The sequence below is a fragment of the Cellulosimicrobium sp. JZ28 genome (assembly GCF_015327065.1).
In the GTDB taxonomy this organism is placed as follows: Bacteria; Actinomycetota; Actinomycetes; order Actinomycetales; family Cellulomonadaceae; genus Cellulosimicrobium; species Cellulosimicrobium funkei.
Genome location: NZ_CP017660.1, coordinates 2,912,539 through 3,027,881 on the forward strand (window position 1 = coordinate 2,912,539; position 115,343 = coordinate 3,027,881).

At 73.1% G+C, this 115,343-nt stretch carries 86 protein-coding genes, 3 tRNA genes and 1 pseudogene (2 of these 90 only partly in view); 29 read left to right on the forward strand and 61 right to left on the reverse strand.

Annotation, left to right across the window (positions count from 1 at the left end):
- Window positions 1-810 carry the 3' portion of a glycosyltransferase family 2 protein gene (locus tag BJP59_RS13090; RefSeq protein WP_144723083.1) on the forward strand. It extends 204 nt beyond the left edge of the window, so 810 of the gene's 1,014 nt are visible here — the last part of the coding sequence; its start codon lies beyond the left edge, outside the window; the stop codon is at window positions 808-810.
- On the opposite strand, the gene BJP59_RS13095 is transcribed toward BJP59_RS13090, so the two are convergent.
- The 8 genes and pseudogenes from BJP59_RS13095 to BJP59_RS13125 all read right to left on the reverse strand — a co-directional run bounded on the left by BJP59_RS13095 (window position 741) and on the right by BJP59_RS13125 (window position 8,747).
- Entirely contained in the window at window positions 741-1,874 is a 1,134-nt protein-coding gene (locus BJP59_RS13095) for a glycosyltransferase (RefSeq protein WP_186325310.1), read from the reverse strand. The genes BJP59_RS13090 and BJP59_RS13095 overlap by 70 nt on opposite strands.
- Window positions 1,871-2,821: a glycosyltransferase gene (locus BJP59_RS20420; protein ID WP_442861548.1), complete on the reverse strand. Its 951-nt coding sequence runs from the start codon at window positions 2,819-2,821 to the stop codon at window positions 1,871-1,873. The genes BJP59_RS13095 and BJP59_RS20420 overlap by 4 nt, the downstream gene beginning before the upstream one ends.
- Window positions 2,822-3,022: 201 nt before the next feature.
- Window positions 3,023-4,141: pseudogene (locus BJP59_RS20425) on the reverse strand (DUF1972 domain-containing protein); the annotation flags it as partial.
- Between the two features lie 162 nt (window positions 4,142-4,303).
- On the reverse strand, window positions 4,304-4,906 hold the full coding sequence (pth, locus tag BJP59_RS13105) for an aminoacyl-tRNA hydrolase (protein ID WP_086150902.1): 603 nt from the start codon (window positions 4,904-4,906) through the stop codon (window positions 4,304-4,306).
- Between the two features lie 121 nt (window positions 4,907-5,027).
- Window positions 5,028-5,654 carry a 50S ribosomal protein L25/general stress protein Ctc gene (locus tag BJP59_RS13110; RefSeq protein ID WP_021482199.1) on the reverse strand — a complete coding sequence of 209 codons (627 nt, stop codon included), beginning with the start codon at window positions 5,652-5,654 and terminating at the stop codon, window positions 5,028-5,030.
- 349 nt (window positions 5,655-6,003) lie between these two features.
- Window positions 6,004-7,146, reverse strand: coding sequence for an acyltransferase family protein (locus BJP59_RS13115; RefSeq protein ID WP_194521134.1), 1,143 nt, complete (start codon window positions 7,144-7,146; stop codon window positions 6,004-6,006).
- Between the two features lie 165 nt (window positions 7,147-7,311).
- A complete protein-coding gene (locus tag BJP59_RS13120; RefSeq protein WP_194521135.1) occupies window positions 7,312-8,034 on the reverse strand; it encodes a GOLPH3/VPS74 family protein in 723 nt (240 codons plus the stop codon).
- Window positions 8,035-8,102: 68 nt separating this feature from the next.
- On the reverse strand, window positions 8,103-8,747 hold the full coding sequence (locus BJP59_RS13125; protein ID WP_228485056.1) for an SIMPL domain-containing protein: 645 nt from the start codon (window positions 8,745-8,747) through the stop codon (window positions 8,103-8,105).
- A gap of 137 nt (window positions 8,748-8,884) precedes the next feature.
- Here BJP59_RS13125 and BJP59_RS13130 point away from each other — a divergent pair, with 137 nt between their 5' ends.
- Window positions 8,885-9,907, forward strand: coding sequence for a hypothetical protein (locus tag BJP59_RS13130; RefSeq protein WP_194521137.1), 1,023 nt, complete (start codon window positions 8,885-8,887; stop codon window positions 9,905-9,907).
- Entirely contained in the window at window positions 9,835-11,613 is a 1,779-nt protein-coding gene (locus tag BJP59_RS13135) for a hypothetical protein (RefSeq protein WP_194521138.1), read from the forward strand. Before BJP59_RS13130 ends, BJP59_RS13135 begins: the two co-directional genes overlap by 73 nt.
- A gap of 3 nt (window positions 11,614-11,616) precedes the next feature.
- Here BJP59_RS13135 and BJP59_RS13140 read toward each other — a convergent pair whose 3' ends face one another.
- The 3 genes from BJP59_RS13140 to BJP59_RS13150 all read right to left on the reverse strand — a co-directional run bounded on the left by BJP59_RS13140 (window position 11,617) and on the right by BJP59_RS13150 (window position 14,449).
- Entirely contained in the window at window positions 11,617-12,600 is a 984-nt protein-coding gene (locus BJP59_RS13140; protein ID WP_024841193.1) for a ribose-phosphate diphosphokinase, read from the reverse strand.
- A 67-nt stretch (window positions 12,601-12,667) separates the two neighbouring features.
- Window positions 12,668-14,347 carry a bifunctional UDP-N-acetylglucosamine diphosphorylase/glucosamine-1-phosphate N-acetyltransferase GlmU gene (glmU, locus tag BJP59_RS13145; RefSeq protein ID WP_061268698.1) on the reverse strand — a complete coding sequence of 560 codons (1,680 nt, stop codon included), beginning with the start codon at window positions 14,345-14,347 and terminating at the stop codon, window positions 12,668-12,670.
- A 30-nt stretch (window positions 14,348-14,377) separates the two neighbouring features.
- Window positions 14,378-14,449: transfer RNA gene (locus BJP59_RS13150), tRNA-Gln, on the reverse strand.
- Window positions 14,450-14,762: 313 nt separating this feature from the next.
- On the opposite strand from BJP59_RS13150, the gene BJP59_RS13155 reads away from it, so the two are divergent.
- The 9 genes from BJP59_RS13155 to BJP59_RS13195 all read left to right on the forward strand — a co-directional run bounded on the left by BJP59_RS13155 (window position 14,763) and on the right by BJP59_RS13195 (window position 23,811).
- The gene (locus BJP59_RS13155; RefSeq protein ID WP_031317332.1) at window positions 14,763-15,365 is read left to right on the forward strand and encodes a TetR/AcrR family transcriptional regulator; all 603 of its coding nucleotides are present in this window, start codon (window positions 14,763-14,765) and stop codon (window positions 15,363-15,365) included.
- A gap of 279 nt (window positions 15,366-15,644) precedes the next feature.
- Entirely contained in the window at window positions 15,645-16,136 is a 492-nt protein-coding gene (locus tag BJP59_RS13160; protein WP_194521139.1) for a hypothetical protein, read from the forward strand.
- Between the two features lie 104 nt (window positions 16,137-16,240).
- Entirely contained in the window at window positions 16,241-17,215 is a 975-nt protein-coding gene (locus BJP59_RS13165; protein WP_194521140.1) for an ABC transporter ATP-binding protein, read from the forward strand.
- Window positions 17,212-18,420 (forward strand): ABC transporter permease, encoded by a 1,209-nt coding sequence (locus BJP59_RS13170; protein ID WP_194521141.1) that lies wholly within the window; start codon window positions 17,212-17,214, stop codon window positions 18,418-18,420. The genes BJP59_RS13165 and BJP59_RS13170 overlap by 4 nt, the downstream gene beginning before the upstream one ends.
- Before the next feature lie 416 nt (window positions 18,421-18,836).
- Complete coding sequence (locus tag BJP59_RS13175; RefSeq protein ID WP_021482856.1) at window positions 18,837-19,337, forward strand: MarR family winged helix-turn-helix transcriptional regulator; 501 nt, start codon at window positions 18,837-18,839, stop codon at window positions 19,335-19,337.
- A gap of 63 nt (window positions 19,338-19,400) precedes the next feature.
- Complete coding sequence (locus tag BJP59_RS13180) at window positions 19,401-20,729, forward strand: MFS transporter (protein ID WP_194521142.1); 1,329 nt, start codon at window positions 19,401-19,403, stop codon at window positions 20,727-20,729.
- 139 nt (window positions 20,730-20,868) lie between these two features.
- Window positions 20,869-21,816: an ATP-binding cassette domain-containing protein gene (locus BJP59_RS13185; RefSeq protein ID WP_194521143.1), complete on the forward strand. Its 948-nt coding sequence runs from the start codon at window positions 20,869-20,871 to the stop codon at window positions 21,814-21,816.
- Complete coding sequence (locus tag BJP59_RS13190) at window positions 21,813-22,634, forward strand: ABC transporter permease (RefSeq protein ID WP_228485057.1); 822 nt, start codon at window positions 21,813-21,815, stop codon at window positions 22,632-22,634. Before BJP59_RS13185 ends, BJP59_RS13190 begins: the two co-directional genes overlap by 4 nt.
- 160 nt (window positions 22,635-22,794) lie before the next feature.
- The gene (locus BJP59_RS13195; protein WP_194521144.1) at window positions 22,795-23,811 is read left to right on the forward strand and encodes a TetR/AcrR family transcriptional regulator; all 1,017 of its coding nucleotides are present in this window, start codon (window positions 22,795-22,797) and stop codon (window positions 23,809-23,811) included.
- A 70-nt stretch (window positions 23,812-23,881) separates the two neighbouring features.
- Here the strand turns inward: BJP59_RS13195 and BJP59_RS13200 are convergent, their stop codons facing one another.
- Entirely contained in the window at window positions 23,882-24,484 is a 603-nt protein-coding gene (locus BJP59_RS13200) for an NADPH-dependent F420 reductase (RefSeq protein ID WP_076406275.1), read from the reverse strand.
- Window positions 24,485-24,603: 119 nt separating this feature from the next.
- Between BJP59_RS13200 and BJP59_RS13205 the strand changes: the two genes are divergently transcribed.
- Window positions 24,604-25,089, forward strand: coding sequence for a MarR family winged helix-turn-helix transcriptional regulator (locus tag BJP59_RS13205; protein WP_021483746.1), 486 nt, complete (start codon window positions 24,604-24,606; stop codon window positions 25,087-25,089).
- A 69-nt stretch (window positions 25,090-25,158) separates the two neighbouring features.
- On the opposite strand, the gene BJP59_RS13210 is transcribed toward BJP59_RS13205, so the two are convergent.
- The 8 genes from BJP59_RS13210 to BJP59_RS13245 form a co-directional block, all read right to left on the reverse strand.
- On the reverse strand, window positions 25,159-25,485 hold the full coding sequence (locus BJP59_RS13210) for a hypothetical protein (protein WP_034654213.1): 327 nt from the start codon (window positions 25,483-25,485) through the stop codon (window positions 25,159-25,161).
- Complete coding sequence (locus BJP59_RS13215; RefSeq protein WP_061268710.1) at window positions 25,482-27,335, reverse strand: ABC-F family ATP-binding cassette domain-containing protein; 1,854 nt, start codon at window positions 27,333-27,335, stop codon at window positions 25,482-25,484. Before BJP59_RS13215 ends, BJP59_RS13210 begins: the two co-directional genes overlap by 4 nt.
- Before the next feature lie 94 nt (window positions 27,336-27,429).
- The gene (locus BJP59_RS13220) at window positions 27,430-28,407 is read right to left on the reverse strand and encodes a carbohydrate ABC transporter permease (RefSeq protein ID WP_228485058.1); all 978 of its coding nucleotides are present in this window, start codon (window positions 28,405-28,407) and stop codon (window positions 27,430-27,432) included.
- Entirely contained in the window at window positions 28,397-29,284 is an 888-nt protein-coding gene (locus BJP59_RS13225) for a carbohydrate ABC transporter permease (protein WP_228485059.1), read from the reverse strand. The genes BJP59_RS13220 and BJP59_RS13225 overlap by 11 nt, the downstream gene beginning before the upstream one ends.
- Window positions 29,285-29,286: 2 nt before the next feature.
- Window positions 29,287-30,630, reverse strand: coding sequence for an ABC transporter substrate-binding protein (locus BJP59_RS13230; protein ID WP_061268083.1), 1,344 nt, complete (start codon window positions 30,628-30,630; stop codon window positions 29,287-29,289).
- Window positions 30,631-30,684: 54 nt separating this feature from the next.
- Window positions 30,685-32,316: an FAD-dependent oxidoreductase gene (locus BJP59_RS13235; RefSeq protein WP_061268082.1), complete on the reverse strand. Its 1,632-nt coding sequence runs from the start codon at window positions 32,314-32,316 to the stop codon at window positions 30,685-30,687.
- A 48-nt stretch (window positions 32,317-32,364) separates the two neighbouring features.
- A complete protein-coding gene (locus BJP59_RS13240) occupies window positions 32,365-33,453 on the reverse strand; it encodes a LacI family DNA-binding transcriptional regulator (RefSeq protein ID WP_061268081.1) in 1,089 nt (362 codons plus the stop codon).
- Between the two features lie 250 nt (window positions 33,454-33,703).
- On the reverse strand, window positions 33,704-35,695 hold the full coding sequence (locus BJP59_RS13245) for a DUF1349 domain-containing protein (RefSeq protein WP_194521145.1): 1,992 nt from the start codon (window positions 35,693-35,695) through the stop codon (window positions 33,704-33,706).
- A gap of 259 nt (window positions 35,696-35,954) precedes the next feature.
- Here BJP59_RS13245 and BJP59_RS13250 point away from each other — a divergent pair, with 259 nt between their 5' ends.
- Window positions 35,955-36,977 carry an acetylxylan esterase gene (locus BJP59_RS13250; RefSeq protein WP_194521146.1) on the forward strand — a complete coding sequence of 341 codons (1,023 nt, stop codon included), beginning with the start codon at window positions 35,955-35,957 and terminating at the stop codon, window positions 36,975-36,977.
- Between the two features lie 68 nt (window positions 36,978-37,045).
- Here the strand turns inward: BJP59_RS13250 and BJP59_RS13255 are convergent, their stop codons facing one another.
- From BJP59_RS13255 to BJP59_RS13275, 5 genes are all read right to left on the reverse strand, one after another.
- On the reverse strand, window positions 37,046-37,459 hold the full coding sequence (locus tag BJP59_RS13255; RefSeq protein ID WP_194521147.1) for a hypothetical protein: 414 nt from the start codon (window positions 37,457-37,459) through the stop codon (window positions 37,046-37,048).
- Between the two features lie 55 nt (window positions 37,460-37,514).
- Window positions 37,515-38,465, reverse strand: a complete 951-nt coding sequence (locus tag BJP59_RS13260; RefSeq protein ID WP_194521148.1) for a 4-(cytidine 5'-diphospho)-2-C-methyl-D-erythritol kinase — start codon at window positions 38,463-38,465, stop codon at window positions 37,515-37,517.
- A complete protein-coding gene (gene rsmA, locus BJP59_RS13265) occupies window positions 38,462-39,403 on the reverse strand; it encodes a 16S rRNA (adenine(1518)-N(6)/adenine(1519)-N(6))-dimethyltransferase RsmA (protein ID WP_194521149.1) in 942 nt (313 codons plus the stop codon). Before rsmA ends, BJP59_RS13260 begins: the two co-directional genes overlap by 4 nt.
- Window positions 39,404-39,535: 132 nt before the next feature.
- The gene (locus BJP59_RS20245) at window positions 39,536-40,990 is read right to left on the reverse strand and encodes a resuscitation-promoting factor (RefSeq protein ID WP_269467721.1); all 1,455 of its coding nucleotides are present in this window, start codon (window positions 40,988-40,990) and stop codon (window positions 39,536-39,538) included.
- A gap of 341 nt (window positions 40,991-41,331) precedes the next feature.
- A complete protein-coding gene (locus BJP59_RS13275; protein ID WP_194521150.1) occupies window positions 41,332-42,315 on the reverse strand; it encodes a helix-turn-helix transcriptional regulator in 984 nt (327 codons plus the stop codon).
- A gap of 138 nt (window positions 42,316-42,453) precedes the next feature.
- Between BJP59_RS13275 and BJP59_RS13280 the strand changes: the two genes are divergently transcribed.
- Window positions 42,454-42,840 carry a VOC family protein gene (locus BJP59_RS13280; protein ID WP_228485060.1) on the forward strand — a complete coding sequence of 129 codons (387 nt, stop codon included), beginning with the start codon at window positions 42,454-42,456 and terminating at the stop codon, window positions 42,838-42,840.
- A gap of 19 nt (window positions 42,841-42,859) precedes the next feature.
- On the opposite strand, the gene BJP59_RS13285 is transcribed toward BJP59_RS13280, so the two are convergent.
- The 6 genes from BJP59_RS13285 to BJP59_RS13310 all read right to left on the reverse strand — a co-directional run bounded on the left by BJP59_RS13285 (window position 42,860) and on the right by BJP59_RS13310 (window position 52,744).
- Window positions 42,860-44,026, reverse strand: a complete 1,167-nt coding sequence (locus BJP59_RS13285; RefSeq protein WP_031316670.1) for a ubiquitin-like domain-containing protein — start codon at window positions 44,024-44,026, stop codon at window positions 42,860-42,862.
- 177 nt (window positions 44,027-44,203) lie between these two features.
- Window positions 44,204-45,211, reverse strand: coding sequence for a TatD family hydrolase (locus BJP59_RS13290; protein WP_194521152.1), 1,008 nt, complete (start codon window positions 45,209-45,211; stop codon window positions 44,204-44,206).
- Between the two features lie 2 nt (window positions 45,212-45,213).
- On the reverse strand, window positions 45,214-47,007 hold the full coding sequence (gene metG, locus BJP59_RS13295) for a methionine--tRNA ligase (protein ID WP_076406259.1): 1,794 nt from the start codon (window positions 47,005-47,007) through the stop codon (window positions 45,214-45,216).
- A 25-nt stretch (window positions 47,008-47,032) separates the two neighbouring features.
- Window positions 47,033-49,768, reverse strand: coding sequence for a P-loop NTPase (locus BJP59_RS13300; RefSeq protein WP_194521153.1), 2,736 nt, complete (start codon window positions 49,766-49,768; stop codon window positions 47,033-47,035).
- Between the two features lie 88 nt (window positions 49,769-49,856).
- Window positions 49,857-51,215 carry a ubiquitin-like domain-containing protein gene (locus BJP59_RS13305; protein ID WP_228485061.1) on the reverse strand — a complete coding sequence of 453 codons (1,359 nt, stop codon included), beginning with the start codon at window positions 51,213-51,215 and terminating at the stop codon, window positions 49,857-49,859.
- Window positions 51,216-51,496: 281 nt separating this feature from the next.
- Window positions 51,497-52,744: a PQQ-dependent sugar dehydrogenase gene (locus BJP59_RS13310; RefSeq protein ID WP_228485062.1), complete on the reverse strand. Its 1,248-nt coding sequence runs from the start codon at window positions 52,742-52,744 to the stop codon at window positions 51,497-51,499.
- A 212-nt stretch (window positions 52,745-52,956) separates the two neighbouring features.
- Here BJP59_RS13310 and BJP59_RS13315 point away from each other — a divergent pair, with 212 nt between their 5' ends.
- Entirely contained in the window at window positions 52,957-53,766 is an 810-nt protein-coding gene (locus BJP59_RS13315) for an SDR family oxidoreductase (protein ID WP_194521155.1), read from the forward strand.
- Here BJP59_RS13315 and BJP59_RS13320 read toward each other — a convergent pair.
- Both BJP59_RS13320 and BJP59_RS13325 read right to left on the reverse strand, forming a co-directional pair.
- Complete coding sequence (locus BJP59_RS13320; protein WP_076406254.1) at window positions 53,750-54,934, reverse strand: aminotransferase class I/II-fold pyridoxal phosphate-dependent enzyme; 1,185 nt, start codon at window positions 54,932-54,934, stop codon at window positions 53,750-53,752. The genes BJP59_RS13315 and BJP59_RS13320 overlap by 17 nt on opposite strands.
- A gap of 126 nt (window positions 54,935-55,060) precedes the next feature.
- Complete coding sequence (locus BJP59_RS13325; RefSeq protein ID WP_194521156.1) at window positions 55,061-55,525, reverse strand: MarR family winged helix-turn-helix transcriptional regulator; 465 nt, start codon at window positions 55,523-55,525, stop codon at window positions 55,061-55,063.
- 84 nt (window positions 55,526-55,609) lie between these two features.
- Here BJP59_RS13325 and BJP59_RS13330 point away from each other — a divergent pair, with 84 nt between their 5' ends.
- Window positions 55,610-56,209, forward strand: a complete 600-nt coding sequence (locus BJP59_RS13330; RefSeq protein WP_043656105.1) for an isochorismatase family protein — start codon at window positions 55,610-55,612, stop codon at window positions 56,207-56,209.
- 48 nt (window positions 56,210-56,257) lie between these two features.
- Here BJP59_RS13330 and rsmI read toward each other — a convergent pair whose 3' ends face one another.
- Window positions 56,258-57,148, reverse strand: coding sequence for a 16S rRNA (cytidine(1402)-2'-O)-methyltransferase (gene rsmI, locus BJP59_RS13335; RefSeq protein WP_076406250.1), 891 nt, complete (start codon window positions 57,146-57,148; stop codon window positions 56,258-56,260).
- A 44-nt stretch (window positions 57,149-57,192) separates the two neighbouring features.
- Between rsmI and BJP59_RS13340 the strand changes: the two genes are divergently transcribed.
- Entirely contained in the window at window positions 57,193-58,932 is a 1,740-nt protein-coding gene (locus BJP59_RS13340; protein ID WP_336244571.1) for a phospholipid carrier-dependent glycosyltransferase, read from the forward strand.
- A gap of 51 nt (window positions 58,933-58,983) precedes the next feature.
- Here BJP59_RS13340 and BJP59_RS13345 read toward each other — a convergent pair whose 3' ends face one another.
- From BJP59_RS13345 to BJP59_RS13355, 3 genes are all read right to left on the reverse strand, one after another.
- Entirely contained in the window at window positions 58,984-60,663 is a 1,680-nt protein-coding gene (locus BJP59_RS13345) for a hypothetical protein (protein ID WP_228485063.1), read from the reverse strand.
- A 94-nt stretch (window positions 60,664-60,757) separates the two neighbouring features.
- Window positions 60,758-62,245, reverse strand: coding sequence for a family 20 glycosylhydrolase (locus BJP59_RS13350; protein WP_194521157.1), 1,488 nt, complete (start codon window positions 62,243-62,245; stop codon window positions 60,758-60,760).
- A gap of 105 nt (window positions 62,246-62,350) precedes the next feature.
- Window positions 62,351-63,979: a hypothetical protein gene (locus BJP59_RS13355; RefSeq protein ID WP_194521158.1), complete on the reverse strand. Its 1,629-nt coding sequence runs from the start codon at window positions 63,977-63,979 to the stop codon at window positions 62,351-62,353.
- A gap of 198 nt (window positions 63,980-64,177) precedes the next feature.
- Between BJP59_RS13355 and BJP59_RS13360 the strand changes: the two genes are divergently transcribed.
- A complete protein-coding gene (locus tag BJP59_RS13360) occupies window positions 64,178-64,693 on the forward strand; it encodes a DUF4190 domain-containing protein (protein WP_051028544.1) in 516 nt (171 codons plus the stop codon).
- A 92-nt stretch (window positions 64,694-64,785) separates the two neighbouring features.
- Here BJP59_RS13360 and BJP59_RS13365 read toward each other — a convergent pair whose 3' ends face one another.
- From BJP59_RS13365 to BJP59_RS13430, 14 genes are all read right to left on the reverse strand, one after another.
- Window positions 64,786-65,637 (reverse strand): formylglycine-generating enzyme family protein, encoded by an 852-nt coding sequence (locus tag BJP59_RS13365; RefSeq protein WP_255541892.1) that lies wholly within the window; start codon window positions 65,635-65,637, stop codon window positions 64,786-64,788.
- Window positions 65,638-66,160: 523 nt separating this feature from the next.
- Window positions 66,161-70,507 (reverse strand): DEAD/DEAH box helicase, encoded by a 4,347-nt coding sequence (locus BJP59_RS13370; protein WP_194521160.1) that lies wholly within the window; start codon window positions 70,505-70,507, stop codon window positions 66,161-66,163.
- A gap of 1 nt (window position 70,508) precedes the next feature.
- A complete protein-coding gene (locus BJP59_RS13375) occupies window positions 70,509-72,743 on the reverse strand; it encodes a DNA methyltransferase (protein WP_194521161.1) in 2,235 nt (744 codons plus the stop codon).
- 281 nt (window positions 72,744-73,024) lie between these two features.
- Window positions 73,025-74,014 (reverse strand): HNH endonuclease, encoded by a 990-nt coding sequence (locus tag BJP59_RS13380; protein ID WP_194521162.1) that lies wholly within the window; start codon window positions 74,012-74,014, stop codon window positions 73,025-73,027.
- An 88-nt stretch (window positions 74,015-74,102) separates the two neighbouring features.
- A complete protein-coding gene (locus BJP59_RS13385) occupies window positions 74,103-79,472 on the reverse strand; it encodes a DEAD/DEAH box helicase (RefSeq protein WP_194521163.1) in 5,370 nt (1,789 codons plus the stop codon).
- Window positions 79,469-82,660, reverse strand: a complete 3,192-nt coding sequence (locus tag BJP59_RS13390) for a hypothetical protein (RefSeq protein ID WP_194521164.1) — start codon at window positions 82,658-82,660, stop codon at window positions 79,469-79,471. The genes BJP59_RS13385 and BJP59_RS13390 overlap by 4 nt, the downstream gene beginning before the upstream one ends.
- Window positions 82,661-82,899: 239 nt before the next feature.
- Window positions 82,900-83,403, reverse strand: coding sequence for a very short patch repair endonuclease (locus BJP59_RS13395; protein WP_228485436.1), 504 nt, complete (start codon window positions 83,401-83,403; stop codon window positions 82,900-82,902).
- A 203-nt stretch (window positions 83,404-83,606) separates the two neighbouring features.
- A complete protein-coding gene (locus tag BJP59_RS13400) occupies window positions 83,607-85,184 on the reverse strand; it encodes a DNA cytosine methyltransferase (RefSeq protein ID WP_137281469.1) in 1,578 nt (525 codons plus the stop codon).
- Between the two features lie 457 nt (window positions 85,185-85,641).
- Window positions 85,642-86,868: a hypothetical protein gene (locus tag BJP59_RS13405; RefSeq protein ID WP_137281470.1), complete on the reverse strand. Its 1,227-nt coding sequence runs from the start codon at window positions 86,866-86,868 to the stop codon at window positions 85,642-85,644.
- 571 nt (window positions 86,869-87,439) lie between these two features.
- Window positions 87,440-87,512: transfer RNA gene (locus BJP59_RS13410), tRNA-Ala, on the reverse strand.
- Between the two features lie 64 nt (window positions 87,513-87,576).
- Window positions 87,577-88,803 (reverse strand): hypothetical protein, encoded by a 1,227-nt coding sequence (locus BJP59_RS13415; protein WP_194521165.1) that lies wholly within the window; start codon window positions 88,801-88,803, stop codon window positions 87,577-87,579.
- A gap of 61 nt (window positions 88,804-88,864) precedes the next feature.
- Entirely contained in the window at window positions 88,865-89,515 is a 651-nt protein-coding gene (locus BJP59_RS13420) for a GNAT family N-acetyltransferase (RefSeq protein ID WP_021479886.1), read from the reverse strand.
- 167 nt (window positions 89,516-89,682) lie between these two features.
- The gene (locus tag BJP59_RS13425; protein ID WP_194521166.1) at window positions 89,683-92,139 is read right to left on the reverse strand and encodes a GH36-type glycosyl hydrolase domain-containing protein; all 2,457 of its coding nucleotides are present in this window, start codon (window positions 92,137-92,139) and stop codon (window positions 89,683-89,685) included.
- Between the two features lie 74 nt (window positions 92,140-92,213).
- Entirely contained in the window at window positions 92,214-94,454 is a 2,241-nt protein-coding gene (locus BJP59_RS13430) for an NTP transferase domain-containing protein (protein WP_085387420.1), read from the reverse strand.
- A gap of 180 nt (window positions 94,455-94,634) precedes the next feature.
- Between BJP59_RS13430 and BJP59_RS13435 the strand changes: the two genes are divergently transcribed.
- Complete coding sequence (locus tag BJP59_RS13435) at window positions 94,635-95,267, forward strand: 5-formyltetrahydrofolate cyclo-ligase (RefSeq protein WP_034654285.1); 633 nt, start codon at window positions 94,635-94,637, stop codon at window positions 95,265-95,267.
- Between the two features lie 72 nt (window positions 95,268-95,339).
- Here the strand turns inward: BJP59_RS13435 and BJP59_RS13440 are convergent, their stop codons facing one another.
- Window positions 95,340-97,883, reverse strand: a complete 2,544-nt coding sequence (locus BJP59_RS13440) for a penicillin acylase family protein (RefSeq protein ID WP_442861549.1) — start codon at window positions 97,881-97,883, stop codon at window positions 95,340-95,342.
- Between the two features lie 289 nt (window positions 97,884-98,172).
- Between BJP59_RS13440 and BJP59_RS13445 the strand changes: the two genes are divergently transcribed.
- The 3 genes from BJP59_RS13445 (at window position 98,173) to mscL (ending at window position 99,998) form a co-directional block, all read left to right on the forward strand.
- Window positions 98,173-98,481 (forward strand): FmdB family zinc ribbon protein, encoded by a 309-nt coding sequence (locus BJP59_RS13445; protein WP_194521168.1) that lies wholly within the window; start codon window positions 98,173-98,175, stop codon window positions 98,479-98,481.
- A 184-nt stretch (window positions 98,482-98,665) separates the two neighbouring features.
- Entirely contained in the window at window positions 98,666-99,394 is a 729-nt protein-coding gene (locus BJP59_RS13450) for an SAF domain-containing protein (protein ID WP_194521169.1), read from the forward strand.
- Between the two features lie 130 nt (window positions 99,395-99,524).
- Window positions 99,525-99,998, forward strand: a complete 474-nt coding sequence (mscL, locus tag BJP59_RS13455; RefSeq protein WP_194521170.1) for a large conductance mechanosensitive channel protein MscL — start codon at window positions 99,525-99,527, stop codon at window positions 99,996-99,998.
- A 29-nt stretch (window positions 99,999-100,027) separates the two neighbouring features.
- Here mscL and BJP59_RS13460 read toward each other — a convergent pair whose 3' ends face one another.
- Both BJP59_RS13460 and BJP59_RS13465 read right to left on the reverse strand, forming a co-directional pair.
- Window positions 100,028-100,312, reverse strand: a complete 285-nt coding sequence (locus BJP59_RS13460) for a hypothetical protein (RefSeq protein ID WP_194523153.1) — start codon at window positions 100,310-100,312, stop codon at window positions 100,028-100,030.
- A gap of 24 nt (window positions 100,313-100,336) precedes the next feature.
- Window positions 100,337-104,374 (reverse strand): hypothetical protein, encoded by a 4,038-nt coding sequence (locus BJP59_RS13465; RefSeq protein ID WP_228485064.1) that lies wholly within the window; start codon window positions 104,372-104,374, stop codon window positions 100,337-100,339.
- A gap of 771 nt (window positions 104,375-105,145) precedes the next feature.
- Between BJP59_RS13465 and BJP59_RS13470 the strand changes: the two genes are divergently transcribed.
- On the forward strand, window positions 105,146-106,213 hold the full coding sequence (locus BJP59_RS13470) for a hypothetical protein (RefSeq protein ID WP_194521172.1): 1,068 nt from the start codon (window positions 105,146-105,148) through the stop codon (window positions 106,211-106,213).
- Window positions 106,214-106,299: 86 nt separating this feature from the next.
- On the opposite strand, the gene BJP59_RS13475 is transcribed toward BJP59_RS13470, so the two are convergent.
- From BJP59_RS13475 to BJP59_RS13485, 3 genes are all read right to left on the reverse strand, one after another.
- Window positions 106,300-106,929 carry a PAS and ANTAR domain-containing protein gene (locus BJP59_RS13475; RefSeq protein WP_194521173.1) on the reverse strand — a complete coding sequence of 210 codons (630 nt, stop codon included), beginning with the start codon at window positions 106,927-106,929 and terminating at the stop codon, window positions 106,300-106,302.
- Between the two features lie 314 nt (window positions 106,930-107,243).
- Entirely contained in the window at window positions 107,244-107,426 is a 183-nt protein-coding gene (locus tag BJP59_RS13480) for an antitoxin (protein WP_076406227.1), read from the reverse strand.
- A gap of 104 nt (window positions 107,427-107,530) precedes the next feature.
- Window positions 107,531-109,441 (reverse strand): alkyl/aryl-sulfatase, encoded by a 1,911-nt coding sequence (locus BJP59_RS13485; protein ID WP_194521174.1) that lies wholly within the window; start codon window positions 109,439-109,441, stop codon window positions 107,531-107,533.
- Window positions 109,442-109,589: 148 nt separating this feature from the next.
- Between BJP59_RS13485 and arr the strand changes: the two genes are divergently transcribed.
- Window positions 109,590-110,000, forward strand: a complete 411-nt coding sequence (gene arr, locus BJP59_RS13490) for an NAD(+)--rifampin ADP-ribosyltransferase (RefSeq protein WP_194521175.1) — start codon at window positions 109,590-109,592, stop codon at window positions 109,998-110,000.
- A gap of 10 nt (window positions 110,001-110,010) precedes the next feature.
- Here arr and BJP59_RS13495 read toward each other — a convergent pair whose 3' ends face one another.
- A complete protein-coding gene (locus BJP59_RS13495; RefSeq protein ID WP_194521176.1) occupies window positions 110,011-110,520 on the reverse strand; it encodes a hypothetical protein in 510 nt (169 codons plus the stop codon).
- Window positions 110,521-110,620: 100 nt separating this feature from the next.
- A tRNA-Arg gene (locus BJP59_RS13500) sits at window positions 110,621-110,693 on the reverse strand.
- Between the two features lie 101 nt (window positions 110,694-110,794).
- On the opposite strand from BJP59_RS13500, the gene uriH reads away from it, so the two are divergent.
- Complete coding sequence (uriH, locus tag BJP59_RS13505; RefSeq protein ID WP_194521177.1) at window positions 110,795-111,799, forward strand: uridine-preferring nucleoside hydrolase UriH; 1,005 nt, start codon at window positions 110,795-110,797, stop codon at window positions 111,797-111,799.
- 50 nt (window positions 111,800-111,849) lie between these two features.
- Here the strand turns inward: uriH and BJP59_RS13510 are convergent, their stop codons facing one another.
- Both BJP59_RS13510 and BJP59_RS13515 read right to left on the reverse strand, forming a co-directional pair.
- Window positions 111,850-112,404: a dihydrofolate reductase gene (locus tag BJP59_RS13510; RefSeq protein WP_269467722.1), complete on the reverse strand. Its 555-nt coding sequence runs from the start codon at window positions 112,402-112,404 to the stop codon at window positions 111,850-111,852.
- On the reverse strand, window positions 112,404-113,198 hold the full coding sequence (locus BJP59_RS13515; protein ID WP_194523064.1) for a thymidylate synthase: 795 nt from the start codon (window positions 113,196-113,198) through the stop codon (window positions 112,404-112,406). The genes BJP59_RS13510 and BJP59_RS13515 overlap by 1 nt, the downstream gene beginning before the upstream one ends.
- Window positions 113,199-113,417: 219 nt before the next feature.
- On the opposite strand from BJP59_RS13515, the gene BJP59_RS13520 reads away from it, so the two are divergent.
- The 3 genes in view from BJP59_RS13520 to BJP59_RS13530 are tightly spaced (at most 22 nt apart) and all read left to right on the forward strand, a layout consistent with a single transcriptional unit that may run on beyond the window.
- Window positions 113,418-113,936, forward strand: coding sequence for an OsmC family protein (locus BJP59_RS13520; protein WP_081895945.1), 519 nt, complete (start codon window positions 113,418-113,420; stop codon window positions 113,934-113,936).
- A 22-nt stretch (window positions 113,937-113,958) separates the two neighbouring features.
- Window positions 113,959-114,876, forward strand: a complete 918-nt coding sequence (locus tag BJP59_RS13525) for a hypothetical protein (RefSeq protein ID WP_228485065.1) — start codon at window positions 113,959-113,961, stop codon at window positions 114,874-114,876.
- An 11-nt stretch (window positions 114,877-114,887) separates the two neighbouring features.
- A protein-coding gene (locus tag BJP59_RS13530; protein WP_051028110.1) for an SRPBCC family protein crosses the window boundary here: on the forward strand, window positions 114,888-115,343 show its 5' portion. 21 nt of this gene lie beyond the right edge of the window; 456 of the gene's 477 nt are visible here — the first part of the coding sequence; it begins with the start codon at window positions 114,888-114,890; its stop codon lies beyond the right edge, outside the window.

Consider the following 115,343-nt stretch of genomic DNA (forward strand, 5'->3'; position numbering starts at 1 on the left):
GTCGAGCCGCGCCCCGGCATCGCCGCCGTACGCGACCGCGCGCTCGACGAGACGGCCGACGCCGACCTGCTCGCGTTCCTCGACGACGACGAGCGCCCGCGCGAGCGGTGGCTCGCGGCCCTCGTGGACACGTGGCGCGAGACGGGTCGCCCGGCGGCCGTCATGGGCCGCGTGATCTCCGTGTTCGCGCACGAGCCCGACCCGTGGCTGCTCGCGACGGGCGTGTTCCGCCGTCGACCGCGCCCGACCGGGATCGAGATCCCCGTCGCGGCGAGCGGGAACCTCCTGCTGGACCTGCGGCAGGTGCGGTCGCTCGGGACCCGGTTCGACGTCACGCTGGGCCTCGCCGGGGGCGAGGACACGCTCTTCTCGCGCGCGCTCGTCGCCGCGGGCGGCCGGATCGTGTGGTGCAACGAGTCCGAGGCGGAGGACCTCGTCCCGGCCGAGCGCATGACCCGGGCGTGGGCCATGCGGCGCGCGTTCAACGGCGGCAACGGCGCCGTGCAGGTCGACCTCCGCCTCGCCCGGGGCCCCGCGCGCCGGGCGCTCGTGCGGGCTCGCGCGCTCGTCGGGGGCACGGGCCGCACCGTCGCGGGCGCGGCCCGGCACGTCTGGGGCCGCTGGACGGGAGACCTGGAGAGCGACGCGCGCGGCCTGCGCACGAGCCACCGGGGCCGGGGCATGGTCGCCGGTGCGTTCGGGCACCTGCACCGGCAGTACGCCCGCGACGGCGCGACGCCTCAGGGGGCGAGGCCCGCCTCCTCGGCGACCGGCTCGAACGACGAGACCGCGGCGGGGATCTCCGCCTGAGCGACGAGCGCCCGCGTGAGCAGCACGTACCGCGCGACGTAGTCCTCCTGCCGCAGGCCCCGCGCCCGGACGTCCGCGGCGCTCGTCGCCTCCCCCGGGCCGAGCGCGTGCCGCACCGCCTCGGCGAGCGCGGCGGCGTCGTGCGGGGCGACGAGCCGGGCCCGCGTCCCCGCGACGTAGTCGCGCACCCCGCCCGCGTCGGTCACGACGAGCGCGCGGCCCGCCGCCATCGCCTCGACGCACGCCGTCGCACCGGACGCGTGCCGGTTCTCGCGCAGCGGCACGACGACGACCCGGCAGCCCGCGTAGAGCCGCGCGAGCTCGGCGCGGCCCGTCGCGGGCGCGACGTCTACCCGGCCCGGGACCGCGACCCGGGCCGCGGCCGCCGACCGCGACGCGACGCGCGCGGTCACGCCGGGCAGCAGGTCGAGCGCGGCGCGCAGCACGGCCCAGTCCCGGTCCCGGTCGTTGCCCACGGCCAGCACCTCGGGCGTGGTCCCGGGGCCGTCGGTCCCGGCGGCAACCCCCTCCCCCGTGGCGGGCGCCGTCCCGAACGGGACGAGGACGACCCGCCGACCGGGCACCCGGTCCAGCGCCACGCGCCGGTTGACGTCGCTGTGCACCGCCTCGACCGCGTGCCCGCGCAGCACGGCCGCGAAGAGACGGCGGCGGGCGCGACCGAGGTCGTCCCACCGGTCCCAGAGCCACACGGACTGCGCGAGGACGGCAGGCCTGCGGCGCCGGGGCAGCGTCGCGCGCACGAGGCCGACCGCGAGGTGCTCGCGCTCGGTGTGCGTCCACACGACGTCGGCGCTCCCCAGGAGCGCGCGGTTGCGCCACGCGTGCACGACGTCGGTCCCGAGCCGCGCCGCGAGCGCGCGCCGCACGCGCGCCACGGACGGCCGCTCGCGGTGGGACACGCTCCACGCGAGGTCGACCGCGCCCGCGGCGAGGTCGTAGCCGTAGGGCGTGCGGTCCAGGGTCTCCCCCGCCGCGTACCGCGCCCGCCACGCCACCGGGTCCTGCTCGTGCGCGAGGTGCACGACGACGCGCGGCCGCGTCACGGAACGAGCCCGCGCAGCCGCTCCACCACGCGGTCCCACTCGTACCGGGCGAGCAGCCGCTCGCGCAGCGCGGCGTCCGGGATCGTCCCCCAGGCGGCGTCCAGCGCGGCCGCGACGTCGCGCGACGGCGCGTCGAGCGGGACGAAGCGCGCGAGGCCGTCGGCGAGCTCGCGGAAGACGGGGGTGTCGGCCAGCACGAGCGGCGAGCCGAAGTGCGTCGCCTCCAGCACCGGCAGCCCGAAGCCCTCGTCGCGCGACAGGAACGCCGTGACGGCGGCGCGGGAGTAGAGCCACGCGAGCTCGGCGTCGTCGATCGCGCCGAGCAGCCGCACCGCACCGCTCGCGAGGAGCGCGTCCGTGCCCGGCGGGAGGTCCGGGGCGACGCCGGAGTGCTCGGCTCCCCCGACGACCAGGAGGGGCGCCTCGGGCCCCAGCCGCGCGGACAGCGGGACGGCGCGCAGCACGGCCTCGAGGTTCTTGCGGACGTTGAGGCGTCCCACGCACAGCGCGAACGGGAGCCCCGGGTCGATCCCCGCGGGCGGGCGCGGGACGGCGTCGGTCAGGGTGCGCGGCACGCCCAGCCCCACGGGCGTGACCGGGCGGCCGGAGCGGCCCTCGATGCGGTCCGCCTCCGTGCGCGACGACGTCGCGACCGCGTCCGCCGCACGCAGGAGCGGGATCATCGGCGCGAAGTACGCGCGCTCGGTCCGCGAGAACCACTCGGGGTGGTCGCGGAACATCACGTCGTGGACGAACGTCACCGCCGGGACCCGCCCGACCGGCGTGTAGTTGTGGGCGACGACGACGTCGGCGTGGACCGTCCGCGCGAGCCGGCCGAGCTCGACCGCGTTCGACAGCGCGTGCGGGTACAGGCGCGTCCCGATCGTCCGCGCGCCGGGCGGCAGGTCCGACGGCGCAGCACTCTCCCCGCCGCGGACGGCGAGCACGAGCTCGTCCTGCGGGAACCGCTCGTGCCAGTGGTGGATGAGCGCGCGCTGGACCGCCCGGTTCGAGAACGGCCCCCGGTCCCACCAGTAGGCGTCGAACAGGACCCGGCGGGGAGAGTCGTCGCGGGCCGGGTCACCGAGGGCCGGGTCGTCGGCGGCTGCGGCGGGGCGAGGCGCGTCCTGCCGGTCCGCGGCCGCGGCACGACGGCGCGCGGTCCGCCACGGCCCGGGCGTGCGCCGGGCCGCGAGGTCGCGCGCGAGCTGCTCGTACCCGTCGGCGACGTCGTCCCACGAGTAGTCCTCGGCGCGCTTGCGGTTCGCGCGGCCGCGCTCGATCGTCCCGAGCTCGTCGCGCTCGGCGTCCTCGAGGATCCCGGCGAGGTCGTGCGGGCCGCGGAAGTAGAGGCCGGGGTCGCGCACGACCTCGCGGTTGAAGTCCACGTCGAACGCGACGACGGGCGCGCCGGCGCCGATCGCGCGCAGGAGCGACGGGTTGGTCCCCCCGACGGAGTGGCCGTGGACGTAGGTGAACGCGGACGCGTAGAGGTCGTCGAGCAGCTCCTGGTCCCACACCGCGCCGAGCAGCCGGACCCGCGCGTCCCCCTGGGCGAGCCGGTCGATCCGGTCGGTGTACTCCGCGGAGTACGGCGCGGAGCCGACGACCACGAGGGGCTTCGTCGCGGTGGACCGCACGTAGCCCTCGACGATCTCCTGCACGTGGTTCTCGGGCTCGAACCGCGCGACGACGAGGTGGTAGCCCTCGGGCTCGAGCCCGAGCTCGGCGACGCGCGCGCCGCGGTCGTCGTCGAGCAGCGGGGCGCCGTACGCGATGAGCGACGACGGCACGCCGTACTCGCGCGCGTAGTAGTCCTGGATCCCCCGGGCGTCGGCGATGATCGCGTCGGAGCACCGGACGGCCGTCGTCTCGGCCGCGCGGTAGTAGCGGCGGCCCGTGGGCCCCCACTTCGCGCGCCGCCACTCGAGCCCGTCCACGTGGGTCGCGACCGGGATGCGCGCCGCGCGCAGCAGCGGCAGGAACGGGGCGTTCGCCGCGTTGAAGACGAAGGCCGCGTCGGTGCGGTGCGCGACGAGGTGGGCGACCGACACGGCCGTGTGGCTCAGCGTCTCGAGCGAGCGGCTGCGCAGCGCGCCCGCGGTGACGACCTCCATGCCGAGGTGCTCGCGGACGACGTCCTCGGTGTTCCCCGTGCGCGTGTAGACGCGGACGCGGTGCCCGCGCGCCGCGAGGCGCGAGCCGACCTCCTCGACCGCCGTCTCGAAGCCGCCGTACCGTGCCGGGACGCCGCGCGTGCCCACCATCGCGATGCTCAGCGTCGCCGCCACCGTCACTCCCGCCCTGCCGCCCTGTGCCTTCCTGCGAGGCTAGTGGTGTGCGGGACCCGTGGGGCCGGGTTCCCGGCGCCTCACCCGGGTGATTTCCCCGGCGGGACGGGGTGGAGAGGCCTCGGCGGGCCGGACGGGTCAGGCGCGGGCGTGGTACTTGCCCTGCGCAGCGAGCAGCCCCTCGGTGAGCACCATCTCGACCGCGTCGGCCGCGTCGTCGAGGAGGAAGGGCAGCTCCTTCGCCTCCGTGCCCTTGAAGTCCTTGAGCACGTAGTCGGCGGTGTCCATGCGGCCGGGCGGACGCCCGACGCCGCCCCGGACGCGCACGTAGTCCTTCGTGCCGAGCGCCTTGGTGATGTCGCGCAGCCCGTTGTGGCCGCCCTCGCCACCGCCGATCTTCAGCTTGACCGCGCCGAAGGGGATGTCCACCTCGTCGTGGACCACGACCACGTGCTCGGGGTCGATCCCGTAGTACTTCGCGAGGCCCGCCACGGGCCCGCCCGAGACGTTCATGTACGTCGTGGGCTTCGCGAGCACGACGCGCGGCCCGGGACGCCCGCCGGGCAGCATGCCGAGGCGCGCCTCCGCGACGGCGGCCTGCGCGCGCGGGTGCCGCGCGAACCGGGCGCCCGCCCGGCCCGCGAGGACGTCCAGGACCATGTGGCCGAGGTTGTGGCGGTTGCCGGCGTAGCCGGAGCCCGGGTTCCCGAGCCCGACGACGAGCCACGGCTGGTCGCTCATGTGCACCGTTCCTTCGCTGACGTCCTGCACGGTCCCGGCTCCCGACGCGCACGAGGCGTCCGGCACCAGGGTGCCGGACGCCTCGACGAGAGCATGGCGCGGACGACGTCCGCGCGGGGGGTCACTCGCCCGCGGTCGCCTCGGCGGCGGCCTCGGAGCCGGCGGCCTGCTCGGCGGCCTCGGCCTCGGCGGCCTCGATGTCCGCCGAGTTGTCCTGCGGCACGGAGATCGTCACGACGACGAGCTCGGGGTCCGTCGTGAGCGTCGCGCCGGAGGGGAGCTTCACCTCGCCCGCCGTGACGGTGGTGCCGGCCTCGAGGCCCTCGATGGAGACCTCGACGGACTCGGGCAGGTGCGTCGCCTCGGCCTCGATGGCGAGGGTCTGCAGGTCGACGAGGTGGATGGTGCCGGGGGCGGACTCGCCGGTGACGGCGACCGGGACCTCGACGGCGACCTTCTCGCCCTTCTTCACGATGAGCAGGTCGACGTGCTCGATGACGTTGCGGACCGGGTCGCGCTGGACGTCCTTGGCGATGGCGAGCTGGCCCTTGCCCTCGAGCTCGATGGAGAAGAGCGCGTTCGAGTGCTTGAGCGCCATCATCGTCTGGTGGCCCGGCAGGGTGACGTGCACCGGAGCGCTGCCGTGGCCGTAGAGGACGGCGGGGATCTTGTCGGCGCGGCGGATGCGGCGCGCGGCGCCCTTGCCGAACTCGGTGCGGGCCTCGGCGGCGAGCTTGATCTCGGACACGTGGATCACTCCTGGAAGATGCGTTGCGGGCCGGCCGCCAGTGGGGGACGGTCGGCTGTCCGGACGGTGAGAGGGCCTCCCGGACGGGCGGTTGCGTCGGCGCGGGACGTGTGACGGGCGCGCAGGAGGACGACCGCCCAGTCGATAACGGAGATCCAACAGGTCTGGCTGACACGTGCGGTCCCGCGCCGCCGGTGTGCTCACCGGTCCAGCGCTGCCGGCCGTCAGACGTCCCTCGCCGAGGCAACCTGATAACTGTACCCGGGCGCGGCGCGAGTCGGAAACCCGCTCCCCGCCGCCCAGCCCGGAGCCGCCGCCGCGAGGCGCGCGGCCGTCGACGGGAAGGGCGTCAGGGCGTCGCGTCGGCCCGGGCGGTCTCGGGACGGGGCGCGGGCCGGCCGGCGAGCCGGCGCGCGAGGCTCCGGGGCAGCTCGTACAGCCAGTAGACCGGGGTCCGGGAGACGACGGCGTACACGCCGACCGAGGCCAGGGTCGCGACGAGCGCCAGCACGGGCGGCGCGAGCGCGGCCACCGGGGCGGGCACGGCGTCGAGCGCGTCGCCGCCGACGAGCAGGATCGCGTGGATGACGAGCATGTGCGTGAGGTAGACGGGCAGCGTCCGCGTCCCGAGCGCGCGCAGCGGCCGCAGGCCGCTCGTCGCGACGCCGAGCACGATGCCCGCGGCCACCCCGAGCACGCACACGACCCACAGCAGGACGCCCGACGCCACGTGCGCCGCGAGCACGCAGCCCGCGACCCAGAGCGCGACGACGCCCGCGCCGGTCCACAGCGTCAGGCGCTCGGTCAGCCCCAGGACGCGGTCGCGCAGGAGGAGGCCGCCCAGGAAGAAGACGAAGTACTTCGGCGCGCTGTCCCAGGCGTTGTTCGGCAGCTCGAGCGCGAACGCGAACGCCGCGAGCGACACGGCCGCCGCCCCGACGAGCTGCACGCGCGGGGACAGCCCCGAGAGCAGCTTCGCGACGACGAAGAACACCGCGAGCGCCCAGAGGAACCAGCGGATCCCTGACGGCCACACCCACGCCGAGAGCGCGGCCGTGCCGACCTGCAGGGCGGGTCCGCCGTCGTCGGCCAGGCCGGGCGGGAGCTCGAGCCCGACGAGCGCCTCGTGCACCGGGTCGGGGTCGCCCGCGACGACGGCCCCGAGGAGGTAGCCGAGCGCCCGGACGAACGGCCACAGGAGCAGGAGCCAGGCGAAGAGCGCGACCTTCGAGGCGAGCAGCGCACGCCAGGGCCCGCGGACCCACTTCCCGGCGAACAGGCCCGCGACGGCGAAGAAGAGCGGCATGCGCATCGTGCCGAGCGCCGCGTTCACGCGGTCCCACCCGGCCAGGACCGTGCCCCAGGCGCCGGAGAGGTCGAGGTCGCCGAGCGCGCGCGTCGCGTGCAGCACGACGACGAGCAGGATGGCGAGGCCGCGCGCGGCGTCGGGCCAGCGCAGGCGTACTCGCTCGGCGGTCTGCTGCCGGGGCACGTCGTCACCTCCGGACGCTGCGGGCGGGTCCGCGCGGGCGCTGCCACGACCGGACCGGGAGACCCCCGGCCGTCGGGACCGACGCGGACCGTGCGAACCTACCCTCGCCACGGCGACGGCCACGAGGGCCTCGCCGTCATTTCACCCGGGCGAGATCGCGCGCGCTCAGCCCGTCGCGGTGGTCGTCGCGACGGTCGTGGCCACGGTCGCGCCGACGAGGATCACCGCGGTGACCTCCTCGACGTACGCGCGCACGGCCTCGCTCGCCCAGCTCTCGCGCGCGATCTCGCGCGCCCGGGCATCGACGTCGCGACGCCCCGCGGGGGTGCGTCCGGGCCCGCCGTCGGTGTCGCTGCCGCCGCTCGCGAGCACCCGGCCCGCCTGGCCCGTCGCGGCGAGCAGCGCGACGATCGCCGCCGCGCGCGCGTCCGGCGCCCGCCCCTCGACGAGGACGCGTCGGAGGTCGGCCCGCACCGCGTCCTCGTGGCGGGAGTCCGCCGCGGGGAAGCGCGTCGTCGGGAAGATGCCGAGCACGCGGCCCTCCTCGCGCCGCAGGACGCCGCGCTCCGCGAGCGCCGCGACCGCGCGGGCGGCGGGCCGGAGCCTGGCGATCGGCGCGACGAGCGCCTTCGGCGTGGAGCCCTCGCGCGCCCGCACGACGTCGAGCGCCTCGTCGAGCAGCGCGTTGCCGGTCGGGGACGCGTCCCGCACGACGATGCGGCCCACCCGGCCGCCGTCGCCGTCGCCCGCGAGGTCGGCCCGCCCGAGCAGGGCGAGCTCGACGAGCAGCGCGCCCGCGGCGACCTGCTCGCGGTACGAGGCGTCGACGACGGCCTTCCCGGTCACGTCGTCGAGCGTGAGCAGCAGGTAGTCCTCGAGGATGAGCATGGGTCCACGCTAGGACCGGGCGACGGGGCCGGGCACCTGCCGTTTGTCACCGGTGCCCGGTGCAGGTCTCACGCCGTCGGCGACGCCGGGCCCCGGTGCGCCGGGTCGGCGAGCTCCCACCGGACGGTGACGGTCGCGCGGACCTCCTGGCTGCCCGGCTCGACGACGAGCGCGTCGCTCGTCGCCTTCGCCGCGAGGACGCGCGCCACCGGGGCGGGCGCGCCGTCGTCCTCCCGGATCTCGACGACCGGACCGAGCGACCGTCCGGCGAGGCGGGCGTACTGCTCGGCGCGGGCGCGGGCGTCGGCGAACGCGGCCTCGCGCGCCGCGGCCGCGAGCGGGCCGGGGTCCCCCACGGCGAGGCTGGTCGAGTCGAGCCGGCCCACCGGGCCGGCGGCGTCGAGCGCCGCGCGCACGACCTCGCCGCTCGCCCCCACGTCGCGCAGCGTCGCGCGCAGCGTGAGGCGCGCGGTCGTGCGGGGGCCGTCCTCGCGCTGCTCGGTCCACGTGGACGTCTGCGACGTGCGCAGGTCGGACGGCGCCACGCCGTGCGCGACGAGCGCGTCCCGCGCCGCGGCGAGCCCGGCGTTGGCGCGGTCGAGCGCGTCCTGGACGCCGGGCGCGCTCGCCTCGGCGCCGAGCTCGACGACGGCGACGTCCGGCGTGGCCGTCACCGCTCCCTGACCGGTGGTCGTCACCCCAGAGCCGTTCATGGCCGTCATGCTCGCACGGACCGCCCGGGGTCGCCCCCGTTTCACCCGGGTGAGCGCGGCACGGACGGCCCGCGGCCTGCCACTCTCGTGTCAGAGGGGCACGACGTCGTGCCCGTCCCCGCACCCGGGAGGTCCGCGTGAGACGTCTCCTCGCTCTCGCCGCGCTGCTCGTCGCGCTCGCCCCGGCCCCGGGCGCGGCCGCCGCGGACGCCGCGGGCACCGACCCGGCCGCCACGACCCCGCGCGCGTGCGCCGACGCGCTCGCGCTGCTCGACGACTCCCGCCCCCGGGACGCGGTCGCGCTGGTCGACGCCTACCGCGCGACGGCCTCGTCCCCCGCGGACCCGGCGGCGCGGGCCACGGCGTGCGCCGACGTGCGGGACGCGGCGGTCGCCGCGCGGGACACCGCCGCGACGCTCGCCGCCGAGGCGGAGGCCCTCGAGCCCGGCGGGGCGCGGCCGACGTCCGGGGAGGCCGAGTCCTGGGCCGCCGCGCAGGCCCGCGCGGAGCAGGCGCTCGCGCTCGACGCGCAGGACGCGCGGGCCGCCGCCGTGGTCCGCGCGGCGCAGGAGGAGGAGACCACGGTCCCGGACCGCGCGGCGTCCGCCTGGGACGGGTTCGTCGAGGCGGTCTCGCCCCTGGGCCCGCCCCTGCTCGCGCTCCTCGTCGGCGTCCTCGTGCTCGCCGTCGTCGCGCGGCTCGTCGTCCCCGTGACGCTGCGCTGGCCCGTCCTGTCCGCGGGCGAGCGCGTACGCGCGGGCGCCGCCGGGTGGGGCGCCCTCGTCGCCGGCGCGGCGCTCCTCGTGTGGGGCCCCGCCGCGGGCGCGAGCACGTGGACGGGCTCCGGCGTCGCGGGCGCGACCCTCGCGGTGGTGGTCCTCGTGCTCGGGTTCGTCGCCGGTGTCGTGGCGGTGGCGCTCGCCCTCGGGCGGCTCGTCGCGCCGGGTGCCCGCCACGACCACACGCGCTGGTGGGCGTGGGCGACCGCCGTGGCCGGCGTCGCCGCGGTCGCGGCCGTCGTGCTGTCGGCCCGCGCCCTCGGGGCCCGGGCACCGTCGCGGCAGGGCCCGTCGCGGCGGGGTCCCTCGTGGCGGGGGCCGTCCTGGCGGCGCTCGGCGTGCTCCTCGTCGCCACGGTCCTCGCGACCCGGCTGCGGCTGACGATCGAGGTGACGTCGGGCCGCTCGGGCGACCGGACGACGTCGCACGAGGGGACGGGCGGGGCGCGCCTCGTCGCGCTCCTGGGCGAGCTGGGCGCCGAGCCGCCGCGCGGCCTGGAGGTACCCCGCGGCACGGACATCAGCGCCCTCAGCGGGTCCGCGCTGTCCGAGCTGCCCCAGGGCGCGTTCGTCAAGGCGGTCGTCAGCCTGGCCCAGGGCGTCGTCGGGTCGGTCCCCTGGCGGGTCACGGTCGAGGAGCGGGACGCCGACCACCTGGCCGTCGTCGTCACCAGGAACGGACGGGCCGCGGGCTCCGCCGCGCTCGACCGGGCGGGGCTCCTGCGGTTCGACCCCGAGGACCCGACGTCGGCCGCCGCCGCGGCGCAGGTCGACCTCTACCGTGCCGCCGCGGCCGTCGTGCTGCTGACGCTGGCACGCCACCACGCGGGCTTCGAGGGTCTGTGCGGGGCGACGTCGTGGCGCAGCCTCGCCCTCCAGTACGTCGCCCAGAGCGACCTCACCGACGCGCCGGACCGGGAGCGGGAGCTCCTCGCGCGCGCCGTCGACGTCGACCCGCGCAACGACCTGGCCCAGGTCGCCCTCGCCCATGCCGAGGGCCGGCACCACACCCTGCGCGAGGACCTCGACGCGTACGGCGACTGGCTCGACCGGTTCGTCACGCGGAGCGAGGGCCGCAGCGGGTACCGCTCGCTGCGGCTGCGGGCCCAGTACTCGCGCGCCGCGACGACGGTGAACGCGTGCTTCGCCCCGGGCCGCGACGGGGACGACCCGGCGGGCGGGCTCGACGCGACCGCCGTCGACGCGGTCCGCGCGCTGCTGGAGGCGCTCGCGGTGGAGCGTGCCGCGGGGCGGGAGGACGCGCTCGTCGTCCGGCTCCAGGACGCCGTCGAGAGCCTCTACCGCCAGGCGGAGGCCGCGGCCCCGGCGCTGGAGCCCGTGGCAGCGCAGCGGGTGCCGGCGGCACCGGGGACGAAGCCGGGCGATCGGACCGGGTCGAGCGAGACGGCCGAGTCGGTCGAGACGGCCAGGTCGGCCGAGACATCCCGGGAGCGCCTGCGGCGCGCCTACCGGGCCGCCCTGGCCCGCGACCCCGAGGGCGCGGACCCGCCGTCCCCCACGACCCCGACCGGCGAGTACAACCTGGCGTGCACGTACGCCGTCCGCACGACGCCGCTCGATGCCGCGGACGCGCTCCGCACGACCGACCACCTGCGGCGCGCGGTCGTGCTCGCCGACCTGCGCGCGTGGCTCCACGACGACCCGATGCTGGCCGCGTACCGCGAGCGGCCGGAGTACGCCGCGGAGTTCGGCCAGGACCCGCTCGACCTGCTCTCCGTCGCGCCGTTCGCCCGGTACGCGCCGGCCCTGCGCGCGTGGGGCCTGACGACGGAGCAGCGGATCGTGGCGGTCCCCCCGCCCGACCTCGCGGCGCTCCTCGGGACGACGCCCGAGGAGGCCGCGAGGGTGCGCGCCGCCGCGCACCTCGCGGCGGACCTCCCGGCGCTCCCGGGCCGCTGCGACGTGCTCGACGTGCTGCTCGCGCACGACGTGGGCGCCCTGCCCCCGGCCGGGCAGGGCCTCCCCGACGACGTCGCCCGCGCCGTGCGGTCCCGCGTCGGGCGCCTGCGGCTCACGCCGTCGGAGCGCGACCGGTTGCGCTCCGCGCTGGCCGGGTGGCTGGGCTGAGCCTCAGCTGTTGCCGTCGAACAGCGAGGTGACCGAGCCGTCGTCGAACACCTCGCGGATCGCGCGCGCGATGAGCGGCGCGATGGAGAGCACCGTGAGCTGCGGGAACTGCTTCTCGGCCGCGATGGGCAGCGTGTCCGTGATGACGACCTCGCTCGCCCCGCACTCGGACAGGCGCTGGGCCGCCGGGTCGGACAGCACGCCGTGCGTCGCGGCCACGATGACCGACCGCGCGCCCGCGGCGAGGATGACGCGCACGGCCTCGGCGATCGTGCCGCCGGTGTCGATGAGGTCGTCGACGAGCACGCAGTCGCGGCCCTCGACGTCACCGACGACGCGGTTCGCGACGGCCTGGTTCGGGCGCGTGACGTCGCGCGTCTTGTGGACGAACGCGAGCGGCCCGCCCCCGAGCTTCGCGGCCCACTGCTCGGCGACGCGGATGCGGCCCGCGTCGGGCGAGACGACCGTGACGTTCGACGTGTCGACGCGCGAGCGCACGTAGTCGGTGAGGATCGGCATCGCCCACAGGTGGTCGACCGGCCCGTCGAAGAAGCCCTGCGTCTGCGCGGCGTGCAGGTCGACGCTCATGAGGCGGTCGGCGCCCGCGGCGGTGAACAGGTCGGACATGAGGCGCGCCGAGATCGGCTCGCGACCGCGGTGCTTCTTGTCCTGGCGGGCGTACCCGTAGAACGGCTGCACGACCGTGATCGTGCGGGCCGAGGCGCGCTTCGCGGCGTCGACCATGAGGAGCTGCTCCATGATCCACTGGTTGATCGGCGCGGTGTGGCTCTGGAGGATGAAGACGTCCGAGCCGCGCACCGACTCGCCGAACCGGACGTAGATCTCGCCGTTCGCGAAGTCGTACGCGGTCGTGGGCAGCAGGTCGATGCCCAGCTCCCGCGCGACGTCGTTGGCCAGCTCGGGGTGCGCGCGCCCCGAGGCGAGGACGAGGGACTTCTCCCCGTTGCCGGCGATCGTGCTGCTCATACCAGTGGGTTCCTTCGGTGGGGTTTCCGGGTGCGGGGTAGGTCTGAGGTCGGCTGGCCGGTCGCGGTCAGTCTGTCGTGGTGGCGGGACGACCGCCACGCAGCGCCTCGAGCGTGTGCTCGAGCTCGGGCGCGGGCGGCGGCGGGGTGGGGCGGTCGGCCGTCGCGGCGGCGCTCTGGTCCGCGAGCTGGGCCTGCGCCTGCGCGCCGAGCGGGGGCGCCTCCGGGTCCGCGGCGCGCGCGGCGGCCGCGGCCTCGGCGGCGGGCGTGCCGGCGCGACGCCGCTCGACCCAGCCCTCGATGTTGCGCTGCTGGCCCCCGCTCACGCCGAGCGCGCCCGCGGGCACGTCGCGGCGGATGACGGACCCGGCGGCGGTGTACGCGCCGTCGCCGACGCTCACGGGCGCGACGAACATGTTGTCCGCGCCGGTGCGGGCGTGCGAGCCGATGACGGTGCGGTGCTTGTGCACGCCGTCGTAGTTGACCGTGACCGACGCGGCGCCGATGTTCGTGTGGTCGCCGATGGTCGCGTCGCCGACGTAGGACAGGTGCGGGATCTTCGACCCCTCGCCGATCTCCGCGTTCTTCGTCTCGACGAACGTGCCGATCTTGCCCTGCGCACCGAGCACGGTGCCGGGCCGCAGGTACGCGAACGGTCCGACGGACGTCCCCGCGCCCAGGACCGCGAGCGAGCCGTGCGTGCGGGTCACGGTCGCGCCGGCGCCGACCTCGGTGTCGGTGAGCGTGGTGTCCGGGCCGACCGTCGCGCCCTCGGCGACGACCGTCGCGCCGTGGAGCTGCGTCCCCGGGAGCAGCGTCACGTCGCGCGCGAGCTCGACGTCGACGTCGACCCACGTCGTGGCCGGGTCGACGACCGTCACGCCCGCGCGCATCCAGTCCTCGAGGATCCGGCGGTTGAGCTCGGCGCGCAGCGTCGCGAGCTGCACGCGGTCGTTGACGCCCTCGACGACCGTCGGGTCGTCCGAGACGAGCGCCCGCACGACGCCGCCCTCGGCGCGCGCCGCGGCGACGACGTCCGTCAGGTAGACCTCGCCCTGCGCGTTGTCGCGGCCGAGCGTACCGAGCCCGCGCCGCAGGACGGCGGCGTCGAAGACGTAGATCGACGCGTTGATCTCGCGGATCGCGAGCTCGTCGGCCGACGCGTCCTTGTGCTCGACGATGCGCAGGACGTCGCCGGTCGCGTCGTCGCGCACGACGCGGCCGTAGCCCGTCGCGTCGTCGAGCTGCGTCGTCAGCATCGTCACGGCGTTGCCGTCGGCGACGTGCGCCGCGAGGAGCTGGGCGAGGGTGCCGCCGTCGAGCAGCGGGGTGTCGCCCGCCGTGACGACCACGGGGCCCTCGAGGCCGTCGCCGACGCCGCGCCCCTCCTCGCCGTCGGGCACGCCGTGGACGAGCGCCTGCGCGTGCGCCTTCGCGTCGAGCGCGACGAGCGCGCACTGCACGGCGCGGCCCGTCCCCGGGATCTCGTCCTGGTCCACGACGACCGCGTCCGGGTCGACCGACACCGCGTGCTCGGCGACGCGGTCGCGCTCGTGCCGCACGACGACGGCGAGCAGGGCCGGGTCGAGCGAGCGCGCCGCGACGAGCACGTGCCCGAGCAGGCTGCGGCCCGCGAGCGTGTGCAGCATCTTGGGGGTGGACGACTTCATCCGCGTGCCCTCGCCTGCGGCGAGGACGATCACGGCAGCGGGGGCGACGGTGGTGTCGGTGCCCTGCTGAGCTTCCATGGGTGTTCCCCTCGGGATCGGTGGCACGAGCTCCGCCCCCAGGACTCGAACCTGGACCAAGGGCACCAAAAACCCTTGTGCTGCCGATTACACCAAGGCGGACCGGACCCGGCGACGCCGTGCTCTCACGTGCTCGGCACGTGCACGTCACCTGCCCGTCGCCGCGCCCCCGGTTCGACCCGGGCCGCGGCGGGCGGGCCGGGTCCGGGAACAGTCTGCCAGGTCGGTCCCCGTGCCCGACGCCGCGCGTGCCCGTCTCGCCCCATCCGCACCGGACGCGGGGCGTGGCCCGCACCACACCCGCGCGCGCGCCCGACGACGCCCGCGCCGGCGGGCGCGGACCCTCCGGCTGCCGCGACCGCCCGCACGGCATGATGGACCCGTGGCAGACTCCAGGCGCACCCCCCGATCCCGCATGACCGCGAGCCAGCGGCGCGAGCAGCTGCTCGCCGTCAGCCGCAAGCTGTTCGCCGAGAAGGGGTTCGAGGGGACGAGCGTCGAGGAGATCGCCGCGCGCGCCGAGGTGTCCAAGCCCGTCGTGTACGAGCACTTCGGCGGCAAGGAGGGCATCTACGCGGTCGTCGTGGACCGCGAGGTGCAGGCGCTCACCGCGGCGCTGTCGGGCGCGCTCGACGAGGGCGGTCACCCGAAGGTGCTGCTGGAGCGCACCGCGCTCGCCCTCCTGTCCTACATCGAGGCGTCGGAGGACGGCTTCCGGATCCTCGTGCGCGACTCCCCCGTCGCGCAGGCCACGGGCACCTTCTCGAGCCTCATCGGCGACGTCGCGACGCAGGTCGAGCACCTCCTGGCGCACCAGTTCCGCACGCGCGGCCTCGACCCGAAGGTCGCGCCCATCTACGCGCAGATGCTCGTCGGCATGGTCGCCCTCACCGGTCAGTACTGGCTCGACGCGCGCTCCCCCAAGAAGACGGAGGTCGCGGCGCACCTCGTCAACCTCGCCTGGAACGGCCTCGCGGACATGGAGAAGCGGCCGCACCTCATCACCACGAGGTCCTGACGCAGATCCGCTCCCCGAACCCGCGTCATGACAGCGGGGTCAGCCCGTCTCTCTGGCGGCAGAGCAGAACGACGAAGCGGGGCAGCGGATGCACGGGCACGACCGGTCGGCCGACCAGGGGTACGGCGACCCACGGGACGAGATCCGTCCCACGGTCTGGGGGTACGTGACCTGGACGACCGCACGGTGTCTGCAGGGCGACGTCCCGGGCGCGCCCGCGCGCGTCGTCCAGCGCACCGACGTGCTCGTCCCGGGCCTCACCCCCACGAGCTGGACCGGGTGCGTCGGCACGCCGAGTGGCGCGCGTCGGTCGACGTGGTGCGGGTCGGTCTCGTCGCAGGCGTGACGACCGCGCTCGCCGCCCTGGTCGCCGGGCGGCACCTGGCGGCGCCCGAGACGCTGCTCCTCGCCGCCGTCCTCGGGCTCGTGGCGGCGCTCCTCACCGTCGTGCTCCTGCACCTGACGGGCCCGCGCCTCACGCGGGTCGAGCGTCGCGCGCTGCGCCGGGCCGTGGAGATCCGGCGCGTGCGGGTCGCGCCCCCGACGTCGGCCGTGATGCGCGTGCTCGTCGCGATGAGCGCCGTCGAGTCGGTGTCCGGGCGGCTCGACGAGCAGGACGCCGCGCTCGCGCGCGAGCTGCTCTGGGTCTCGCTCGACGCCGTCCGGCGCGACGACGCCGCAGCCGTCGACGAGGCGACCGGGACGATGCTGCGCCTCGCCGTGCGGGCCGCGCGGACGCTGCCGACGGTGCGCGACGAGCACCTCGGCTGACCGGCGGGCCCGACGTCGGCAGGGGCGCACCCCCTGCTTCCGCACGGCCAGGACGTGACATCTGTCCCGTGCCGCGCGCGTTCGCGCGTGGTTGTGTGGAGCGCATGGCGACACTCGAGATCGACTCGCTGACCAAGTCCTACGGCGACGTGCGCGCCCTGGGCGGCACGTCGTTCGACGTCCGCGCCGGGGAGATCTTCGGCTTCGTCGGCTCCAACGGCGCCGGCAAGACGACGACGATGCGCATCGTCCTCGGCGTCCTCGCCCCCGACGGCGGCGAGGTCCGGTGGGAAGGCCGGCCCCTCGACCTGGTCGCCCGCCGCCGCATCGGCTACATGCCGGAGGAGCGCGGCCTCTACCCGCGCATGAAGGTCGGCGAGCAGCTCGTCTACCTCGCCCGGCTGCACGGGCTGTCCGCCGCGGCGGCGAAGGACGCGATGGAGCGCTGGACCACGACGCTCGGCGTCGAGGCGCGCCGGGGCGACGAGGTGCAGAAGCTCTCGCTCGGCAACCAGCAGCGCGTCCAGCTCGCCGCCGCGCTCACCCACGACCCCGAGCTGCTCGTGCTCGACGAGCCGTTCAGCGGGCTCGACCCCGTCGCCGTCGACGTCATGAGCGGGGTCCTGCGCGACCGCGCCCAGGCGGGCGTGCCCGTCGTGTTCTCGTCGCACCAGCTCGACCTCGTGGAACGGCTGTGCGACCGCGTCGGCATCATCAAGGACGGCGCGATGGTGGAGGTCGGCACGATCGACGAGCTCCGTCGCACCGAGCAGGAGCGCTGGGTCGTGGACGGCCCGCCCGGCGCCACGTGGATCGGTGCCGTGCCCGACGCGCGGGCCGTCAGCCTGGAGGGGTCGCGCACCGTCGTCGAGCTCGTGCCCGGTGGGTCGACCGGCGACGGGACCGGGGGCGTCCCCGGCGGGCGCGAGCAGGCCGTGCTGCGCGCGGCGCTCGCCGCCGGGCCCGTGCACGAGTTCGCGCTCGTCCGGCCGTCGCTCACCGAGCTGTACCGCGACGTCGTGAGCGCCGAGGAGAAGCCGGCCGCGACGGCCGCCGAGACCGTGGAGGTGGGGGCATGAGCACGAGGACCTCGTTGACGTCCTGGGGCACGATCCGCCTCGTCGCGGGCCGCGAGATCATGACGCGGCTGCGCTCCAAGTCCTTCGTGTGGCTGACCGTGATCCTCGTCGGCGCCGTCGTGCTCGGCGGGGTCGTGCTCAACCTCGCGAGCGGGTCGGGCCCGAGCGCCGAGCGCGTGGGGGTCACGCCGCAGACCGCGGCGCTCGCCGAGGCGATCGAGACCACGGGGAGCACGCTCGGGACCGACGTCGAGACCGTCGACGTCGCGGACGACGCCGCGGGCGAGGCCCAGGTGCGCGACGGCGACCTCGACGCCCTCGTCACCGGGAGCGTCGGCTCCCCCACGGTCGTCGTCGACACCGAGCTGTCGTCGGGCCTCACGGCCGTCTTCACCACGCTCGCCCAGCAGACCGCGCTGTCGGACGCCGTCGCGAGCCTCGGGGGCGACCCCGCCCAGGTCGCGGGCGACGTCGCGACCGCCGCGCCGGACGTGCGCACCATCGGCGAGCCGAGCGAGTTCGACCCGGCGCGCTACGTCACCGGCCTGGTCACCGGCATCCTGCTCTTCATGGCCATCATGATCAGCGGCCAGCTCATCGCGCAGGGCGTCGTCGAGGAGAAGACGAGCCGCGTCGTCGAGCTCCTGCTCTCGACCGTGCGCCCGTGGCAGCTCATGGCCGGCAAGGTCCTCGGCATCGGCCTCGTCGGGCTCGGGCAGGTCGCGCTCGTCGTGCTCGCGGGCGTGGGGACCGCGCTCGGCCTCGGCCTCGTCGACACCTCGACGATCGACCTCGGGACCGCCGCTGCCTGGGCGCTCGTGTGGTTCGTCGTCGGCTTCGTCAGCTACGCGCTGCTCATGGCCGGCCTCGGCGCGCTGGTGTCGCGCCAGGAGGACGTCGGCGCGGTCACCACGCCCGTCACGTTCCTCATGATCGTGCCGTACATCGTGGGCGTCTCCGTCGCGCCGTGGGCGCCGGACAACCCGCTCGTCGTCTGGCTGTCGTACGTGCCGCTGTGCTCTCCGCTGCTCATGCCGGTCCGCATCGCGCTCGGCAGCGCCGAGACGTGGGAGGCCCTCGTCGCGCTCGGCCTCTCCGTCGCCGTCATCCCCCTCCTCGTGTGGCTCGCGGCGAAGATCTACTCCAACGCCGTCCTGCGCACCGGCGCCCGCGTCAGGCTCACGGACGCCCTGCGCACGTCCTGACGGCGGGGCCCTGCCCCGCCGAGAGAGAGGCGTGGTTCGCCGAGAGAGAGCCCGGGTCGGGCGAGGTAGAGCCCGGGTCGGGCGAGGTAGAGCCCGGGTTCGGCGAGGTAGAGGCCAGGTTCGGCGAGGTAGAGGCCAGGCCCGGTGGTCGACGACGGTGGGTCGCCACCCTGTGCTCGTGTCGCCCTGATAGGTGCGCGCCCAGGCACGACCACGCCTCTACCTCGGCGGACAGCGGCTCTACCTCGGCGGACAGCGGCTCTACCTCGGCGGACAGCGGCTCTACCTCGGCGGACAGCGGCTCTACCTCGGCGGACAGCGGCTCTACCTCGCGGCGGCGGGTCTTGCGACGCGCCGCGACGGCCGGCGAGCCGTCAAGAGTCTTGACGTCGAGACACGTCGAGTACCCTCGCGTCATGGACCAGCAGCACGAGGACGAGGTCGACCGCATCGTCGCGGCGTGGCAGCGCGAGCGGCCGGACCTCGACGTCGAGCCGCTCACCGTGTTCTCCCGGGTCGACCGGCTCGCCCGGCACCTGGACCGGGCGCGGCGCACGGCGTTCGCGCGCGGGCACCTGGAGACGTGGGAGTTCGACGTCCTGTCCGCGCTGCGCCGCGCCGGCGAGCCGTACCGCCTCTCCCCCGGGGCGCTCGTCACCCAGACGCTCGTGACGAGCGGGACCATGACGAACCGCATCGACCGGCTCGAGGAGCGCGGGCTGGTCGTGCGCCGCCGCTCGCCCGACGACCGGCGCGGCGTGCTCGTCGAGCTCACGCCCGAGGGCCTGGAGCGCGTGGACACGGCGATGACCGACCTCCTCGCCGTCGAGGCCCGCATCCTCGACGCGCTCGAGCCGGGCGAGCGACCTGCGCTCGCGGCGCTCCTGCGTACAGTCGGAGGACAGTTCGACGACTGACCGTCGGCCCGGACGACCGGGCGGGCGTCGCCGCACGCGCCTGCACCCGGAGGTCCCCGCCCGATGCCGTCGTCACGGCCGCCCCGCCCGAGCACGTTCCGCGGCGGGATCGACGGGGTCCTGCTCGTCGCCGTGCTGCTCGTGGCCGTCAACCTGCGGGCGCCGCTCACGGCGCTCCCGCCCGTCGTCGCGGACGTCGCGGCCGACCTCGACCTCACCGCCGCCGCGGCGGGCCTGCTCACCGGCATCCCGGTGCTGTGCTTCGCGCTCGCGACGCCCGCCGTCGCGGGCCTGCTCGGGCGGTCGTCGCTGCGGACGGCGATCGCCGTCGCGCTCGCGCTGATCGTCGCGGGGACGGTCCTGCGCTCGGCGGACCTCGCGGCGCTCGGCGCGGCCGGGACCTTCGCGGGCACGGTGCTCCTCGGGCTCGGCATCACGACGGCGAACCTCGCGGTGCCGATGATCGCCCAGCGCGACTTCCCCGGGCACGTCGCGACGGTGACGGGGCTGTACACGGCGGCGATCAACGTCGGGACCGTCGCGACGACGGCGCTCACCGCACCGCTCGCGGACGCCGTCGGGTGGCGCTGGGCGCTCGCGTCGTGGTCGGTGCTCGCGGTCGTCGCGCTCGTGTGGTGGCTGCGCGCGGTGCCGCGCGAGGCGCGCGAGCCCCGGGGCGTGTCGGCGGAGACCGCGCCCGACCCGGCGGCATCGCAGACGGAGGCCAGGGCGACCGGGGATGCGGCCGCGGCGGACGCGCTGGCGGCGGCCGCGGCGGAGGGCGTCACGGGCACCGACCCGACGACGGCCCGCGAGCGCCACGTGCTCGCGACGCCGTTCACGTGGTGGCTGTGCGCGATGTTCGCGCTCCAGTCGTCGAGCTTCTACGCGCTCACGGCGTGGCTGCCGCTCGTCCTGGAGGACCTCGCGGGCATCCCGCGCTCCGCGTCGGGCGGCGCGGCGTCGCTGTTCCAGGGCTTCGCGATCGTCGGCGGTCTCGCGGTGCCGCTCGCCGCGCGCCGCCTCAGCCTGCGGCAGACGTTCGTCGGGATCGCGGTGCTGTGGCTGACGCTGCCCGTGGGGCTGCTCGTCGCGCCGGGGCTCTGGGCGGTGTGGGCGTCCGCCGCGGGCGTCGCCCAGGCGGCGAACTTCGTCGTGATCTTCACGCTCGTCGCCCAGCGGTACCCGACGGTCCGGCGCGGCCGGCAGGCGTCGGCGACGGTGCAGTCCGTCGGGTACTGCCTGGCCGCCGTCGCGCCCACCGCGGCCGGGGCGCTGCAGACGGCGACGGGGACGTGGACGGTGCCGGTCGCCGTCGTGCTGGGTGCGCTCGTGGTGATGACCGGGATCGGGCTGGTCCTCACCGGCGCTCCCCGTCGTCGCGCGGGCTGAGCGCGAGGCCCCTCTCCCCCGAAGCGCCTCCTCGACCCTTGACCCCCACTCGCGCCGGTGTTTATGGTGTACACACAGTTTATGGCGCACACGAACAGTGTGCGCCGCACACGAACGGCCGACGGAGAAGGAGAAGGCGATGACCGGACCGATGATCGCCGCGCAGGGGCTGGAGAAGTCCTACGGCGACCACGCCGTGCTGCGCGGCGTCGACCTGACCGTGCGCCGCGGCGAGATCTTCGCGCTGCTGGGGCCCAACGGCGCGGGCAAGACGACGACCGTCAACATCCTCACGACCCTCGTCCGGCCCGACGGCGGCACGGCCCGCGTCGCGGGCGCCGACGTCGTGCACGACGCCGCGCGGGTGCGCGAGACCATCGCGCTCACGGGCCAGTACGCGTCGGTGGACGAGTTCCAGACGGGCCGCGAGAACCTCGTGATGATGGGCGAGCTCGCGCACCTCCCCCGCCGGGCGGTGCGCCCGCGCGCCGCCGCGCTGCTCGAGCGCTTCGACCTCACCGACGCCGCGGACCGGCGGGTCGGGACCTACTCGGGCGGCATGCGCCGCCGCCTCGACCTCGCGATCAGCCTCGTGGCCGACCCGGCGGTGCTCGTGCTCGACGAGCCGACGACGGGCCTCGACCCGGCGTCGCGCGCGCAGCTCTGGGAGGTCGTGCGGGGCCTCGCCGCCGACGGGACGACCGTCCTGCTGACGACCCAGTACCTGGAGGAGGCCGACCGCCTGGCCGACACGATCGCCGTCCTGCACGACGGCCGCGTCGCGGCGCGGGGCACGGCCGCCGAGCTCAAGACGCTCGTCGCGGGCGACCACGTGCGCGTGGCGTTCGACGACCGGGAGAGCCTGGCCGCCGCCGTCGGGCTCGCGCCCTCGATCGGGCTGGCCCGCCCGACCGCCGACGCGAAGGACCTCTCCCTCACCGCACCGAGCGACGACCCCGTCCGCACCATCCGCGACGTGCTCGCTGCCGCCGACGCCCACGCGCTCGCGGTCGTGGGGGTCAGCGTCGTACGGCCCACGCTCGACGACGTGTTCCTCGCCCTGACCCGGAAGAAGGGCGCCCGATGAGCGCCGCACCCACGACCACGCTGCCCCGGCCGTCCCGCACCAAGCAGCCGCGCGCGCGGCAGACCCCGGCCACCGCGGCGCGCGACGTCCGCACGATGGTCGGCCGCGAGACCCGCCGCCAGCTGCGCAGCGTCGACGGGCTCGTCACGGCCTTCGCGCTGCCGGTGATGATCATGCTCGTCTTCGTCGTCATCTTCGGCGGGGCGATCGGCGGGGACGACTACATCGACTACGTCGTGCCCGGCGTGCTCGTGATGTGCCTGGGGTTCGGCTCCGCGACGGCCGCGGTCGGCGTCGCGCAGGACATGACGTCCGGCACGATCGACCGGTTCAAGACCCTGCCGATCTTCGGGCCGTCCGCGCTGTGGGGGCACGTCGTGGCGAGCGTCGTGCGCAACCTCGCGTCCGCCGTCGTGGTCGTCGGTGTCGCGCTCGCGCTCGGCTTCCGGCCCGACGCCGGGCCGGCCGACTGGGCGGGGCTCGTCGCGTTCGCGGTCCTCGCCGTGCTGACGTTCACGTGGCTGAGCGTGGCGCTCGGCCTCGTGCTGAGCGTCGAGGCGTCGCAGTCCGTGAACTTCCTCTTCCTGTTCGTGCCCTACCTCAGCTCGGGGTTCGTCCCGATCGACACCATGCCGTCGTGGCTGCACGGGTTCGCCGAGAACCAGCCGTTCACGCCGGTCATCGAGACGTTCCGCGGGCTTCTCGCGGGCGCACCCGACGCGTCGACGGCCCTCACGGCCGTCGCGTGGCTCGCCGGCTTCCTCGTCGCGAGCTGCACCGCCGGCTCCCTGCTCTACCGCCGACGGACCGCCCGCTGACCCCCCACGCTCTTCCCCCTGGCCCTCCCGCGCGGCCGAGCAGGTGGTCCTGGTGCGTCCGGTCGACAGGACGCACCACGACCACCTGCTCGCGCCACCGGGAGGGCCTGCTCGGCAGGGCTGCGACCCACGTCCGGGCACCGTCGGGGAGGATGAAGCCATGACGGACGCACCCGACCTCCCGCCCCGGCTCGCGCTCGCGTGGGGCGTGGCCGAACGCCCCGAGCGCGCGCCCAAGCGCGAGCTGAGCATCGAGCGGATCGTCGACGCGGCCATCGAGCTCGCCGACGCCGACGGGCTCGGGGCCGTGTCCATGGCGAAGGTCGCGCAGAGCCTCGGCTTCACGACGATGTCGCTCTACCGGTACGTCACGAGCAAGGACGACCTGCTGCTCCTCATGCAGGAGGCCGCGCTCGACGTCGAGTACCCGCCCGCGCACGAGCCCGCCGACTGGCGCGCCGAGCTGCGCGAGTGGGCGCAGTTCACGATGGCGGTGTTCGCGTCGCACCCGTGGTTCCTCGACATCCCCGTGACCGGCGCGCCGCTCACGCCGAACAACCTGCGCGGCGCGGACGCCGGGCTGCGCGCGCTGCGGTCCACGCCGCTCGACGACGAGGAGAAGATGTCCGTCATCCTCCTCGTCAGCGGGTACGCCCGGAACGCGGCGCGGCTGCAGACCGACCTCGCGCGCGCCGTCGCGGCGGCCGGGGGCGACGAGGCGGTCCAGGGCGGCGCGTGGGCCGACGCGCTGCGCGGGCTCGTGGACGAGGTGCGGTTCCCCTACCTGCGCCCGCTCGTCGAGGCCGGCACGTACGCGGGCGAGGGCGACATCGACGACACCGCGTGGGGCCTGGAGCGGGTGCTCGACGGGATCGCCGTCTACGTCGACGCGCGGGCCGCCGGGGCGCCCGGCGCGGGCCGCGCGCCCGGGCGGCAGCCCACCACGGTCACGGAACCCGCACCGGCGACGGACCCGCGGGACGCCGTCGCGCCCGTCGAGGTCGCGGTGCACGTCAAGGACGCGCGGGTCAAGAAGGCGACGCTCCGGCGGCGCGACGCGGAGCGGCGCGTGCGCGAGGCCCAGAAGAAGGTGCGCGAGCTCGAGAAGGCCCTGCGGGACGCCCAGAAGGCGGAGCACGAGGCGGCCCGCGCGGCCGTCGAGAAGGCGCGCGGCTGACGCACCACGCACGACGGCGGCCGGCCACCCCCAGGGGTGGCCGGCCGCCGTCGTGCGTGAGCGGGCGGGGTCACTCGGCGAGCGCGAAGCCCGTCGTCCAGGAGGTCTTCTCCCCCGCCGCGAGCGTGAGCTGCAGGAAACCGAGAGCCTCGAGCTCGTGCGCGCGCTTCAGCGAGCCGGCGTCGACGACGCGGACCCCGGACACGGCGCCCGCGAGGGCGGCCTTCGCGTCGGCGTCGTCGCCCGCGACGAGGACCGTCGTCGCGAGCGGCCCGACCTGGCCGGTGGCGAGCGTCGCCGCGAAGTTCGTGTTGAACGCCTTGAGGACGCGCGCGCCCGGGACGCGCTCCTGGATCTGCGCCGCGGCCGACGAGCCGTCGGGCACGACGAGGGAGTCGAACGTCGCGAAGTCGAGCGGGTTGGTGATGTCGACGAGGACCTTGCCGTCGAGGCGGCCCTCGTAGGCGCCGAGGACGTCGTCGAGCGCCCCGTACGGGAGCGCGAGCACGACGACGTCGCCGGTGATCTCGTCGCCGACGGTGCCCGCCGTGACGCGCGGGTCGACCTCGGTGGCCTCACGGGTCAGGACCTGCACCTGGCTGCCCGCGGCGAGCGCGAGACCGGCGATGGCCGAGCCCATGTTCCCGGCGCCGATGATGGTGATGCTGCTCATGGTGGCTTCCCTTCCTCCGCCGGCCCGACGGTCGGCTATTAGTTGTTGCTACAACTAACACCGTACGCCGCTAAAGTTGTACCGTCAACTATGCGGATCGCCGCACCGGAGGAGGCACGATGACGACGGAACCCCGCTGGCTCGACGACCAGCAGCTCGACGCGTGGAAGCGGCTCGTGGCGGTCGTGGAGCTGCTGCCGGGCGTCCTCGACTCCCAGCTCCGGCGCGACGCCGACCTCAGCCACTTCGAGTACTACGTGCTCGCGATGCTCTCCGAGGCGCCGCGGCGCACGCTGCGCATGACCGACCTCGCGGGCGCCACCAACGCCACGCTCCCCCGGCTCTCCCACGTCGTCGCACGCCTCGAGAAGCGTGGCCTCGTCGAGCGCGTGCCGTGCCCCGAGGACCGCCGCGCGACGAACGCGCACCTCACCGACGCCGGCTGGGAGAAGGTCGTCGCGACCGCGCCCGGGCACGTCGGGACGGTGCGCGACCACGTGATCGACGCGCTCACCGACGAGCAGGTCGAGCAGCTGGACGCCATCGCGGGCGCCATCCTCGAGCGCGTCGACCCCGACGACCGCATGGGCTTCCTGCGGCGCTGAGCCGCACACCCGCGCCCGGCTGGGCCCCGGCGACACGCCCCGGGCGTCCGGACCCGGGTCCCCGCGCGGTCAGCGGGTCCGCACGGGCCCCGCGAGGACGAGCCGCTCGCCCGGCGCGAGCGCGCCGAGCGCGACGAGCGGGTCGTCGACCGCGAGCTCGACCCGCCCGGGCAGGGCGGCGAGCACGTCGTCCCACTCCGGGGCGGCGTCGTCCACCTCGACGCTGTGCCCGTTCACGAGGTCGAACGACACGTACCGGGCGGTGCCGCCCGGGGCACCGAGCGCGAACGCGGTGACGCGGCGCACGTCCGCCCACGGCGCGAGGACGCCGCCCTGCCCGTCGTCGACCTCGACGCCGCGCGCGGACACCGCGACGCGCATCCGGTCGGCCGTCACCCGGCGACCTCGGCCGCCTCGAGCCACGCCGCCTCGAGCTCGTCCTTCTCCGCCGCGAGGGTGCGCAGCTCGGCGTCGAGCTCCGCGACCGCCGCGAAGTCGGTCGCGTTCGCCGCGATCTTCTCGTGCAGCCGGCCCTCGGCCTCCGCGATCTTGCTCAGGCGCCGCTCGATGCGGTTGATCTCCTTCTTCGCCGCCCGCACCTCGGCCGCGCTCGGGCCCGGGGCCGCCACGGCCGGCCCCGCGTCCGGTGTCGCGTCGGCGCCGCCCGTGGGCGCGAACCCGGTCGACGCCGCGCCCGCGCCCGCGAGCGCCGCGCGCCGCAGCTCGAGGTACTGCTCGACGCCGCCCGGCAGGTCGCGCACCTGGCCGTCGCCGAGCAGCGCGACCTGGCGGTCCGCGACGCGCTCCAGCAGGTAGCGGTCGTGCGAGACGACGATCAGGGTCCCGGGCCAGCCGTCGAGCAGGTCCTCGAGCGCGGCGAGCGTGTCGGTGTCGAGGTCGTTCGTCGGCTCGTCGAGCAGGAGCACGTTGGGCTCGGCGACGAGCAGGCGCAGGAGCTGCAGGCGCCGCCGCTCGCCGCCCGAGAGGTCGCGCACGAGCGTCTGCGACCGCTCGCGCGTGAAGCCGAGCCGCTCGACGAGCTGGGACGCGGAGAGCTCCTTGCCGTCGACGACGACCGAGCGCTTCTCGTCCTCGATCACCTGGATCACGCGCGCGCCGGCGATGTCGTCGAGCTCGCCGACGTCCTGCGACAGCTCCGCGACGTGGACGGTCTTGCCGCGCTTGACCCGCCCGGAGTCGGGCTCGCGCCGCCCGGCGAGGAGCGCGAGGAGCGTCGTCTTCCCGGCGCCGTTGACCCCGACGACCCCGTACCGGTCGCCGGGCCCCAGGCGCCACGTGACGTCGTCGAGCAGCACGCGCTCGCCCTGACCGTCCTGGCGCGGCACCGCGACCGTCACGTCCTCGAGGTCGAGCACGTCCTTGCCGAGGCGCTTCGTCGCGGTGCGCGTGAGCTCGAGCGTGTCGCGCGGCGGCGGGACGTCGGCGATGAGCGCGGCGGCGGCGTCGAGCCGGAACTTGGGCTTGGACGTGCGCGCGGGCGCGCCCCGCCGGAGCCACGCGAGCTCCTTGCGCAGCAGGTTGTCGCGCTTCTCCGCCGCGACGGCCGCGGTGCGCTGGCGCTCGGCGCGCGCGAGCACGTACGCCGCGTACCCGCCCTCGTAGCCCTCGACCTGGCCCGAGCCGTCGCCGCGCACCTCCCACATGCGCGAGCACACGGCGTCGAGGAACCAGCGGTCGTGCGTGACGACCACGAGGGCGCCCTTCGCGCCCGGGCGTGCGAAGCGGTCGCCGAGGTGGGCGGCGAGCCACGCGACGCCCTCGACGTCGAGGTGGTTCGTGGGCTCGTCGAGGAACAGCACGTCGTGGTCGGCGACGAGGAGGGCCGCGAGCGCGACGCGGCGCCGCTGCCCGCCGGACAGCGTGTCCGCCGGGGCGTCGAGGTCGAGGTCGCCCAGCAGCCCCGCGTGGACGGTGCGGATGCTCGCGTCCGACGCCCAGGCGTGGGTCGCGGCGTCGCCGTGCACGAGGTCGCGGATCGTCGCGCCGGTGCCCACGTCGTCGCGCTGGTCGAGCAGGCCCACCCGCAGGCCGCCCACGCGGGTGACACGGCCGCCGTCGGGCTGCTGCGTGCCCGCGAGGAGGCGCAGGAGCGTCGTCTTGCCGGCCCCGTTGGGGCCGACGATGCCGACGCGGTCGCCGTCGTCGAGGCCGAGCGAGACGTCGTCGAGCAGGGTGCGGGTGCCGACGGTCAGCGAGATGCCGTCGGCGCCGAGAAGGTGAGCCACGCCGTCGAGCCTAGGCCGCACCCCGTGGGTGCGGGAAATAGCCGCCGATCCGCGACCGGACCACGACTGTCCCCCGCACCCACGGGAGGGGCGGTCAGCCCTTGAGGCCGGTGTGCGCGAGGCCCTGGACGAACTGCTTCTGGGCGACGAGGAACACCGCGAGGACCGGCAGCACCGTGAGCGTCGTCGCGGCGAGCTGGACGTTCCACATCGGGCCGCCGTAGGCGTCGACGTACTGCGTGAGCGCCTGCGGGAGCGTGAACCGGTCCTTGCTGGACAGGTACACGATCGGCTCGAGGTAGAGGTTCCACGACTTGAGGAACGTGAAGATCGCGACGGCCGAGATCGCCGAGCGCGACAGCGGGAACGCGATCCGCCAGAAGATCCCCCACCGCCCGAGGCCGTCCATGCGCCCCGCCTCCTCGAGCTCGCCGGGGAGCCCGAGGAAGAACTGGCGCATGATGAACGTCGCGAGGACGCTCGGCGCCCCGAGGATCGGGATCACCACGAGCGGCCAGTGCGTGTCGATGAGCCCGAGCGAGTTGACCATCCGGAACAGCGGGACGATCGTCACCTCCGACGGCACGAGCAGCCCGACGAGCACGAGCAGGAACAGCGCGTTCGCCCCGGGGAACCGGATGCGCGCGAACGCGTACCCGGCCATCGAGGCCACGAGGATCGTCCCGACCGTCACGACCACGGCGATGTAGAGGCTGTTCCAGTACTGCTGCGCGAACGGCTGCAGCCGGAACACCTCGCCGTAGGCCGCGAACGACGGGTCCTGGGGCCAGAGCGTCGGCACGGCCCGCAGGATCTCGCTCATCGGCTTCAGGCTCGACGTCGCCATCCACCACGTCGGGAAGACGAACGGCACGCTGAGCACCACGAGGAGCGCCACGAGCGCCGCGCGCCCCCAGCGGCGGCGCGTGCGCGCGCTCCCCGTGCGGCGCGCGGGCCGTCCGCCGCGGGTCGCCGCGCCGTCGGCGCCGCCCGTGCCCGACGCCGCAGGCCGGGCCGGGCCGTCGTCCGCGCCCGGGAGTGTGGCCGGGCCGGGCATCACGTCAGACTTCATGGAAGACCCACCTCTTGCGCGTCTGCCACTGCACGAGTGTCAGGACGAGGACGATGACGAACAGCAGAACGGAGATCGCGCTCGCGTAGCCGAAGTCGTTGAACCGGAACGCCTGCTGGTACAGGTAGTAGACGAGCACGGTGGTCGAGTTCCCCGGCCCCCCGCCCGTGAGCACGGCGATCTGCGCGAACACCTCGAGCGAGCCCACGATCGTGAGGATCGAGACCAGCAGGACGGTCGGGCTGATGAGCGGGAGCGTGATCGACCGGAACCGGCGCCACGCGCCCGCGCCGTCGATGCGCGCGGCCTCCTGGATCTCCTCGGGCACCCCCTGCAGGGCCGCGAGGAACAGGATCATGTTGAGGCCCACGTTCTTGAAGACCTGCACGACGATCACCGAGAGCATCGCCGTCGTCTCCCCGCGCAGCCAGTTCGGGCCGTCGACGCCGAGCAGCGACAGGAACCCGTTGATGCCGCCGTCCGCCTGGAGCAGGAAGCTCCACACGATCGTCCACGCCACGAGGGACACGACGACGGGCGAGAAGAAGAACGTGCGGAACGTCGTCGTGCCGGGGAGCCGCTGGTTGAGCAGCACCGCGAGGACGAGCGCGAGCGAGATGTTGAGCACGACGAGCCCGACGGAGAACCACAGGCTCGCGAGGAGCGAGTCCCGCAGCCCGGGGTCGGCGAGCATCCGCTCGTAGTTGTCCCCGCCCGCGAACGTGAACGTGTTCGCGAGGACGTTCCACTCGTGCAGCGAGTACCAGACGACGGCGACCAGCGGCGCGACGACGAACGCGAGCGCGCCGAGCACGGCGGGCGCGACCATGGTGTAGCCCACGGCCGCGTCCCGTCGTGCGAGTGCGGAGGACGCCACGCTCAGTCCCCGAGCAGGGGCTGGATCGCCGCGCACGTGTCGGCGAGGACGCCCTCGACGTCCGCGTCGGCGGTCCACAGCGCGTCGAGCTGGGCGCGCACCGTGTCCTGCAGCTTGGCGAAGTTCTGGTGCGACGGCTTCGTCACGGCGCCCTGGATGCCGTCGACGACGACCGCCTGGAGCTGCTCCTCGCTGAGCTTCGGGTTGGCGGCCCCGAGCGTCTCGGCGGTGAGCAGCGACTCGCGCGGCGGCGGGAAGTACGCGGCGAGCGTCTCGGCGTTCTCCGGGTTGGTGAACCACGCGAGGAAGTCGGCCGCGACGTCGGGGTGCTCCCCGGCCGCGAAGACGCCGATGCCGGCCTGGCCGATGACGTTCTGCTGGCCCGCCGGGCCCGCCGGGAGCGGCACGACGTCCCACCCGAACGAGTCGTCGAGCGACGACGCGCGGCTGATCTGCGTGATCGTCATGGCGGAGTCGCCCGCGAAGAAGTCGGCCGTCGTGCCGGGACCGGGCAGCGCCTTGTCGACGAACGTCGCGTCGTGGATCCACGTGAGGGCGTCGACCATCTCGGGGTCGGTGAACGTGCACTGCGTGCCGTCCTCGCTCCACGGCGTCGCGTCCCAGCCGTCCCAGATCGTCGACAGGTTCTCCCAGACCTTGTAGTCGAAGTCGCGCACCACGAGGCCCTGCTTGCCCGACGTCGCGGCGGCCGCCGCCGCGATCTCGCGGACCTGGTCGTAGGTCCAGTCGCCCGACGCGACGAGGTCGGCCGGGTTCGGCTGGCCCGCCGCGGCGACCTGGTCGGTGTTGACGAACAGCGCGAACGGCGAGTTGGAGAACGGGTAGGCGTAGAGGCCGCCGTCCTTCTCCCACAGCGCGAGCGACGAGTCGAGCAGGTCGTCGTACGCGTACCCCTCGGTCTCCTGCAGCTTCGGGCCGACGTCGACGAGCGCGCCGCTCGCCACGAACTCGGGCGCGTAGCTCTCGAGGATCCACGCGAGGTCCGGCGCGTTGCCGCCCGCGAGCTGCGTCGTGAGGGACGTCGTGTAGTCCTCGAACGGGATGGTCTCGAACGTCACGCCGGACACGAGGTCGGGGTTCTCCGCGACGTACGCGTCGGCGATCTCCTGGAACTGCGCGAGCTGCGTCTCGTCGGCCGTCCAGACGGTCATGCGCAGCTCGACCGGCTCGCTCGGGGTGCTCGGCTCGCCCGCGACGTCGTCGCCGCCGCCGGAGCACGCGGTGAGGACGAGGGCGAGCGCGACGCCGCCGGCGGCCAGGGGTGCGCCGACGAGGCGGCGGCGCGGGGCGGACCGAGGGGCCGACCGTGGGGTGAGGGGGTTCATCAGTTCTCCTTCGGACTGAGGGTGGGCGGGGGTCCCGGGCGCGGGGAGCCCGGGTCAGTAGGGGTGGGCCTCGGCGGGCCAGCGCAGCTCGACGCCCGCCCGGACGAGCTCGTCCTGGTAGTCGGCGAGGAGGTCGGCCTTCGACTGGACGGCGTGCGGCGTGCGGCCGGTCGCGAGGCAGTGGGCCGCGAGGTGGCCGGCGGCCTCGCCGACGTTCCACTCGACCGGGTGCAGGCGGTAGCAGCCGTTGGTGATGTGCGTCGTGCCGATGTTCTTGTTGGCGGCGAGCAGGTTGGTCACGCGCTGCGGCAGCAGGGCCCCGAGCGGGATCTCGAACGGCGTCGACGCCACGTCGATGTACGTGTCGCCGCCCGTCGAGGGGTGCAGGTCGATCCGGTACATGCCGACGCCGACCGAGTCGTCGTAGCGCGTCGCGCCGCGGTCGCCGCGCACGGCGTACGAGACGTCGTTCTCCGTCACCGTCGTCACGGCGCGCAGGCGGCGGGACTCGCGGTGGTAGGCCGCCTGGGCGAGGCCGTCGGCCGAGCCCATGACGTCGGGCCGCAGGCGCAGGCCCGGGAAGCCGGTCCCGCCGTCGGCGCGGGGCGCCTCGGTCTGCATCCAGTAGAGCATCGAGAGGCTGAGCTGCCGGGCGTCGGCGATCCGGGCCTCCTCCACGTCGCGCGGCACGTCGAGCACGGGCGCCAGGAAGTAGTCGATGCTCGGCCAGTTCACGAGGCACAGGTCGCTCGCGTAGTGGCCCGGCGCGAAGAGGTCGCGGGCCGCGATGCGCCGGAACGTCCAGAGGTTGCCGTCGCCGGGGTTCTTCGACTGGTCGGCGTCGACGGCGCGCGGGTCGTCGCCCGGGTTCGGGGTGAACGACCGCACGTCCATCGCGAGCGTGCGCGGGTTGGGCGCCTCCCACGACAGCATCCGCCGCCCGTTCCACGGTCCGGGCGTGTACGTGCTCCAGAAGTCGTAGCGCTCGGGACGGTCGATCGTGTGGTCGCCGTCCACGTGCTCGACGGCGAAGCACACGCTGAGGGCCTGCACGTTGTCGGGCTGCGCCTCGTCCGGCGCGCTCGGCTCCCCGGTCTCGCGGTTCGACTCGAACCCGGTGACGTACTCGGTGCCCGTCAGCGGCAGGAGCTCGCCCGTCTCGGTCGCGTCGACGACGAACGCCGCGTGCACCGTCACGGCCGCGCCCGCGGCGTCGGCGGTGACCGGGGTGAGCGTCACGGAGGTGACGCGGTCGCCGTCGGTGGTGGCCGCCGTCGGGCGCACGCGCTCGAGCAGGCGGATGCGGCCCGCGGACCGCCACGGGGCGAGCATCTCCTCGAGCACGCCCACCGCGACGCGCGGCTCGTGGCACAGCTTGGAGACCCAGCCCGCGCCGGGGTTGAGGGCGTCCCACGTGCGCGCGGCGTCCGTGAGCGGGTAGGAGCGGCGGTAGACGTCGCGGATGCCGTCGCGCAGCGCGCGGTAGCGCGCGGTCACGCCGAACCGCTCGACCCACGGGCTCTCGTCCGGCGGTACCGCCTGGGACGTGAGCTGGCCGCCGATCCACGGGTGCTCCTCGGTGAGGACGACGCGGGCGCCGCGCTCCGCCGCCGCGAGCGCGGCGGCCACGCCGCCGAGCCCGCCGCCGACGACGAGGACGTCTGCCTGGAGGTCTGCATGGGTCACGCTGGGGTTTCCGTTTCTCTGGTGCTCGGTGGTGCGGTCTGAGGTCGGTCAGGCGGGCGCGACGACGCCCGACGGCGCGGCGACGGTCTCGCCGTCGACGTCCACGCACTCGAGGAGCTGATGGAGCTCGTCCTCCGGGACGGCGACGGCGCGCGACGCCCGGCGGTCCGAGCGGCCCGAGCCGGACTCGGCCGCGACGAGGCGGGACAGCAGCACGAGGGCGCGCGCGCCCATCTCCTCGCGCGGGATGGAGAAGCCCGACCAGCGGCGCCCGCCCGGGCGCCCGTGGTGCGGCTGGCCGAGCAGGAGCACGGAGACGTCCGCCGGCACGCGCACGCCCCGGTCCTCGAGCTCGTCGACGAGCTCCTCCGGGGAGTTCTCGGGTGCCACGACGACGGCGGTGAGCCGCTGGTCGACGATCTCGGCCGCCGTCGCGGGCACGTCGTCCAGCTCGACGAACCGGACGGTCAGGCCGTGCGCCTTCATCGTCGCGCGGTAGGCGTCGACGCGGTCGAGCGTGGGCTGGTCGGTGCCGCGCGGACCGACGTACCCGATGCGCTCGTGGCCGAGCTCGACGAGCCGCTCGACCTGGCGCGCCGTCGCCGCGACGTAGTCGGCGCCGACGTAGGGCAGGCGTCCGCCGTCGCTGCCGCGCTTGCCGATGAAGACGAAGGGGTAGTTCGTGTCCAGCAGGTGCTGGAGCTCGCCGCGGTCCTCGTGCTGGCCGAGCAGCAGGCAGCCGTCGGCGATCCCGAGGCGCTGCCAGCCGTCGCGCGTGAGGCGGCGGCGCCCGTCGACGACGCGCGCGCTCGTGAACAGCAGGATGTCGATGCCGAGCTTCTCGGCCGCGTGCTCGATCCCGACGAGGAACGGCCCGTAGAAGTCGCGACCGGAGCGCGGGAACGTCGCCTCGTAGGTGAAGACGCCGAGGATCTGGTTGCGCCCGCCCGCGAGACGCTGCGCGACGGGGTTCGCCGAGTAGCCCGTGATCCGGATCGCGTCGAGCACGCGCTGGCGCGTCTCCTCGCTGATCCGCACCCCCGCGGGCGTGGAGTCGTTCAGCACGAACGAGACCGTCGCCTGGCTGACGCCCGCCATGGCGGCGACGTCGGCCTGGGTGATGCGGTGCCTCGGCATGGATCCTCCTCGATCACGTCGTCGATGACGTGGAAGGAGTCTCGCCAGGCCAGGCCCGGCCGGTCAACGGGGTAATACGCATTATTACGCCGGGACCCGCGCGGCTCCGCGGGTGGAAGCCCGCCGGGTGATCCGCATAATGCTGCGCGGCCGGCGCTGCGGCCGGGCGCGCGCGGCGAGGGACGCACGACGGGCCCGGGGCCGCACCGTGGTGCGTCCCCGGGCCCGTCGCCCCTGCTCGCGCCGCGCGCTACCCGCAGGTCAGCGCGCCGTACGGCGCGGTCGTCGTGCCCCGCCCGACGCCGTCCGCCCCCACGACCTCGACCGTCGCCTCCCCCGCCGCGACCGTCGTGGCCCGCGTCGCGAACGACTGGTACGCGCTGCGCCCGGGCGCGACGTCGGCCACGGTGCGCTCGCCGAACGGCGTCGCGAGCCGGACCGCCACCGCGTCGTCACCCGCCGGGCGCGCCGTCACGGCCACGTACGCGCGGCCCGCGAGGCACCGCGTGACGGCCTCGACCTCGACCGCGGGCTCGTCGTCGTCGCACGCCGCCGCCTCCTGGGCGGTCGGCGTCCAGCGGAACCAGTCGAACGACGCGACGATCTCCGGCGGCGTCGCCGAGCCGCGCATCGCGAACGGGCCGACGCCGGTCGCCCGGAGCGCCGCCACGTCCACCGTGCGGCCCCACGGCGCGAACTCGACGCCGTCGACCGACACCGACGCCTGCACGGCAGTCCCGTCGCTCGTCAGGCGCAGCCAGAAGGTGTCGCCGAGGCCCGCCGGCGGGACGACCGAGTCGAAGCCGGTGTTGCGGTCCGTGCCGTTCTGGCGCCAGATGAACTCGACCCGCGGGCCGAGCGACCCGTGCACCAGGTCGAGCTTCGCGTAGTTCGCGTCGTCGCGGTACAGCAGGAGACCGCCCTGCTGGAACCGCTCGGTCGGGGACACGGAGACGGCCGTCGTGACCTCCCAGGGCCCGGCGGGCACGGCCTGGAGCGGCAGCGCCGCGCCGGCGACGCCGGTCGGGTACGCCGGGACGCGCAGCGCGCCGTCGACGAGCTCGTGCCGGGCGGTCCCCGGCCGGACCACGGTCCAGCGCGCCGGGTCGAGCGTCGTGCCGTCGAACTCGTCGGACGCCGCGCCGCTGCACCGCTCGCGCAGGGGGTCGGGGTCCTGGCCCGGCTCGGGGGGCCGCACGGCGTCGGGGTCGCGCTGCGCCCACGCGATCGTCGCGCCCAGGCGGTCGCCGGACTCGTAGAAGAGGTACGTCTCGTCCCCGTCGGTGACGATCTCCGGGGCTGCGACCCGACCCGTGTCGTCGCCCACGCCGCTCGCGCGGTGCAGCTCCCAGCGCGGGCCGACCTGCGTCATCGTCGGGTCGAGCGTGCGGGCGAACGTGATGCCCGTGGAGCCGTGGTAGATCACGTAGAGCTGACCGTCCCACTCCCACAGGTTGCCGCCGGACACGTTGGTGCCGGTCGCGGCGTCGGGCACGACGAGCGGGTCCGGCCGCACGACCCAGGTCTTGCCGTCGACCGACTCGGCCAGCTTGATCCGCCGGATGTTGTCGGTCCGGTTCTGCATGTACGTCATGGCGAACCGGTAGCCGGACGACGGGTCCGGGTGCTCGACGACGCGCGCGTACGACGTCTCCGTGGTGCCCGCGCCGCTGTCGGCGTTCGTCACGGCGACCCCGGAGTCGTCGAACGCGAGCCCGTCGGGCGACGTCGCCCAGCGCGTCGTGGAGTTCTCGCCGTGGAAGTACAGGAGCACCTGGTCCGTCGCGTCGTCCCACAGGACGTCGGGCGACGAGACGTGCGAGACGCGCTCGTAGAACGGCAGCCACTCGTCCGCGACGATCGGGTTGTGCGCGTACTCCGTCCACGGGCCCTCGAGCGAGTCGGCGTACATGACCGAGATGCCGCCCGGGGAGTCGTGCGGGGCGTAGTAGAGGTACCACTCCCCCAGCGGGTCGTCGAGGTACGCGCCCGCGTGGAAGACGCTCGGGAAGATGAACTCGTCCGTCGGGTTGTAGAGCATCGACTCCTTGTCGGTGACCACGCCGCGGTACTCGAACACGGGCAGGTCGGACGCGGACGGGCCGTCGGTCGTCGCTCCGGTCGTCACCCCGGTCGTGGTGGCGGCCGTGGCCGCGGGCGGCGGTCCCGCGGCGAGGGCCGTCGCGGGGACGACCGCCCCGGCGGCGAGGACCGCCGTCAGGGTGGCGACCGCCGTCGCCACGGCGCGCGGTCTGCGGCGTGGTGCTGCTGCTCGGGTTCTCACAGGGGGACCTCCGTCGGTTCCTCGCCGGCGGCGTCGTCGCCGCCGGGCGCCACGTGGAGACGTGGGCTGGTGGCAGTGTCGCCGGACGGGCACGCCGCAGGTCAAAGGGATGATGCGCATTATTAGCGTGCTCACGGTGCGCCGGGCCGCGACGCTAGAGTCGTCCCGACCGCACCTGAACGTCGGACATCAGACGTACTGACCGGAGGATCGCCCCGTGCCGCTCTTCGACCTGCCCCTCGCCGAGCTCGAGACCTACGTCCCCGCGCTCGACGAGCCCGCCGACCTCGACGCCTTCTGGGCGCGCACCCTCGCGGAGTCCCGCGAGGCGGGCGGGGACCTGGCTCGGTCGGTGCGGCTCGAGCGCGTGGAGACCGGCCTCGACCTCGTCGTCGTCGACGACGTGACGTTCCCCGGGTTCGCCGGCCAGCCCGTCAAGGCGTGGCTCGTGCGGCCCGCCGAGGCCGCCCGCGCCGCCGCGGCCGGCGACGGCGCCCCGCTGCCCGCGGTCGTCGAGTTCCTCGGCTACGGCGGCGGTCGCGGGCTGCCCCACGAGCACCTCGCATGGGCGAACGCCGGGTACGCGCACCTCGTCGTCGACACGCGCGGGCAGGGCAGCCAGTGGGGCAGCGGCGGCGGCACGCCCGACCCGGCCGGGTCGGGACCCGCCGTCCCGGGCGTCCTCACGCGCGGCATCGAGGACCCGCACGACCACTACTACCGCCGCGTCTTCACCGACGGCGTGCGCGCGGTCGACGCCGTGCGCTCGGTGCCCGGCGTCGACCCCGAGCGCGTCGCCGTGCACGGCGTGAGCCAGGGCGGCGGCATCGCCATCGCCGTCGCGGGCCTCGCCGACGGGCTCGTCGCGGCCCTCCCCGACGTCCCGTTCCTGTGCCACTACCGCCGCGCCGTCGAGATCACGGACCGCGACCCGTACCGCGAGCTGACGCGCTACCTCGCCGTCCACCGCGACGCGGAGGAGACCGTGTTCCGCACGCTGTCCTACCTCGACGGGGCGGTGCTCGGCCGCCGCGCCACCGCGCCGGCCCTGTTCTCCGTCGCGCTCATGGACCAGGTCTGCCCGCCGTCCACCGTCTACGCGGCGTACAACGGCTGGGGCGCGGCCGCCGGGGCGACACCCGGCGCCGAGCGCGCGATCGACGTCTACCGCTACAACGAGCACGAGGGCGGCCAGGGCTACCGCTTCGCCCGTCAGCTCGCCTGGCTGCGCGACCGCTAGACCGCCTGGCTGCTCGACCGCTAGACCGCCTGGCTGCTCGACCGCTAGACCGCCTGGCTGCTCGACCGCTAGACCGCCGGGCCGCGCGACCGCGAGGTCGCGCCGCCCGGCGCGGCGCGCAACCGGCGCAGCGCGACCGCCTGGGAGCCCGCGAACAGCCCGACGTCCGCCGCGACCGCGAGGACGGCGAGCAGCACGAGGACGCCCGCCGTCGTCGCCGAGAACGCGGCGACGGCAGCGGCGGCCACGACGTTCGCGACCATGACCGTGCGCAGGGCGGCGCGCAGCGGCAGCCGCGCGCTCATCCAGACGACGGCACCTGCCCACACCACGACCGCCACCCCGAGCCCCGCGAGGACCGGGACCGGCACCCGCAGCACCGGCGCCCACGACGGCGCGAGGGCGGCGACCACGACGCCGAGCACGAGGCAGTAGGCGGCGTCGAGCCGCAGGCTGAGCAGTCCGAGCCGTTCCCCCACCATGTCGGCGAGCCTACGCGCACGCCCCTCGGGGGCGCGCCCGCTGCCGGCCGGGTGGTCAGTGCGCGACGACGCGCGCGCCCGCCGCGGGGGCCGTGGTGCACCACACGGTGTCGCACGCGTCGTTCGCCGTCCACGAGGCCGCGATCGCGAGCGCGTGCTGGCGGCTGCGGGCCAGCGCGGCGACCGTCGGGCCGGAGCCGGACACGATCGCGCCGAGCGCGCCGGCCTCCGTCGCGACGTCGATCGTCCGCTGGAGCTCGGGTCGCAGCGCGAGCGCCGGGGCCTGGAGGTCGTTGCGCAGCACCTGCCCGAGCCCGACGGCGTCGCCCGCGCGCAGGGCCTGCATGAGCGCGGTGTCCTCCGCGAGGTCCAGCTCGGCGGGACCGCCCACGGTCTCGTCGAAGGTGCGGTAGACCTGCGCGGTCGACAGGCCCTCGGCCTGGACCGCGAACACCCAGTGGAACTCCCCGCGCGTCATCGCGGGGGTGAGCACGTCGCCGCGCCCCGTCCCGACGGCGGTGTGCCCGACGAGCCCGAACGCGACGTCGGCTCCGAGCCCCGCGGCGAGGGCGACGAGCTCGGCGCGCGGCACGCCCGCGTCCCACAGCGCGTCGCACGCGACGAGCGCGGCGGCGGCGTCGGCCGACCCGCCGGCCATGCCGCCCGCGACGGGGACCTCCTTGTGGATCTCCAGCCGCACGTCCGGGTCGAGCCCCACGTGCTCCGCGAGCGCGACGGCGGCGCGCCACGCGAGGTTCGTCTCGTCGGTCGGCACGGCGTCCGCCTGGAGGCCCGAGACGCTGAGCGAGACCCCGGAGCCGGGCGGCACCTGGTGCGCGACGACGTCCTCGCTGAGCCCGACGGCCTGGAAGATCGTCACGAGCGGGTGGTAGCCGTCGTCCTGCACCGCCCCGACGCGCAGCGAGAGATTGACCTTGCCGGGCGCGCGCACGCGGACGGACGGGGGCGGCGCGAGGGAGATGCTCGGCGGGCGCGGGGGTGTCACGCGTCCACTGTGCCAGGTCGGCCGGTGGGCCGCCCCGCGGCGGGGGCGGCGCCGCGCGCCGGACGGTCGGCGAGTCCGACGCGGCGGACGAGCTGCTCGGCGACGCGCGCGAACGCTTCGACGTCGAGCACCTCGCCGCGCGCCTGCGGGTCGACGTCCGCGGCCTCCAGCACCTCTGCCGCGACGCTGGCGGAGCCCGCCAGACCGGACAGCGCCGAGCGCAGCATCTTCCGGCGCTGCGCGAACGCGGCGTCCACGACGGCGAAGACCTGCTCGCGGGTCGCGGCGGTGGCGGGCGGCTCGCGGCGGTCGAGCGCGACGAGGGCCGAGTCGACGTTGGGGACGGGCCAGAACACGGAGCGCCCGATCGTGCCCGCGCGCCGCGCGTCGGCGTACCAGGCGGCCTTGACCGACGGCACGCCGTACGTGCGCGACCCGGGGGGCGCGGCGAGCCGGTCCGCGACCTCCGCCTGCACCATGACGAGCACGCGCTCGAGCGAGTCGAAGCGCTCGAGGAACGTGAGCAGCACAGGCACCGCGACGTTGTACGGGAGGTTCGCGACGAGCGCGGTGGGAGGCTCGCCGGGCAGCGACGTGACCTCGAGCGCGTCGGCGCCCACGACCTCGAGCCGGTCGCCGACGTCGGGCACGTGCGTCGCGACCGTGTCCGGGAGCTGCCGCGCGAGGACGGGGTCGATCTCGACCGCGACGACGCTCGCGCCGGCCTCGAGCAGCCCGAGGGTCAGCGAGCCGAGCCCGGGCCCGACCTCGACGACGCGCTCGCCCGGGCGGACGTCCGCCGCGCGCACGATCTTGCGGACGGTGCCGCCGTCGTGAACGAAGTTCTGGCCGAGGGTCTTGGTGGGGCGGACGCCGAGACGCCCCGCCAGGTCACGGATCTCGGCCGGACCCAGCAGGGCGCCTCGGGTATCGCTCATGGGACGCAAGCCTACCGACCCGGCGCCGACCGGCCCTCGCCGGGGACGACGAAGGGCGGGACGCCGTGCGCCCCGCCCTTCGTCGTCGTCCACCGGTCCGCCCTCAGGCGGCCGGGTGCGTGCCGTGCAGGCTCAGAGGAGCCCGAGCTTGCGCGCGCACGCGGGCCACTGGCCCCAGCCCGAACGGGCCTGGAGCGCCTGGGCACGCTGCGTCTGCTCGGCCGCCGAGGCCTCCGACGGGAGGCCGGAGCCGCCCATCGCCCGCCACGTGGACAGCGAGAACTGGTAGAGGCCGTAGTAGCCGTTACCGGTGTTCGTCGCGGGGTTGCCGCCGGACTCGCACTGCGCGAGCGCGGACCAGACCCCTGCCGGGGCCGACCCGAGGTCGGCGGCCGGGGCGGGCGCCGGGGCGGACGAACCGCCCGACGAGGAGCCGCCGCCCGACGACGAGGACGACGAGCGCTGCGGCGCCGCCGGCTTGGGCTCCGGCTTGGGGCGCTCCTTGGTGCCCTGCACGAGGATCTTGTTCACCGGCGGCGTCGTGACGCCCTCGGAGACGAGCTCGCGGGACTCCTCCACGCCGTCGACCGTCGTGACGCGGTGCACGGTCGTGTGGACGCCCTCGGCGCCCTCCTGCTTGACGACCGGGTCGAGGTCCTTGAAGCGGTCGGCGTCCTCCTCGGTGACCGTCTCGAACGGGACGGCCGCCTCGGTGGGCACCTCCTCGACCTTGACGCGCTGCACGACGAGCGAGACGGGCGCGGCGTCCGCCGCGGCCTCGGTGTCCTCGGACGTCGCGGCGGCGGCCGGCTCCTCGGTGGCGGCCGCGTCGGCGGCGGGCGCCTCGGCCGGGGCCGCGGCGGCCCGGGCCGCCTCGACCTGCTCGGTCTTCTCGACGTGGACGCGGTCGAGCTCGCCGAGCTGGACGCCCTGCTGGTCGAGGATCGCGTCGATGCCGATGCTGCCGTCGGGGGCGACCTTGGTCTCGCCGTCGACGACGACGTTCACGGGGCCGTCCGCGTCGAGGCGGATCGGGAGGGAGGCGCGCTCGCCGGAGCGCGACGCCACGAGGCGCACGTCGCTGCCGCGCGAGGCGAGGGTCGTGAGCGCCTCGTCCGCGTCGAGCGACGTGAGCCACACGGAGGACTGGGAGCCGTCGACCTGCACGGGCACCTCGCGCCCGTAGCGCACGACGACGTCGCCGCCGCCGCGCAGGGCGGAGTCGATGTCCGGGACGACGAGGTCGCGGTCGCCCACGGCGACGTCCTGCTCGGCGAGCAGGCCCTCGACCGAGCCGGCGAAGGTCGTGACGGTGGTGATCTGGCCGTCGACGTCGAGCTCGACGGTCTTGCGCGCCTGGCCGTAGGCGACGGCACCGGTCGCGAGGAGCACGACGGTGGTCGCGCCGGCGACGAGCGGCCAGCGGCGGCGACGGTGCGCGGTGGTGGTCGCGGGGCTCTGGGGGCTCTCCGCGAGGGTCTCGGTGGTGTCGGGGGTGATGTCGGCGCCCTCGGGGGCGCCGGCCGCGTCAGCGGTCCGGTGGAAGGGGTTCTTCACTCGGGTCCAGTCGTCGTGCGTCCCGGGCACGGAGGCTCGACGGCGCGTGGCACCACCCGTGGCCCACGGCGGACTGACGTCCTCCGCGGCGGGCGCACACGTGCGACCACGGGTCTCGAGCGGCCGATCCGGCTGCCGGCGCCACCCTCGGCACCCCTTCCCCAGGGCCCGTCGACGGCGCACCGCTCGCGTCGGTCCGGGCGCGTCCCGCCGGTCCGGGTGGACCGTCGGAGCACGCCGTTCACGCGCGAGCGACGATCGACCGTAACCGATCTGTTATCGAAGTCCAACCCCTGGGGGGATACGCTGGCGAGTTCTGTCCGCATTTCGGCGTGAATGTCGTGCACTCTCCACGAGTCCCGCACGCGGCCTCACGCGCCCTTCCCCTCCCCGTGCTCGTGCGCGTACCCGGCGCGCACGCCGCGCGCCCCGATCCGCGCCAGGACCGTCGCGAGCTCGGGCGGGTCCAGCACGGTGACGTCCACGTCCAGGCTCAGCAGGAACCCCGCGACCTGGGCGAGCGACGTACCCCCGGTCTCGAGCACGCACGCGTCGGGGCCGTCGTCGGCGAGCGCGCCCGCGACCGGGGAGAGCCGCTCCGCCACGACGCCCGCCGTGGCGTGCAGCCGCACCCGCACGGGCCGCGCCCACGCGGCGGAGCCGACGCCGCGCACGACGTGCGCGACGGCGTCGCCGCCCGGCACGGGGCGCGGGACGAACCGCGGGCCGCCGGGCGTGCGCAGCGTCAGCCGGTCCACGCGGAAGGTGCGCCAGTCGTCCCGGTCGAGGTCGAACGCGAGCAGGTACCAGCGGCGCCCCACGTGGACGAGGCGGTGGGGCTCGACGGCGCGGGACGTCGTCGTGCCGTCGTGCGCGCGGTAGTCGAGGCGCAGCGCCGTGCGCGCGGCGATCGCCGCCGCGACGTCGGCCAGCACCTGCGCCCCGACGGCGGGCCCGCCACCGGGTGCGCTCGCGACGGCGGCACGCAGGGCGTCCGCCCGGACGCGCAGGCGGGCGGGCAGGACCGTGTCGAGCTTGACGAGCGCGCGCGCCGCGACCTCCTCGACCCCGGCGATCGACCCGGTGGCCGCGGCGCGCAGCGCGACCGCCACGACGGTCGCCTCCTCGTCGTCCAGCAGCAACGGCGGCAGCGCCGCCCCCGAGCCCAGCCGGTACCCGCCCGCGGCTCCCGGGGACGACCGCACCTCGTAGCCGAGCAGGCGCAGGCGCTCGACGTCGTTGCGCACCGTGCGGGTCGTCACGCCGAGGCGGTCGGCGAGCTCGGGCCCGGACCAGGACGCGCGCGCCGGCAGGAGCGCCAGGAGGCGCAGGAGCCGGACCGAGGTGTCGAGCACGTCCCCATCGTGCCGCACGATGCGGAACCGCACGTTCCGCAGCGGGGTCTACGGTCGACGTGTCGGCCCCACCAGGGGCGACGGGACGACAGGACCGGGCACCGCCCGACGACGGAGGAGACGACGATGCTGCGTGGGATGGCGACGCTGAACCTGTGGGCCGACGACCTCGAGGCCGCGTCCGCGTGGTACGCGGAGGTGCTCGGGACCGAGCCCTACTACGTGGTGCCGGGCGGGTACGTGGAGTTCCGCGTCGGCGACCGGCAGGACGAGCTGGGCATCATCGCCCGGTCGTGGTCGCCGCGCCCCCAGCCGGGCACGCCGGGCGGCGCGATCGTGAACTGGCACGTCGACGACGTGCGGTCCGCGTTCGCCCGCCTCCTCGCCCTGGGCGCGACGGAGTACGAGGGCGTCGTCGAGCGCGGGCAGGGCGAGGGCTTCGTCACCGCCTCGGTCGTGGACCCGTTCGGCAACGTCCTCGGGATCATGCAGAACCCGCACTACCTCGAGATGCTCGGGCGGTAGCGGCGCGACTGCGGAGCGGTCAGTACCAGCCCTTGGCGACGGAGTGGGACCACGCCGAGCACGGCGTGCCGTAGCGGCCCTCGATGTACCCGAGGCCCCACGTGATCTGCGTCGCCGGGTTGGTGCGCCAGTCGGAGCCGGCGCTCGCCATCTTGGAGCCGGGGAGCGCCTGCGGGATCCCGTACGCGCTCGAGCTCGGGTTGTCCGCGTCGACCCGCCAGTTGCTCTCCTTGGTCCAGAGCTTGTCGAGGCACACGAACTGGTCGTCGCCCCAGCCGCGCTGCGCGGCGAGGGAGCGGCCCACGGCGCGCGCCGAGCCCGGGTCCACCGAGACCGAGACGTCCATCGTCCCGACCTTGATGACCTCGTTCCGCGGCTCCGTCGTGACCGTGCGGGTGAGGACCGTGCGCGACACCTCGGCTCCGCCGAGCGTCTGCACCGAGTAGGTCGTGACCGCCTCGCCGACGCGACCGGACTGCACGACGACGCGGTGCCCCTGCGGGAGCGTCGGGTCCTCGCGCTCCTCCGTCTCGAACGGCAGGACCTCCGTGACCGTGTCCGCCGTGGCCGCCGCGCGGCTCACGAGCACGAGCATCCCGTCCACCGCCGCGGCGTCGAGCGGCGCGGACGTGCCGTCGCCCTCGGCCAGCACGATGCCCGCGGTCGCGAGGACCCCGCGCACCGTGGGCTCGGCCGTCGTGATGGGCATGACCGCGCCGTCCACCGCGACGTGGACCGTCTTGAGCGTGGAGACCCGGATCGGCTCGCGCCCGAGGGCCTGCGTGCGCGACACCTCGGTCACGGCGCCCTCGGCGCGCGGGCCGAGGTAGGTGAGCAGCTCGCCCACGGTGCGGGCCGTCGTCGGGATCGTCTGCACCTGGCCGTCGATCTCGACGGTGACGTCGTGGCTCGTGCGCACGACGATCGTGCCGCCGTCGCGCGCCGGGTCGGCGAGCGCGGGCTCGACGAGGTCCTGCTCGCCGACCGCGACGCCCTGGTAGTCGAGCACCGCGGCGACAGTGCGCCCGTACGCGGAGACCTGGTGCAGCTCGCCGTCCACGTCGAGCGTGACGTCCTTGTGGAGCGTGGCGAACGCGCCGGTGACCCCGACGAGGCTCGCGACGACGAGGCCCTGGGCCGCGAGGCGCTGCACGCGCCGCCGGCCGGTTCCGTCAGGTGCGAGCACGCGGGCGGTCCCTTCTGCGGGAGGACGCCCGCCGGCGAGCGCCGGGGGCGAGGTGCGGGACGTCGTCGGCGCGGGGCGCGCGACGCACGGACCCGACCGTAGCCGAAACGTGACCTGGCGCGAAACCTCGCAGCCCTCGCGCACCGGACGCGGCGCGCCCGCCCGGGTGCGTGGTCGTCACCAGGGGCCGTACACCGCGACGGAGGTCGCGGCCAGGCGCTCGCACACGTCGGCGAGCGGTCGGTCCACGACCTCGGCGACGGTACGGACCGTCGTCGGCAGGACGTACGGCGCGTTGGGGCGCCCGCGGTACGGGTGCGGCGTGAGGTACGGCGCGTCGGTCTCGACGAGGACCTGCCCGAGCGGGACGGCGCGCAGCGCGGCCCGCAGCTCGTCGTTCGCGCGGAACGTCACCGGGCCCGCGAAGGACAGGTACCAGCCCTGCTCGGCGCAGAACCGGGCCATCGCGGCGTCGCCCGAGTAGCAGTGGAACACCGTCCGCTCGGGGGCGCCGTCGCGCGCGAGGACGTCGAGCACCTGCGCGTGCGCGTCGCGGTCGTGGATCTGGAGCGCGAGGCCGAGCTCCTTCGCGAGCGCGACGTGCGCGCGGAACGCCTCGCGCTGGACGGCCTCGCCCCGGGCGCCGGTCCGGAACAGGTCCATCCCGGTCTCGCCGATCGCGCGCACGCGGTCGTTCGCACGCGCGATCGCCGCGATCTCCGCGACCGCGTCGTCGAGCGGCACGTCGTGGTGCGGCCGCGGGTCGGGCTCGAGCCCGTCCGGCCCGACCTCCCGCACCCCGCCGTGCAGCACGGCCTCGTTCGGATGGATGGCCACGGCCCCGAGCAGCCGCCCGACCCCCGGTGCCCCCGCGCCGCCGACCAGGTGGTCCTGGCTCGTCCCCGCCTCAGCACGCGCCGGATCCGCCTGCTCGCGACCCCAGACCGCCTGGTCGCCGCGCAGGAGGGCGTCCGTCCAGCGGGCCGCCGGGAGGTCGCAGCCCACCTGCACGACCCGGTCCACGCCGACGGCCGCCGCCCGGGCCAGGTGGTCCACGACGGTCGGGGCAGGGGTGCCCTCGGGGAGGACGTGCGCGATCGAGTCGAGGTGCGTGTGGTTGTCCACCACCGGGACCGGCAGCGGCTCCGGGTCCGGCGGCCAGCCGCGCTCGCGCTGCTTAGCCACCGTCAGGCGCCCTCGCGCAGGCGGTCGAGCTCCTCCTCGACGATCGAGTCGTCGAGCTTGGTGAACACCGGCGTCGGCTTGCCGACCGGGGTGCCCGGCACGACGGCCTTCGGCTCCCACGTCGCCAGGCCCTCGGCGCGGTAGTCGCCCGTGATGACCGGGTAGTGGCGCGAGTCGTCGTCGAGGTCGGTCACCTCGTCGATGCGCGGCTGGGCGGCGAACGTGCCCGTGCCGCCGAACGCCTCGTGCACCTGCTGCGCCGAGTGCGGCAGGAACGGCGACAGGATCGTGTTGAGGTCGCTCACCGCCTGGGTCACGGTGTGCAGCACGGTCGCGAGCCGGTCCGGGTCGGTCTTGAGCTTCCACGGCTCGGTGTCCGACACGTACTTGTTCACCTCGCCGACCGTCTTCATCGCCTCGGCGACGGCGGCGCGCTGGCGGTGCGTCGCGATGAGCTCGCCCACGCGCCCGAACGCGGTCGTCGTCGTCGCGAGGACGCCCTCGTCGATCGGCTGGCGCTGCCCCGGCTCCGGGATCGCCCCGAAGTTCTTGTGCACGAGGTTCGCCGTGCGGTTCACGAGGTTGCCCCAGCCGGCCACGAGCTCGTCGTTCGTGCGGCGCTGGAAGTCGGCCCACGTGAAGTCGACGTCCTGCGTCTCCGGACCGGCGGACGCCACGTAGTACCGGAACGCGTCGGGCTGGTAGCGGGCCAGCATGTCGCGCACGTAGATGACGACGCCGCGCGACGACGAGAACTTCTGGCCCTCGACGTTGAGGAACTCGCTCGACACGACCTCCGTCGGGAGCTGGAGGTTCCCGTAGGCCCCCGGCGCCCCGCCCTTGCTCCCCCGGCCGTCGTAGCCGAGCAGCTCGGCCGGCCAGATCTGGGAGTGGAACGTGATGTTGTCCTTGCCCATGAAGTAGTACGACCGCGCCTCGGGGTCGTTCCAGAACGCGCGCCACGCGTCCGGGTCGCCGCTGCGCCGCGCCCACTCGATCGACGCCGAGAGGTACCCGATCACCGCGTCGAACCACACGTAGAGGCGCTTGCTCGAGTTCTCCTCCCACCCGGGCAGCGGGACCGGGATGCCCCAGTCGATGTCTCGCGTCATGGCGCGCGGGCGCACGTCGTCGAGCAGGTTGAGCGAGAACTTCAGGACGTTCGGGCGCCACGCGGTGCGCGTGCGCAGCCAGTCCCCCAGCGCGTCGACGAACGCGGGCAGGTCGAGGAAGAAGTGGTTCGACTCGACGAACTTCGGCGTCTCGCCGTTGATGCGGCTGTGCGGGTTGATGAGGTCGATCGCGTCGAGCTGGTTGCCGCAGTTGTCGCACTGGTCGCCGCGCGCGCCGTCGTAGCCACAGATGGGGCACGTGCCCTCGATGTAGCGGTCGGGCAGCGTGCGGCCCGTGGACGGCGAGATCGCGCCCATGGTCGTCTGCTCGACCATGTACCCGTTCTTGTGGACCGTGCGGAACATCTCCTGCACGACGGCGTAGTGGTTGCGCGTCGTGGTCCGCGTGAAGAGGTCGTACGACAGGCCGAGCTGGTGCAGGTCCTCGACGATGACGCGGTTGTACCGGTCCGCGAGCTCCTGCGGGCTCACGCCCTCCTTGTCGGCCTGGACGAGGATCGGCGTGCCGTGCTCGTCGGTGCCCGAGACCATGAGGACGTCGTGACCCGCCATCCGCATGTGCCGGCTGAAGACGTCCGACGGGACACCGAAACCTGCGACGTGGCCGATGTGGCGCGGCCCGTTGGCATACGGCCACGCCACGGCCGAGAGGATGTGGGTCATGACCGATGATCCTAGGCGCCAGTCCTCAACTACCGCTAACGCCACGGCCTAGACGCACTACCCCGGTCAGCGCGAGCTGACCACCGAGCCGAAGCGGGAGCTTAAGTTCTTCCGCGGTCCTGAGCGCCCTCCCTGAGCATTCTCGAATCAGGCGGGTCGCAAGTGAATTAAGAGAAACGTCCCGCAAAGCCTGTCGATCGATCCAGCCCGCGCGACGACCCGCCAAATCACGCGTCGGCTTCGAATCGCATACCCTGAGAGCCAGTTCGGCGAGCAGCGCCCCTGCCTCCGACTTCTCGCGCACCTGCGACTCGTACAACACAGCATTACGGATGGCGGCGTGAAACAGATAATTCGCCCGCCTCCGATCAAGCGTGAACCCCACTCGATCGTCAAGCCCAAGCAGAGCGACGCCCAAACCAAAGGCGGGAAGAGAATCATTTGCGCAGACGACCGCAAGTTCGTTGAGAAAACCCCGCACTGTCGCAGCAAAGTCCTCTTGTTCGCCCAGATTCTCCGCAAGGGCTTTCCCATATTTTAGCGCGAACTCCGTCGCTCCAGCTTTTCTCATTGCCGCCATTAGATTGACGCGCGGCTCGAGCATATCCGGGGCCGCCTGTACGCTTGCCGTAGCAGCAGCGCGCACCTCAGCAACCCGAGTTAGGCGCGAGGCTAGCCGATACGCCTCCTGATAATACTGCGCCGGGGTCTCGACCTCCGCAAACCTCATACGAGTTCCCGCTGCGGCCAACATTTCAGCTACCGTTTCCATTCGCCCACTAGAACGAGCGAGATCCACCGCGGCCTTCGCGATAGCAGGATGGCGCGAGTAGACTCTCTCGCCAACAAAGGAGATGGCGGCTTCTTGACCAAGAACGCGCATCACCCTTGCTTCAAGCAACCCATCAGTGACTTGAACGCACTCGCGAATAAGTTCGCGAGCGGCCCCCAGGCCTTCACTCGCGTAAGGATCAAATTCTACCTGCATCAGGCAGATTGCGAGGTAGACGTCTGACAGTTGGTATCTTCCGTAATCGTTCACGGAGATTCCATCAAGACGCCCGACGAGATCGGCCACGCGATCCACGGCGCCGCCTGACCAACTCATCTCCAGCATCGCACCAAGTAACGCACCATGGCCGGCGACGGCACCGCTGCTCGCAGCATTGAGGAACTCGGTTGCGACTTCTTCTTCGTGTTGCCCTTCACGGATGACGCCAATCCGCGAAAGTGAAGTAGCTATGCTCGCAGCATCGGCCGCATCGATACCACCGAAATCAATGACACGCGCCGCCTTGTCGAAAGCGGACCGGACCCTGGCCCAGTACCTATCATGGCAGGCAAGTACCAGGACCACATCGGCGTTCGGGTCTCCCCAGATCTCCTGCGACTCGACAAGTTCGTTGAGAACAAGATCCGCGTCGTCGATTCCCAGGACGATGCTCTCGCCCGCCGCAAGCACCGCCGACCACCACTCAGATGTCATGCGTGGTGCTCCCGGTTCGCGCCAAAGGACCCGACGCGTCCCGCTCATTGCGTGAACGCTGATCATGGTCTGCTTTAAAGCCAGGGATTTCCCCTCGCCTACCGGACCAACAGCCGCGACGATACGCATTGCCGAATCCGAAAGCGCATCCTCAACAGAGTCGATGAGCATTTCAGTCTTCGTCAAGCGTGGCCACACGCCGGGCATCGCATCACGCCAAGTCGGGTAAGCGCCGTCGAGGAATCGTGAGCCTGGCCCGCCCTCGCCGCTGACCACCTCTACCTTCGAGAAGCCAATTATCTCGGGAATGACTGTTTCGCCTAGCGGCCGAACAAGATCCATGAAAAGGTCTCTCGCGTCCACACCCGTGTAGCAGGTAAACCCAGGAAGTGTTACGAGCTCCCTTAACGTATCGTTCGAGTAGAGTCCCTCGAGGGTTGGTTCATGGACACCCCAGATTACTTCGACGTCCAAGTCCGAGGCGTCCGAAAACACGTTTGAGAGAGACGTCATGAATGCGTCGCGCCAGCCGCCATAACCAAGGACAAGAACTGTCGACCCTACTAATATTCGCTCAAGGAGCCGCTCGAGCCCGGGGCGCGGCCTTGTCAGGTGGGATATCGTACTGAGCGTCGCGTTACTAGTCCAGTAGCCGTGCAGATGAAGAACCGGGATTCCCCCGTAATTCCGAACCATCTCCGCTGTCGGGACCGTGTCATAGGGAATCGGAATCGCACCGGCTTGCATTCCAGCCCTGCGTAGCGAAAGTTCGATTGAGGGGTCGAAATTCGTCGTTAGGATTGGTCCCTGGAGTTTGCCGGGCAAGTCAGCGTAAAAGCGCGCAAAAGCCTCTAGAGCTTTGGGCAAGTCCCAAGTGCCCTCGTCCTCTAACCTCTCGCACTCGGCGGGCGGAACGTCTCCTTGTTTGCGTTCGCCTTCGCCAAGCATTGACATGACTGCCACCCGAACGACATTACGAAGCGCAGCATCTCCGGCAGTGATCTTAAGGAAGGTAGCAGCCTTCTGGTATCGATCTGCCGCCCCGTCCTCGGCCAGAAGAGAACTATCAAACCGTGACGCGCCGCCAAGAGGCATCGCAGCACGGAAGAGATCTGCCATCTCCGCGGTGCTTGCCACGTTAGGATTCACGCCGGACCCGAACAGGACCACCAACTTGCGCCCTTGCTGAGCGACGGAGCCGAGTCGGAGGACAAGGTCGTCCTGGTTACCCACCTCAACTGCTGTCGCCGGAAGCCGGACAGGCGGCGTCGTCATGGCCCGATGGTAGACCCGTAGCGAGACGCGGCGTCAAGGGATCACGGGTGAATTCGGACCGGGAGTGCGTGGGCGAAACTCTATTGGATCAGTACCAGTTGACGGCCTGCGAGTGCGACCACGCGCCGCACGGCGAGCCGTAGGAGCCGGCGATGTAGTCGAGGCCCCAGGCGATCTGGGTCGCGGGGTTGGTCGCCCAGTCGGCACCCTTGCTCGCCATCTTCGAGCCGGGCAGCGACTGCGGGATGCCGTAGGCGCTCGACGTCGGGTTGTCCGCCGTCGGGTTCCAGTTGGACTCCTTGGTCCACAGCTTCTCGAGGCACGTCCACTGCGAGCCGGTCCAGCCACGCTCGGCGGCCATGGCCTGCCCGATCGTGCGCGGGTCCTTCGGGCGCTCCTTCGTGCCGGTCGTGACGACCTCGTCCACGGGAGCGGTCGTCACCTCCTGCGAGAGCTGCTCGCGCGACTCCTCGACGCCGTCCACGAGCGTGACCTCGAACGTCGTCGTGGTGACGCCGTCGGCACCCGCCTGGGTGACGGCCGACTCGTCCGTGTACTTGGCGTCGTCGGGCTGCTGCACGGTCCCGTGCGGCACGGGGGTCGTGGTCTGCTGCTGCTCGACGACGACACGCTGCACGACGAGCGACACCGCCGGCGCACCCGGCTCGGGCGCCTCGACGCGCTGGACGCTCACGCGGTCCAGGTCGCCGAGCTCGATGCCCTGCTGGTCGAGGATCGCGGGGACGCCGATGCTGCCGTCGGGCGCGACCTTCGTCTGCCCGTCGGCCACCACGTTCACCGGACCGTCGGCGTCGAGGCGAAGGCCGAGCGACGCGCGCTCGCCGGACCGCGACGCGACGAGGCGGACGTCGCCGCCGCGCTCGGCGAGGGTGTCGAGCGCCTCGTCGGCGTCGAGCGCGGTGAGCCAGACGTCGGACTGCGCGCCGTCGGTCTGGACGGTGACCTTCTTGCCGAGGCGCACCACGACGTCGTCGCCGTCGCTGAGCGCGGAGCCGGGGTCGGGAGCGACCTGGTCGCGCGCGCCGACCTCGACGCCCGCGGCGTCGAGCGCGCCACCGACGGAGCCGGCGAGCGTGCTGACGGTGGTCGTCTCGCCGTCGACGTCGATCGTCACGGTCTTGCTGGCCTCGCCGTAGGCGACGGCACCGGAGCCGACGAGCGCGACGGCGGTGGCCGCCGTGACGATCGACCAGCGGCGCCGGCGCGTGGAGCGCAGGGTCCGGGCCGCGCGGGCGGACCGACGGGTGGCGTTCTCGGGGTTCTCGGGGTTCTCGGGGTTCTCGGGGTTCTCGGGGTTCTCGGGGTTCTCGGGGTTCTCGGGGTTCTCGGGGCTCTCGGCGGTCGGCACCACCTCGGGCGTGGTCTGGGGGGTGTGCGCCGTGACGTCGGCCGTCTCGGGCGCGCGGGAACGGAAGGGGTTGTGCACAGTGGTCCAAGTCGTCGGGGGCTCCCGGGCACGGGGGTCGACGGCGCGCACGCGCCCGCGGGGTGCTCCGCAGCGTGGCGGGCGCACCCGGTTCGACCAGCCGATCCGGCGTCCTGCGGCCCTCGGCGCCCTGGGCGCCCGGGAGAGGCCGCGTCCCACGGCCGGCCATTACACCTGTCCCCGGTGAGCGGCTACGCGAGACACTCGACCGTAACCGATTCGTTATCGCACACCAAACCGCCTGGTCAGCTCGCGCGTCCGGCGCGCACACTCCCGGGCGCTCACCCCGCCGGCGTCACCGTGACCCGGAGCAGCCGGTCGTCGCCGTCGCGCGGCTCGCCCCGACCGTCGGTGTTGCTCGTCAGCACGTAGAGCACCTCGCTCCCGTCGTCGCCGGGCGGCGTCGCCGGGTCGACGAGGACCGCGCGCAGCCGCCCCCGGTCCGTGAGCACCGCGTGCGGCGCGCCGAACGCCGCGGCGTCGGTGCCGCCGTCGGGCGAGGCGAACGGCACGCGCCAGAGCCGCTCCCCGCGCAGCCCCGCGAGGTACGCGCCCTCACGGGTCACGGCGATCCCGCTGGGCGAGGCGTCCGACGTCGGCCACGTCGCCACCGGGTCGACGAACCCGGCGGCCGCCCCGCCCGTGCCCTCGACGTCGGGCCAGCCGTAGTTCCCGCCGGGCACGACGACGTTGAGCTCGTCGAACGTGTCCTGGCCGAACTCGGACGCGAGCATCCGGCCCGTCGCGTCCCACGCGATCCCCTGGACGTTGCGGTGCCCGAGGCTCCACACCGGCGAGGCCGGGTCCGGGTTGCCCGGCGCGGGGTCGCCGTCCACCGTGACGCGCAGGATCTTGCCCGCGAGCGCACCCGGGTCCTGCGCCGCACCGCGCTGCTGCGCGTCCCCCGTCGTGACGTAGAGGTGGCCGTCGGGCCCGAACGCGAGCCGTCCGCCGTCGTGCGTGGACGCCGCGGGCACGCCCTCGACGACCGGCGTCAGGGCGGAGAGCTCGCGCCCCGCGAGCGTCCCGCGCAGCACCTCGTTGCCGTCCGACGCGGTCCGGTACACGAACACCTCCCCCGCCGCGGCGCCACCTGCCGGGCCCACCGCGACGCCGAGGAGCCCCGACTCCCCGCGCGCGACCGTGCCGTCGCGCAGGTCGTCCGCTCCCGGGCCGGTCACCGGCTCGACGGCGCCCGTCGCCGGGTCGACGACGACCAGCCGGCGCTCGTCGCGCAGCGAGACGAGCAGCGTGCCGTCCGCGAGCGCCGCGAGCCCCCACGGCGCGGGGAGACCGGTCGCGACCTCGGCGACGTCGACGCGCACCTCGGGCACGACGAGCAGGCCGTCGGCGGCCGGCGCCTGCGACGAGCCCGACGCGTCGGGCGTGCCGGGGTCGGCCGGCGCGGACGTGGCGGTCGTGACCGACGGCGCGGGGGCGGGCGCGTCGTCCGGCGCCCCGCCCGAGCACGCGCCGAGCACGACGGCGAGCCCGACGGCGAGCGCAGGCCCGCCGGCCCGCGCGGGCACGGCGGGACCTCGCCGGGCGGCCCGGGTTCCGTGGTGGCGTCGCACCTGCCCATCGTCACCCGGGGCGGCGCGTCGCGCCGGGTGACCGCCGGCGGGGACGACGGACCTTCGGCCCGCGCCGCCGGTCCTTCGGCGGCCACCCGGGCCGGGACGGCGAGGCATGCTGGAGGTGTCCCCGAGGTCCGGGGACGTGGGCGAGGAGGCGTGTGCACATGTCGCGGACGTACGTGGTGACGGGATCGGCATCGGGCGTGGGGGCCTGCGTGGCCGGGTTGCTGCGCGAGCGGGGCGACCGGGTCGTCGGCGTGGACCTGCGCGACGCCGAGGTCCAGGCGGACCTCAGCACCGACGAGGGTCGCGAGCGTGCGGTCGAGGAGGTGCTCGCCGCCACGGACGGCACGGTCGACGCCGTCGTCGCGTGCGCTGGGATCTCGGCGCCCGTCCCGACGACGGTCGCGGTGAACTTCTTCGGCGTCACCCGGTTCCTCACGGGCCTCCTGCCCGCGCTCGGGCGCTCGCAGGCGCCGCGCGTCGCGGTCGTGTCGTCGATGGCGACGCTCCAGCCGGTGTCCGAGGCGATCGTGGACGCGTGCCTCGCGGACGACGAGGACGAGGCCCTGCGCGTCGCCGGCACGCTCGCCGAGCAGGGCCCGCAGGTCGGGTACCTCGCCTACCCGTCGTCCAAGCGCGCGCTGTCGCGCTGGGTGCGCCGCGAGTGCGTGACGGCGGCGTGGGCCGGGCGGGGCGTCCCGCTCAACGCCGTCGCGCCCGGGACGGTGCTCACGCCCATGACGACCCAGCTCCTGTCGACCCCGGAGTCGGTCGCGATGGTCGACGCCGCGGTGCCGATGCCCCTCAACGGGCACCAGTCGCCCGAGTCGGTCGCGTCGCTCCTGCTGTGGCTGACCGACGTCGCGAACACGCACGTCACGGGGCAGACGATCTACGACGACGGCGGCGCCGACGCCGTGCTGCGCGGCGACGACGTGTGGACGGGGACGGTCCCTAGCCCAGTCGCGTGAGCCCGCGGCGCAGGCCCCGGACGGCCTGACCGATGCGGTGCTCGTTCTCGATGAGAGCGAACCGCACGAACTCGTCGCCGCCGGGGCCGAACCCGACGCCCGGAGACACCGCGACGTCGCACTCCTCGACGAGGTGCGTCGCGAACTCGATCGAGCCCATGTCGCGGTACGGCTCGGGGATGCGGGCCCACGCGAACATCGTGCCGCCGGGCTTGTGGATGTCCCAGCCGATGCGCTGCAGGCCGTCGTACAGGGCGTCGCGCCGGGACTCGTAGACGGACGAGATCTCCCGGGGGAACTCCGTCGCCTCGTTGAGCGTGACGGTCGCGGCGATCTGGATCGGCTGGAACGTGCCGTAGTCGAGGTAGCTCTTGAGCTTCGCGAGCGCCCCGACGACGTCGCGGCGCCCCACGAGGAACGCGACGCGCCAGCCCGCCATGGAGAACGACTTCGTCATCGAGTACAGCTCGACCGCGACCTCGCGCGCGCCCTCGCACTCCATGATCGACGGCGGCTCGAACCCGTCGAACGTCATGTCGGCGTACGCGAGGTCGTGCACGAGCACGACGTCCTTGTCCCGCGCCCAGTCGACGAGGCGCTGGAGGTCCTCCTTGGTCGCCACGGTCGTCGTCGGGTTGTGCGGGAACGACAGCACGACGACGCGCGGCTTGGGCCAGCCGAGCTCCCACGCCTCGATGATGCGGTCGATGTACCCGGCGGCGTCGGTCCCGTCGCCGATGGGGACCTGGCGCGCGTCGGCGCCCGCGAAGTAGGGCCCCCAGATGTGGATCGGGTAGCTCGGCGTGGGGACGAGCGCGACGTCGCCCGGCTGCAGCAGCACCCACATGAGGTGGCTGAAGCCCTCCTTGGCACCGATGGTCGAGATGATCTCCGTGTCCGGGTCGAGGCTCACGCCGAACCGGCGCTGGTACAGCCCGGCGACGGCTTCGCGGAGCTTGGGGATGCCGCGCGACGCGGAGTACCGGTGGTTGCGCGCGTTCTGCGCGGCCTCGGCGAGCTTGTCGACCGCGACCTGCGGGCTCGGCAGGTCCGGGTTGCCGAACCCGAGGTCCACGACGTCGCGCCCCGCTCGGCGTGCCTCGATCTTGAGCCCGTCGATGATCGTGAAGACGTAGGGCGGCAGACCGGGGATCCGGCGGAACTCCATCGCAGTGCTCCAGCTCTGTGCGGCGCTCCCGGGCGCGGGGGTGCGCACGGGTCGCGGGTCTCGCAGGGTACGCCTGCCGCCGGACGACGTGACACCGCGTCTCGCGACCGGCTCACCGGCCGCGGGTCAGCCGGACCAGCCGAGGTTGTGCGCCATGCGCTCGAGCGTCGCGACCGTCCGCGCGTACTCCTCGCGGCTCACGCCCTCCGCGACGCGCTCGCGCGCGACCGACACCGCGTCGAGCAGGTCGTGGTACGCGTGGTTGCCCGCGACCGTCACGGACAGGCCCTGGTCGCCGCGCGCGACCCAGCCGCGGCGCACGAGGTCGTCGATCTCCGCCGTCACAGCGCTCGCGCCGCCCGCCCCGGCACCCGTGAAGGGTGACAGCACGCCGTCGACGCTCGTCTCCTCGCTCACGCCGTCACGGATGGTGTTGAGCACCTGCCAGTGCCGGCGCGTGAGGCCCGAGTGCTGGAACACGGCGTCGAGGTTCTCGTCGATGAGCCGGTCCACGAGCTTGAGCCAGTACCCGAGGGGGCGTCCGGCGTCCGTGCCGGAGGTCGTCGTGGGCGTTTCCTGGTCCTCGGTCATGGCTGCCTCCCGGTCGGATCACGGCTGGGCCCCACTCTCGCACCCGCGCTCCCCCGGTGCCCGCCGGGGTGGCAGAGTGGGCGCATGACCGAGAGCACCCCCGCGCCGCGCCGCGCGCTGATCGTCGTCGACGTCCAGCCCACGTTCTGCGAGGGCGGCGAGCTGGGCGTCGAGGGCGGGAACGCCGTCGCCGAGCGCATCGCCGAGCACGCGCGCGACCACCGCGACGCGTACGACCTCGTCGTGACGACCCAGGACTGGCACGTGGACCCGGGACAGCACTGGAGCCCCGACCCGGACTTCGTCGACACGTGGCCGCCGCACGGGATCGCGGGCACCCCGAACGCCGAGCTGCACCCCGCGCTCGCCGACCTCGCGCCCGACGCCGGGGTGAAGAAGGGCGAGTACCAGGCCGCCTACTCGGGCTTCGAGGGCGTGGACGTCGCGGGCCGACCGCTCGCGGACCTGCTGCGCGACGCCGGGATCGAAGCGGTCGACGTCGTCGGCATCGCCGAGTCCCACTGCGTGCGCGCGACCGCGCTCGACGCGCACGCGCTCGGCCTCGCGACGCGGGTCCTCACCGACCTCACCGTGCCGGTGACGCCCGAGCTCGGTGCCGCCGCGCGCGAGGAGCTCGCCGCGGCGGGCGTCACGCTCGTGGCGAGCGACGCCGTCGGGCGCTGACCACCGCGGTCGCGGTCCGGGCGACCCCGCGGGACGCCCGGACCGCGCTCACCCGCGGCGCGCGTCCAGCGCGGCGGCGTACAGGTCGCGCTTGGGCACCCCGGCGCCCTGGGCGACGTCCGCGACCACGTCCTTGAGCCGCTCCCCGCCGTCGACGCGCGCCAGGACGGCGGGCACGAGCTCCGCGAGCGGGACGGGCCCGCGCGGCGGCGCGCCACCGACGACGACGCAGATCTCGCCGCGCAGCTGCTCCTCGGCAGCGCGCTCCGCGAGCTCGGCGAGGGGGCCCCGCAGCACCTCCTCGTAGGTCTTGGTCAGCTCGCGCGCGACGGCGGCCGGCCGGTCCGGGCCGAACGCGCCCGCCATCGCGGCGAGCGTCTCGGCCACGCGGTGCGGCGCCTCGAAGAACACGAGCGTGCGCGGCTCGTCGACGAGCGCCGCGAGCGCACGCGAGCGGTCCCCCGCCTTGCGGGGCAGGAAGCCCTCGAAGCAGAACCGGTCCGTCGGGAGCCCCGAGAGCGCGAGGGCGGTGAGCACCGCGCTCGGCCCGGGCGCCGTCGTCACCGGGAGGCCGCGCTCGACCGCGCGGCCCACGACGCGGAAGCCCGGGTCGGACACGCTCGGCATCCCCGCGTCCGACACGACCAGCACCGTGCCGCCGCCGTCGACGACGTCGAGCAGGTCGTCGGCGCGCTCGGCCTCGTTGTGCTCGTGGAAGCTCACGACCCGCCCGCCGACCTGGACGCCGAGGCGGCCCGCGAGCGCGTGCAGGCGCCGCGTGTCCTCCGCCGCGACGACGTCGGCCTCCGCGAGCAGGCGGCGCAGGCGCGGGCTCGCGTCCTCCGCGTTCCCGATGGGCGTGCCGCCGAGCACGAGGTGCCCGGCCTCCCGCCGGGTCGTGGGCGCGTCGGGGCCGGGCACGTCGGTCGAGGAGGACATGGCTCCCAGGGTTCCACACGTGCGCGGCCCCTACGATGGCCAACGTGTCCCAGCCGCCCGCCGACGCGACCCCCGGCCCCCGCCCCCCGGCCGACGCCACCGACGCACCTCCGAGGGACGTCACGGTGGACGGCGGCGCACCGCCGACGGACGTGATGGCGGACGACGGCGCTCCGCCGTCGGACGTGACGACGGACGACGGCCCCGCGCCGAGCCACCGCGAGCGGCTCCTCCTCGCGCTGCTCGGCCCGCGGCGCCTCGCGCTCGGCGCGACGGCGCACGACCGGCTGTGGGGGTGGCTCGGCGTCGCGATCGTCGCCGTCGTCGCGGCGGTGCTGCGGCTGTGGAACCTCGGCCGGCCCGGCACCCTCGTGTTCGACGAGACGTACTACGTCAAGCACGCGTGGACGCTGCTCCAGGTGGGGTACGAGGCCGACTGGCCCGAGGAGCCGAACCCGGCGTTCGAGGCCGGGGACGTGAACTCGTTCCTGCCCACGGCGGACTACGTGGTCCACCCGCCGCTGGGCAAGTGGATGATCGCGCTCGGCATGAAGGCGCTCGGCGGGGCCGAGAACCCGTGGTCGTGGCGGATCGCGTCCGCCGTCGTCGGGGTCGTCGCGGTCGTGCTCGTCGCGCGCATCGCGCGCCGGCTGTTCGCCTCGACGGCGATGGGGATCGTCGCGGGCGCGCTCATGGCCGTGGACGGCGAGGCGATCGTGCACTCGCGCACCGGCCTGCTCGACAACATGCTCATGCTCTGGGTGCTCGTCGCGTTCGGGTGCCTCCTGCTCGACCGCGAGCAGGCCCGGCGACGCCTCGCCGAGCGCTGCGGGGCGATCCTCGACGCGGGCGGGCGCATCGGCCGCTACGGCCCCGGGCTCGGGTGGCGGTGGTGGCGGTTCGCCGCGGCCGTCGCGCTCGGGCTCGCGTGCGGGATCAAGTGGTCCGGCCTGTACTTCCTCGCGGTCTTCGCCGTCGTCTCCGTGCTCTGGGACGCGACGGCGCGGCGCACCGCAGGCGTCGGGCGCTGGTGGGAGGACGCGCTCGTGCGCGACGCGATCCCGGCCGCGCTCGTCATGCTCCCCACCGCCGCGCTCACCTACGTCGCGACGTGGACGTCGTGGTTCCGCTCGCCCGGCGCCTACATGCGCCAGTGGGCCGTCGAGCACCCTGGCGAGGGCGTCCAGTGGTTGCCCCCGTCGCTGCGGTCGCTGTGGGAGTACCACCTGAAGATGTGGGACTTCCACACGGGGCTCACGTCCGAGCACACGTACGAGGCGCACCCGCTCGGCTGGATCCTCCAGTGGCGGCCCACGTCCTTCTACTGGCGCTCGTACGAGGCCGGCGAGGCGGGCTGCGAGGCCGAGCGGTGCGCGCGGGCGATCACGTCGCTCGGGAACCCCGTCCTGTGGTGGGCGGCGGCGCTCGCGATCCTCGTCGCCCTCTACGCGCTCGTGCGGCTCAAGGACTGGCGCGCGCTCGCCGTGCTCAGCGGGATCGTCGCCGGGTGGGCGCCGTGGTTCCTCTACGCCGAGCGGACGATCTTCACGTTCTACTCGATCGTGTTCCTGCCGTGGGTCGTGCTCACGCTCGTCTACGCGATCACGCTCGCGCTCGAGCGCACGGAGGGGCGGGCGGTCGCCCGGGCCCGGGTGCGCGTCGGGATCACGGTGCTGCTCACGACGATCGGCGCCGTGAGCGTGTTCTTCTACCCGATCTGGACGGCGTGGCAGGTCCCGTACTGGTTCTGGCGGATGCACATGTGGCTGCCCACGTGGATCTGACGCGCTGACCCGGCGCGCCGGCCGGGCGCCCCCGCGCGCGCCGGGCCGGCGTCACTGGTAGCTGACGAAGTCCGGGGTCGGGCTGATGCCCCACGTCTGCTCGGGCGTGAGCATGGGCGCGTCCTCGTCGTAGAAGTTCTTCCAGCCCCAGAACAGCCCCGCCGGCGCGTCCTGGTGCAGCGTCGACCACGTGGCCGCCTTCGCCTCCTGTCCGCCCTGGCCGTCGGCGTGGACGACGGTCGCGAGCTCGGGGTGGGCGGTGTCGAGGCGTGCACGGTCGGCGATCATCGACGTGCGGAACTGGTGCAGCAGGAAGACCTTCTGCGGCAGGTCGCGGTCGCGCACGAGGCCCGCGAGGTAGTCGCCGACGGCGTTGACCTCGTCGACCCCGACGGAGCCGATCTGGGCGAGGTGCACCTGGTCGGGGCCGAGGCGCCACTCCGGGTCGAGCGCGACGCCGACGTGCGGCTGCGCGACGAGATCCTCGTACGCGCGCACCTGCGTGAGGAAGTCCGTGCGGCCCGGCTGGAAGTCCAGCACGACGTACACGCCCGCCTCGCGCGCGGCGTCCACGTAGGGCCGCACGAGGTCGGCGGATCGCTCGTTCGAGTAGTTGCCGTCGGAGCCCGCGGACCCCGACGCGACCGTCGTGATGATCTCGAGCGTCGGCACCACGGGCTCGTCCGTGAAGCCCTGGTACCAGGCCGCGTGCTCCTGGGCGCGCGCGATCGTCGCGGCGACGTCCTGCTCGCCGAGCACGCCGAGCACCGGCGCCGCCGGCGACCCGTAGAGCGCGACGTAGCGCTTGCCGGGCAGGGCGAGCTGCCCGCCGCCGGGCAGCTCCGTGCCCGTAGCGGCCGCCTCGACGCGCCACCCGAGGTCGTCGGGGCTGCCGAACGACGCCCCGAGGCCGACGGTCGCCGTCGCCTCGGCCCCCGCGACCGCCTGGACGGCCTCGGACGTGGTGCGCGGGTCGCCGCCGGGGGCGTCGACGACCGTCGCGCCCGACGCGCGGGCCGTCGCGGCCGCCGGTCGGGCCGCGGCCCCGGCGTCGGGGTCCGTCAGCGCGAGGACGCCGGTCGACGTCTCGGCGTCGCCCGACGCCGGGAGGTCCTGGACCGCGAGGTCGGCGGCGCCCGCGAGCGACTCCTCGTCGACGGCGCCGTCGGGCGCGACGGCCGCCGGGTCGACGTGCACCGTGGTCACGTCGTCGAGGCCGGGGACGCTCGTCCCCTCCGGCGCGACGACGACCGCCTCGGCGGTGTCGAGGCGTGCCAGCTCCTCGGCGAGCGCCGCGTCGTCCCCCGCGACCAGGACGGGCGCGACGACCCGCTCGGCGAGCGCCGCGGCGACGCCGACCGCGGTCGCGTCCTCGGCGGCGTCGGCCGGCACGACGACCGCGACCGGCGCGGTCGCGAAGAACGTGCGGCTCGCCGCGAGCGCGAGCGCGGCGGGGCCCTCCTCGGTGAGGGTGAGGACGCCCTCGGGCGTCGCGGCGCGGGCGCCGTCGGGCTCGGCCTCGGCGGCGGCGGGCCCCGTGCTGCTCGCGGCGGGGCCCGGGTCGCCGCCCGTGCACGCGGCGAGCGCGGTCGCCAGGGCCAGCGTCGCGGCGAGCGCGGCCGCACGACGGCGCGGGCCGCTCCGGCGCGCGCTGGAGCCGGGGCGTGGGGTCGAGGAGGAAGTTACGGACGGGTCGTCGTGGCGGGCGGCGGAGAAGGTCACGAAGGCCATCGATCGATGGTCCGTCAGCGGTCGCCCGCCTCGCGACCGCAGGACGGGTTTTCCCCGGTGACGTCGACCACCCCGCGGGCGTCGCCCGCCCGCGTCACCAGTCGACCTGCTCCGAGGGATGGAAGGGGGTGCCTGAGCGGCGCCACGCGTGCGCCTCGCGGGCGACGCGTCGGCGGTAGTCGTCCCAGTCCTTGCGGTCGGGGGCCGTCCAGGCGACCTCCGCGACGGCGCTCAGGCGCGGCAGGAGCATCGTGAACAGCGCGTCGAGCGTGGGGATGCGCTCCGTCCAGACCGCGGCCTCCACGCCCTCGATCGAGTCGGCAGGGAGCCCGGGGACCACCTGCTCGGGCTCCCAGTCGTACGCGTCGCGGACCTCGACGAGCCCCGCCCACTCCTGCCCGAGCGGGAAGTCGGCCGTGTACTTCATGTCGAGGTAGACGCGGTTCGCGGGCGACATGATGACGCGCGCTCCCGCCCTGGCCGCGTCGACGAGGTACGTGAGGTCCATGGGGTGGGTGTCCCAGTACTGCACGAGGGTGCCCGGGCGCAGGGGCGCCTTCGCCGCCTCCTGCCACGCGACCGGCTTCTTGCCCGCCTCGAGGATCAGCCGCTCGCACAGCTCGACGAAGCGCGCGTACTCGGCGGGCTCCATCTTCAGCACCTCGTCTCCGCCGAGGTGCACGTGCTCGCCGTCGGTCGCGTGGGCGAGGTCGGTGAAGACGTCGCGCAGGAAGGGCTCGGTGGCCGGGAGGTCGAACGTCAGGCGCGAGAAGCCCACCTCGATGCCGTGGTAGGCGTCCGTGGGGACGCCGTCGGGCATGAGGTCGCCGTACACGTGGGTCGCCGCGTTGATGTGGCCCGGCACGTCGATCTCCGGCACGACGCGCACGAAGCGCTCGGCCGCGTGGTCCTGCAGGGCGCGGAAGTCGGCGAGGGACAGGTGGCCGCCCGTCCCGCCGGACGTGTCGCCGCCCGAGGAGAGCTTGGCGAGCTCGGGCCGCGACGGCGACTCGATGCGCCAGCCCTGGTCGTCGGTGAGGTGCAGGTGCAGCACGTTGAGCTTGTACGCCGCCGCGACGTCGACCACGGCCCGCAGCGCGTCGAGCCCGAAGAACGTGCGCGCCACGTCCACGGAGAGACCGCGCCAGGGGTAGCGCGGCGCGTCGTGCACGACGACGTGCGGCACCCGCGCGGGCGCCCCGTCACCCGGCGCGACGACGAGCTGGCGCAGCGTCTGCACCGCGTGGAGCAGCCCGGCCGGCTCGGGCGCCGTGGCGGTGACGCCGGCGGCGTCGACGACGAGGCTGTAGCGCTCGGGGCTCGTGGAGCCCTCCGGCCCGGCCGCCCCGTCGACGCGCAGGACGAGCGCGGTGCGCTCCCCGTCCGCGGCGGGAACCGCGACGGCGGCGGGGTCGTCGTGCGTCGCTGTGACGCCGTCGAGGCCGGAGAGGACGCGCGCGGCGAGGTCGGCGAGCCAGGGGGCGGCGCCGTCGAGACCGACCGCGTGGACCTCCAGGGCACCGACGGGCACGTGGCCCTCGCCGGGCTCGACGTGCAGGGGCTGGGGGATGATCGAGACCATCAGGTACCTCGTCGTCTGGGTCTGGTCGAATCGATTCGGCTTTTGCGAGCGACACACCCTAACCCGCGCGCGCGGGACCGACCAAGTGCCCTGCGGAGCGGATCGTCAGCGCGACGGCGCCACGTAGCGCGGGCTCGGGTCGAGCGACAGGACGCCCTCGACGTCCCGCGCCGGGTCCGCCGAACCCGTGGTCCAGCCGCCCACCACGCCTGCCGGCACGTCGTCGAGCAGCGTGCCCCACTCGCGCGCGCGGGCGCCGAACCCCGCCTGCGCCGTCGGCTGCAGCACGACGGCCGCCTCGCCCGCACCCACGTCGAGCGCGGCGGCGTCGAGCACCGCGTCGGCGTCGGGTCGCTGCACGACGACGAGCTTCTGCGGCAGGCCCTGCGTGCGCACGACCTCCCCGACGGCGCCGATCGCGGCGCTGAGCTCCGCCGCGCCCACCGTGCCGGCCCGGGACCCCTCGCCCGCGCGGCGCGCGTCGACCGCGAGCGCGACGCCCACGGTCGGGCGTGCGAGCAGGTCCGCGTACTCGGCGACCTGCTCGTCGAAGCTCGCGCGGCCGGGCTCCAGGCGCAGCACGACGAGCACCCCCGCGGCCGCCGCGGTGTCGACGAGCGGGACCAGCTCCTGGGCCGGGATCTCGGTCGAGTAGTCGCGGTCCGCGCCCGGGTTCGACGACGCCCGCGTCGCCGGCACCTCGAGCACCGGGACCACCACGTCGTCCGGGGCGGCCTCGGCGTACGCCGCCGCCGCCTCCTGCGCACGCTCGACGGCCTCCGTCGCCGAGCGCTCCCCCACCGCGACGAGGCCCGACGTCACGGCGTCGGCCTCCACCGCGACGTACCGGACGCCGTCGGCCAGGACGAGCTGCGAACCGCTGGGGAGCAGGTCGCCCGCCTCGGCCGACCGCAGCCGCCACGTGAGGTCCTCGGCCGTGCCGAAGCTCGCGCCGATGCCGACGACGGCGAGCGCCTTCGCCGCCGAGATCGCGTCCACGACCTCGGCGGACGCCCGCGGGTCGCCCTGCGGCACCTCGAGCGGCACGGCGCCCGCGGCGCGCGCGGTCGCGATGGCGGCGGACTGCGGTCCGCCCGGCACCGCGAGGCTGCCCGGCTCCGTGAGGGCCAGGACCTCGGTCAGCGTCTCCGGCTCGCCCCGATCGGGCAGCGCGGCGCGGACCTCGTCGAGGTCGCGCTCGTCGAGCGTCCCGTCGGGAAGGAGCGCCCCGACCTCCAGCAGGACGCGCTCGACGCCGTCGACGTCGCCCAGGGTCGCGCGCGCGGGCTCCTCGCCCACGCCCTCCTGGCCGGGGGGCGCGTCCGGCTCGCCCACCTCGACGACGGCGACCGCGCCGAGCCGGCTCAGCTCCGTGCGCAGCCCGCCGTCCGAGATGGCGCCTCCCACGAGCAGCACGGGCGCCGCGAGCTCGACGGCGGCCGCGGCCGCGGTCGCGCGCGCGGCCTCGTCGTCCGCCGTGGCGAGCACGACGACCGGCGCGTTGGTGAAGAACGCCTGGCTGCTCGTCAGCGCGAGCTCCGCCGGCTCGGTCGAGCCGAGCACGAGGACGCCGTCGCTCGGCTCGGCGGCGCGGGCGACGAGCCCGGTCTCGCCCGAGGACGGCCCGTCGGCCTTCGCCGTCTCCGCGGCACAGCCGCCCAGCGCCACGACGGCACCGAGCGAGAGGACGACGGGGAGGGCGACAGGGACGAATCGGACCTTCCGAGTGTTCACGCCCCCATCATCGCGCACCCGGCGCGGCTCGCCGACCGAGGGATGTGAGGGACTCGTGATGGTCGGACCCAACCGGCCGCGGGGTCGCGTGACCCCACCCACCCGGACCAGCCGCCGGGCGCGCCGCGGAATCACAGGGCGGGCGGCGGCCCCGACCGGCATACTGGGCAGGCCCTGACCGAACGCCGAGGAGATCGCATGTCGACCCCCGACCAGCCCGACCAGAACCCGCAGCAGCCCGGCGGGACGCCGTCCGGCCCGCCCGCCTACGGCGCGCCGCAGCCCGGCGAGCCGCAGCAGCCGCCGCAGGCCCCGCAGTACGGCGCCCCGCAGGCCCCGCAGTACGGCGCACCGCAGGCGCCCCAGTACGGCGCACCGCAGGCGGGCGCCCCGTCGTACTCCGCCCCGGGCCAGGACCCGGGCAAGACGATGGGGATCGTCGGCCTCGTGCTGTCGTTCCTCGGCTGCCTCTCGATCGTCGGCCTGATCCTCAGCATCGTGGCCTTCAACAAGTCCAAGAAGGCCGGCTACAAGAACGGCCTCGCGCTCGCCGGCATCATCGTCGGCGCGATCGTGCTCGTCCTGACGATCATCGGCTCGATCGTGTTCTTCAGCACCGTCGGCGCCGTGACGCAGGAGGTCCTCGACGCGTGCTCCGGCGTGCCCTCGGGCACGGTCGTCGAGGTGCGTGGCGAGCCCGTCACCTGCCCCTGACCTCGTCGCGGCCACGCCGCTCCGCGAAGGCCCTCACCGCTCGGTGGGGGCCTTCGTCGTGCCCGGGGCGCCAGCGGGTCACCGGCCCGCGGTCAGCGGACGTCCGCGGCGCAGCGGAACCCGAGGTGCGTCGTCGCGCTGTCGTCGGACTGCGCGGACCGCGCCGCGGGCCGGTAGCGGCGACAGTACTCGGGCGCGCACAGGTACGAGCCGCCTTTCGTCACGCGCAGGACCTCCGGCGACGTCGTGGGGGCCAGCAGGTTCGGTCGCCCACCGGCGTCCGGCCCGCGCGTGCCCGGGACGACGTGGCGCGGCGTGAACGTGTCCGCCGTCCACTCCCACGTGTTCCCGATCAGGTCCACGAGCCCGTACCCGTTCGGCTCGTACGAGCCGACGGGCGACGTCCCGCCCCAGCCCGCGTCGTCGTACGGGAACCGGCCCTGCCAGGTGTTGGCCATCAGGCGTCCGCCCGGTGCGAGCTCGTCGCCCCACGCGTACTCCGCGTCGTCGAGACCGCCCCGTGCGGCGCGCTCCCACTCGGCCTCGGTGGGCAGACGCCGTCCCGCCCACTCCGCGTAGGCCGAGGCGTCCTCGAACGCGACGAGCACCACCGGGTGGTCCGGCCGGTCGTCGACGCCCGACCCCGGCCCCTGCGGCGAACGCCACGACGCCCCGGGCTGCCACCTCCACCACTGCCGCCAGTCGCGCAGGTCGACCGGGCCCGCCGTCGGGGTGAACACGAGGCCCCCGGGCACCAGGTCCACCGGGTCGGCCCCCGGGAAGTCGGCCGGGTCGAGCGGACGCTCCGCGACCGTCACGTACCCGGTGTCCGCGACGAACGCCGCGAACTGCGCGTTCGTCACCGCGTGCCGCTCCAGGAGGAACGGCTCCACCTGCCGGTCGTGGGCCGGACCCTCCTCCGGGTAGTGCCGGTCCGAGCCCATGCGGAACGTCCCGCCAGGGACCGGGACCAGCACGGTGAGGGCCACGTCGCCAGGATAAGTGCGGCGCGCACCGGCGGCGCGGCGGCCACCGCGCCCGCCTCCCTCGCGCGCGCCGCGAGGTCCACTCGACGACGGCGGCAGCGCGAGGGCCGCGATCGGGGCAGGAGACTCCGGAGAAAAGACGAGACCCTCGCCGTCTCAGGTCGTCGACCTGGTCTGGCGAGGGTCTCTCCGGTGGAGCTAGGGGGATTCGAACCCCCGACCTTCTCCTGTCGGGTCACAAGACCCAGTGCTCCCAAAGTCCGTTGTCTCGATCGTCGGCCGCCGTCGTCCTCACCACCAGAAACTGCGAAATTCTGGCGATCCGCAGACCGACTCGACCAGGCTGACACCGTCCGCCAACGACAGTCAAACGTGGGCGCTCGCTGCGCGCCGACCCGTGGAACTCGCGTGCACGGAGCGCCTCGCGTGGAACTCGCGTGGAACCCTCACCTCTGAACTCTTCGCCGACGCTGGTGGGCGGTCAATGCCATCGGTGGGAACCGTGCTGCATCTCAACGACGCCATTCTTCAGCCACGGCAGGGTCATCGTTCTCTCCTGGCCGCAGAACCGCCCCAGGTAACTCTTGAGCAGGCCGGAGTCACGCATCACTTCGACTTCCGTCGGCATGTGCATCGCAACTTCCTGCGTCGCCAGCACGACTACCTTCGCGCGAGCACGGGACGCCATAACGTTGAAGCGGCGCAGGCCGAACAGAAACTCGTCCTCGTCGGCAATCGAGTCGGGGTCACCGAGAGCCATCGTTGCGATCATCACGTCACGCTGCTGACCCTGGTACCTCTCGACTGTGTCGACCGCGGAGCGGATCAGGTCGTCCGTCGCGCCGGTCACGCCGTGGAACGCTTCGATGAGCCGGGCGATGACGAGACTCTGCTGTGCGCGGTGCGGAGTGACGACTCCGACGCCCTTGGTGAAGAACGCGTCGATCGGGTACGGCGTCATGCTCGATGGGATCGGATGCGTCGCGCCGGGCAAGATCTCGTTGTCGAGCTGGACCGCGAGACGGCCGTAAAGAAGCCGGACCAGGGCGGCGGTCGTTTGCGCTTCGAACTCGTTCCACTGGCTAGCCAGGCCTTCGGTGTAGACGAACGCGGTCGTCGGCTGGTCCGCGTCGAGGAGCGCCGCATACCCATCGTCGTAGGGCAGTGTTGCCGGCCAGCCGGCTGGGGCGGCAGCGGAGAAGGGGGTGATGAGGTTGAGGCGAAGGTCGGGCGAGTGAGCGGTGAGGTTGTCGTACCCGGCGCTGCGGACGAACTCGACGATCGCGCGGTTCGACCGGTAGTTCGTCTCGAGCGGTGAGTGCATCACCTGCCCGACCTCCCGAAGGTACCCATACACGGATCCGACCATCGCCTCAAGGCCGAGCGGCGGTTCAGCGGCATGGATGGGTGGCATCTGCAGGTCGTCGCCGCAGACGATGAACGACGCATCGGTGGAGGCTGCTATCAGCGGGAGGGTCGCACTGGCCACATCGACCTGGCTGGCCTCATCGATGATGACGAGGTCAAACAGCTCCGCGCCCGGCTCGTCCCTCCCGGCGGACCGACGGTTCGCGGCCCAGGTCAGGTTGTGAGCTTGTTGCGTCGGAGCAGCCACGATCGTGATGCCGGTGGGCAACTGCAACTCGTCGAGTAGCGCCTGCGCTGCTGAGCTCGGGTTGCGCTTGTCGAGAGGTACGTCGCTGACGCCGGGGTCTGGCGGATCCTGCCGGTCCACGGAGCGGACGCGGTGAACTCCAATTGTCACGGCGGGTAGTGCGCGGCCTATGGCGTCAACAAGGGTTGTGCCGACGACAGTGTCAGTCGCGGTGTACGTTCCGCCCGTGACCAGGATCCGCAGCACCTGACCGGCGGCGTGAGCAGCGGCGCAGGCGGCGGTGATGATTGTGCGGAGGGTGTGGCTCTTACCCGTCCCGGGCGGACCCCAAATGAGTGTGAGGCGCCGGGTCAGCGCGTCCTGCCATGCCTGTTCCTGGCTCTGGTTGAGGCCACCGCATGCGGCGAGTGCGGCGCGCGCCGCCGTCATGTCGCGTGCGACACCGGAATTGGCGAGCACCCTTGGCGTCCAGAGGACCTCGGCCGCAGGCGTGAGGGGCGTCGTTCTGGCCCGACCGCGCCTGCTGGCCTGGCCGGTCGCGCGCGCTGCGAGCGGTGACGTAGACGCCTGGGCTACTGCTGGGTTGCCGATGTACCGCAGAGCGGTCTTGACCTTGTCGAGCAGGAAAGTCTTCGGGACGCGGTCCAAGACGACGTCATTGCTCAGGTCGTAACCGTTGGCCTCGAGGACGCTGACGAGGTCAGGGTTCTTCAGATCGAGCACGACGAGGCCGTTGGTACGGTCGAACCTAAAGACGCTGCACTCGGCTACCTCGTCAAATCTCCACCGCAACTGCCACTGCGCGAGGTTCGGCATCCCGGTCAGGTTCTGGTTGGCGAACAGGCTGTTGTCGAGGAAGAGCGGGTCGTTAGCCGGCGAGATGCACCGGAACGCGTCGCCGTCCTTGACCTTTGCCTCACGGCTCAGCGATCCGATCTCGTAGACACGTCGTTCGCCACTGATCAGACGGGAGTCAGGTGCGCCCAGGTACGCGGCAGCCTGCTGTGGAGTAAGGCGCCGCGTCAGCCGGGCTGCTTCGAACCGTGCCTCGCGCTCCTCGACGCCCATCGCACGGTTCTTGTACTCCTCGACCTTGGTCAGTTCGGCGTCCAGTGCTGCGTGTGCGTACCACAGGTGTGAGTCGGATGACAGACCAACTTGGTCTGCGACTGGGCCGAGACCGATCCGGGGTGCTTGGCTCCTGAGCTGACCACGGAGGTCCTCACCAAGACGATCGGTGACGAGCCGCAGGGCGTGGTGTCGAAGTTCGATGTTTCGGCGCAGGTCGTCGATGACCTGCTGGTAGTCGCGCGTTGTGCCTCCGCCGGCGCGGGGTCGGGCACGCAACCGGCTCCAGATTTCGTGAGCCCGCTCGGACGGGATCTGGTCCGACAGGGAGTCGTGAAACATCGGGTGCGGGTTGATCGTGAACGGTGTTGTCTGCCATGCGGGCTGGTAGGTCTTGGCGAGCTCCAGCAGCGAGTAGTAGTGCGCGATCGGTGCGCCGACGAGCGACTTGACGGCCTCGCGAACGATCGTGACGGGGCTCTTTCGTGTCGCGAGTGCCGGGTTCGGCGCGAGCTCGTCTGGAGGAAACAACCACGCGAGATCGCGCACGCCGCTGTTTGGGTCGAGGATGCGGTCGAGGTGCCGGCCGATGACGCGAGTGAGGTGCTCGTACTGCGCCTGGTCCCACAAGTACACCTGATATGTCGCCTGCTGGCTGCTCGTTCGGACCGCCGAAAGGATCGCGTCGAGGGCGATGAGGAACGCCAGCAGCCTGTCGCACTCATCTCCCAGGTCTTTGCGGTCGACGACGAATACCTGCGTGCGCCACTGCCTCCGCTGCGTACCCTGCTGGGAGTTGGGGAACTGGAACGCGTCGATGCCGAAGGCGATCGTGATGCCGGAGCCTACGTCGAAGTATGTGGAGACGCGGATCATTACGTCGGCCCAGCCGGGCATGACGGCACTCGTCCCGGCACCCGGAGTGGCCTGCGGGGCAGTGTTGGCCTGTAGGGCGGAGGCCCGAGCGCCAACGACGGTCCGACCAGCACGCAGTCCCTGGTGAGTATCGAAGGCGGCGTCGCCTGGCTGTAGGGAAGCGAGCGCTGGGACATCCGTGACGTTCTGCGAGCGGAGCGCCTGCGCCGCACCCTTGGTGAGGAACGCAATCCGGGACAAGTGCTCAGTGGCCTCGGCTTCCGGCATGCACTGGTCGTCGTGCCAGCCGGGCGACCCGTCGGTGTTGAACCAGCGCTGGCCGACCCAGTCGCAGTTCTTGCACGTATTGTCGACATGCCAGGGCAGGGTCCGCCACCGCGGCATCGCGACGATGACGCGGGGAAGCGTCTCGGCGAAGAAGTCTTTGAGCCACAGTGAGAACACGACGAACGGTGCGACTTCGAGGTCGTCCTCAAGGGCGCCGAGGAGTTCGGGCATTGTGACGGCCGCGCCGTTCGCAGCAGCCTGCTGCTGTGCAACGGTGACGGCGGCCGCATCATGCGACCCAGGCCAGACCGCCGCCTCCGTCGTCACGAGATACTCGGTGTCTAGGTTGTTGTCCTTGAGCCACCCGGCGAGGGTGATCGAGTAGTAGACAACTTCGGCGAAGTACCCGGACGACGGCTCTGCCGTAAGCTTGATATCTATGATCCGCAGCCGGAGACGGCGATCGGTGGCGTCGTACGGGGCGGTCGTCCCGTCGTGAAGTACCTCGTCGCCGTCAGGTCGGGTGATCGCGTCGCAGACCTGGACGATGTCGGGGCGGAGCGCGGAGAAATCGAGCGTCGCGAGGACTCCGGTTGCTGCACCGAACTGGCCGCGGAAGGTCGCCCCAACGATGTACTCGCACTCGACGAGGAACTGCCCGGCGACTGCTGCCCGCAGGGCGGTCGCCAGCGGCTGCTGGCTGTACCGCGACACGACCAACTGACCAGAGGCGTTTGTAGTCACGACGGGGTTCCCAACGATCGCGCCTGTCGGGAAGGCCGCTTCAAGGTCGGCGACCTTCTTCTCCTCCCAGTCACGGCCAGCTTTGGTGATCAACTGGATGCCGGGTCGGACGTCCTGCTTGGGAGGCATGCCTAACTGGTCAGCCTCGGTTGGCCCCACGACGGGTGATGCGGCGTCGGCGGCGAGGGAAAGTGCCAGCTGCCGCTCGCACCCCGAGGCAAGGTACGCCCCGAGAGTGTGCTTGTTCAGGCGGGGCATGTCAGGCTCCTTGCTGGACGAACGGATCAACGGACGCTGTGGCCGTCGTGTCATTGAGTGCGTCAAGTAGCGCCCGCCCCCCATCGCCATTGCGTGGTCCAGTCGCCGCGGCTCGCGCCTGGTGCTCAGCGAGGGCTGCGACGACGAGATGCGCGCGTAGCAGGTTGATCCGGTCGGGCCTGCGGAACAGTTCGGGCATCTGCGCTGCCAGTTCGCTCGACCACTTCTCGGTTGCCGCTCGTGCCTGCTTCTCGCCCTGCGGAGAGAGCGTGAGAGTCGGAAGCGGACCGTCATCGTCGAATGCTCTGATCCGGCGTTCCTGGACACGGGGACGGAGGATGAGGATCGCATCGAAGATGCTGCTGCCGGCGTGCGCGTGCAGCCCGAAGCCGCCGTCACCCCGTAGTGGGACGACGTTCACTGGGACGAGGGCAGCGGTCGCAAGTGCCTGGGCTAGCGAGTGCCAGCCGGTCGCCGTCGCGTGCTGGTAGGTAAACACAACCCGGCCGTCATCTGCCAGAACGCGTTCAGCCTGCCGGAAGCAAGTACCGAGGCGGCGGGCGAACACCGCGGCGGCATCGGCACTGCGGTCGCCGGCCGCGAGGTTCGTCGCGCGCGCCTGACCTGCGGGAGTGCCCGTCGTGACCTTCAACATCCGCAGCCACGGAGCAAAGAAGTCCGATAGCTCGCTGTAGGCAATATTGTCGAGGTACGGTGGGTCGCTCAGCAGCAGTGACACCGACCCGGTCTCGATCGCGGAAAGGTCCTCTGAGCTCTGGCAGAGGACTCGTGCCTGCCGCTCCGGTGCGAGGGCCGGCACCTGGGCAAAGCCGTTGCCGGTGAGCTCACGGGGGTCCTTCGCATACGCAATCGCCGCGGCGACCTGTCGCATCGCGTTTGGGAACGTTCCGCGTCCAGTCCCGTCAAGCCACGGGTTCACTTCGACAGGCCGCGGAACGTGCCGGTATGCACGGATCGAGAACAACGGGACCAGGCGGCGCCACCCAGCTGCATACGACGTCAGCATGCACGTCGTGGTGAGGTGGTTCGAGAATGCGAGCGCCGCGACACCCCGCTGCTCCTCGGGCAGTTCAAGGATCGCTTCGGCGAGAAGCGACAGGTGTAGGAGCTGCCGCGGGTTGAACAGGTCGCGGTAGCGCCGGTACCCGTACCGAATGAGACGGTCGTCAACGCGGTCGGTCGGGATCTCCGTCGTTGGAATGAACGCCTTCCTGTCCTTCTCCCGCTCGGCGAGCACGGCGGCGGCCGCATCGACGAGGGCACGGTCGGCGTCGGTCGCGACACGGAAGTGCCGCTGGCTCATCCTGTGCCGCCTCGCCCCGCCCGCAGCGACCACCTCGAGTGCGAACAGATGCCAGCTAGGCGGCTTCTTCGTACGCTCCGCGACGTCGATGAGCCGCTCCGTGGTGGCGCAGCGCGGGCAGGTGACCGTGCCGTTGACGACGGTCCCCTGGGCGATGACGGTTGTGCGGTTGCATTGGCCGCACCGGACACGTGACCTGTCGCCTGGACGCTCAAGGATCGCGTTGCAGTGCCGGCACAGAACGTATTGCCGCCTGCGGCTGCCGTCCTCACCGCGGGACCTGCTGGGTGGTTGGTCGATGGCGATCTGCCAGGTCGGATGGGCGTGGATCGTCTCGTCACACCCGCGGCACTCGACGGCCTGGACCCAGAAGTGGTGCACGACCGTCTCGTGTGGGCCCTCAACACTGGGCGCGTCGGCGACCTGGTGGTACCTGGCGAGCTTCCCGGCGACGTTGGACTGCAAAGATCGGAGGATCTGCTCGGGGTCGGGTTGGTCGGCAGCATCGAGTTCGAAGCGGGTCACAGCGGCGGCGACCGGGTCAACATCGAGGCCAATGACGGTCGCACCTAGGCGCTGTGCTTCAACGAGCGCGGTGCCGCCCCCGACGAAAGTGTCGAGGACGGTAATCCCGCGGAGATTAGCACTGCCGTAGTAGCCGTCCCAGAAGTCGCCATCAGCGTCGGTTGCAGCAGCGACGAGGAGACTACGGAACGCAGTGCCGAGCCGGCGCGCGAACCACTTGTGCGCGCCGTAGATCGGCCGGGGCCGTCGGGCTTCGCGCTGTGCGAAGACCGACAACTCCCGGACCGGGAGTAGACCCGCATCGAGGAGCGACCATCTTGGGAGGCGCGGGTCTGGCTTGACTTCACTGCCACATGCAGCATGTGCGTTAGCGGGCTGGTTAGCCACGAGCCCCCACTCTTGTTCGAGCGCCAGCAACCGACTCGGCTGGTTGCGGTGCGACGTCAAGGTGCTCCCGTTCCGATAGCTCGCGGACACGCTGAACCCTACACATACTGCCGGACCCGTTCGCCCGTAGATCCGCCCGATCCACGACCCAACGGTCCCGCTGCTCGCCGCCCCGCGCATCTCCGCCGCGTCCGAGGAACCACCAAACCGGTTGGCGGACCGACCCACGTCTCTCCTGAGCGTGGCGCACGATGCGCCACCGTCGTCTGGAGTCGGCACCTTCATCCAATGTCGAAGACGAACTCGTGATGCCAGTCCAAGTAGGTGATGGCCACTGGTACGGATAGCGCGGTGAGCGGCACGCTCCGGCGAAGGCGTGGTGGCCCGAAGTAGAACTCCGCTGCGGCGTTCGTGTCGACGGCGTTCTGCAGACGCTTGCCCAGCCGGACTGTCAGGTCGGACGTAGTCACATCGAGGGTCATCAGCCCTGCGTCGAAAGCGGCGTCGTGCGTCGGGCATGCGGCGAGGCCGTTGGCGACGTCGAGGCGCTCGAACCCGACCGAGTCCTTCCACGGCTTGATGTGTCCGGCGCGCAGCAGGGATGGCCGCCCACCGTCGCCGAGCGTGAACCCGCAGAAGAGACAGGCGTTGCCGCAGTTGTGAAGCACTCCGTTCGCGAAGCGGCTCTGTCCCATTCGGAGGTACTGCAAGAGGAACTTCTCTGTCACACCCAGGGGTTGGTTAGGAGTCCGCGCGCGCCACTCAGGGATCTCCTGCTCCATGGCCGCCTCGACCGAAGCGCTGTCCAGTTCCTCTTGGCCCAGGAGGCGGAGGCCACCGCCGCCCTCGATCCCCAGGAAGTCTGGAAGTTCAAGCTGGCCGACGCCCTGGACGCGCGCACCCGCGAGCACCCGCCGGTAGATCTCGCTCATGAGGTCTTGATCGACGGCCAGGGCGAGGCCGACCTCGAGGTCGTACTTCGCTCCCCGCGGTCGCCGTCCATCAAGGTTGTTCATCTTCGCGACGATGCTGCTCACAGGGCGCCGAAAGAGTCGCGCCAGTTCTGGGGCAGGCGCGCCGGCTTTGTGCATCGTCGAGCTCCCAAGACGGGAGTACTCGACGATGTGCATCGCCGCAGCGCACATGAGCGTCTCGATGGGCAGGAATGCAGCCTGGCGCTGCCCATCGGCCAGTGGCGTGCGGTCCACGACCTGACGCCACTGTGCGGCCGCCTGGTCGACCGTGATCTCTAGGTAGTCGGCGACACCCATGGGTCCATCCTCAGCGACGCTGTCGACCGGTGCGCGGCCGCGGGGCTCGGCGCGACACCACTGACGTTCCGACCGAAACCGGTCGCACTCACGACCTCCCGGAACCCAGAAGGGGAGCCGCTACACGGCCTGGGCGGCGGATCAGGTTGAACGTGGAGTCCGTGAGCGGAGCGTCGTCGACGACCGTCAGCGCCGCTCTCCCTCGGATCGCGCTGATGCGCGGTGCATCCCTTTGCTCCAAGGGGTGAAGAAGCGCTAGTCGCTTCGCTCCGTTGCCGGAGACCACGACGAGGACGTCATCGAACTCCTCGACCGTGAACCCGAAGTCACGAGCAACGGCTCGCGCTGCGCGAAGGTCGCGCGCTCGGGGCCTTGCCGGCTCAAGCGCGTACCCCTCCATGAGGTCGAGCATGTCGATGGCGAGGCGCCAGTCGAGGAGCGGGTGCCAGCGGCTGTTTGAGTAGTCGCGGAGGCAGCGGTAGCAGGAGGAGTCGCAGGGGACTCCGGAGTTGTGCGTCTCCAGGTCATTAGCCAGTTCACGTGCCTTGAGCAGGAGAGTTTCGAACTGGTCGCCAAGACGGCGCGCGTATCCGGCGCCGTTCGCGAGGCTGTCCGCCATGAACAGCTCGGCGGTCACGGTAGTGCCGTCACTGAGCGAGTTGATGCCGACCTCGATCTCGTCCGAGCCGACATCGAGCCATCGCACTGCGGCCGACTGGAGCAAGTAACCGAGCGAGGCCCACGCCGCCCTGCCGACAGGCTCGCGCGGGTCGATCCGGAGACCGGCTGGCAGCGCGGAGAGTCCCACGGTCAGGACGTCTGTTCGGCGCCGGGCCGCGAGCGCGACCGGTTCAAGAGCAGCGTTCGAGTCTCCCTGACCCCAGAAGGACGCGGCCTTTGCACGGTCTCGGTCTGTGAGGAAGGTCGTATCGATGAGTCCCGCCTCTGGCACGACCCGCCCGTCGGGCAGTTTGTTGGAGGCGGGCGCGAACTGGTACATGCGGCCGTCGTTGTCGTTGACGACGACGACCTCTGCGTTCGCCGAGCGGAGTGCGGCGTTCTTGACCGCCGGGAGCAACTCAGCGTTGTTGACCGAGAGGCGGGGTTGCCCAGCTCGCGCTGTCGGCTCCGAGAGCTGCTCGTACTTTCTGTGTCGGAAGCTCGTCCTGTAGCCGATCGGATGAGCGAGTTCGATGACCGCGTATTCGGGATCTCGCGCGCCGCAGACAGGGCATGCCTCTGTCGTACCGTCGCTGATGGACACACATGCCTTGCAGAGACCCGCACTTTGCCGCTCCCCGAGGGGCTCGGCACCTTGAGCCCACGAACCGTCGACCCGCTGGTAGAAGTCGACGACGCCGACGGCTGTGTGGATGGCCTTGTCTTTCACGAGCTCGGAACCGGGCGCGAACTCTGAGACCGCGATGGCGCTGTCGCGGTCCAGCGTGGATGCGTCCTTCCTCGGCGCTGGGCGGCGCGTGTAGAGCGTCTTGACCTGGGTGGGGAATCCGAACATCGGCAGAAGACCAGCCTCTGCGAGTGCCTGCGAAAGCTCACTGTTCCGGTTCGACTCGGCGACACGCGTGATCTCGCCGACGAGGTCACTGGTCACGTACGCAACGAGCCGCTCCCGCTCATCCGCCGGCAGATGGGTGAAGCGCAAGAGGCTGGCTGCGGCGTCGGCAATCTCCTGACCGTGTGCGCCGATCCACCCGTCGATTCCGTTCCGAAGTGCCTCGTTCTCGAGCCAGCCGTCGCGCGAGCCGAACTGTCCGTGAACTGACCAGCCCGGTTCGAAGTCTTCGACACTGCTGACGGCGTCGAAGGCGTGGGTGAGGACGTCCGCGACGAGTGCTCGGCGAGCGATCGGAGCGCTCGACGTGTCGAGGAAGGGCTGAGGCGGTTGGTCGCCCGTGATCGCTTCGGGGTGAGCGAAGTAGTGCTCGTCGTGGCTCCGGGCGCCTCGGCAGACGGTCAGCGCGAGCGCGAGGTGCTCAGCTCGCCGTCCCGCGCGGCCCACGCGTTGCTGATAGTTGAACCGCTGGGGCGGCATGTTCGCCATGACGACGCCCTTCAGCGCGCCGATATCGACACCCGCCTCCATCGTGGTCGTCACCGAGAGCACGTCGACTTGATCGGCCAGGGGCACCTCCGACTCGTCCAAGAAAACCTTCTGGAAGCGCGCCTGGCGGGCCTGAGCGTCGAGCAGGTCCGTTTGTCCGGACAGTTCCTCGCAGTGGAGACGCGATAGTCCGCCAGCCTCGGTCGCGAGCCATCGGTAGTAGTCGTCCACGACGCCTGCGACCAGCGGCTCGCTCGCGAGCTCGCCGCCGCAGGAGACACAGCAACCGGCACTCGCGTGGAGATGCCGAGTCCGGCAGGCCTTGCAGCGCCAGACCTCGGTGTCGGCTACGTGACGCAGGCGGACCTGTTCGGGCTTGAGCAGGAAGCCTGAGGGCAGGCCCACCTTGAGGCGTGCGCCGACGAGGTCGAGCAGGGCGTCGCCGTCGCCGTCGCCATGCCTTCGGGCAACCTTCTTGGCGTACTCGCGAACGTCTCCGGGCCAGTTCGTCTTGGCATCGGTGATGACCGACGTGACGCGCCGGCGTCGCAGCATGAGCCGCAGGAACGACGATACGAACTCGTCCGCTACGCCCTCGGGAAGGGCCGCAAGAGTGATCGGCTCGGCGGGAACCGCGTAGGCCAGGCCGAGCGACTCAACGTCACGGTCACCGCCTGCGAACGCTGTTCGGACGATCTGCCGGCTCAACTCCTCACGGATGCCCCCGAGGAGCATCTTTGCGGGGGCGTCGAGCGCGGCTTCGTCCGCACGCGGCGGGGTCACGTTCCACCGGAAGCAGTCCGTCCAGGGCTGCCCACCGTCGGCACCGGGCGCGCCGGTGCTCTGGAGGAGCGCGTCCGGTCCAGCAGGGTTGACACCGAGCCCGAGCAGGCGAGGCTCGATAGCACCGGCGAGGTCCACCAGTGTCGGGGTCCCCCCGAGGTGCAGCTCGACGCGCTCGATGGCCGCGACGTCGCCAGCATCGAGGAGAACTCCGTACGTACGCTTCATCAGCGCGGTGACGCCTTGAGGATCCCTGCCCTGGAGGTCGGCGAGCGCCGACGTCGCCGCGGGGGAGTTGTCCTTCTTCGCGATCGCGGCCTCGATGAGCTCGAGCCGCTGACTTCCGCCAGTCAGCTCGTCGAGAACGAGCGCCCTGACGAGGTCGAGATAGTGCGCAAGCTCGAGGTTGGCCGCGACGCGAGCTGCTCCCTGCCTGCTATCAGAGAAGACAACGAGACTCGAGTCGAGCAGGCGCCGGATCGCTCCCGTGAGAACCTGGTTCGCGCGATCGAAACCAACACCTTGCGTCCGGATCGGTGAGCGCGAGCGTTCACGGCTTTCCGGTCCCAGGTGCTTGAGCCAGTCCAGCTCTCGGTCGTCACCGCACGACGGGCACCGCGTCGGGAAGCCGGGCATGCGGTCGACCGCGTCGGCTACCCCGTCGGTGGTGACCCGGAATCGCAGGCCGGTCTTCGTCCCGAGCGCGCTGATCTTCCCGGTGCCCGGGCTGAGGTTGACCTGCGTGAAGTCCATCTTGAACTTCGGTCGCGCGGGATCGGAGTCGAGCTGCTTGCCGAGTCGGCTCCAGTCGCCGGCGACCGACTTCCTGTCCGTCGGCCAGTAGACGCGGTAGTTCGCGGCGTTGCGCTCGTTCTTGGGTCGGTCCGGGAGCGATTCCAGGTCGGTTGCGGATGCGAGAAGGTACTCCTTCTTCCCCTCCTTCACGGCGAAGCCGCCCAGCATCGACTCACCACAGGACTCGCAGTACAGCAGCTCGAGGACCCGAGAGCCGCACTCGCACGTGAACCGAGGTGCTGCGTAGATCTTTCCGATCCGGCGCTCGGCCGACCGGTACTCTGCGGCGACGGCGGTGCAGTCGGGGTCGGAGCATGCCCAGAGGCCCTGGATGGTGCGGAACATGAGATGGGCGCGAAGTCGCGCCGCCGGGTTCTTCTCTGCGCCGAGTCGCTGGATGATCCGGTCGAACGCGAGCGCGGCGCTGTCTGCACCGACCGACGGGAAGAGCTTCTGAGCGAGAACATCGACCGCTCGCGGGCGGGACTCACCGTCCACGGTCATGGCCGACTCGATCGCCTGGCGGACTGTCTTTCCGGTGGGCCCTGCAGCAGTCGACCACGTGTCAGCCAGCAGGGTCGCGGCGAACTCGTCGAGGTCAGTCTTCGAGTGGGTGCGCTCAGGCTCCTTGATGAAGGCGAAGCTGTCGCGCGGACGCGCGAAGAACTCAGAGAGGAATGCTCGGCCAGGTATGTCATCGCCGATCGATGCTGACGTCGCGATCACCGAGAGTTGCTTGGGCCGTGTGTCGAGCCCGAGGCGCCTGAAGAGCCGGCGCAGGAGGAGGGCGACCTCGGTACCGGCGGTCCCACGGTACATGTGCAGCTCGTCGACGACGAGCGTGAACACGTTGTCGGGTGACGCCTCGATCCACTGGCGGGTCTTCTCGAAGATCGATGCCTCGTCGTCACGACCAAGAGCGATCGAGAGCATCGAATAGTTGGTGATCAGGATGTCAGGTGGCGTCTCCTGCATGTCCCACCGGGAGCGCATCTCTCCACCAGTGAGGGACGGCAGGAAGTAGCGGGCATCCTTTTCCACCTCTCCTCGGCTCAGCCGCTCGAGGAGGGAGGTGTGCCGCGCGTCGGCTTGGCGGAGGATCTCGCGCAGCCGGTCGACTCGTTCTGGCTTCGCCGCCACTCTTGTGCCAGCGACCGGCGTCCGGCCCGTGTAGCGGCCGAAGAAGAACGGCTCGCCATGAGTCTCACGCGCGTACCACTCTTGGGCGGCATCCGAGTCCAGAGCCTGGCGGAGCCGGACGAGCTGGTCCTCCACCAAGGCGTTCATCGGGTAGAGCACCAGGCTCCGGACGGCTGCCGGGCGACCGCTTCGGTTCTCGCGCTGTGGCTGGAACGGCCCCTTGGCAGCCCACCAAGTCGAGTCGGTCCGAGAACGCTCGGACCAGGAGGTCGACTCCTTGACCAGTCGTGCGATCACCGGCAGCAGGAACGACTCCGTCTTGCCTGACCCAGTCCCAGTGCCGACCACGACATCGCGCCCAGAGAGGGAGGCGACGAGGGCTTCCGCCTGATGCTTGTACGGGTGAGCATGCGGCAGGAGCCCCGAACCGATGAGATCGGTCGCCATCGGCACCTCCACCGCATCGAAGACTTCGGCCAGCGTCTCGGTCGACGGCTCGTAGGACGGGATCAGTTCGACGTACGGGGTGGTCAGCGCAACGCCGTCGCGGCGCAGCAGCGCCTCCCGCTCGGCGCTGATCGCCTGGTCGCGCAGGTTGTAGGCGGTGTTGTAGAACCGCAGGAACGTCTCGCGAAGCGACGCATACGCGCCATCGACCGTCAGAGGTGTGTCGGTCATGCGCACTCTCCATCTGTAGAGTCCTGAAGGTCCTGGTCCAGCAGTTCGGCGACTCGGCTCGCTGCCGTGGGCCCGACGTTCTCGTACACGTAGTACTCGTCTGCTTGACTGCCCAGCGGGCGCTTCGTCGGCTGGAGGCCCGTGCGCAGCACCAGGGAGCGCTTGATGAGATGTGGCAGATCGAGCGCAACCGGAGTGAAGAGCAGCCGCTTGCCCTGGTTGTGCTTGAGGTGAGTCCGTCGGTTCTCACGCGCCTCGTCCATCCACTTGCCCGTAGTGACGTCGGGCAGCAACACCAGGTCGCTCATCAGCGTCGGGCGCCACGCGTGGACTCTCGTCCCGAAGGTGGTCCGGTACTGGTACAGCCCGGGTGCGGCATCGTTGCTCGCGTCACGCCACGAGTAGGACGCCCGCAGGCCGTGATCGCGTCGCCACACGCTGAACCGACTGGACGGCGAGACCGTGAGCGAGGTGCCGTTCTGCACGATCCGTTCAGGTGTAGGGAGTGCGTCGAGCAAGCCGTCAGAGGGCTTTACGTCGCACGCCTCGATGCCTAGCGCCTCCAGGCCCTCCACGATCTTCTCCATTGCACCCGGCTGCGGTGCCAGGTAGAGCGTCGTCGGGCCAAGGGGCCTGTGCGTTCGCGGGTCGGTCTGAGTTCGGCGAAACGGAAGGAAGAGCTGTGCCGCGCGGGCGACCGCCTCGTCGTCGTCCGCCGACGAGAAGAGCCGCTTCAGTGCGCCGATTGGGCGGGCACCGGTCAACAGACAGATGCCGTCTGCACTGGGGAGCCCGACGAGGGCGGCGGGCGCCACGTGCACCGTCTGGTTTGTGAAGTCACGCTCGATGTGACCGAGGACGCGAAGTCGCTCCAGGGCCAAGCGCCACTCGGCTGCGAGGTCGCGCCAGCCCGTGTCGTGGCAGATCCACTCCCACGTGCTGGCGAACCTCTTCGCACTGGACTTCGTTTCCTTCAGCGTCGAGAGCCACATCAGCGCGACGTCGTACGGGTTCGTACGTTCGTATCCCCGCGAGCTCCACGCGACATCGAGCCGTGCATCAACCGCGACCACGGGCGCGAGCTTGGGACGGGCGGCCCCGGTGCCCCTTGGCAGCCCATCAGCGAGCGCTCGCGTCAGCACCTCGCTGCGACGCTTCTCCGCCGGGGCGCCCTTCCATGTCCACTCTCGTCCGACGAGACTCGCAAGGAGATCCTGACGCTGCTGGAACCGCGAGTTGGCGAAGGGCTGGGGCACTCCGCGCTCCACGCGGCTCCTGAGCGGTTCACCATCCAGCAACGGCAACGACCGAGGGATCTCCACGGCGTGGATGAGCCCCCTCGACGAGACGCTCAAGAAGAACGCAGGGCGCACAATCGCATTGGTGGACTCGGACTGCTGCGCGACTACGCGCCGATGCGTCCCGCGCACAGCCCGCCGTACATCCAGGTTCCAGGTCTCTATGCCAGCACGCTCCAACCAGCGCTCGCGGCGGGGCGACGTGAGTTCGAACAACCCACCCTCGTCGTCGAGCACGAGCGCGGTGTAGTTCTCGCGCACCTCCGCGACGATCGTCGGTGCGGAGTCATGCCCACCGCGGAGCACCGCTCCCGCAAGTGTTACCGAAGACGCATCCCGCTCCCTGCGGTTGGTCGCGGCCGGAACGTCGGATAGCTCCCAGCCGAAGCCGGATGCGACGGCGCGACGGCGCGACGGCGCGACGGTCTCGTAGTTGATGCGCTCGCCAGACACTGTGTCGACGACCACATGCTCTCCGCTACGGAGGCGATAGGCAGAGAGTTCACGCCCGTCGGACGTGCCATCGATCTGGATGCTCTGGTCGAGCGTCGCCGGGTGCTGCTCGGGCATCAGGAGTTGGGGCTCGTAGCCGACGATGTACCGTGCCTGGGCCAGCCGCAGGCCACCGCGCAGTTCCATGCCGATCGGTGTCGGGGGTGTGAGCACACCCAGCCCAAGCTTCTGAAGCGCCGGGCCGACCTCGCGCGCGGAGACATCGTGAAACCAGGACCAGCCAGCGGCCGGACCGGGTTCAGCAGCACTGCCGACAACGCCGAGCTCGCCTGCGACCGCCGCGACGTGCTGGTTGGCGACGAGAACGTCGTAGTGGGTCGCGGACGCGTTCCCACGCACCTCGATCATCCCCTCGAGCAGCGGCTCGTCGCGGAACGCATACGCCTGAGCAGGGGTGATGCGTAGCGTGAGCCCAGGTCGCAGCGGGACCTTCGTTCCGCCGGTGAGAAGCGTGGACGAGTTCGACGGCGTGCGAACGAGGCGATAGGACTCGTCCGGCCCGATGGTCTCCGGCCCGTCTCCCAGGTCGACGGGGGCGTCGGTGACGCGATCGTCGACCTCGATCGCGAGCCCGAGGTAGTCCTCGTCTGGCTCGTAGAAGAACAGCCCCTGGACGGAGCGACCGATTGCGGTGCGCGAGAGTTCTCGACCTTCAGCGAAGCGCTGGACTTCGTCGTCGACGACGTCCGCAAGGATCTCCCGTGCCTCCGGGCTGTCGAACCGCGCACGGAAATGCCGCACACGGTCGCCGCCTCGGTACGTGAGCCACGCCCAGAAGTCGCTTAGTCGCCTCTGGCGGTCAACATCGGTGACCTGCGCGGCGCGTACCGTGCTCAGGTAGTCGTCGATCAGGTACCGGTCCCGAAGTCGAACGAGCCCTTGGCTCCTCGCCCATCCCTGATTGGTGTAGTGCGACGAGGGGGCGGCGCTTGGGAGCCCGAGGTACGCGCCAGCGCCCTCGAGCCACTCGTTCCAGATCCTCCAGATTCCGGGCACATGGAGGTCGTAGTCCGGCGGCATCCCGCCATCAATGGGCAGCCCGAGCAACTCGTTCTGGCGAGGATAGACGCTCGAGACGTGGCCCAGCGGCATCTCGGTGACAGCCAAGACCGTCATAGCGAGCGCCGCGATGATCGGCGGATCGCCGAGCCAGCCGCTCGCCTTCCACCGGCGAGCATCCAGGTACGCGCACTCGAACGGCTGGCGACCACACGCATCCCGGAACGCCCGCGAGAAGTCCTCCACGGCCGCACCGGCGTCGAGACCCGCGACTGACGCTAACGTCTCGCGGTCGACGTAGAGGTAGAGGCGGCGCTGCGGTCTCGCGTCAGCCTTGAGGCGGTCCAGCAATACCCTGTTCCAAGCGTGCAGATCCACTGAGCAGGTACTCCTTTGTTCCTGCTGCAACGTACAACGAGGTTCCGACACGACCCACGGTGGCGTCGGGTGAAATGGCGCCGCAGTTCAGTTTGGTTCGTGATGACGGAGTGCTCGCACCGAGCGCTCCACCGCCCTCGGCGCATGGCGTCGGCCGCATGGAGTCCCGCCGATCGCACCGGCGTCCGCCGTGTGCCGCTCCTGACCCGTGACGCGTTCAGCCCGTGCGACGCCACACCTCATCCGTCGGCCTTCCGAGCCGCTCGATGGTCGAGTGCAGATCCGGCGGTACCCGGGCGCGCGAGCAGAGCCAGGACGCGCGCGGCCGCCGCCGGCGCTGGCTCGTGTTCCCAGATGCGCACTACGGTCCAGCCCAGCTCGGCGAGCATGCGGTCCGTGTCGCGGTCTCTCGTGCGGTTCGCCGTGATCTTGGCCTTCCACCACTCGCTGTTGGCTCGCGGGCTTGTGCCGTGCTCCGGACAGCCGTGCCAGAAGCAGCCGTCGACGAAGACGGCAACCTTGGCTCGGGTGAACGCGACATCGATCGTTCGGCGGCGCTGACTTGGCACCGGGAACGCGACGCGATACCGCAGTCCCCTGGAGAAGAGCTCGCGGCGCAAGGCCAGCTCGGGCGCCGTGTCTCGCCTCCGCGCAGCGCTCATCCTCAGCGACACCTCAGCGGACGACGCGCCCGGGTGCGCCGGGACATGTTGCGGCCGCGCCTGCCCGGCATCCATCAGCATCACTCCACTCACCCGTCTGCCTGCGACAGCGAACACCCGATCTGCCGAACCTAGCCCGTGCTCCATAGACAATGACGAGTGACGAGGCGAGCGCCGCGCGACGTACTGCCAGGGCCAGATCCGTGGAACTGCCGCTCACTCTGGGCAGGATCGCCGAAGCCTCGATTCGCACTACGACCCGTTCTACCCCTGGCAGGTCGTGTTCATTCCGCAGCGCCCAGCGCGCCGACCGTAGCGTCGGGCTCGTCCGCGAGAACGGCGTTGATGATCCTCTGTCCAGCAGGCGTGAGCTTGAGCAGAGCCCTGTCGCGGCGGACGTGCTCACGCAAGATGTGCCGGACGACGCCGACGTTCACACCGTTGCCCATCTGCTTGTAAGTCGCGGCGGCGCGCTGTTCTCCGAAGTCGAACCACTCCGGCAGACCCTGCAAGCGCGCGGTCTCGCGCGGCGACAGGCGACGCTCCAACGGGCCGACGATCGACGTCTGCGTGATCGCAACGAGTGCAGGTAGGTACGTCGGGCGTTTCGCCCTGATGCCGGACGGACGGAAGTGCATCACCGTGTCCCACAGGCGTGGGGCGTCCTGAGCCTGCCACTCCAACTTGCGACGTGACGCCGGGAACAGATCCGTGTACACACCCCAGCGGTAGGCCCACGCCACGACCTCGGCGAAGTGCCGTTCGAAGAAGTCGTAGTTGCGGCGGAGGTGCGACTGCTTCCAAGCGGGCAGCGTCTCGTCGATCGCAGGGCGTGTCACCGAGGCAGGGACGAAGCCCTCAGGCATGTCGGTTCGGGCGACGTAGCGCTTACGGTCACCGACCACCTCACGCTCCGGCGCCTGGAAGCCTCTGATCACGACGAGGCGCGAGAGCTCTCGGAAGTCGGTCCACGAGTCTGCCCAGTACGGGAATCCTTCGAGCGGCCTTCCGGTCGCGCGGCGGATCGTCGACTCGAGGTCGTCCCACGCGTCGATCCACAGCGTCTCCGTCTCGGTGAGGCGAAGGTCGACGTTGCTCGGCTCGGGGTCGCCCTCACGGATGATCCCACTTGTGAGGAGATTCCAGCCAGACTTGCGGTCGCCGGGGTGGAAGAGCTCCGTTCCGCCCTTCTTGATCGGGAACCGGTCATTCATCGTGGCGACCGGCTTGGGTCCGATGGCCTCGGCGTCGATCTCACCCGTCTCCGTGCGCGGGATCCTCTCGTCGCGCATGCGCTCGGGAACCAAGGTCGCGGTGATGAACACTCGTTCGCGGACCTGGGGAGTGCCCCCCATCCACGCCGGGAGCAGGTGGGGCGAGAAGATCGCCGGCGCGCCCGAGACCTCGTAGCCGAAGAACCGCAGGGTCTCGATGATGGTCAGCCACTCGTGGCGGTGACGCGGCCCTACGAGGTTGCGAACGTTCTCAAGGATCAGGACCGTCGGCTCGCGCTCCTCGATGATCCTCGCGATGTTCCAGAACAGAGTGCCGCGGGTCTCCGCCATGCCGTGCTGGGCACCCGACTTGGAGAACGGCTGGCAGGGGAACCCACCCGTCAGGACGTCGATCGGACCGTCGTAGCCCCGGAGCGTCACACCTTCATCGTTCGCGTCGTCGGTGATGTCACCGAGCGCGGGCTTGTTCCAGTTACGTTCGTAGACCGCGGCCGCCTCCCTGTCGATCTCGACCGCGTACTCGCACACACCGCCAGTAGCAGCCAGTGCGGCATGGAACCCACCGATGCCTGCAAATAGGTCGACGAAGCTGTACTTCGCGTTGGCCTTGCTCAACTGGTCTCCCACCTCTGAAGCTTGACAGCTCTCTGCGTCTTGTGCAAGTAGATCGCGTCCGACTGCGGAAGAACTGTAGACAACCTAGTTCTTGACACCCACACGGCATGCACCCTCGTCCACAGGGCTCGGTTCAGCGGTGCTCACCCGTCAGCGACTCGTCTGCGGCTAGGCTCTTCGAACCCGTGTGAAGTCTAGGAGGGCCGAGCACCGCGCACACCACGCTGGCGAGGCAGGTCCACACGCCTGGGTCGGGGAAGCGCTGGTCGACCTGTCCCTGTCTCGATGAAGCCGGATGCAGCGCGATCACCACCTACGTCGCCGGACGCCCCCGCGCCGAACGTCACCGAGCTCCGCACGTTGGTGGAGGAGCCTTACACCTCGCCGACAGCCAGACACGATCTCTGGTTGACTTCGGCCTCGTCACCTCGCGACCGTTCATCACCTCCACGTCGAAGACGGCTATGTGTCAGACACGTAGGCCGCTCGGCACCTCGGGCAGCGCGCTGGAGAAGATCAGGAAGTTGTCGATGTGCTTCTTCAGGATCTTGACCTTGGGCTCGCGCGAGGCACCGCTGGGTTGCCGGCCTTGGTGATGGTCGCCGAGAACGAGGCTAGCGTTCGCCTCGTTCACCTCGAGCACCTGCATCCGGGCGAACCGCACCGACTCCTTGAACCGCCCAGAGTAGGAGAGCGGGCTGTACTCCTTGCCCTGAACGTGCCCGACGGACCGCCGCCACTCGTTCCACTCGATCGTGGCGACGTCGCCGTTGGCCTTCCCGTGGACCGTGTCGTGCTCGTAGATCACGTACCAGAAGCGGCCGAACTCCTCGAGGCAGCGGACCAGGTCGTCGCGGTCGTTGCCGATGGCCTCCTGCTTGGCGATGTTGGAGGCCTTCAGATCACCGTAGAAGTCGACACGCGGCCCGTCGTGGAAGACCAGGTCGTAGTCGTAGCCCCCGCGCTGCTTCTTCTTCTGGAACTGGACGATGTCCGCAAGCCCCTCCGCTCTCACGAACCTGTCGAAGCGGTACTCGAGGTAGAAGCCAGCCCACTCGTTCTGGAACCTGTCGGGCCACGCGGCAGCGTGCATCTCCTGAACCGCGTCGAGAGCGCGCAGCCATCTGCCAGTGAAGAAGTCCTGGTTGAACCGCCGGAACACATCGACGCTCGGGTGAGTGGTGTCTGCGACACCGACAAGGTAGTCGGCGAGCAGTTCAGCCCGGACGCTGGTCAGACAGTTCCCGTTGCGATCGACGCGCTCGAACAGCCCGAGCGTCTGTGCCTGGTGCAGGTCGTTGGTCGAGACGTGGGCCGCAGAGTTGTTGGCAGCGCGCTGGATGTACGTCCGCGGGTCGAAGTCGACGAAAACGGTGACGGCGCGGTACCGATAGATGCCGACAAAGCGGGTCACCAGTCCGTCGCGCGTGGCCCGTCGCTCGACCTCCAGCCAAGACTTCGGGATCTGGATGCGCTTCTTGTAGGCGGGCCACGGGTGTCCGAGGTGCGTGACCTGAGCCTTGAGGATGATCTGGTCGTGGAACCTGACCACGCGGGCGCCACCGTACGTCGACGTCGTGGCGCCGGGCAGCGCGGACAGGAGGAGGTCGTTCTTCTCCTTTTCGCTGAGCGTCGTGTCGACGTCTGGAACGAGTTCCCCATCAGGGCCGATCTGGTCAACGACGATTGATCCCACGCGCGCTCCTGCAAACTCGTACTCGTTGGACTGGGGATCACCTACCCGACCCGACACGCCAGCGGCGTGGCCCACCCCAACTCTGGCACAGGGGTACGACACTCTCGCTCGGCCGCACCATGAGTGACCGCAACCCGTCGATCCACCTGCGCACGACGAGCCTGACGCGTCGTCGCCCCTGAAGCCGATCGGGCTCTCCTCGACGGCTTCTATCGCGCGTCAGAACTGGTGACAGGACTTGATCCTTGCTCTGGGGCGCGAAGGAGTGCAGGACGGCGAGCCCCCCGAACAGCATGTTGCGACCGACAGCTTACGCCTCGGCCGCCGCAGTTCTCGTGCGCCGCGTGTGCACCGTCTCGTGGCTCAGATGAACCTTCTCGCAGCACTCGCCTCGCGTTCGCAGTCGAGTGCGACGCCGCACCCCGCGTCCACGCTCGATCGGGCTTCTCACGCGCATCGTCCGTGCGCGCTCGCGTGGAGCGGATGTTCCGCTGATCCTCCGTCGAGGACCTCGGAGAACAACGAAGGCCGCTGACCAGGATCTTCATCCTGGCCAACGGCCTTCAAGGAGTGGAGCTAGGGGGATTCGAACCCCCGACCTTCTCATTGCGAACGAGACGCGCTACCAACTGCGCCATAGCCCCTCAAGCGAGGAACAGATTAGCACCCCGAGGGCGGGGTCTCGCAAACCGGCCGCCCTCAGGGGGTCTACTGCCCTGCCGCCCGACGGCGCGCCAGGATCTCGTTGAGGTCCAGGCCGAGCGTCTCCGTGGACGGCTTGCGCTCGTCGCCCGCGGCCGGGGTCGGGGCGCCGGACCGGGCGTCGGCGGCCACCACCGGCTCGACGCGGGCCGACACCGTGGGCGAGACGACGTCGTCGTCCGTGAGCGGGGCGGGCTCGCGGCGGGGGGCCGTGGGCTTCATGGTGTACGTCGGCGGGGGCACGGGCACCGGGTCCCACGCGCGGCCCGTCGGGACGCGCTCGGCGTCGACGACCTCGACCTCGACGACCGGGGTCGTCTCGCGAACGGTGGTCGGCTCGTCGGCCGCTGGGGCGGGCTCCTCGGACGCGGGGCCCTCGGCCGGACCGGACGCGGTGGCCCGCTCGCGGGACGACGCGCCCGTCGTGGCCGGCGCGCCGGCGTCCGCGGAGGCCGCGGCGTTCGCCCGCGCGAGGTCCTGCGGCGTGACGCGCGGGATCATCTGCGTGCTCACCTGCGAGCCGTGGACGGCGCGACCCGTGACGCGCGGGCGCGCGCCCCGGGGGGCGGGCGGTGCGCCGAGCACGGCGCCGCGAGCCGCGCGGGCCGCGGCACGACGCTCGGCCAGCCACGCGGCGTCGGACCGCTGGGCGGCGAGCACCGCACGGCGGCCGAGCACGAGCACGAGGCCGAGGAACGCCGTCGGGACCACGCCCGCCCACCACGGGACGAGCCCGAGCGCGACGACTACCCACACCCCGACGGTCGCAAGCAGCAGCACGACCGTGAGCGCGAGACGACGGCGCGCGGCGGCGGCGCGCCGCTCGAGGAGCTCGAGGCGGGACTGCTCGGAGGCCGGCTGACGGCGCGGCGGTGCCCCGCGCGAGGGTGACGCGCTGACGGTGCTCCCCATGGCGTGCGTTCCCTCCTCGTCGTGCGTCCGGCCCTCGGACCGGCTCTGCGTCCCGGCTGCCCCGAGCAGGGGGCGCCCTCCGGCTCCGGCGGGACCGGAGGCGATCGCCGCGACGGTCGTGACGCCGTCGAGCCGGGCGTCCCAGCGGTCGAACCCCCCGCCGCCCGGGCCGGCGACGGCCAGGACGCGCAGGGAGCCGGAGAAGCGGTCGTCCGTGCGCGCGTCCAGCAGCTGCTGCCGGTGACGCACCCGGTGCGGGACGTAGAAGCCGACCCACAGCAGGAACACCGCGAGCGCGACGATCCCCGAGGCCGATTCCACATCACGACCGTAGGCGAGGCCCGCGGCCACGCTCCGCACGCGCCCCGGCGTGTCGGGCGGCTCAGATGCTCTCGCGGCGTGTCGCCTGCCAGCGCGCGAGGAGGCCGTCCGGGACCTCCTCGCTCGTGACGGCGAACGTCCGGTGGTCGCGCCACTCCCCCTGGATGTGCAGGTACCGCTCGCGGACCCCCTCGTCGCGCAGCCCCAGCTTCTCCACGACGCGCAGGCTCGGGCCGTTCTCCGGGCGGATGTTGATCTCGATCCGGTGCAGGCCGAGGATCGTGAAGCAGTAGTCCGTGGCCATCGCGACGGCGGTCGGGATGACGCCACGGCCCGCGACGTGCTCGCTCACCCAGTAGCCGATGCTTGCACCGCACAGCGACCCGTACGTGATGGACGACACGGTGAGCTGGCCGACGAGCTCGCCGTCCAGCTCGACGGCGAACGGCAGCGAGGACCCGGCGCGCGCCTGGGCCGACAGGACCCGGACGTACTCCGCGAACGTCGGGGGCCCGCCCGGCGTGCCGGGGCGCGGCGACGTGCCCTCCCACCGCTCCAGCCAGTCCGCGTTGCGCGCGCGCAGCCGCATCCAGGCGTTCGCATCCCGGCGCCGCAGCGGACGCAGGACCACGGACCCGCCCAGGGTGTCGTCCCGCAGCGTCACGGGCCACGGCTTGGCGACGGTCCAGCCGCGCGCGATCTTGTGGGTCATGCGGCGGTGTACCGTCCTCGGCCTGTCGGTGGGCTTGGCGACGAGGACCGGCGGTGCGCCCGGCCCTCGGTGCACAGGGTGACACCACCGGGCGCCCGCGCGCCACCGACCGGTGACGCGGGCACCCGGTGGTGTCCCCGTGCTCAGACCCCTGCTCAGCCCCGTCCTCAGCCCAGCGTGACGACGACCTTCGCCTCCGTGCCCGCGGGCAGCGCCGGGATCGGGGTCGCCGGGTCGTGCTCGACGCCGTCGACCGTCACCGAGCGCACGCCCTTCGACACGTGGTCCGGGTTGCGGACCTCGATGTCGTAGACGGCGCCGCGCCACTCGCGACGCACCTCGAACCCGTCCCAGTCCTTCGGGATCGACGGGTCGACGACCAGGCCGTCGAGCGCGAGGCGGACGCCGAGCACGTACTTGGTCACGGCGGTGTACATCCAGCCGGCCGTGCCCGTGAGCCACGGGTTCTGCGCCTTGCCGAACCACTCGTGGTCGCGGCCGTAGAGGAACTGGACGTACGCGTAGGGCTCCGCCCCGCGGACCTCGATGTTGTCGTTCTGGTGGTAAGGCAGGATCGCGTCGTAGAACTGCACCGCCTCGTCGCCGCGGCCCAGCATCGCCTCGGCGATGATCGGCCACGCGTTCGGGTGGGAGAAGATCGCGGCGTTCTCCTTGATGCCCGGGTACACGCGCGTCACGAAGCCGACCGTGTCGTCGACCTTCGTGAACGCCGGCCAGTTGAGGTGGTTGCCGTACTCGGAACCGAGGAGCTCGCGCACCGCGTCCATCGACGCCTCGCCGCGCTCCTGGCTCGTGATGCCCGCGATGACGGGCCAGGCCTGGTGCTCGAGGAAGATCTTGCCCTCGTCGTTCTGCGCCGAGCCGATCTTCACGCCGTCGCGCGTGTAGCCGCGGATCCACCAGCGCCCGTCCCAGAGCTGCGCGTCCGCGACCTTCGCGATGCGCTCGCGCTCCGCCGTGAACCGGACGACGTCCGCCTCGGCGCGCTCGTCGCCCGCCGCCGCGAGCGGCTCCGCGACCTCGAGGAACGCGCCGATCGCCCACGCGTGGAGGAAGGTCACGAGCGACGTCTCGCCGCCGCCGAGGTTGAGGCAGTCGTTCCAGTCGGCGCGCATGCCGAGCGCGACGCCGTTCTGGCCCACCTGCTCGGCGGAGAACTCGAGCGCGCGGACGAGGTGGTCGTAGACGGTCGCGGGCGTGCCCTCGGCGAACGGGATCTCCAGGTCGAGGAACGCGCGGTCGCCCGTCTCCTTGACGTACTCCACGACCGACGGCACGAGCCACAGGTGGTCGTCGGAGCACGTGTCCTCGAGGCCGTGGATGAGGTCCTTCGGGTCGACCGTCGGGACGATCGTCGGCGACGGGACGTCGGGCAGCTTCTCCGCGTCGGGGTCGAACGCCTTGGGGTCGAACAGGTGCAGGCCGTAGCCGGCCTCGGTCTGGGCCCGCAGGAGCTCGACGATGCGCTGCCGCGTCTTCGTCGGGTTCGAGTGGATGACGCTCATGACGTCCTGCGCCGTGTCCCGGTAGCCGAGCCCGGCGCGCCCGCCCACCTCGACGAACGACGCGAACCGCGACCACACGACGCACGTCTCCGCCTGGAGCAGCGTCCACGCGTTGATCATCGTGTTCATGCCCTCGTGGGGCGTGCGGATGCGCAGCTTGTCCTGCTTGGCGCGCCAGTAGTCGCGCAGCCGCTCGCGCTCGTGGTCGACGGCCGCGACGTCCGAGTACTTCGCCTGGATCGCGCGACCGGCCGCGTCGCGCGAGCCGTAGCCGAGCATGAAGACGAGGCGCTTGGTCTCGCCCGGCGCGAGCGTCACCTTGTGCAGCAGCGCGCCGCAGTGGTTCTGCGTCGTCGCGCTCGCGTTCGAGCCCTCGCCCCGCTCGATCGCGAGCGGGTTGCTCTCGGTGCGGTACGGGCCGATGAAGCTGTCGCGCAGCGAGTCGTACGACGACGGCGTCTCGCTCGACGCGAAGTAGTGGTACGTCCAGGGCTCGTAGTAGAAGTCGTACTCGATGATCCCGTCCTCGTACGAGGAGCCGGACGCGTAGAGCGACATCTGCAGGTTCTGGTTGTCGATCGTGATCGTGTGGAACGAGAACTCCACGTACGACCCGACGGTGAGCTCGCGCACCTCGTCCGTCGTGTTGGTGACGCGCACGTCCCACAGCTCGACGTCGTCGTCGAGCGGGATGAAGACCGTCTGCTCGGCGTCGATGCCCTTGTACTCGGAGCGGAAGGTCGTGTAGCTCAGGCCGTGGCGCGTGGTCCAGCGCCCCGCGCCGCCGGCCGGGTCGAGCTCCTCGTCCGGCCCGACGAACGGCTTGCCGACCGGCTGCCAGGACACCGACCAGTAGTCGCCGTCCGCGTCGTCGCGCAGGTAGACGTAGTGACCGGGGCGGTCGAGCGGCACCCCGTTCTGGCGGAAGCGCGAGATGCGCCCGTACTGCGAGCTCTTGTAGTACGAGTACCCGCCGCCGTGGTGCGACAGGACCGTGCACATGTCCCGGGTGCCGAGGTAGTTCGTCCACGAGACGGGGACGTCGGGGCGCTCGACGACGTACTCGTCGTGCGCGGTGTCGAAGTGGCCGTAGCGCATCGTTGCTCTGGTTCCTGTCCTGGGGTGGGGCTGGGGGCTGGGTGCGGCGGGGGTGCCGGGTGGGGGCGCGGGCGTCAGACGCCGGCGGTGACGAACCCCTGCAGCCACTCGAGGAGCTCGGCGGCCTTCTCGGGGGTGTCCGCCTCGACGAACATGCGCAGGACGGGCTCGGTCCCGGAGAACCGCAGGAGCGCCCAGTTGTCGTTCTCGAGGAGGATCTTGGTGCCGTCCAGGTGGGAGACCGAGACGACCGGGTACGGCCCGACGTGCGTGAGGGGCTGCGCCTCGAGCCGGCGCGGCACCTCGACGCGCATCTCCGGGGTGGCCGGCACGCCCGCCTCGAGCGTGTACAGGCGGCCGGTGATCTCGTAGAGCATCGCGCGCAGCTCGGAGATCCGCTTGCCCGTGCGCGCCAGCATCTCGGCCACGAGGGCGCACGCGAAGATGCCGTCCTTGCCGAGGATCCAGCCGCGGATCGTCAGGCCACCGGACGACTCGCCGCCGAGCACGGCGCCGATCTCCGCCATGCCCGCGGTGACGTGCTTGAACCCGACCCTGACCTCGCGCGACTCCTCGCCGAAGTGCGCCGCGAGCCGGTCGAGCAGGTGCGTCGTCGCGAGGTTGCGCACCACGCCGCCCTTCTCCCCGCGGACCTCGTGCAGGTACCAGTACAGGAGGAGGAGCAGGTCGTTCGTCGAGATGTACTCGCCCGTCTCGTCGACGATCCCGATACGGTCCGAGTCGCCGTCCGTCGCCATGCCGAGGTCGTAGCGGCCGCCGCCCTGCTGGATCATCGTCACGAGCGTGCTGAGGCGCTGGAGGTCCGGTGCCGGCGCGACGCCCCCGAACAGCGGGTTGTGCGCCGCGTGGATGAACTCCGACCGCACGCGCATGTCGGACAGGATGGTGCCGAGCGTGAGCTGGCTCGTGCCGTACATCGGGTCCACGACGACCTGCAGGTCCGAGCCGCGCACGGCCTCGACGTCGATGATCCGCTCGATCGCGTCGACGTACGGGTCCGTGAGCGACCGGTCGACGACGACGCCCGTGCGGCGGGCCACGTCGATGTCGAGCGTGATGACGTCGTCGACCGACAGCGCGTTCGCCTCGTCCTGGTAGCGGTCCGTCTCGTCGTCGAGCGGGAGCGAGCCGTCCTGGCGGAACACCTTCATGCCGTTCCACTCGGGCGGGTTGTGGCTCGAGGTGACGATGATGCCGTAGGCCGCCCCGAGGTAGGGCGCGGCGAAGGTCACGAGCGGGGTCGGGACGTCGTCGGGCAGGAGGGTCACCGCGATGTTGTTGCCCGCGAAGACCTCGGCCGCGGCGATGGCCGACTCGCGCGAGAGGAAGCGGCGGTCGCCGCCGATCACGACGCCCTTCCCGTCCAGCCCGCGGCGGATCGTCTCGTTCGCGATGGCCTGGCACAGCCGGCGCACGTTGGCGAGCGTGTAGCCCTCGCCGATGACCGCGCGCCAGCCGCCGGTGCCGAACACGATCTTCGTGTCCGTGTTCTTCTTCGGCACGAACAGGCGCTTGAGGACGATGTCCGCCGCCTGGGCGAGCTCGTCCGGGGTGTTGATGCCGCGGACCTCGTCCACGTCGACGATGCGGTACGACGAGATGCGCTTGCCCGCCCCGATGACGCGGCGCGCGAGCTCGGTGAGCCGGTGCTCGCCGTCGGCCGCCATGCGCTCCAGCTCGCCGAACAGCAGGCGGGGCGCCGCGACGTACGCACCCACGTTGATCTCGGTGCGCGGCTCGGGCGCGGCGTCCGCGACCTCGGACGACTCGAGGATCGCCGTGATCTCGCCCCCGGCGCGGACGACGCGCCCGTAGCCGTCCGGGTCGTCCACGACGGCGGAGAGCAGCGACAGGTCCGCGCCCGTGAGGGTGTGGCGCGTCAGCAGCCCGAGCAGCGACTCGGAGCGCAGCAGCGGCGTGTCCGCGTAGGCGACGAGGACCGGCTCGTCGACGCCCGGCCCGAGCACCGACGCGATCGCCTCGCGCGCCGCGAGGACCGCGTCGCCCGTGCCGAGCGGCGACTCCTGCTCCACGTAGACGACGTCCTCGCCGAGCAGCTCGCGCACGGTCGGGTCGTCGGGCGACACGACCACGACGATGCGGCCCGCGTCGACGACGCGGCGGACGTTCGCGACCGCCAGCTCGACGACCGTCGCGTCACCCAAGGGTCGCGACAGGAGCTCGCGCGACGCGTCGTCATGGCCCGCGGCGAGCACGACGGCGGCACGACCGGTCCTCGGGTGGGCGCCCCCTCGCGGGGTGGTCTCGGTGGGGTTCGCGGTCGTCGCGGTCATGGCGTCCTCACTGTCGGCACCTCTGTCGGACGGCGACCCATTTGTCAGGAGTCCGAACTACTGGCTCCCTCCGATCATAGGCACCCTGGACGCGTCCGCGGAACCCGCTCCGGGCCTCCGGGGCCGAAGGTCACCCGCGCGGCGTCGGCGCGGACGCGCGCGCCGGGTGACAATAGGGACATGAGTGGCCCGGTCCAGCCATACCCCCTGCACGGAAGCATCGAAGCCGAGGACGCGAAGGAGATCCTCCGCAAGGCCATCCGCACCCACCGTCAGGCGCGGTCGGAGCGGCTCCGCAAGGAAGCGGACGCCGCCATCGCCGACGTCGTCGAGACCATCCCCGAGGTCGCCGCCGCCACGTGCGTCGCGACCTACGCCGCGCGCCCGGGTGAACCCGGCACGTCGGCGATGCTCGAGCGCCTCGCCGCGCGCGGCGTCCGCCTGCTGCTCCCCGTGCTCGGCGCGGGGCTCCAGCGGGACTGGGCCGTCTACGACGGCCCCGCCGACCTGCAGGTCCGCGCGCCCGGGCGGCCGCCCGAGCCCGGCACCCCCACCCTGGGTCCGGAAGCGATCGCCGAGGCCGACGTCGTCGTCGCGCCCGCGCTCGCCGTCGACTCGCGCGGCGTCCGGCTCGGCCAGGGCGGCGGGTGGTACGACCGCGCGCTCGAGCACGTGCGCCCCGGCACCAAGGTCGTGGCCGTCGTGTTCCCGGAGGAGGTCTACGACGCGAGCGACCGACCGCTGCCGGTCGAGCCGCACGACCGCACGGTCGACGCCGTCGCGACGCCCCTCGGCTGGCGCTGGCTGCCGTAGCAGGCCGCGCCGTCCGCTCCCGCGCCGTCCGCCACCGCGCCCGCGCACGGGGCGGTCGCGCCGGCGGCTCCGCTACGGCACGAGGGTGAGCTCGTCCTTGCTCGCCTCGGCGACCGCCTCGGTGGAGAACGGCCACGCGTACGTCTCCCCGCGGGACCACGTCTTCAGCTGGTCCGCGTAGTGCTTCGACGCCGGGTGCCCGGAGGTGCCCGTGACGGTCACCCACGTCGAGCGGTCGAGGTCGCCGAGGTCGACGACCATGCGCATCGACGGCCCGGCCGTCACGTCGAACGACCCGGACGCGGCGTCCCACGCGGTCGCGTTGACGATCGACGAGCCACCCGGCATGCCGACCGGGGTGGGGTTGACGTAGTCCCGCACCGGTCCCGGGATCGACTCGCCGCCCAGCACGGGGTGCTTGAGGGCGAGCACGTGGATCTTGCCCCAGGCCCAGTCCGACGGCTGCTTGCTCTGCTCGACGGTGAGGTCGAGGCGCGCGGAGACGAGCGCCTGAGTGAGCACCTCGTCGCGCGTCTCGACGACGCTGACGGTCTGGCGGTCGTCCCAGAACGGGTCGGTCGGGTTCTCCAGGAGGTTCTGCACGACGGCGAGCCAACGGCTGCCGCCACCCGGGCGCGCCGACTCGGGCAGGTCGTCCCAGAACGTGAGCTGGAGCAGGTTCCGCCACACGGCCGCGAAGTACGCCGCCGCGGCGGAGTCGGTGTCGGTCCGGTAGTCCCAGTCCGCGAGGAGCTGCTGGCCCTCGGCCGCGAAGTCGTCGTCGATCTCCTGCTCGAGCAGGGGCTGCACGAGCACCTCGGCGTACGGGCTGCGGTCGTCGACCTGGACCTCGTTCATCGTGTCGACGTCCACGGTGCGCCCGGCCGAGATCTCGGCCTCCAGGAGCTGGCGGATGCGCTGCGAGCGGTACCCGTAGTCCCAGTCGGTCGTGAGGAACGGCGCGACGCCGTCCGGCAGCACGGCCTGGTTGGCGGCCACGATGAAGCCCTCGGCCGGGTCCACGACGCGCGGCATCTCCTCGCTGGGGACGTAGCCCTGCCAGTCGTAGCGCTCGTCGGAGCCGTCGCGCGGCCACGTGCCGTCGGAGGGCACCTCGGCGTCGGGGACCGCCTGGCGCACGGGGATCTTCCCGGGCGCCTGGTAGCCGATGTGGCCGTCCGCGGTCGCGAAGACGATGTTCTGGGCCGGCACCTCGAAGAGCGCGGCGGCCGCCTGCATGTCCTCGGCGTCCTGCGCGAGGTTGAACGCGAAGACGGCGTCGGCGGTGCGGCCCGGCTCGAGCGCGGTCCACTGGAGCGCGACAGCGTACTCCCCCAGCCGCGTGTCCAGCGCGGGCGTGTCGACGGCCGCGTCCGTCGCCGGGATCGCCTCGGAGACGATCGGCCCGTGGAGCGTCGAGCGGACCTCGATCTCGATGTCGTCGCCCCCGGCGACGCGCAGCGTCTCGGTGCGGGTCTCCAGCGGGACCCACTCGTCGCCGCGCAGGTACGTGTCGTCGCGCACGCGCTCGACGAAGAAGTCGGTGACGTCGGCGCCCATGTTCGTCAGGCCCCAGGCGAGCTGGGCGTTGTGCCCGATGACCACGCCGGGGAAGCCGGCGAACGAGAAGCCCGCGACGTCGAACCCGCACGCCGGGGAGACCTCGTTGCAGTGCAGCCCCACCTGCGCCCAGATGCCGGGCGCCCCGAGGGCGAGGTGCGGGTCGTTCGCGAGGATCGGCTTGCCCGTCGCCGTGTGCTCGCCGGAGACGACCCACGAGTTCGAGCCGGTGCCCTCGCCGCGCCCGATGAGCACGGGGACGGCGCCGAGCGCGCGGTCCGCGGCCTCGAGCGCGGCCTGGAGGTGGTCGGAGCCGTACTCGGCGCGGGCCTGCGGGCCCAGGTCGAGGGCGACCTCCTGCGGGTTCTCGAGCTCGCCGGGGTCGAGGATCGGCGCGTTGAGCTCGGACGGGTAGGCGGGGAACAGCTCCGCGACGCGCGCCGTGTCCTGGAGCGTGCCGTAGGCCAGCGCGCGGTCGAGCTCGTCGTCGTAGTTGCCGCGCAGGTCCCAGGCCATCGCCTTGAGCCACGCGAGCGAGTCGACCGGGTCCCAGGGCTCGGGCTCGGCGACGTCGACCTGCAGCCCCAGCACCGTGTACTCGAGCGCGATCTCCGACGGGCTGCGGTCCTCCAGGTAGGCGTTCACGCCCTCCGCGTACGCCTGGAGGTACGCCTTCGTCTCCGGGGAGACGACGTCCCACTCCTCCTCCGCGACCTGGCGCCAGCCGAACGTGCGCGTCACGGTGTCGGCGGCGATGGCGTCCGGGTTGTCGCCGACGAGCTCGGCGAGCCGCCCCGACGTGACGTGCCGGCGGTAGTCCATCTCGAAGAAGCGGTCCTGCGCCTGGACGTAGCCCTGGGCGCGGAAGAGGTCCTCGGGGGTGTCGGCGTAGATCTGCGGCACGCCCTGGGCGTCGCGCAGCACGGTCACCTCGCTGCCGAGGCCGGGCACGGAGATCTCGCCGGACGCCTGCGGGAGCGGGCGCCGGACGGTGACCACGACGAACGCGGCACCCGCGACGAGCGCGACGACGAGCAGCGCCGCCACGCCGATCAGGACGCGCCGGCGCGTGGACCGGCGACGGCGCCGCGGCGGGGCCGCGGCCTCGCCCGGGGTCGCGGGGTCGGCACCGGTGGCGGGGTCACCGGCGGGGGCCTCGGCGGGTTCGTGCGCAGACACGGATGCGAGACTACCCCGGCCCTGCCCGGGCGCCGGTCCGCGTATGATTAGCACTCGGAAGTTTCGAGTGCCAGGCGGTGTTGACACCGTCGACCAGGCCGAGACCGTCCCGATCCCGACCCGCCGGTGGCCGCCTCGACGGCCGTCTCGTGAACGAGGAGAACCCGTGCCCACCTACGCCTACACCTGCACCGCCTGCGGTCACGCCTTCGACATCCACCAGTCGTTCAGCGACGACGCCCTCACGGTGTGCCCCGAGTGCTCGGGCCGCCTGCGCAAGGTGTTCTCCTCCGTGGGCGTGACGTTCAAGGGCTCCGGCTTCTACCGCACGGACTCGCGGTCCGGCGGGAAGACGTCGACGGCGCCCGCCGCCTCGACGTCCAGCGCGTCGTCCTCGTCGTCGTCGGCGGGGTCGTCCTCGTCGGGCGGCACGAGCTCGGGCGGCGCGTCGAGCAGCTCTGCCGCGTCGTCCTGACCTGACGCGGCGCCGCCGGGTCGCTCGCCCCTGACGCGCCCCGGCTCCGGCGTCGGCGCCGCACCGGTGCGCGACCGACCACAGCGGGTCGGCCGGCTCACGGTGCGCGGGCCGCGCGCCGCGTCGTCCACAGACCGCCGCGCACCGCGGCCACCGGCTCGCCGCGCGCGGCTACCGTCGCGCCATGCCTCGCTCCTCCTGCCCGCCCGGCCCGTCAGCCCACCCCGGCCGCGCCGCCGCCGCCCGGCGGCGGCTGCTGCACGGCCTGTGGTGGCGGTCCCGGTTCGTGGTCGCCGCGTTGTGCTGCGGGCTCGCCGCGTCGGTCGTCGTCGGTGCGCTGCGGCCCCCGCCTCCGCCGACGGTTCCCGCCGTCGTGACGGCCCGCGCGGTGCCGCCCGGCACCACGCTCGCGGCACCCGACGTGCGGGTGGACCACGTCCCGGCCTCCCTCCTGCCCGCCGGGGCACCGGTCCGGGCCGACGACGTCGTCGGACGCCGCGCGACCGTCGCCCTGCCGGAGGGCACGCTCCTCCAGGACGGCCTCGTCGCCGGAGGAGAGCTCGCCGCCGGGGCGCCCGACGGGACCGTGGTCGCGCCCGTCCGGCTCGACCCGGGAGTCGCCGCGCTCCTCGGGCCGGGCGACCGCGTCGACCTGCTGGCCGCGGGCGACCCCGCGCTCGCCCCGGCGCCCACGGAACCCGCGGAGACGGGGGCCGCTCCCCCGGACGACCCGTACCTGGCCCGCGCCGCGGTCGTCGTGCCGGCGCCCGAGCCCGACGACGGCGGCGGCCTGCTCGGCAGCGGCGGGTCGGGCCCCGACGTCGTGACGCTCGTCGCGGTGCTCCCCGAGGAGGCCGTCCGGCTGGCGGCACGGACCGGGCACGCCCCCGTCACGGCCGTCCTGGTCCCGTGACGACACCACGAGACCGCCGACCCGCCGGGCGAAGCCGTTGCCGCTCGCCGCGCCCGTTGGCAGGATCGCGCGTGCACGTCTGGTGGCGCCGCCGCCACGCGTGCCCGTCGACAGGAGAGGGAAGCAGCACATGAAGGGCGTGTTCCAAGGGTTCAAGGAGTTCGTGCTCCGCGGCAACGCGATAGACCTGGCGGTCGGCGTCGTCATCGGGGCCGCGTTCTCCGGCGTCGTCACGGCGATCGTCGAGGACTTCATCAACCCCCTCATCGGGGCGATCTTCGGCAAACCCGACCTCACGGGCCTGTGGGACATCACGCTGCGCGCGGGAGACGCGGCGAAGGACATCCCGCCCTCGGTCATCTCCGTCGGCGGGGTCCTCAACGCGATCCTCCAGTTCCTCATCATCGCCGTCGCCCTCTACTTCGTCATCGTCCTGCCGATGAACAAGCTCGCGGAGCGACGCAAGAAGGACGAGGAGCCCGAGCCCGAGGCACCGGCCGAGGACGTGCGCGTGCTCCAGGAGATCCGCGACCTCCTCGCCGCCCAGGCCGGCAGCGGCCCCGGCGCGGCGCCCGGCGGGCCGACGCCCCCGCAGCACCTCTGACGCCGCTCAGCCGGTCGCCCGGCGAGCCGTCAGTGGCGCCCGTAGTGGGGCGGCACGTCGCCCAGCAGGCGGTCGTCGTTCTCGCCCGGCGCGCCGCGGCGGGGGGCTGACTCGTCGCCCCAGCCCTCGGCCCGCTCGTCGGCGCTCGTGCCGGGCACCACCGTGCTCTCGGTCCCCCGCCGCACGGCCCGCCGCGGACGCCGACGGCGCCCGGTCTCGGGCTCCGGCTCGGGCTCGGGCTCGGGCTCGGGACGGTCGCGCGCGTCGTCGGGCAGGTTCCGCGGGTCGGGGCTCGGGTCGGCGGTCGTGCTCACGCGTCCCATGGTCCCACCGGCGGGCTACAGGTCCTCGTCGCCGTGCTGCTCGTCGTCGTCGATCACCGGCACGACGACGATCCGGTCGCCCCCGCCCGTCTGCGCGACGCCGCCCGTCTCCGGGAGCCGCGCGTCGCGCACGGCCTGCACGACCCGCCGGATGCGCTCGGCCTCCTTGGCGGGGTCGAGGAACGCGGCGGCGGACCAGACCTGCGCGACCGTCCAGCCGATGCGCTCGAGCCGCTCGGCGACCTGCCGGTCGCGCACGCGGACGCTGCGCTCGGCGACGTAGGCCGCGTCGTCGGTGAGCACGGCGACGAGGAGCTCGCCGGGCAGGTCCGGGTGGCCGACGACGAGCGGGATGCGGTCGCCGTCGCCGATGCCGTAGTCGGTCTCGACGACGAGCCCCGCGCGCCAGAGCCGCTCGGCGAGGTCCAGCACGAGCCGGTCGGGGCTGCCGCCGAGGTCGACGCCGTTGCCCAGCGTGACCTGGTCGGCGGCGCCGCTGCGCTGCTCGGCCAGGTCGAGCACCTCGGCGAGCAGCCGGGCACCCGCGCCGCGCAGTCGCTCGGGGTCGAGGTCGCCCGCCGTGAAGCACGAGACGACGTGGAGACGCCGGCGCGTCGCCCCGACGGCGTCGAGCAGCATGGCCTCGGCGCCCGGGGTGTTGAGGATGCCGAACCGGTGCAGCACGCGGCCGTGCGGGGTCTTCCCGAAGCCGACGGACAGCACGATCGTGTCGCGCACGAGCCCGGCGACGCCGGAGACGTCCGCGACGACGACCGGCTCCCCGCGGGCGCCGGAGAAGAACCCGGCGAGCGCCGGGTTCTGCCGGACCTCGACGAGGAGCGCGTCGCGGATGCGGTCGGCGTGCAGGGGCGTGACGGTGACGATCGCGAGGGACTCGTCCGGCCGGGTGAGCGCGTGCTCGATCGCGACCTCGACGACGCGGTCGACCTCGGCCTGCGTGCTCTCGACCGCGCCGGACGCCGTGTCGGGCATCCCGGCGCCGTCGACGACGTCGAGCTGGACGAGGACCTCCGCGCGCGGCAGCGGCGACGGGCGCAGGACGCCCGCGTAGCCGTGCTCGGCGAGGAACGTGGTGACGAACGGGTCGCGTCGCGAGCCGTCGGCGAGCAGCGCGACGGTGGGCAGGAGCTCGGCGAGCTCGCGGACGGTGTCCGTGGACGCCGCCCGCGGGTCGCCGACGGCGACGACCTGGCGCCCGCGCGCGAGCGCCGACAGCACGAGCTCGACGGGCGTGTGCTCGATCGCGTCGAGCACCACGAGGTCGACGGTGCGGGTCGCCGGCACGAGGTGCGGGACGAGCGTCGGGGTGGCGACGAGCACGGGGCGCAGCCGGCGTAGCACGGCGGGGTGCTGCTCCGCCGTCTCGCGCAGGCTCACGAGCCGGCCCTCGAGCAGCTCGGTGAAGAGGGCCTCCGCCTCGTCGCGGTGCTCGCGCATCGCGGTCCCGAGGTGGTCGCGGACCGCCGCCCGGACGGGCGCCGCGAGGGACGCGACGTGCGCGCGGTCGAGCTCGCGGAACCGGCGCGCGAGCGCGTCGAGGCCCGCGCCGTCCTGCCCGGCGAGCGCCTGGTCCTGCGCGAGGATCTGCTCGAACACCGAGCTCCACCAGGCGAGCTCCAGCTCGGGGCCCACCTCGTCCGCCTCGACGCGGCGTGCCGCGAGGTCGGTGAGGAGCTCGCCGAGGCCGAGGTCGGTGAGCCGGTGCTGGATCGCGGTCCGCGCCGGGAGCGCGTCGAGCGCGGCGGCGTCCTCCGCGAGCGCGTCGAGGCGGGCGGCGAGCGCGTCGAGCGGCATGTCGAGCAGCCCGCCGCCCGCGGGCGTGCCCGCGAGCACCGGCTCCAGCTCCTCGGCGTCGATGCGGACGGCCTCGTGCGTGTCCTCGATGGCCGACAGCCCTTCGGGCAGCACGGGCCAGCCGCCACGGGGGCACTGCTCCTGCCAGACGGCGCGCTGCGCCTGCACCTCGACGAGCGCGGCGTGCAGGTCGGGCACGCGGACGCCCGGCCGCACCATGTCGCGCGCCTGACGACGCAGCCGGCGACGCGCGAACCATCCCATCTCGATCCCGTGCTGCTCGCGCCACTGCTTCGACGCGGTCGCCTCCACCATGTCCTGCGCGGTGCGCTCGAAGATGAGCGGCTGGAACACGTCGAGCGTGCCCCGCATCCCGCCGAGCATGGTGAGCTGGTCGCCCCACTGGCGGAGCGTCGTCGCGGTCGTGAGCCCGGTACGCTCCGCGACCTGCTCGACCTGCGCGCGCAGCTGCGGCAGCGTGTGGGCGCGCAGCCGCTCCACGCGCACGAGGGCGTCGTGCGCCTCCTGCGGCGTGGTGAGCGCCGCGCCGTACCAGGGGGTCGACGTCGCGCGGGCGGTGAAGGCACCGAGCATCGCGGCCTCGCGCAGCTCTGCGGCGACCCGCTCGCGCTGCGGCCCGACGGCGAGCACGACCTCGGTCGTGAGCCGCACCCGCGTGTCCGGCGCCGGACGCTCGGCGGTGAGCCGCGCGAGGGCCTGGAGCGCGTCGTACGCCGACACGCCCCACGGGTCGCGCACGAGGTGCAGCGCCTCGATGTACCCCGCGAGCCGGGCGCGTGCACCGAGCAGGGCGTCGCGCGTGCGCACGAGGTCGTCGTCCTCGACCGGCTCCGGCTCGGTCGCCATCGCGGCGAGCAGCCGGTGCGAGGCGGTCTCGCGCCACGTCGGCTCGGGGGCGACGTCGAGCGCGAGCCCGTCGAGGCCCAGCGCGTCGAGACGGGCGAGGAGCGCGTCGGCGGCGCGGCGGTGGCCCGGCACGTAGAGGACGTGGCGTCCCGACGCCGCGGCCTCCGCGACGACGGCGGCGAGCGTGCCCGCGACGTCGGACCCGGTGGGGGCGTCGACGAACAGGTGCGAGCCGGTCGCGAGGACGTCGACGACGTGCCGCTGGGACGGGTCGAGGTCGCCCGCGCCGCGCTCGAGCACGGGGTCGGCATCGCCGACGCGCGGTGCCGGGAGGTCGGCCCGCAGCGCGGCGGCGGACCGCTCGTCCCCGGCGAGCGCGGCGACGACCTCGTGCCGCTCGAGCGCGGGCGCGAGTTCGTCGAGGTCGTCGACGAGCACCTGGCCCGGGTGCACGAACGTCCCGACGAGGACGCGGTGGGTGAGGTCGAAGTCGTCGAGGACCGCCTGCCCGAGGGCCGCGATCCGCCGGGTCGCGTCGCCCGGGTCGAAGCCCGCGCCGGTGAACGTGGACCGTGCCAGCGTCACGGGGTCGAGGAGCGCGCCGTGCGCCCGGAGCGTGCGCGCGAGGAGCGGGTTGATCTCGGCGGTGGGCTCGAGCGTGAGCTCGTAGTCCGTCTCGCCGTCGCCCCTCGGCGTGACGGTCAGCGGGCGCAGCAGGACGGGCGCGCGCACCGTGCGCGGCGCGGGCTCCTCCTCGGGGCCTGGCACGCCGTCGGAGGGGTCGCCGGGGCGCACGAGCGGCGCGTCCGCGGCGCCGGGGGCCGTCACCGCGGGCTCGACGTCCGCCGGGCCGCTCGCGTCGCCGTCGGCCGGCACCACCGTGGGCGCGCGGCCGGCGACGCGGGCGAGCGCCGCGACGTCGTCCTCGGCGAGGGGCGCCGTCGGGCTCTGGGTCCAGGTCGCCACGCCGATCGCGAGGTACGTCGGGGCGACGCCGTAGCGCTGCGCGTGCTCGGCGGCCCGCACGACGACGGCGCGCGCCCGCCGGCGGGCGGCGGGCAGGGAGCCCCCCTCCCGGAAGAGGTTGGACAACCGGGTCGGCCGCCCCGCGAAGAGCTGGGCGATGCCGGACGGGTGCGCGGCGGTGAGGTCGACGACGGCGTCGCCGAGGAGGGAGACGTCGGCGAGCGACGAGCCTCCGGCGAGCTCGACGAGCCCGGCGCGCCAGCGGGCGACCGCCTCCTCGACGAGGTCGGACGTCGTGGGCTCGGGCACGAGCACGGGGCGCGACGACGTCACGTCGCCGGCCTCGGCGTCGGGCCGGTCGGTCCCGCCGGGAGGGGTGGAGGGCAGCCGAGCAGGATCGGCCACGCTCCGGGCGGCTGAGCTGGTGCGGGCTGCGGCATTCACCCTCCGACGCTAACCGTCCGCCCCGCGCCGCTCGACGCGGCGCGCCGGGGAGGACGCGACCCGCTGCGCCGCACGGCGCCGGGCGACGACCGCACCCGGGCGCGGGTCGCAGCGAGAACGACGAACGGCCCCGGATCACGAGAATTCGCGTTCCGAGGCCGTCGTTTTCGAGCAATTCCGAGATGTTCTCCCGGAGAAGTGTGAAACAGCGCGCACCGCGCAGGGGGCAGGCGATGCGCGCTGTCGAGAACTATCTTGCACGGCGCGCAGCCCAGGCGTCAACACGGCCCGGGCGCTGGACGCACGACCACCCGGCGAGCCGCACAAACGCCTGAGAACGACCTGGACGGGCGTCCACGAGGAGGCGCGGCATTCCGCGGATCCCGGGCCACCGGGCCGCCGTCTCGGCGTGTGGTGCGTATCACATCACGCTCTGCCGGGCGGCCACCGCACGGTCACGACGACCCTCGGCAGGATACGGCCCTCCCCCGCCGTCCGGCGCGCAGGAGCGCCCTGCGACGCGGCGGGTGCGGCGTCCGACGCCCTGACCGGCGGCGTCACAGGATCTTCCCGGTTCCTCTGAGGGCCGGGCACGGCCCCCGTGAGCGAGGTCCACACGGACGTCCTACCGTGGAAGGACGCCCGTGGCCCGACGCCGGTCCCTGGCGCGCGGCCGTCACGGCCGGTGGCGGCGGGCGGACCAGCCCGCCGACGACCGGAAACCAGCACCACGTGACCACGCCCTCCGAGAACCCCCGCCTCGACCGCGACGCCCCGCGCGTCCCGCGCGACGAGCCCGGCCCCGACGCCGGACACCCCGCGGGACGCACCACCGCGGAGCCGGCTCCCGAGAAGGAGCGTGAGGCCCCGGCCCGCCTCTCGCTCACCCAGGTCGTCGCGAGCGCGCTCGCCGCGGTGAGCACCACCGTGCTCCTGTCCTACTTCGGGACCGCCGGGACGATCATCGGCGCCGGCGTCGCCAGCGCGCTGACCGTCGTCGCGAACTACGTCTACACGCGCTCGATCCAGAAGACGCGCGAGCAGCTCGTACCCGTCGTCGGCAAGGTCGTGCAGGCCACCGCGGGCACGGGCACCACGCGTACCCGCACCACCACGGTGGTCGCGTCGGTGCCCCGCGGGGCCGTCGAGCCCGACGCGCGGGCGGACACCGTCGAGACGGCGGTGGCCACCGCCGTCGGCTCGGCAGGGGCCGACGGCGAGGCGGCCGAGGCGGACGGGGCGGACAGCTCCGAGGGTGGCCAGAACCGCTGGCTGCGGCTCATCGACCGGTACGGGCGCGGCCGCGTGCTCACCGTGACGGCGCTCGCCCTGTTCGTCGCCGTGATGGGCGTGGTCCTCGTCGTCGAGCTCGTCCTCGGCAAGCCCCTCGCGGACGCCGTCCGCGGCGTCGAGGGGTCGGGCACGACGATCAGCCACCAGCGGACCCCGAGCACCGAGGACCCGACGACGCCGGCGCCCAGCACACCCTCGCAGGACCCCGCGACCGTCCCGACGCCGGGCCCGAGCCCGTCGCCGTCGACCACGCCGTCCGACGAGCCGTCCACGACGCCCGCGCCCACCCCGGAGCCGACCGTGGACCCCACCCCCGACCCGACGACGCCGGAACAACCCGCCCCGACGCCCTCGCCGGGCCCGGGCGAGGGGGCCGGAGGCGCCGGGGGCACCGGGGGCGGTACCGAGTCCGAGGCGGAGACGGGCACGGGCGGCGGGAGCACCGGGACCGCGCCGACGCCGTCGACGCCGGGCAGCGCGCCCGCCCCGACGCCCGCGTCGGCCTAGTCGACCCGGGCCGACCCGAGCGAGTCCGCACGCGCGAGAGCCCCGCACCCCGGTCCGGGGTGCGGGGCTCTTCTCGCCTGCGCGGCCTACCGCAGGATCGCGTCGATGCGCTCGGCGCAGTCCCCGCCGGCGCGTCCCGCCTCGTCGACGACGACGGACGCGAGCTCGCGCAGGCGGACGTTCTTGTCGTTCGAGACCTGCTTGAGGCGGGCGAACGCCTCGTCCGCGCTCACGCCGTGCGTGGCGATGAGGATGCCCTTCGCCTGCTCGATCGGGCCGCGGCCCTCGGCGGCCGCGGTGATGTCCCGGCGGGCACGCTCCTGCGCGCGCCCCGCCACCGTCGCCGTGATGTCGACGAAGTAGCCGAGCAGCTCGACGACCTCGCCGGACTCGCGGTCGCGGCGCCCCTGCCCCACGAGGACGACGTACCGCTCGACGCCGTGGGCGTCCATGATGCGGTGCACGCTCGAGAACGGCTCACCCGTGGTCGCGGCGCGGTCGAGGACCGCCCGCACGTGCTCACGGTCGTCGGGGTGCTTGTGCGCCAGGACGAGCTCGGTGGTCGGCACCACGTCGCCCGGCTCGAACCCGTGGACCCGGTACGTCTCAGACGACCACCACCAGGTGCCGGTACCCAGGTCGAGGCGATACTGGCCGATCTTCTGACCCGCCCCGCGGGTCAACGAATGGTCGATGGCATGGTCGTCCACGGACATGTCGCGCTCCGTCTTCTCCAGAGGATGAGGAGCCAGGTCCAGACTCAACCCTTCGACCGTACTCCCGAACCGGAGAAGGCGACAGGTGGCGAGCACGGGGAGACGGTTCTTAGGGTGTCCTTGCGGCCGAGGTGCCGCAGGGGGCACCGGTCCGTGAAGAAGCCCGCAGCCGGTGCACCTCTGGCCGAGCGGCGCTCGAGCCGGGCAGGGCGGAGGCCGTCACGCGACTCGGGGTCCGGCGCCGGGGCCCGGGCGCACGCGACCGGGCCCGGACCTCGCGGCCCGGACCCGGTGCTGCTGCGGAAGTCCCGCGTCTACTGCTGGCCCAGGTGCTCGTCAGCCCGCTCGGCGCCCTTGTCGATCTGGTCGTCGTGCTTGCCGCCGGTCGCCTTCGACGCCGCGTCGCCACCCTTGTCCAGCGCGGCGTCGGACGCCTTCTCGCCCTTGTCGCTGTCGAGCGCGTCGGACGCCTTGCCCTTCAGGTCGTCGATCCCCACGATGTCACCTCCGTCCGTCGGCCCGGTCGGGCCGAGACCGCCATCGTGTCCACCGGACGCTCCCGGTCGCACCCTGGCAGGCCCGGCCCCGGACCGGCCGTGCGTTACGGCGTGACGATCGGAAAGTTCGGGTCGAACTCGTCGAGGACCGACGCGTAGGCGTCGAGCACGGAGGTGTCGCCGTCGAGCGTCACCTGCCCGGCGTCCGCGAGCTTCGCCGCCGCCGCGGGCTGCAGCAGCACGGCCGCGACGAGCGGCTTCGGCGCGCGGACCGTGAGGGGTGCGCCGTCGGACGCGCCGGGACGGGCGTTGAGGACGCCGTCGCGCACGCGCACGTTCCACGTCTCGTCCCGGTCGGTGAAGTCCACGTCGAACCGGACGTCGACCTCGGCCGCCTTCTCCCCGACCACGTGCACGGCGGCGTAGTCGAAGAGGATGTCGATCGGCATGCCCGCGACCGTGTCCGGGCTCGCCGTCGCGAACCTCGCGGCGAGGATGCCCTCCCGGAGCTCGCGGGCCGCGGTGAGGAACACCCCGCGCCACTGCGGGCCCTCGGCCTGGTAGCCCATCTGCTCGTAGGCGTCGGCCTGGAGGTTCTTGGCCTCCACGTCGTCCGGGTCCGCGAAGACGAGGTGGTGCAGCACCTGCGCGGCCCACCGGTAGTCGCCGGCCTCGACGGCGCGACGCCCCTCGGCGAGGATCGCGTCGCGCCCGAACGCGGCGACGTAGCGCGTCGCGGTGTCGACGGGCGGGTGCGGGTGCAGCGACACGGGGTCGCCGTCCCACATGCCGAGCTCCTTGGTGAAGACGGCGCGGACGTCGTGGTGGAGCGTCCCGTGGTAGCCGCGGTTGTACCACTTGCGGCGCAGGACCTCGGGCAGCTCGACGACCTCTGCCGCCTCGAGCGGCGTGTACCCCTTGTTCGCCAGGCGCAGCGCCTGGTCGTGGATGTACTTGTACGTGTCGCGCTGCGACTCGAGGAACGCGACGACCTCCGCGTTGCCCCACACCGGCCACGTGTGCGGGCCGTAGTGCACCTCGACCTCGTCGCCCCACCGCACGAGCGTCTCGTCGAGGTAGCGCGCGAAGTTCCGGGCGTCGCGCGTGCGCGCCCCGCGCAGCGTCTGGATGTTGTGCAGCGAGTGGTTCGCGTTCTCCGCGCACGTGAGCGCCTTGAGCTCCGGGATCCAGATGTGCATCTCCTCCGGCGCCTCGGTGTCCGGGGCGTAGAGGAACTCGAACGTCAGGCCCGCGATGTGCCGCGACTGGCCCGTCTCGGTGATCGGGTCCGTGGGCGAGATGTAGGAGACCGTGGGTCCGTCCGCCGTGCCCGACCCGATGCCCGAGCTGACGAACTGCCGCGGGTCGCGGTCCAGCAGGCTCCCGAACGCGTACGACGCGCGGCGGCTCATCGCGTTGCCCGCGACGACGTTCTCGCCGATCGCGTACTTGTCGAACGACGCGATCGTGCCCGGAGCGATGATCGGCACCTTCCCCGAGGCGACGTCCGCCTCGTCCACCACGCCCTTGACGCCGCCGTAGTGGTCGATGTGGGTGTGCGTGTAGATCACGGCGACGACCGGCAGGTCGACCACGTGCTCGCGGAACACCGCCATCCCCGTCCGGGCGAACTCGACCGACGACGCGCAGTCGACCACGATCAGGCCCTCGTCGCCGACGACGATCGTCAGGTTCGCGATGTCCGCGTTGCGGAACTGGTAGATGCGGTCGACCACCCGGTACAGGCCCGCGCGGTGGATGACCTTCGCCTGGCGCCACAGGCTCGGGTTCACCGTGTCCGGGTTCTCGGACGCGTCGTCGTCGAGGAACGCCACGGCGGTGGTGTCGTAGCTGACACGGCCGTCGTCGAGGAGGATCTTCCCGCCGGGGACGTCCGCGAGGTGCCCACGCCGGGCGGTCTCGAAGTCCTCGACGTCGTCGAGCGCGTACAGGGCGCGCGCGTCGCGGTTGGCGGTGGCGGTGGTGGGGGTGGCGTCCTTCGGCGTGTACGGCACGGTGGCTCCCTCGGCAGGCAGGTGACGCGGTCGCGGGAGCGGTGGTCTGGGCGTCGCGCCGCCACGGCGACGCTGCCCGCGGGACGGGAGAACCGCAACCGGAAGTCCCGGGCCGACGGCGGACACCCGTCCGTCCTACCCTGAACGGGTGATCCAGGCGACGGACGAGGGGCCCTTCTTCCACGGGACGAAGGCCGACCTGCAGGCGGGCGACCTGCTGACCGCAGGGTTCCGGTCGAACTACCGGCCCGAGATCGTCATGAACCACGTCTACTTCACCGCGCTCGTCGGCGGCGCCGCGCTGGCCGCCGAGCTGGCGGCCGGGGACGCCGCACCGCGCGTCTACGAGGTCGAGCCGACCGGCCCGTTCGAGGACGACCCGAACGTCACCGACAAGAAGTTCCCGGGCAACCCCACGCGGTCCTACCGGAGCAGCGCGCCCCTGCGGGTGGTCCACGAGGTCGCCGAGTGGCCGCGGCTCAGCCCCGAGGAGCTCGCGAGCTGGCGCGCGCGCCTCGCGGCCCTGCGGACCGAGGAGCGCGGCGAGATCATCAACTGACCGCCGGGGGTCAGGACGTGCGCCGGTGCCGAGCCTCGCGTCCGGCGCCGGAGGCGACCCGGCGCGACCATCTCCGGGTCCGCCACGCGGCGACGCCGACCATGCCGAGCACGGCCACGGCGATCACCGGGGACAGGAGCCACGAGCGGTCGCCCGGCCGGTAGACCACCTGCGGGTCGGAGAAGGCGTCGTGGTGGAGCGTGGGGTGGACGGCGCCCGGCGGCGGGTCCCCCTCGGCCGTCCCGAGGTCCTCGTCGAGGAGCACCCCCTCGATGGTCCGGCCTCCCGTGTCCGACGTCCACGTCCCGGTCCAGGTGCAGACCACCGCGCTCCGGGATCTGTCGCAGCTCTGCTCGACCGGCGTGAAGGTGCCGACCTCGCCGTCGTGCTGCGCGCTCCAGCCGTTGATGGTGCCGGACACCCCGGAGCCGACCGCGACGACCGTGACGCAGGCGAGGACGACGTAGACCACCACCTCGACCGAGGCCGCGATCGCACGCTGGGTCCTCGGGGAACGCATGGCGGCCACCTCTCGGCACGGTCGTCGGGCGAGCCGCCGGGCTCGGAGGTTCCTCGGGGCCGCAGCGAGGTCGGCAAAGCGCCGCCACATCCACGCACCGTGCGCCTGGCCAGATTCGAACTGGCGACACCCGCTTTAGGAGAGCGGTGCTCTATCCCCTGAGCTACAGGCGCGTGGCCCCGGGTCAGGGCCGCAGCACAGCCTAGCCGTCACGGGCGCCCGGACGCGAAGCGCACCGGCGACGCCGGCCCCGGGGACGCGCGAGGATGGGTCGATGTCCGCTCACGTCCCGGCCCAGCCCGTCCCGTCCGCCCCTGACTCCCGCACGACCGCGCCCCGCCGGATCGTCCTCGACTGCGACCCCGGCCACGACGACGCGATCGCGATGCTCCTCGCGCACGGGAGCCCCGCCGTCGAGCTGGTCGCGGTGACGACGGTCGCCGGGAACCAGACGCTCGAGAAGGTGACGCGGAACGCGCTCGCCGTCGCGGAGCTCGCCGGGATCGACGTCCTGGTCGCGGCCGGGTGCGACCGTCCGCTCGTCCGGCCCCGGATCGTCGCGCCGGACATCCACGGCGACTCGGGCATGGACGGGCCGGTGCTGCCCGCCCCGCGCCGCGCCGTCGACGACCGGCACGCGGTGGACCTCATCATCGAGACGGTCCTGGCGGCCGAGCCGGGCGAGATCACGCTCGTCCCGACGGGCCCGCTGACGAACGTCGCGATGGCCGCGCGCAAGGAGCCGCGGATCGTGCCGCGCGTCCGCGAGGTCGTCCTCATGGGCGGCGGGTACCACGTGGGCAACCGGACGCCGGTCGCGGAGTTCAACGTCCTCGCGGACCCGGAGGCGGCGCACGTCGTGCTCACCGAGGCGTGGCCGGTGACGATGGTGGGTCTCGACCTGACGCACCAGGCCGTCGCGACGGCGGACGTGCGCGACGGGATCGCCGCGCTCGGCACCGCCCCGGCCCGGTTCGTCGGCGAGCTGCTGGACTTCTACGGGGCGACGTACCGCACCGCGCAGGGCTTCGCCTCCCCGCCGGTGCACGACCCGTGCGCGGTCGCGTACGTCGTCGACCCGTCGGTCATGACGACGCGCCGCTCGCCGCTGGACGTCGAGCTGCACGGCGGGCTGACGACCGGCATGACCGTCGCCGACCTGCGCGGCGACGAGCCCGGCCCGGAGGAGTGCCGCACGCAGGTCGCGGTCACCCTCGACCACGGCCGGTTCTGGGACCTCGTGCTCGACTCCCTGCGCCGCGTCGGCGACCCCGCCTGACCGCTGGGTGCGCGATCTCGTCGCGCTCGGACCGGGCGAGCGCGACGAGCTCACGCAGTCAGCGAGGGGGCGGGCGTGGGCGACGACGCGGTAGCGCAGTCCGGTGGACGACGTCGCCCAGTCACCCGCTCGCACCGACCACCCGGCGGGGACCTCGGGGCGAACGTGTCGCCGTCGACGACGGTGTCGATCTCGGTGACCACGCATCGGTCCGCCTCGGCGACCGTCGCGGCGTAGAGCTGGGCGCCGCCCATGACCCACACCTCGTTCGAGCCGCTCGTCCGGGCCGCGGTGCGGGCGACCGCGAGCGCCGCGTCGACCGACCCGGCCACGCGCACGGGCGCGCCGCCGTCACCCTCGGGGCGGCCGCCGTCGGGCACCCACGCCTCCTGGCGCGTGACGACGACGTTGAGGCGCCCCGGCAGGGGCCGGAACCGGGGCGGGAGCGAGTCCCACGTGCGGCGGCCCATGACCACGGGGTGGCCCGACGTGACGCGCCGGAAGTGCGCGAGGTCCTCGGGCAGGTGCCACGGCATGGTGCCGCCCGCACCGATGACGGGCCGCCCGGCGGCGTCGCGCGCCTGGGCCCAGATCAGTCCGAGCATCAGACCGCGATCGGCGCCTTGATCGTCGGGTGGTGCTGGTACCCGACGACCTCGATGTCCTCGTACTCGTAGGCGTCGATCGAGTCGCGGGGAGCGAGGCGCAGCGTCGGGTACGGGTACGGGTCGCGCGTGAGCTGCTCGCGCACCTGCTCGACGTGGTTGTCGTAGATGTGCACGTCGCCGCCGGTCCACACGAAGTCGCCGACCTCGAGGCCGGTCTGCGCGGCGACCATGTGGACGAGCAGCGCGTACGACGCGATGTTGAACGGCACCCCGAGGAAGAGGTCGGCCGAGCGCTGGTAGAGCTGGCACGAGAGGCGGCCGTCGGCCACGTAGAACTGGAAGAACGCGTGGCACGGCGGCAGCGCCATGTCCTCGATCTCCCCGACGTTCCACGCGGAGACGATGTGCCGCCGCGAGTCGGGGTTCGCCTTGATCTGCTCGATCACCTGCGCGACCTGGTCGACGTGGCGGCCGTCCGGCGTCGGCCACGAGCGCCACTGGACGCCGTAGACGGGGCCGAGCTCGCCGTCGGCGTCGGCCCACTCGTCCCAGATGCGCACGCCGCGCTCCTGGAGCCAGCGCACGTTCGAGTCGCCGCGCAGGAACCACAGCAGCTCGTACGCGACGGACTTGAGGTGCACGCGCTTGGTCGTGATCAGGGGGAAGCCCTGCGACAGGTCGAAGCGGATCTGCCGCCCGAACACGCTGCGCGTGCCCGTCCCCGTGCGGTCGCCCTTGGGCGTCCCGTGCGCCAGGACGTCGCGCAGGAGGTCCTCGTACGGGGTGGGCACGGGCCCGGGCGCGCTGCCCGACGGCGCGGGCTCGGCGGTGCGCACGGGTGCGGTCGGAACGTCGGTTGCGTCGAGGGCCACGCCCGCCAGTCTAGGCACCGCTCCGGCCCGGCGGCCGGTGACGCTCGGCACGCGCGCGGGAATCGCGCGCGGACGCCGCACGTTCCCCGGAGGGCGGACGCCCCGACGCCGCGACCCGACGAGTGCGAGGATTCACGCATGACGACGCAGCCTGCCGAGAACACCCTGAGCGCCGCCGACGAGGCCGCGCACGACGTCCCCGCGCCGTCGCCCGCCCCGGCCGACGCGCTGTGGGTCGAGCGCACGGGTACCCGCACGTACACGGGCCGGTCGGCGCGCGGCGCCGAGGTCTCGATCGGCCCGGCGAGCGAGGGTGCGGTGTTCACGCCCGGCGAGCTGCTGAAGATCGCCCTCGCGGCGTGCGCGGGCATGAGCACGGACCGCACGTTCGCCCGCCGCCTCGGCGACGACTACGCCGTGACGATCCACGTCCAGGGCGACAAGCTCCTCGAGGAGGAGCGGTACCCGAAGATCACGGGCACGTACGACATCGACCTCACGTCGCTCGACGACGACGCGCGCGACCGGCTCGTCACCGTCGCCGCGCGAGCGATCGACAAGGCGTGCACGGTAGGACGGACGGTCAAGGCCGGCGCCGAGGTCGAGTACCTGTTCCAGCCGGAGGGTGCCGGCCGCGAGGTCGAGACCCAGGACTGACCGCGGGATGACGGGAGGCGCCATGGCGTACCAGCAGGACCCCTCGAGAAGCCCCGTGCCGCGCGGCGGCGTGCCCGAGTACGGGACCCCGCCCCCGGACGCCGGGCGCAGGGACCTCGCGACGCAGGACGCGGTCGAGTGGTCCGCCTACCGGCCGACGCCGCTGCTCGACGCCGCGCTCGACAAGGCGGTGACGATCCCGTCGCACGTCATCCGGGCGCACGTCGACTCGGTGCGCCGGCGCAACCCCGAGGCGAGCCCCGCGCAGATCGTCCGGATCCTCGAGCGCGAGTACCTGCTCGTCATCCAGACGGCGGGCGGCGCCGTCGGCGCGGCGGCCGCCTTCCCCGCGGTCGGGACGGGCGTCGGGATCGCGCTGACGTCGAGCGACGTCGCGACGTTCTTCGCGTCCTCGGCGGCCTTCGCGCTCGCGGTGGCGGACGTGCACGGCATCGCGGTGGACGACGTGGGCCGCCGTCGGGCGCTCCTGCTCGCCACGGTGCTCGGCGAGAAGGGCGCGCGCGACGTCGAGCGCGCGACCCAGGGGTCGGGCCTCGCGTGGGGCAAGGTGCTCCTGACGAGCATGCCCGCCGGGACGCTCGTCAAGGTCAACAAGGCGCTCGGCAACCGGTTCCTGCGCACCCAGCTCGCGAAGCAGTCCGGCCTCGCGCTCGGCCGGCTCGTGCCGTTCGGCGTCGGCGCCGTCGTGGGCGTGGCGGGGGCGCGGGCGCTCGGGCACGGCGTGATCGCCCAGTCGCGGCGCGCGTTCGGGCCGCCGCCGTCGGTGTTCGGCCGGCTCCTCGAGGTCGTGGAGTCGCCCGTGCAGGACGCGCCGCCGCGGCTCGTCCCCGTCCCCGAGGACGCGGAGCCGCGCCGCCGTCGTCGGCTGCTGCCGGGGCGGGGGCGGCGCGACCGCTCCCCCGCCCGCGACGCCGAGTGACGACCCGGGGCGTGCGGCGCGTCGCCGTCGCGCGCGAGCTCGACGTCGACGCGTCCGTCGCGTTCGCGTGGGTCGCGGACCCGCGGACGCACCCGCGGTTCATCCCGCTCACCGTGATGACGACCCCGGCGGGCCGGGGCCCCGAGGTGGGCGACCGGTTCACGATGGTGAGCGGCCCGCTCGTCCGACGCACGGGCCGCGGCTTCCCGGACCGCATGGTCGTCGAGTCGCTCGACCGCCCGTCCGTGGCGGCGGGCCGCCCGGGCAGCACGCGGATCCGCAAGCTGGGACCGGCGCTGCTCGGCGACGCGGGCTTCGAGGTCGTGCCGCTCGGCACGGGCCGCTGCCGGGTCGTGTGGTGGGAGGAGGCGTACCTCGCCGGTCCCGTCCCCCGCGGGATCACGGCGCCCCTCGTCGGGGTCGCGCTGCGCGTCATGATGCACGTCTCGCTGCGCCGCCTCGACGCG

Bases quoted from the DNA above. Each gene is read 5' to 3' on its own strand.
- BJP59_RS13510 (WP_269467722.1), bottom strand. From the start codon at position 112,404: ATGCTCGGACTGATCTGGGCCCAGGCGCGCGACGCCGCCGGGCGGCCC.
- BJP59_RS13320 (WP_076406254.1), bottom strand. From the start codon at position 54,934: ATGGAGTTCCGCCGGATCCCCGGTCTGCCGCCCTACGTCTTCACGATC.
- BJP59_RS13230 (WP_061268083.1), bottom strand. From the start codon at position 30,630: ATGAACCCCCTCACCCCACGGTCGGCCCCTCGGTCCGCCCCGCGCCGC.
- rsmA (WP_194521149.1), bottom strand. From the start codon at position 39,403: ATGAGCGATACCCGAGGCGCCCTGCTGGGTCCGGCCGAGATCCGTGAC.
- BJP59_RS13195 (WP_194521144.1), top strand. From the start codon at position 22,795: ATGACGGACGCACCCGACCTCCCGCCCCGGCTCGCGCTCGCGTGGGGC.
- BJP59_RS13380 (WP_194521162.1), bottom strand. From the start codon at position 74,014: ATGGGTGTCGCCGACTACCTAGAGATCACGGTCGACCAGGCGGCCGCA.
- pth (WP_086150902.1), bottom strand. From the start codon at position 4,906: ATGAGCGACCAGCCGTGGCTCGTCGTCGGGCTCGGGAACCCGGGCTCC.
- BJP59_RS13520 (WP_081895945.1), top strand. From the start codon at position 113,418: ATGACGACGCAGCCTGCCGAGAACACCCTGAGCGCCGCCGACGAGGCC.
- BJP59_RS13255 (WP_194521147.1), bottom strand. From the start codon at position 37,459: ATGGTGGGGGAACGGCTCGGACTGCTCAGCCTGCGGCTCGACGCCGCC.
- BJP59_RS13350 (WP_194521157.1), bottom strand. From the start codon at position 62,245: ATGGTCTCGATCATCCCCCAGCCCCTGCACGTCGAGCCCGGCGAGGGC.
- BJP59_RS13120 (WP_194521135.1), bottom strand. From the start codon at position 8,034: ATGCTCATCCTCGAGGACTACCTGCTGCTCACGCTCGACGACGTGACC.
- BJP59_RS13300 (WP_194521153.1), bottom strand. From the start codon at position 49,768: ATGACGACGCCGCCTGTCCGGCTTCCGGCGACAGCAGTTGAGGTGGGT.
- BJP59_RS13155 (WP_031317332.1), top strand. From the start codon at position 14,763: ATGACCGCGAGCCAGCGGCGCGAGCAGCTGCTCGCCGTCAGCCGCAAG.
- BJP59_RS13190 (WP_228485057.1), top strand. From the start codon at position 21,813: ATGAGCGCCGCACCCACGACCACGCTGCCCCGGCCGTCCCGCACCAAG.
- uriH (WP_194521177.1), top strand. From the start codon at position 110,795: ATGTCCGCTCACGTCCCGGCCCAGCCCGTCCCGTCCGCCCCTGACTCC.
- BJP59_RS13180 (WP_194521142.1), top strand. From the start codon at position 19,401: ATGCCGTCGTCACGGCCGCCCCGCCCGAGCACGTTCCGCGGCGGGATC.
- BJP59_RS13240 (WP_061268081.1), bottom strand. From the start codon at position 33,453: ATGCCGAGGCACCGCATCACCCAGGCCGACGTCGCCGCCATGGCGGGC.
- BJP59_RS13385 (WP_194521163.1), bottom strand. From the start codon at position 79,472: ATGACCGACACACCTCTGACGGTCGATGGCGCGTATGCGTCGCTTCGC.
- BJP59_RS13430 (WP_085387420.1), bottom strand. From the start codon at position 94,454: ATGACCGCGACGACCGCGAACCCCACCGAGACCACCCCGCGAGGGGGC.
- BJP59_RS13525 (WP_228485065.1), top strand. From the start codon at position 113,959: ATGGCGTACCAGCAGGACCCCTCGAGAAGCCCCGTGCCGCGCGGCGGC.
- metG (WP_076406259.1), bottom strand. From the start codon at position 47,007: ATGACCCACATCCTCTCGGCCGTGGCGTGGCCGTATGCCAACGGGCCG.
- BJP59_RS13175 (WP_021482856.1), top strand. From the start codon at position 18,837: ATGGACCAGCAGCACGAGGACGAGGTCGACCGCATCGTCGCGGCGTGG.
- glmU (WP_061268698.1), bottom strand. From the start codon at position 14,347: ATGGAAGCTCAGCAGGGCACCGACACCACCGTCGCCCCCGCTGCCGTG.
- BJP59_RS13360 (WP_051028544.1), top strand. From the start codon at position 64,178: ATGTCGACCCCCGACCAGCCCGACCAGAACCCGCAGCAGCCCGGCGGG.
- BJP59_RS13205 (WP_021483746.1), top strand. From the start codon at position 24,604: ATGACGACGGAACCCCGCTGGCTCGACGACCAGCAGCTCGACGCGTGG.
- BJP59_RS13140 (WP_024841193.1), bottom strand. From the start codon at position 12,600: ATGAGCAGCACGATCGCCGGCAACGGGGAGAAGTCCCTCGTCCTCGCC.
- rsmI (WP_076406250.1), bottom strand. From the start codon at position 57,148: ATGTCCTCCTCGACCGACGTGCCCGGCCCCGACGCGCCCACGACCCGG.
- BJP59_RS13330 (WP_043656105.1), top strand. From the start codon at position 55,610: ATGACCGAGAGCACCCCCGCGCCGCGCCGCGCGCTGATCGTCGTCGAC.
- BJP59_RS13395 (WP_228485436.1), bottom strand. From the start codon at position 83,403: ATGCTGATGGATGCCGGGCAGGCGCGGCCGCAACATGTCCCGGCGCAC.
- BJP59_RS13365 (WP_255541892.1), bottom strand. From the start codon at position 65,637: ATGGGCTCGGACCGGCACTACCCGGAGGAGGGTCCGGCCCACGACCGG.
- BJP59_RS13220 (WP_228485058.1), bottom strand. From the start codon at position 28,407: ATGAAGTCTGACGTGATGCCCGGCCCGGCCACACTCCCGGGCGCGGAC.
- BJP59_RS13315 (WP_194521155.1), top strand. From the start codon at position 52,957: ATGTCGCGGACGTACGTGGTGACGGGATCGGCATCGGGCGTGGGGGCC.
- BJP59_RS13435 (WP_034654285.1), top strand. From the start codon at position 94,635: ATGAGTGGCCCGGTCCAGCCATACCCCCTGCACGGAAGCATCGAAGCC.
- BJP59_RS13450 (WP_194521169.1), top strand. From the start codon at position 98,666: ATGCCTCGCTCCTCCTGCCCGCCCGGCCCGTCAGCCCACCCCGGCCGC.
- BJP59_RS13185 (WP_194521143.1), top strand. From the start codon at position 20,869: ATGACCGGACCGATGATCGCCGCGCAGGGGCTGGAGAAGTCCTACGGC.
- BJP59_RS13125 (WP_228485056.1), bottom strand. From the start codon at position 8,747: ATGAACGGCTCTGGGGTGACGACCACCGGTCAGGGAGCGGTGACGGCC.
- BJP59_RS13425 (WP_194521166.1), bottom strand. From the start codon at position 92,139: ATGCGCTACGGCCACTTCGACACCGCGCACGACGAGTACGTCGTCGAG.
- mscL (WP_194521170.1), top strand. From the start codon at position 99,525: ATGAAGGGCGTGTTCCAAGGGTTCAAGGAGTTCGTGCTCCGCGGCAAC.
- BJP59_RS13420 (WP_021479886.1), bottom strand. From the start codon at position 89,515: ATGACCCACAAGATCGCGCGCGGCTGGACCGTCGCCAAGCCGTGGCCC.
- BJP59_RS13325 (WP_194521156.1), bottom strand. From the start codon at position 55,525: ATGACCGAGGACCAGGAAACGCCCACGACGACCTCCGGCACGGACGCC.
- BJP59_RS13200 (WP_076406275.1), bottom strand. From the start codon at position 24,484: ATGAGCAGCATCACCATCATCGGCGCCGGGAACATGGGCTCGGCCATC.
- BJP59_RS13370 (WP_194521160.1), bottom strand. From the start codon at position 70,507: ATGCCCCGCCTGAACAAGCACACTCTCGGGGCGTACCTTGCCTCGGGG.
- BJP59_RS13495 (WP_194521176.1), bottom strand. From the start codon at position 110,520: ATGCGTTCCCCGAGGACCCAGCGTGCGATCGCGGCCTCGGTCGAGGTG.
- BJP59_RS13165 (WP_194521140.1), top strand. From the start codon at position 16,241: ATGGCGACACTCGAGATCGACTCGCTGACCAAGTCCTACGGCGACGTG.
- BJP59_RS13170 (WP_194521141.1), top strand. From the start codon at position 17,212: ATGAGCACGAGGACCTCGTTGACGTCCTGGGGCACGATCCGCCTCGTC.
- BJP59_RS13280 (WP_228485060.1), top strand. From the start codon at position 42,454: ATGGCGACGCTGAACCTGTGGGCCGACGACCTCGAGGCCGCGTCCGCG.
- BJP59_RS13475 (WP_194521173.1), bottom strand. From the start codon at position 106,929: ATGTCCGTGGACGACCATGCCATCGACCATTCGTTGACCCGCGGGGCG.
- BJP59_RS13345 (WP_228485063.1), bottom strand. From the start codon at position 60,663: ATGGCCTTCGTGACCTTCTCCGCCGCCCGCCACGACGACCCGTCCGTA.